General features: G+C 43.2%; 127 protein-coding genes, 2 pseudogenes and 1 riboswitch (2 of these 130 running past the window's edge). Of the genes and pseudogenes, 28 read left to right on the forward strand and 101 right to left on the reverse strand.

Going from position 1 to position 114154, the window contains the following annotated elements; all coding sequences use genetic code 11:
• The 13 genes from BLT91_RS11605 to BLT91_RS11660 all read right to left on the reverse strand — a co-directional run.
• On the reverse strand, window positions 1–889 hold the 5' portion of the coding sequence (locus BLT91_RS11605) for an ABC transporter ATP-binding protein (RefSeq protein ID WP_090820916.1). It extends 134 nt beyond the left edge of the window; only the first 889 of its 1023 coding nucleotides appear in the window; the start codon lies at window positions 887–889; its stop codon lies beyond the left edge, outside the window.
• Between the two features lie 31 nt (window positions 890–920).
• Window positions 921–1745 (reverse strand): ABC transporter permease, encoded by an 825-nt coding sequence (locus tag BLT91_RS11610; RefSeq protein ID WP_090820920.1) that lies wholly within the window; start codon window positions 1743–1745, stop codon window positions 921–923.
• A 376-nt stretch (window positions 1746–2121) separates the two neighbouring features.
• Window positions 2122–2301, reverse strand: a complete 180-nt coding sequence (locus BLT91_RS30665; RefSeq protein WP_141224973.1) for a hypothetical protein — start codon at window positions 2299–2301, stop codon at window positions 2122–2124.
• A gap of 71 nt (window positions 2302–2372) precedes the next feature.
• Entirely contained in the window at window positions 2373–3644 is a 1272-nt protein-coding gene (locus tag BLT91_RS11615; RefSeq protein WP_090820922.1) for a Gfo/Idh/MocA family protein, read from the reverse strand.
• A 155-nt stretch (window positions 3645–3799) separates the two neighbouring features.
• A complete protein-coding gene (locus BLT91_RS11620; RefSeq protein ID WP_090820924.1) occupies window positions 3800–4810 on the reverse strand; it encodes a LacI family DNA-binding transcriptional regulator in 1011 nt (336 codons plus the stop codon).
• Between the two features lie 138 nt (window positions 4811–4948).
• Window positions 4949–7585 (reverse strand): DUF5054 domain-containing protein, encoded by a 2637-nt coding sequence (locus tag BLT91_RS11625; protein WP_090820926.1) that lies wholly within the window; start codon window positions 7583–7585, stop codon window positions 4949–4951.
• A gap of 38 nt (window positions 7586–7623) precedes the next feature.
• Complete coding sequence (locus BLT91_RS11630; RefSeq protein WP_254776913.1) at window positions 7624–8400, reverse strand: endonuclease/exonuclease/phosphatase family protein; 777 nt, start codon at window positions 8398–8400, stop codon at window positions 7624–7626.
• Window positions 8401–8421: 21 nt separating this feature from the next.
• Entirely contained in the window at window positions 8422–9699 is a 1278-nt protein-coding gene (locus BLT91_RS11635) for a CehA/McbA family metallohydrolase (protein ID WP_090821210.1), read from the reverse strand.
• A 36-nt stretch (window positions 9700–9735) separates the two neighbouring features.
• Window positions 9736–10605 carry a carbohydrate ABC transporter permease gene (locus BLT91_RS11640; protein WP_090821212.1) on the reverse strand — a complete coding sequence of 290 codons (870 nt, stop codon included), beginning with the start codon at window positions 10603–10605 and terminating at the stop codon, window positions 9736–9738.
• A 10-nt stretch (window positions 10606–10615) separates the two neighbouring features.
• Complete coding sequence (locus BLT91_RS11645) at window positions 10616–11491, reverse strand: ABC transporter permease subunit (protein WP_090820930.1); 876 nt, start codon at window positions 11489–11491, stop codon at window positions 10616–10618.
• A 66-nt stretch (window positions 11492–11557) separates the two neighbouring features.
• Window positions 11558–12991, reverse strand: a complete 1434-nt coding sequence (locus tag BLT91_RS11650; RefSeq protein WP_090820932.1) for an extracellular solute-binding protein — start codon at window positions 12989–12991, stop codon at window positions 11558–11560.
• A gap of 93 nt (window positions 12992–13084) precedes the next feature.
• Window positions 13085–14107: a LacI family DNA-binding transcriptional regulator gene (locus BLT91_RS11655; protein WP_090820934.1), complete on the reverse strand. Its 1023-nt coding sequence runs from the start codon at window positions 14105–14107 to the stop codon at window positions 13085–13087.
• Window positions 14108–14311: 204 nt separating this feature from the next.
• Entirely contained in the window at window positions 14312–15664 is a 1353-nt protein-coding gene (locus BLT91_RS11660; RefSeq protein WP_175532251.1) for a VTT domain-containing protein, read from the reverse strand.
• 163 nt (window positions 15665–15827) lie between these two features.
• Between BLT91_RS11660 and BLT91_RS11665 the strand changes: the two genes are divergently transcribed.
• Complete coding sequence (locus BLT91_RS11665; protein WP_175532252.1) at window positions 15828–16712, forward strand: DUF2334 domain-containing protein; 885 nt, start codon at window positions 15828–15830, stop codon at window positions 16710–16712.
• Window positions 16713–16770: 58 nt separating this feature from the next.
• On the forward strand, window positions 16771–16932 hold the full coding sequence (locus tag BLT91_RS31520; RefSeq protein ID WP_175532253.1) for a hypothetical protein: 162 nt from the start codon (window positions 16771–16773) through the stop codon (window positions 16930–16932).
• A 73-nt stretch (window positions 16933–17005) separates the two neighbouring features.
• Here the strand turns inward: BLT91_RS31520 and fosB are convergent, their stop codons facing one another.
• Together fosB and BLT91_RS11675 are read right to left on the reverse strand one after the other, a co-directional pair.
• Complete coding sequence (gene fosB / locus BLT91_RS11670) at window positions 17006–17428, reverse strand: metallothiol transferase FosB (RefSeq protein ID WP_090820941.1); 423 nt, start codon at window positions 17426–17428, stop codon at window positions 17006–17008.
• A 102-nt stretch (window positions 17429–17530) separates the two neighbouring features.
• Window positions 17531–17998, reverse strand: coding sequence for an HAD family hydrolase (locus BLT91_RS11675; protein ID WP_090820942.1), 468 nt, complete (start codon window positions 17996–17998; stop codon window positions 17531–17533).
• A 156-nt stretch (window positions 17999–18154) separates the two neighbouring features.
• On the opposite strand from BLT91_RS11675, the gene BLT91_RS11680 reads away from it, so the two are divergent.
• On the forward strand, window positions 18155–18373 hold the full coding sequence (locus BLT91_RS11680; RefSeq protein ID WP_090820944.1) for a hypothetical protein: 219 nt from the start codon (window positions 18155–18157) through the stop codon (window positions 18371–18373).
• Window positions 18374–18548: 175 nt separating this feature from the next.
• Here BLT91_RS11680 and BLT91_RS32300 read toward each other — a convergent pair whose 3' ends face one another.
• The 3 genes from BLT91_RS32300 to BLT91_RS11685 all read right to left on the reverse strand — a co-directional run bounded on the left by BLT91_RS32300 (window position 18549) and on the right by BLT91_RS11685 (window position 20035).
• Window positions 18549–18668, reverse strand: coding sequence for a DUF4188 domain-containing protein (locus tag BLT91_RS32300; RefSeq protein ID WP_217635211.1), 120 nt, complete (start codon window positions 18666–18668; stop codon window positions 18549–18551).
• Window positions 18669–18805: 137 nt separating this feature from the next.
• The gene (locus tag BLT91_RS31525; protein WP_175532254.1) at window positions 18806–18979 is read right to left on the reverse strand and encodes a hypothetical protein; all 174 of its coding nucleotides are present in this window, start codon (window positions 18977–18979) and stop codon (window positions 18806–18808) included.
• A 147-nt stretch (window positions 18980–19126) separates the two neighbouring features.
• The gene (locus BLT91_RS11685) at window positions 19127–20035 is read right to left on the reverse strand and encodes an S-layer homology domain-containing protein (RefSeq protein ID WP_090820946.1); all 909 of its coding nucleotides are present in this window, start codon (window positions 20033–20035) and stop codon (window positions 19127–19129) included.
• Window positions 20036–20453: 418 nt separating this feature from the next.
• On the opposite strand from BLT91_RS11685, the gene BLT91_RS11690 reads away from it, so the two are divergent.
• The gene (locus BLT91_RS11690) at window positions 20454–21074 is read left to right on the forward strand and encodes a TerC family protein (protein ID WP_090820948.1); all 621 of its coding nucleotides are present in this window, start codon (window positions 20454–20456) and stop codon (window positions 21072–21074) included.
• Window positions 21075–21079: 5 nt separating this feature from the next.
• Here the strand turns inward: BLT91_RS11690 and BLT91_RS11695 are convergent, their stop codons facing one another.
• The 7 genes from BLT91_RS11695 to BLT91_RS11720 form a co-directional block, all read right to left on the reverse strand.
• Complete coding sequence (locus tag BLT91_RS11695) at window positions 21080–21547, reverse strand: hypothetical protein (protein ID WP_141224974.1); 468 nt, start codon at window positions 21545–21547, stop codon at window positions 21080–21082.
• Window positions 21548–21623: 76 nt separating this feature from the next.
• A complete protein-coding gene (locus BLT91_RS11700) occupies window positions 21624–23192 on the reverse strand; it encodes an SAM-dependent methyltransferase (protein ID WP_090820952.1) in 1569 nt (522 codons plus the stop codon).
• 136 nt (window positions 23193–23328) lie between these two features.
• Complete coding sequence (locus tag BLT91_RS11705) at window positions 23329–24003, reverse strand: hypothetical protein (RefSeq protein ID WP_090820954.1); 675 nt, start codon at window positions 24001–24003, stop codon at window positions 23329–23331.
• Between the two features lie 29 nt (window positions 24004–24032).
• Window positions 24033–25376, reverse strand: coding sequence for an arsenic transporter (locus BLT91_RS11710; protein WP_254776899.1), 1344 nt, complete (start codon window positions 25374–25376; stop codon window positions 24033–24035).
• Window positions 25377–25430: 54 nt separating this feature from the next.
• Window positions 25431–25583: a hypothetical protein gene (locus BLT91_RS31530; RefSeq protein ID WP_175532255.1), complete on the reverse strand. Its 153-nt coding sequence runs from the start codon at window positions 25581–25583 to the stop codon at window positions 25431–25433.
• A gap of 186 nt (window positions 25584–25769) precedes the next feature.
• Window positions 25770–26822: a CotH kinase family protein gene (locus BLT91_RS11715; protein ID WP_090820956.1), complete on the reverse strand. Its 1053-nt coding sequence runs from the start codon at window positions 26820–26822 to the stop codon at window positions 25770–25772.
• Between the two features lie 77 nt (window positions 26823–26899).
• On the reverse strand, window positions 26900–27208 hold the full coding sequence (locus BLT91_RS11720) for a hypothetical protein (RefSeq protein ID WP_090820958.1): 309 nt from the start codon (window positions 27206–27208) through the stop codon (window positions 26900–26902).
• Window positions 27209–27496: 288 nt separating this feature from the next.
• Between BLT91_RS11720 and BLT91_RS11725 the strand changes: the two genes are divergently transcribed.
• The gene (locus BLT91_RS11725) at window positions 27497–28192 is read left to right on the forward strand and encodes a hypothetical protein (RefSeq protein WP_090821218.1); all 696 of its coding nucleotides are present in this window, start codon (window positions 27497–27499) and stop codon (window positions 28190–28192) included.
• Window positions 28193–28374: 182 nt separating this feature from the next.
• Here the strand turns inward: BLT91_RS11725 and BLT91_RS11730 are convergent, their stop codons facing one another.
• The 5 genes from BLT91_RS11730 to BLT91_RS11750 all read right to left on the reverse strand — a co-directional run bounded on the left by BLT91_RS11730 (window position 28375) and on the right by BLT91_RS11750 (window position 31831).
• Complete coding sequence (locus BLT91_RS11730; protein WP_090820960.1) at window positions 28375–29745, reverse strand: PDZ domain-containing protein; 1371 nt, start codon at window positions 29743–29745, stop codon at window positions 28375–28377.
• Window positions 29746–29914: 169 nt separating this feature from the next.
• Window positions 29915–30094 carry a hypothetical protein gene (locus BLT91_RS11735; RefSeq protein ID WP_090820962.1) on the reverse strand — a complete coding sequence of 60 codons (180 nt, stop codon included), beginning with the start codon at window positions 30092–30094 and terminating at the stop codon, window positions 29915–29917.
• 28 nt (window positions 30095–30122) lie between these two features.
• A complete protein-coding gene (hisA, locus tag BLT91_RS11740) occupies window positions 30123–30896 on the reverse strand; it encodes a phosphoribosylformimino-5-aminoimidazole carboxamide ribotide isomerase (RefSeq protein WP_090820964.1) in 774 nt (257 codons plus the stop codon).
• 140 nt (window positions 30897–31036) lie between these two features.
• The gene (locus tag BLT91_RS11745; protein ID WP_090820966.1) at window positions 31037–31507 is read right to left on the reverse strand and encodes a hypothetical protein; all 471 of its coding nucleotides are present in this window, start codon (window positions 31505–31507) and stop codon (window positions 31037–31039) included.
• A 15-nt stretch (window positions 31508–31522) separates the two neighbouring features.
• Window positions 31523–31831: a hypothetical protein gene (locus tag BLT91_RS11750; protein ID WP_090820968.1), complete on the reverse strand. Its 309-nt coding sequence runs from the start codon at window positions 31829–31831 to the stop codon at window positions 31523–31525.
• Window positions 31832–32141: 310 nt separating this feature from the next.
• Here BLT91_RS11750 and BLT91_RS11755 point away from each other — a divergent pair, with 310 nt between their 5' ends.
• Together BLT91_RS11755 and BLT91_RS11760 are read left to right on the forward strand one after the other, a co-directional pair.
• Entirely contained in the window at window positions 32142–32441 is a 300-nt protein-coding gene (locus BLT91_RS11755; RefSeq protein WP_090820970.1) for a hypothetical protein, read from the forward strand.
• A gap of 105 nt (window positions 32442–32546) precedes the next feature.
• A complete protein-coding gene (locus tag BLT91_RS11760) occupies window positions 32547–33215 on the forward strand; it encodes a phosphatase PAP2 family protein (protein ID WP_090820972.1) in 669 nt (222 codons plus the stop codon).
• 29 nt (window positions 33216–33244) lie between these two features.
• Here BLT91_RS11760 and BLT91_RS11765 read toward each other — a convergent pair whose 3' ends face one another.
• From BLT91_RS11765 to BLT91_RS11780, 4 genes are all read right to left on the reverse strand, one after another.
• Window positions 33245–33436: a hypothetical protein gene (locus BLT91_RS11765; RefSeq protein ID WP_090820974.1), complete on the reverse strand. Its 192-nt coding sequence runs from the start codon at window positions 33434–33436 to the stop codon at window positions 33245–33247.
• 185 nt (window positions 33437–33621) lie between these two features.
• Window positions 33622–34056 (reverse strand): NUDIX hydrolase, encoded by a 435-nt coding sequence (locus BLT91_RS11770; protein ID WP_090820976.1) that lies wholly within the window; start codon window positions 34054–34056, stop codon window positions 33622–33624.
• Window positions 34057–34221: 165 nt separating this feature from the next.
• Entirely contained in the window at window positions 34222–36144 is a 1923-nt protein-coding gene (locus BLT91_RS11775) for a DUF2334 domain-containing protein (RefSeq protein WP_175532256.1), read from the reverse strand.
• Window positions 36145–36316: 172 nt separating this feature from the next.
• Window positions 36317–36871: a class I SAM-dependent methyltransferase gene (locus BLT91_RS11780; RefSeq protein WP_368086792.1), complete on the reverse strand. Its 555-nt coding sequence runs from the start codon at window positions 36869–36871 to the stop codon at window positions 36317–36319.
• Window positions 36872–37332: 461 nt separating this feature from the next.
• Between BLT91_RS11780 and BLT91_RS11785 the strand changes: the two genes are divergently transcribed.
• A complete protein-coding gene (locus BLT91_RS11785; RefSeq protein WP_090820980.1) occupies window positions 37333–38229 on the forward strand; it encodes a YitT family protein in 897 nt (298 codons plus the stop codon).
• A gap of 100 nt (window positions 38230–38329) precedes the next feature.
• On the opposite strand, the gene BLT91_RS11790 is transcribed toward BLT91_RS11785, so the two are convergent.
• Together BLT91_RS11790 and BLT91_RS11795 are read right to left on the reverse strand one after the other, a co-directional pair.
• On the reverse strand, window positions 38330–39364 hold the full coding sequence (locus BLT91_RS11790) for a Gfo/Idh/MocA family protein (RefSeq protein ID WP_090820982.1): 1035 nt from the start codon (window positions 39362–39364) through the stop codon (window positions 38330–38332).
• Window positions 39365–39514: 150 nt separating this feature from the next.
• Entirely contained in the window at window positions 39515–39778 is a 264-nt protein-coding gene (locus BLT91_RS11795; protein ID WP_090820984.1) for an HPr family phosphocarrier protein, read from the reverse strand.
• A gap of 356 nt (window positions 39779–40134) precedes the next feature.
• On the opposite strand from BLT91_RS11795, the gene BLT91_RS11800 reads away from it, so the two are divergent.
• Window positions 40135–41025 carry a cation diffusion facilitator family transporter gene (locus BLT91_RS11800; RefSeq protein ID WP_090820988.1) on the forward strand — a complete coding sequence of 297 codons (891 nt, stop codon included), beginning with the start codon at window positions 40135–40137 and terminating at the stop codon, window positions 41023–41025.
• Window positions 41026–41239: 214 nt separating this feature from the next.
• Here the strand turns inward: BLT91_RS11800 and msrB are convergent, their stop codons facing one another.
• The 4 genes from msrB to BLT91_RS11820 form a co-directional block, all read right to left on the reverse strand.
• Window positions 41240–42223, reverse strand: coding sequence for a peptide-methionine (R)-S-oxide reductase MsrB (gene msrB, locus BLT91_RS11805; protein WP_090820990.1), 984 nt, complete (start codon window positions 42221–42223; stop codon window positions 41240–41242).
• Window positions 42224–42342: 119 nt separating this feature from the next.
• On the reverse strand, window positions 42343–43275 hold the full coding sequence (locus BLT91_RS11810; RefSeq protein WP_090820992.1) for a manganese-dependent inorganic pyrophosphatase: 933 nt from the start codon (window positions 43273–43275) through the stop codon (window positions 42343–42345).
• 122 nt (window positions 43276–43397) lie between these two features.
• Complete coding sequence (locus tag BLT91_RS11815; RefSeq protein ID WP_254776900.1) at window positions 43398–43847, reverse strand: DUF6157 family protein; 450 nt, start codon at window positions 43845–43847, stop codon at window positions 43398–43400.
• A gap of 6 nt (window positions 43848–43853) precedes the next feature.
• Complete coding sequence (locus tag BLT91_RS11820; protein WP_090820994.1) at window positions 43854–44402, reverse strand: DUF1697 domain-containing protein; 549 nt, start codon at window positions 44400–44402, stop codon at window positions 43854–43856.
• 120 nt (window positions 44403–44522) lie between these two features.
• On the opposite strand from BLT91_RS11820, the gene BLT91_RS11825 reads away from it, so the two are divergent.
• Entirely contained in the window at window positions 44523–45284 is a 762-nt protein-coding gene (locus tag BLT91_RS11825; protein ID WP_254776901.1) for an alpha/beta hydrolase, read from the forward strand.
• A 43-nt stretch (window positions 45285–45327) separates the two neighbouring features.
• Here BLT91_RS11825 and BLT91_RS11830 read toward each other — a convergent pair whose 3' ends face one another.
• From BLT91_RS11830 to BLT91_RS11840, 3 genes are all read right to left on the reverse strand, one after another.
• The gene (locus BLT91_RS11830) at window positions 45328–45792 is read right to left on the reverse strand and encodes a GNAT family N-acetyltransferase (RefSeq protein WP_090820996.1); all 465 of its coding nucleotides are present in this window, start codon (window positions 45790–45792) and stop codon (window positions 45328–45330) included.
• Between the two features lie 307 nt (window positions 45793–46099).
• Complete coding sequence (locus BLT91_RS11835) at window positions 46100–46456, reverse strand: glycine zipper domain-containing protein (RefSeq protein WP_090820999.1); 357 nt, start codon at window positions 46454–46456, stop codon at window positions 46100–46102.
• Window positions 46457–46549: 93 nt separating this feature from the next.
• Complete coding sequence (locus tag BLT91_RS11840) at window positions 46550–46768, reverse strand: hypothetical protein (protein ID WP_090821001.1); 219 nt, start codon at window positions 46766–46768, stop codon at window positions 46550–46552.
• A gap of 226 nt (window positions 46769–46994) precedes the next feature.
• Here BLT91_RS11840 and BLT91_RS11845 point away from each other — a divergent pair, with 226 nt between their 5' ends.
• The 6 genes from BLT91_RS11845 to BLT91_RS33845 all read left to right on the forward strand — a co-directional run bounded on the left by BLT91_RS11845 (window position 46995) and on the right by BLT91_RS33845 (window position 54451).
• Window positions 46995–51614 (forward strand): HAD-IC family P-type ATPase, encoded by a 4620-nt coding sequence (locus BLT91_RS11845; protein WP_090821224.1) that lies wholly within the window; start codon window positions 46995–46997, stop codon window positions 51612–51614.
• 56 nt (window positions 51615–51670) lie between these two features.
• On the forward strand, window positions 51671–51934 hold the full coding sequence (locus tag BLT91_RS11850) for a DUF5132 domain-containing protein (protein WP_090821003.1): 264 nt from the start codon (window positions 51671–51673) through the stop codon (window positions 51932–51934).
• The gene (locus tag BLT91_RS11855; protein WP_254776902.1) at window positions 51918–52184 is read left to right on the forward strand and encodes a hypothetical protein; all 267 of its coding nucleotides are present in this window, start codon (window positions 51918–51920) and stop codon (window positions 52182–52184) included. Before BLT91_RS11850 ends, BLT91_RS11855 begins: the two co-directional genes overlap by 17 nt.
• Before the next feature lie 795 nt (window positions 52185–52979).
• Window positions 52980–53759 carry a threonine/serine exporter family protein gene (locus tag BLT91_RS11860; protein WP_090821005.1) on the forward strand — a complete coding sequence of 260 codons (780 nt, stop codon included), beginning with the start codon at window positions 52980–52982 and terminating at the stop codon, window positions 53757–53759.
• Window positions 53756–54184 (forward strand): threonine/serine exporter family protein, encoded by a 429-nt coding sequence (locus BLT91_RS11865; protein WP_090821007.1) that lies wholly within the window; start codon window positions 53756–53758, stop codon window positions 54182–54184. Before BLT91_RS11860 ends, BLT91_RS11865 begins: the two co-directional genes overlap by 4 nt.
• Window positions 54185–54187: 3 nt before the next feature.
• Window positions 54188–54451 (forward strand): class I SAM-dependent methyltransferase, encoded by a 264-nt coding sequence (locus BLT91_RS33845; protein ID WP_090821228.1) that lies wholly within the window; start codon window positions 54188–54190, stop codon window positions 54449–54451.
• On the opposite strand, the gene BLT91_RS11875 is transcribed toward BLT91_RS33845, so the two are convergent.
• The 12 genes from BLT91_RS11875 to BLT91_RS11925 form a co-directional block, all read right to left on the reverse strand.
• Entirely contained in the window at window positions 54352–54789 is a 438-nt protein-coding gene (locus BLT91_RS11875) for a hypothetical protein (protein ID WP_254776903.1), read from the reverse strand. The genes BLT91_RS33845 and BLT91_RS11875 overlap by 100 nt on opposite strands.
• A gap of 75 nt (window positions 54790–54864) precedes the next feature.
• Complete coding sequence (locus BLT91_RS11880) at window positions 54865–55197, reverse strand: ASCH domain-containing protein (protein ID WP_090821009.1); 333 nt, start codon at window positions 55195–55197, stop codon at window positions 54865–54867.
• A 78-nt stretch (window positions 55198–55275) separates the two neighbouring features.
• The gene (locus BLT91_RS31535) at window positions 55276–55449 is read right to left on the reverse strand and encodes a hypothetical protein (protein ID WP_175532257.1); all 174 of its coding nucleotides are present in this window, start codon (window positions 55447–55449) and stop codon (window positions 55276–55278) included.
• A 97-nt stretch (window positions 55450–55546) separates the two neighbouring features.
• On the reverse strand, window positions 55547–56548 hold the full coding sequence (locus tag BLT91_RS11885) for an aldose 1-epimerase (RefSeq protein ID WP_090821011.1): 1002 nt from the start codon (window positions 56546–56548) through the stop codon (window positions 55547–55549).
• A 203-nt stretch (window positions 56549–56751) separates the two neighbouring features.
• Window positions 56752–58239 (reverse strand): L-arabinose isomerase, encoded by a 1488-nt coding sequence (araA, locus tag BLT91_RS11890; RefSeq protein ID WP_090821013.1) that lies wholly within the window; start codon window positions 58237–58239, stop codon window positions 56752–56754.
• A 42-nt stretch (window positions 58240–58281) separates the two neighbouring features.
• Window positions 58282–59961, reverse strand: coding sequence for a ribulokinase (locus BLT91_RS11895; RefSeq protein WP_090821015.1), 1680 nt, complete (start codon window positions 59959–59961; stop codon window positions 58282–58284).
• Between the two features lie 86 nt (window positions 59962–60047).
• A complete protein-coding gene (locus BLT91_RS11900; RefSeq protein ID WP_090821018.1) occupies window positions 60048–61142 on the reverse strand; it encodes a GntR family transcriptional regulator in 1095 nt (364 codons plus the stop codon).
• A 347-nt stretch (window positions 61143–61489) separates the two neighbouring features.
• The gene (locus BLT91_RS11905) at window positions 61490–62113 is read right to left on the reverse strand and encodes a class I SAM-dependent methyltransferase (protein ID WP_175532258.1); all 624 of its coding nucleotides are present in this window, start codon (window positions 62111–62113) and stop codon (window positions 61490–61492) included.
• 83 nt (window positions 62114–62196) lie between these two features.
• Window positions 62197–62460: a hypothetical protein gene (locus BLT91_RS11910; protein WP_090821022.1), complete on the reverse strand. Its 264-nt coding sequence runs from the start codon at window positions 62458–62460 to the stop codon at window positions 62197–62199.
• Window positions 62453–63172: a hypothetical protein gene (locus tag BLT91_RS11915; RefSeq protein WP_090821024.1), complete on the reverse strand. Its 720-nt coding sequence runs from the start codon at window positions 63170–63172 to the stop codon at window positions 62453–62455. The genes BLT91_RS11910 and BLT91_RS11915 overlap by 8 nt, the downstream gene beginning before the upstream one ends.
• A 33-nt stretch (window positions 63173–63205) precedes the next feature.
• The gene (gene hrpB / locus BLT91_RS11920) at window positions 63206–65689 is read right to left on the reverse strand and encodes an ATP-dependent helicase HrpB (protein ID WP_090821026.1); all 2484 of its coding nucleotides are present in this window, start codon (window positions 65687–65689) and stop codon (window positions 63206–63208) included.
• 5 nt (window positions 65690–65694) lie between these two features.
• Entirely contained in the window at window positions 65695–65994 is a 300-nt protein-coding gene (locus tag BLT91_RS11925) for a YdeI/OmpD-associated family protein (protein ID WP_175532260.1), read from the reverse strand.
• Between the two features lie 68 nt (window positions 65995–66062).
• Here BLT91_RS11925 and BLT91_RS11930 point away from each other — a divergent pair, with 68 nt between their 5' ends.
• A complete protein-coding gene (locus BLT91_RS11930) occupies window positions 66063–66317 on the forward strand; it encodes a YpbS family protein (protein WP_090821029.1) in 255 nt (84 codons plus the stop codon).
• Between the two features lie 229 nt (window positions 66318–66546).
• On the opposite strand, the gene BLT91_RS11935 is transcribed toward BLT91_RS11930, so the two are convergent.
• Genes BLT91_RS11935 through BLT91_RS11945 form a run of 3 tightly spaced genes read right to left on the reverse strand, consistent with a single transcriptional unit; the run spans window position 66547 to window position 67797 of the window.
• Window positions 66547–67185, reverse strand: a complete 639-nt coding sequence (locus BLT91_RS11935) for an NUDIX hydrolase (protein WP_090821031.1) — start codon at window positions 67183–67185, stop codon at window positions 66547–66549.
• A gap of 38 nt (window positions 67186–67223) precedes the next feature.
• The gene (locus BLT91_RS11940) at window positions 67224–67478 is read right to left on the reverse strand and encodes a DUF2164 domain-containing protein (protein ID WP_090821033.1); all 255 of its coding nucleotides are present in this window, start codon (window positions 67476–67478) and stop codon (window positions 67224–67226) included.
• A 10-nt stretch (window positions 67479–67488) separates the two neighbouring features.
• On the reverse strand, window positions 67489–67797 hold the full coding sequence (locus BLT91_RS11945; protein ID WP_090821035.1) for a Dabb family protein: 309 nt from the start codon (window positions 67795–67797) through the stop codon (window positions 67489–67491).
• Between the two features lie 401 nt (window positions 67798–68198).
• On the opposite strand from BLT91_RS11945, the gene BLT91_RS31540 reads away from it, so the two are divergent.
• The 3 genes from BLT91_RS31540 (at window position 68199) to BLT91_RS11950 (ending at window position 69116) form a co-directional block, all read left to right on the forward strand.
• Window positions 68199–68384 carry a hypothetical protein gene (locus tag BLT91_RS31540; protein ID WP_217635218.1) on the forward strand — a complete coding sequence of 62 codons (186 nt, stop codon included), beginning with the start codon at window positions 68199–68201 and terminating at the stop codon, window positions 68382–68384.
• A 123-nt stretch (window positions 68385–68507) separates the two neighbouring features.
• Window positions 68508–68693, forward strand: coding sequence for a hypothetical protein (locus BLT91_RS30675; protein ID WP_141224975.1), 186 nt, complete (start codon window positions 68508–68510; stop codon window positions 68691–68693).
• Between the two features lie 120 nt (window positions 68694–68813).
• Entirely contained in the window at window positions 68814–69116 is a 303-nt protein-coding gene (locus BLT91_RS11950; RefSeq protein ID WP_254776904.1) for a hypothetical protein, read from the forward strand.
• 61 nt (window positions 69117–69177) lie between these two features.
• Here BLT91_RS11950 and BLT91_RS11955 read toward each other — a convergent pair whose 3' ends face one another.
• The 11 genes and pseudogenes from BLT91_RS11955 to BLT91_RS12005 all read right to left on the reverse strand — a co-directional run bounded on the left by BLT91_RS11955 (window position 69178) and on the right by BLT91_RS12005 (window position 78560).
• Window positions 69178–69741 (reverse strand): DNA-3-methyladenine glycosylase I, encoded by a 564-nt coding sequence (locus BLT91_RS11955; RefSeq protein WP_090821037.1) that lies wholly within the window; start codon window positions 69739–69741, stop codon window positions 69178–69180.
• 80 nt (window positions 69742–69821) lie between these two features.
• Window positions 69822–70622: a TatD family hydrolase gene (locus tag BLT91_RS11960; protein ID WP_090821039.1), complete on the reverse strand. Its 801-nt coding sequence runs from the start codon at window positions 70620–70622 to the stop codon at window positions 69822–69824.
• Window positions 70606–71349, reverse strand: coding sequence for an ABC transporter ATP-binding protein (locus BLT91_RS11965; RefSeq protein ID WP_090821234.1), 744 nt, complete (start codon window positions 71347–71349; stop codon window positions 70606–70608). The genes BLT91_RS11960 and BLT91_RS11965 overlap by 17 nt, the downstream gene beginning before the upstream one ends.
• Window positions 71350–71398: 49 nt before the next feature.
• The gene (locus tag BLT91_RS11970) at window positions 71399–72166 is read right to left on the reverse strand and encodes an ABC transporter permease (protein WP_090821041.1); all 768 of its coding nucleotides are present in this window, start codon (window positions 72164–72166) and stop codon (window positions 71399–71401) included.
• Entirely contained in the window at window positions 72166–72456 is a 291-nt protein-coding gene (locus tag BLT91_RS11975) for a thiamine-binding protein (protein WP_029194191.1), read from the reverse strand. Before BLT91_RS11975 ends, BLT91_RS11970 begins: the two co-directional genes overlap by 1 nt.
• Before the next feature lie 27 nt (window positions 72457–72483).
• Window positions 72484–73431: an ABC transporter substrate-binding protein gene (locus BLT91_RS11980; protein WP_254776915.1), complete on the reverse strand. Its 948-nt coding sequence runs from the start codon at window positions 73429–73431 to the stop codon at window positions 72484–72486.
• Between the two features lie 162 nt (window positions 73432–73593).
• Window positions 73594–73701: riboswitch (TPP riboswitch) on the reverse strand.
• Window positions 73702–73840: 139 nt separating this feature from the next.
• Window positions 73841–73939, reverse strand: a pseudogene (locus BLT91_RS11985) (VOC family protein); the annotation flags it as partial.
• 20 nt (window positions 73940–73959) lie between these two features.
• On the reverse strand, window positions 73960–74811 hold the full coding sequence (locus BLT91_RS11990; protein ID WP_090821045.1) for a patatin-like phospholipase family protein: 852 nt from the start codon (window positions 74809–74811) through the stop codon (window positions 73960–73962).
• A gap of 263 nt (window positions 74812–75074) precedes the next feature.
• Window positions 75075–76640: a DUF3369 domain-containing protein gene (locus BLT91_RS11995; RefSeq protein ID WP_090821047.1), complete on the reverse strand. Its 1566-nt coding sequence runs from the start codon at window positions 76638–76640 to the stop codon at window positions 75075–75077.
• On the reverse strand, window positions 76637–78172 hold the full coding sequence (locus BLT91_RS12000) for a sensor histidine kinase (RefSeq protein WP_090821049.1): 1536 nt from the start codon (window positions 78170–78172) through the stop codon (window positions 76637–76639). Before BLT91_RS12000 ends, BLT91_RS11995 begins: the two co-directional genes overlap by 4 nt.
• Window positions 78173–78185: 13 nt before the next feature.
• On the reverse strand, window positions 78186–78560 hold the full coding sequence (locus BLT91_RS12005) for a hypothetical protein (RefSeq protein ID WP_217635212.1): 375 nt from the start codon (window positions 78558–78560) through the stop codon (window positions 78186–78188).
• A 315-nt stretch (window positions 78561–78875) separates the two neighbouring features.
• On the opposite strand from BLT91_RS12005, the gene BLT91_RS12010 reads away from it, so the two are divergent.
• On the forward strand, window positions 78876–79193 hold the full coding sequence (locus BLT91_RS12010) for a hypothetical protein (RefSeq protein ID WP_090821053.1): 318 nt from the start codon (window positions 78876–78878) through the stop codon (window positions 79191–79193).
• A gap of 115 nt (window positions 79194–79308) precedes the next feature.
• Entirely contained in the window at window positions 79309–79944 is a 636-nt protein-coding gene (gene udk, locus BLT91_RS12015; RefSeq protein WP_090821055.1) for a uridine kinase, read from the forward strand.
• A 59-nt stretch (window positions 79945–80003) separates the two neighbouring features.
• Here the strand turns inward: udk and BLT91_RS12020 are convergent, their stop codons facing one another.
• On the reverse strand, window positions 80004–81161 hold the full coding sequence (locus BLT91_RS12020) for an MFS transporter (RefSeq protein WP_090821236.1): 1158 nt from the start codon (window positions 81159–81161) through the stop codon (window positions 80004–80006).
• Window positions 81151–81693 (reverse strand): hypothetical protein, encoded by a 543-nt coding sequence (locus BLT91_RS12025; protein ID WP_090821057.1) that lies wholly within the window; start codon window positions 81691–81693, stop codon window positions 81151–81153. The genes BLT91_RS12020 and BLT91_RS12025 overlap by 11 nt, the downstream gene beginning before the upstream one ends.
• 163 nt (window positions 81694–81856) lie before the next feature.
• Between BLT91_RS12025 and BLT91_RS12030 the strand changes: the two genes are divergently transcribed.
• Window positions 81857–82972, forward strand: coding sequence for an aminopeptidase (locus tag BLT91_RS12030; RefSeq protein ID WP_090821059.1), 1116 nt, complete (start codon window positions 81857–81859; stop codon window positions 82970–82972).
• A gap of 96 nt (window positions 82973–83068) precedes the next feature.
• On the opposite strand, the gene BLT91_RS12035 is transcribed toward BLT91_RS12030, so the two are convergent.
• On the reverse strand, window positions 83069–84550 hold the full coding sequence (locus BLT91_RS12035; protein WP_090821061.1) for a L,D-transpeptidase family protein: 1482 nt from the start codon (window positions 84548–84550) through the stop codon (window positions 83069–83071).
• A gap of 171 nt (window positions 84551–84721) precedes the next feature.
• Between BLT91_RS12035 and BLT91_RS31545 the strand changes: the two genes are divergently transcribed.
• Window positions 84722–84859 carry a hypothetical protein gene (locus BLT91_RS31545; protein WP_175532262.1) on the forward strand — a complete coding sequence of 46 codons (138 nt, stop codon included), beginning with the start codon at window positions 84722–84724 and terminating at the stop codon, window positions 84857–84859.
• A gap of 101 nt (window positions 84860–84960) precedes the next feature.
• Here BLT91_RS31545 and cyoD read toward each other — a convergent pair whose 3' ends face one another.
• From cyoD to BLT91_RS12060, 5 genes are all read right to left on the reverse strand, one after another.
• On the reverse strand, window positions 84961–85290 hold the full coding sequence (gene cyoD, locus BLT91_RS12040) for a cytochrome o ubiquinol oxidase subunit IV (protein ID WP_090821063.1): 330 nt from the start codon (window positions 85288–85290) through the stop codon (window positions 84961–84963).
• Between the two features lies 1 nt (window position 85291).
• Window positions 85292–85903 carry a cytochrome o ubiquinol oxidase subunit III gene (cyoC, locus tag BLT91_RS12045; RefSeq protein ID WP_090821065.1) on the reverse strand — a complete coding sequence of 204 codons (612 nt, stop codon included), beginning with the start codon at window positions 85901–85903 and terminating at the stop codon, window positions 85292–85294.
• The gene (locus tag BLT91_RS12050) at window positions 85903–87876 is read right to left on the reverse strand and encodes a cbb3-type cytochrome c oxidase subunit I (protein WP_090821067.1); all 1974 of its coding nucleotides are present in this window, start codon (window positions 87874–87876) and stop codon (window positions 85903–85905) included. Before BLT91_RS12050 ends, cyoC begins: the two co-directional genes overlap by 1 nt.
• 34 nt (window positions 87877–87910) lie before the next feature.
• Window positions 87911–88894: a ubiquinol oxidase subunit II gene (gene cyoA / locus BLT91_RS12055; protein WP_090821069.1), complete on the reverse strand. Its 984-nt coding sequence runs from the start codon at window positions 88892–88894 to the stop codon at window positions 87911–87913.
• Between the two features lie 273 nt (window positions 88895–89167).
• On the reverse strand, window positions 89168–89428 hold the full coding sequence (locus tag BLT91_RS12060; protein WP_090821071.1) for a hypothetical protein: 261 nt from the start codon (window positions 89426–89428) through the stop codon (window positions 89168–89170).
• 176 nt (window positions 89429–89604) lie between these two features.
• On the opposite strand from BLT91_RS12060, the gene BLT91_RS33850 reads away from it, so the two are divergent.
• Window positions 89605–89883: an MBL fold metallo-hydrolase gene (locus tag BLT91_RS33850; protein WP_254776905.1), complete on the forward strand. Its 279-nt coding sequence runs from the start codon at window positions 89605–89607 to the stop codon at window positions 89881–89883.
• 233 nt (window positions 89884–90116) lie between these two features.
• On the opposite strand, the gene BLT91_RS12070 is transcribed toward BLT91_RS33850, so the two are convergent.
• The 7 genes and pseudogenes from BLT91_RS12070 to BLT91_RS12090 all read right to left on the reverse strand — a co-directional run bounded on the left by BLT91_RS12070 (window position 90117) and on the right by BLT91_RS12090 (window position 94739).
• Window positions 90117–90425, reverse strand: coding sequence for a DUF4870 domain-containing protein (locus BLT91_RS12070; RefSeq protein ID WP_090821073.1), 309 nt, complete (start codon window positions 90423–90425; stop codon window positions 90117–90119).
• A 112-nt stretch (window positions 90426–90537) separates the two neighbouring features.
• Window positions 90538–91524 (reverse strand): NAD-dependent epimerase/dehydratase family protein, encoded by a 987-nt coding sequence (locus BLT91_RS12075; protein ID WP_090821075.1) that lies wholly within the window; start codon window positions 91522–91524, stop codon window positions 90538–90540.
• 3 nt (window positions 91525–91527) lie between these two features.
• A pseudogene (locus BLT91_RS32805) lies at window positions 91528–91851 on the reverse strand (copper homeostasis protein CutC); the annotation flags it as partial.
• 70 nt (window positions 91852–91921) lie between these two features.
• The gene (locus tag BLT91_RS32810; protein WP_254776906.1) at window positions 91922–92140 is read right to left on the reverse strand and encodes a copper homeostasis protein CutC; all 219 of its coding nucleotides are present in this window, start codon (window positions 92138–92140) and stop codon (window positions 91922–91924) included.
• A 240-nt stretch (window positions 92141–92380) separates the two neighbouring features.
• Window positions 92381–92569, reverse strand: coding sequence for a hypothetical protein (locus BLT91_RS31555; RefSeq protein WP_175532263.1), 189 nt, complete (start codon window positions 92567–92569; stop codon window positions 92381–92383).
• Between the two features lie 334 nt (window positions 92570–92903).
• Entirely contained in the window at window positions 92904–93560 is a 657-nt protein-coding gene (locus BLT91_RS12085; RefSeq protein WP_090821077.1) for a deoxynucleoside kinase, read from the reverse strand.
• A 108-nt stretch (window positions 93561–93668) separates the two neighbouring features.
• Window positions 93669–94739, reverse strand: a complete 1071-nt coding sequence (locus BLT91_RS12090; protein WP_090821079.1) for a DUF3900 domain-containing protein — start codon at window positions 94737–94739, stop codon at window positions 93669–93671.
• A 168-nt stretch (window positions 94740–94907) separates the two neighbouring features.
• On the opposite strand from BLT91_RS12090, the gene BLT91_RS12095 reads away from it, so the two are divergent.
• Window positions 94908–95138, forward strand: a complete 231-nt coding sequence (locus BLT91_RS12095; RefSeq protein ID WP_090821081.1) for a hypothetical protein — start codon at window positions 94908–94910, stop codon at window positions 95136–95138.
• 55 nt (window positions 95139–95193) lie between these two features.
• On the opposite strand, the gene BLT91_RS12100 is transcribed toward BLT91_RS12095, so the two are convergent.
• Window positions 95194–97443, reverse strand: coding sequence for a PAS domain S-box protein (locus tag BLT91_RS12100; RefSeq protein WP_090821083.1), 2250 nt, complete (start codon window positions 97441–97443; stop codon window positions 95194–95196).
• 199 nt (window positions 97444–97642) lie between these two features.
• Here BLT91_RS12100 and BLT91_RS12105 point away from each other — a divergent pair, with 199 nt between their 5' ends.
• The gene (locus BLT91_RS12105) at window positions 97643–98575 is read left to right on the forward strand and encodes a zinc dependent phospholipase C family protein (protein ID WP_090821085.1); all 933 of its coding nucleotides are present in this window, start codon (window positions 97643–97645) and stop codon (window positions 98573–98575) included.
• On the opposite strand, the gene BLT91_RS12110 is transcribed toward BLT91_RS12105, so the two are convergent.
• From BLT91_RS12110 to BLT91_RS12125, 4 genes are read right to left on the reverse strand one after another with little or no spacing between them, the layout of a single operon-like run.
• A complete protein-coding gene (locus tag BLT91_RS12110) occupies window positions 98572–100266 on the reverse strand; it encodes a M3 family oligoendopeptidase (protein WP_090821087.1) in 1695 nt (564 codons plus the stop codon). The genes BLT91_RS12105 and BLT91_RS12110 overlap by 4 nt on opposite strands.
• Window positions 100267–100309: 43 nt before the next feature.
• Window positions 100310–100615, reverse strand: coding sequence for a YciI family protein (locus tag BLT91_RS12115; protein ID WP_090821089.1), 306 nt, complete (start codon window positions 100613–100615; stop codon window positions 100310–100312).
• A complete protein-coding gene (locus BLT91_RS12120) occupies window positions 100612–101307 on the reverse strand; it encodes a uracil-DNA glycosylase (protein WP_090821091.1) in 696 nt (231 codons plus the stop codon). Before BLT91_RS12120 ends, BLT91_RS12115 begins: the two co-directional genes overlap by 4 nt.
• A 14-nt stretch (window positions 101308–101321) precedes the next feature.
• Window positions 101322–103571: a type IA DNA topoisomerase gene (locus BLT91_RS12125; protein ID WP_090821093.1), complete on the reverse strand. Its 2250-nt coding sequence runs from the start codon at window positions 103569–103571 to the stop codon at window positions 101322–101324.
• A 258-nt stretch (window positions 103572–103829) separates the two neighbouring features.
• On the opposite strand from BLT91_RS12125, the gene BLT91_RS12130 reads away from it, so the two are divergent.
• Window positions 103830–104591: a YheC/YheD family protein gene (locus BLT91_RS12130; RefSeq protein ID WP_090821095.1), complete on the forward strand. Its 762-nt coding sequence runs from the start codon at window positions 103830–103832 to the stop codon at window positions 104589–104591.
• A gap of 80 nt (window positions 104592–104671) precedes the next feature.
• Here BLT91_RS12130 and BLT91_RS12135 read toward each other — a convergent pair whose 3' ends face one another.
• The 12 genes from BLT91_RS12135 to BLT91_RS12190 form a co-directional block, all read right to left on the reverse strand.
• Window positions 104672–105277, reverse strand: coding sequence for a DedA family protein (locus BLT91_RS12135; protein ID WP_090821097.1), 606 nt, complete (start codon window positions 105275–105277; stop codon window positions 104672–104674).
• 306 nt (window positions 105278–105583) lie between these two features.
• Complete coding sequence (locus tag BLT91_RS12140) at window positions 105584–105763, reverse strand: hypothetical protein (protein WP_090821099.1); 180 nt, start codon at window positions 105761–105763, stop codon at window positions 105584–105586.
• Window positions 105764–105783: 20 nt separating this feature from the next.
• Window positions 105784–106899, reverse strand: a complete 1116-nt coding sequence (locus BLT91_RS12145) for an MGDG synthase family glycosyltransferase (RefSeq protein ID WP_175532264.1) — start codon at window positions 106897–106899, stop codon at window positions 105784–105786.
• A gap of 32 nt (window positions 106900–106931) precedes the next feature.
• Complete coding sequence (locus BLT91_RS12150) at window positions 106932–107618, reverse strand: response regulator transcription factor (protein WP_090821103.1); 687 nt, start codon at window positions 107616–107618, stop codon at window positions 106932–106934.
• The gene (locus BLT91_RS12155) at window positions 107615–109093 is read right to left on the reverse strand and encodes a sensor histidine kinase (protein WP_090821105.1); all 1479 of its coding nucleotides are present in this window, start codon (window positions 109091–109093) and stop codon (window positions 107615–107617) included. Before BLT91_RS12155 ends, BLT91_RS12150 begins: the two co-directional genes overlap by 4 nt.
• A gap of 17 nt (window positions 109094–109110) precedes the next feature.
• Complete coding sequence (locus tag BLT91_RS12160) at window positions 109111–109857, reverse strand: ABC transporter permease subunit (protein WP_090821107.1); 747 nt, start codon at window positions 109855–109857, stop codon at window positions 109111–109113.
• Window positions 109850–110587: an ABC transporter ATP-binding protein gene (locus BLT91_RS12165; RefSeq protein ID WP_090821109.1), complete on the reverse strand. Its 738-nt coding sequence runs from the start codon at window positions 110585–110587 to the stop codon at window positions 109850–109852. The genes BLT91_RS12160 and BLT91_RS12165 overlap by 8 nt, the downstream gene beginning before the upstream one ends.
• Before the next feature lie 92 nt (window positions 110588–110679).
• Window positions 110680–111597: a hypothetical protein gene (locus BLT91_RS12170; protein ID WP_090821111.1), complete on the reverse strand. Its 918-nt coding sequence runs from the start codon at window positions 111595–111597 to the stop codon at window positions 110680–110682.
• Window positions 111598–111807: 210 nt separating this feature from the next.
• Window positions 111808–112824: an alkaline phosphatase family protein gene (locus BLT91_RS12175; protein WP_217635213.1), complete on the reverse strand. Its 1017-nt coding sequence runs from the start codon at window positions 112822–112824 to the stop codon at window positions 111808–111810.
• A 30-nt stretch (window positions 112825–112854) separates the two neighbouring features.
• Window positions 112855–113364: a hypothetical protein gene (locus BLT91_RS12180; RefSeq protein ID WP_175532265.1), complete on the reverse strand. Its 510-nt coding sequence runs from the start codon at window positions 113362–113364 to the stop codon at window positions 112855–112857.
• A gap of 5 nt (window positions 113365–113369) precedes the next feature.
• On the reverse strand, window positions 113370–113993 hold the full coding sequence (locus BLT91_RS12185; RefSeq protein ID WP_254776907.1) for an undecaprenyl-diphosphatase: 624 nt from the start codon (window positions 113991–113993) through the stop codon (window positions 113370–113372).
• Between the two features lie 81 nt (window positions 113994–114074).
• A protein-coding gene (locus tag BLT91_RS12190; protein ID WP_090821117.1) for a HAMP domain-containing sensor histidine kinase crosses the window boundary here: on the reverse strand, window positions 114075–114154 show its 3' portion. 1339 nt of this gene lie beyond the right edge of the window; only the last 80 of its 1419 coding nucleotides appear in the window; its start codon lies beyond the right edge, outside the window; its stop codon occupies window positions 114075–114077.

Here is a 114154-nt window from a genome sequence, read left to right on the forward strand (position 1 = left end):
AATGCCCAAGTATCATCACTTGATGGATCTTGGCAGAAAGCCCCTCATCTGGTTTCACGAAGACGATGTCCTCCGGCCGAACAGCCACCGTGACCTCGCCATCTAGATATTCTGTGTTTTCGAATTGCAGCTGCTTGACATTCACTCGATTGCCGCTTGCGTTACCTCTAATAAAGTTCATTTTGCCAATAAATTGGGCGGTAAATAAGGTGCGAGGGTTGTCGTAAATCTCTTGTGGTGATGCCATTTGTTCAATATTACCCGCATTCATGACAACAATATTATCGGAAATGGAGAGTGCTTCCTCCTGGTCATGTGTTACGAATACCATCGTGAGTCCAGTTTTTGCTTGAATATCACGCAGCTCTTCACGCATTTCGTGACGAAGCTTCGCATCAAGCGCAGAGAACGGCTCATCAAGCAGCAGCACAGCTGGTTCAAGAAGAAACGCTCTTGCTACTGCAATACGCTGCTGTTGACCGCCGGACAACTCTCCCGGAAATTTCTTTTGGGATCCAGGCAGCCTTACAAGATCAAGCACCCGGTGGATAGCTTCTTCGATTTCCTTGTTGCTCTTTTTACGTATTTTCAAACCGAAAGCGAGGTTGTTGTAAACGTTCATATGTGGCCACAAGTTGTAGCCCTGGAACACCATGGCTGTGGGTCTTTTTTCGGGAGGCAGCTTCAATACGCTTTTGCCTTCGATTAAGATATCTCCTGAATCTGGCTCAAGAAATCCTCCAATGCTTCTAAGGACCGTTGTTTTACCACATCCCGATGGTCCCAGCAAGGTAACTAACTCGCCCTTCTTCACGTTGAGATTAATGTCTGAGACTCCCTCGCCTGTTTTATATCTTTTAGCTAAATTTTGGATGGATAGCTGAATCATGGGGTACTCCTTCCATGTGTGTGTATTTGTTTTATTTCATTTGGAAACCGCTCGACATCACGTCGGCTGACACGAATCGCTGTGCGGCAACTAGAAGGATAATGGTCGGTAGAGTCAAAATAATGGAAAAAACGGCACCGGCTGTACTCGGGTAGTCCGAAATAATCGAATACATGACAACTGGCATCGTACGGAAGTCAGGAATACCAACAAGATAAGTACCTTGTGCTTCATCCAAAGAACTGAGAAAGGTGAAGATCGAGGCGACCGTGATACCAGGCAGCGCCATCGGGAAAGTTATACTCCAAAATACCCGAAAGGGACTTGCGCCAACATCTCTTGCCGATTCCTCCTGTGCTTTATGTACATTTCGGAAGGCTGCTGACGGAATCCAAGTCATATACATCAAGGTGTTGACGATATGAATAAGGACAACGCCGAGAAAGGTGTTCATTAAACCAAGCTTATAAAACAAAACCGCGATTGAAACGTACAAACCCATTTTCGGGAAAGCATGTGTCAGTAGAAATGAAAACAAGAATATGCGGCTTAAGGGGAACCGAATTCTTGCAAATGCATAAGCGGCGGGAATGCAAAGAACAATAGAGAAAGCGGTTACAACAGTGGCGATCATAAACGATAGGCTAATGGATTTAACCACTTCTTGATTCGATAGCACGAACTTCCACCAATCCAGAGACCACGATTGCGGTATTGGCGCTGGATACTGCCACTTCCCTGTAAACGCTAATATTAAGAGGTTCAATAAGGGGCCCATAAAAAATGCAGCAAAAACGACTAGAATAATGAATTCAATCAGCTTACGTCTACCAAGTGCTTTGAAATACCATAACATGTGATTGCGATCTCCCCTTTCAACTATATCATCTTAATCTTAAACCGTTTTAATTCAGCCTCAGCAAAAGGGTAAGCGGTTACCCTCTCTCTATTATTATGAAGAATTACCAGCATTTTATCAACTGTTTTTTGGAAAAATTACTCAACTATTTCTGATGGTATGGATTCCAATTAGTTAAACAAAATTTAAATTGCTTGTATACACCCAATTAAGCGGAAATAACTTGCCAAGAATGTCCTTAAGCTCGCACGGAGCAGTCATTTGTGGACCGTTAAAGACAAGTCTTGTCGCTGCCCGAAACAAGCGTCAAGTGTGCGCTATCTTCGACACATTTCTCCACGCTCATTTTGAAGAGGGTGTCGACGTACTGTCTTCACCTGTATGTTGGATCCGTACAGACCGAACCCATGCTAACGACTCGGATGGAACAACCTTCTATGGATAGATCGCTATGCAGAAGGCCGACTAAAGTGGCCAAATTACCCGCTTCCTCCATCACGAGTAGGTGATCCGCATTTTCCTTTGCAAAAAGCGCCGCATAAGCGGTACCCATGGACCTCTGTCCGGGCTTCCGGAAGGTACGATCAGATAAATCGATCAGTCTATCAATTCTCTCTTATTAAACTATGATTGCTTGCTGATCGCTCTACTTTTTATTTCTGCCAAAAACTCATCCATACGCACAATATTTCCCGTCAATCGGGAATGCTCAGCCGCAAATATACTCATATGGCTGCTAACAGCAGCGGACGTAGAAATCGGTTTCTTACCCTCAAGAACTTCCTGCAAGTGACGAACGAAATAGCTCATGATTTGGAAATCACCGCCCCCATGCCCTCCTTCAACCCCTTCAGGCCTAATGATTTCCCTGCGTCCGTTGAAGCTTATCATCTCGATTTCATTTTTCTCCAAATGACCGCGGATTTCTCCCTCCGTCCCCATGAATTTAAAGGTTCGCGTGTTATCGTTCGTCAGCCCTGTCATTGTGAAGGCAACGGTCGTTCCATTAGCGAATTCAAAATTAACGATTTGGTGATCAACCACATCATTATCACAATGATACACACAACGTCCATAAGGGCCTTCCGTGATGGCCTTCCACCGCGCCTCCAACGTCGGTTCAAACGTAATGATATTTTGCGGAAACGTCGTCTTCTCGTTGTAGTATTGCTTGATTGCCGAATACGGACACTCGTTTTCAACCGCACATCCATCTGTACAACGGGCAGTTGCACCGACAGGAGCGTTTTCTTTTTTAAAATAAGCCAAATCCCCGAAGCTCGAAACCCGCGTCACATCGCTATCGATTAACCAGTGCAGTAAATCCACATCGTGGCAGCATTTTGCCAGCAGCATAGGGCTTGACTGCTTCGTATTTCGCCAGTTGCCTCGAACAAAGCTGTGCGCGTAATGCCAGAAGCCGACATTCTCATTCCATTGGACGGAAACCGTACGGCCGATGGCCTTTTCTTCAAGTAATTTTTTAAGTGTTTTAAAATAAGTCGTGTAGCGCAAAACGTGGCAAATCAGCATCAGTTTACCTGTCTGATCGGCGGCCTCCTGCAGCTTGATCACCTGATCAGGGCTTGGAGCAATCGGCTTTTCCAATAACAGATGATACTTTTTCTCGAGCGTTTTCATGGCTGGCTCAAAGTGCAAATGATCCGGTGTGCAGATGACAACCGCATCACACAAGTTTGGCACATCCAGCATGTCTTCCCAAGAGGCGAATTGCCGCTCTAACGGGATGTCGTGCTGCTCCCCAAAAAGACGACGTTTCTCTTCATCCGGGTCAGCTACTGCTGTAAATCGAATTTCGTTAGGACGTTTTTTGGCATAAACACCATAAGAGAGTCTACCACTGTTCCCTGCTCCGATTAATGCAGCTTGAATCATCGTTTTCATTCCTCCTCTAGGCAGTTACAATTGCAATATCTTTATTCACCCAGTTGATTGCGGAAATTGTCAAATATTGAAGTTAAGCGCTTACCTTTTTATTAAAAAGATAGACCACTCTACCTTTTCGTTCAAATGAAGCAGGCTGAAGTGATCTATATATGATGAATGGCAGCTGAGGAATTGCGCAAAACTAGTTCAGGCAGAAGCACGACTCTCTGCTTCAGCAATTTTTCTCCCTTGATCTCTTGCACAAGCAGGTCGACCGCTTGCCGTCCGATTTCATGTATCGGTTGGCCAATTGTCGTGAGGGGAGGATCAATAAGGGTTGCCAGGATCGTATTATCGAAGCCGACTACGGATAAATCAGCCGGAAGCTGCATCCCATGTTCTCTCGCTGCCCTTATGGCACCGATAGCCAGCAGATCGTTACAAGCGAATACAGCTGTAGGCCGCTCTTCAAGCAGAAGCAAATTCGTCATAGCTGATTTGCCGCTTTCCACGGTAAATCCGCCGGTAATAACGAAATGTTCATCCAAATGCAAGCCTGCGTTAGCCATGGCCTGCTTACATCCACGGATCCGTTCGCGATTGCTCATGTTGTCCATATCCTCTACTAGGATCGAGATCCGCTTGTGCCCAAGCTCAACCAGATGATTGCCCGCCTGATAACCCCCGAGATAATCATCTACCATGACTGTATCCACGGCTAATGTTGGCATTTCTCCTGTAATTAAGGCAATCGGAATATTTTGTTGAATCAATTTTTTTAAGAATTGATCATTTTGGATCCGGGTTGCGGAGATTATACCGTCAACCCTCTTTTGCGTCAGCAGAGATAAATATTTCACTTCTTTGTCCGGATCGTTGTCCGTGCTGCAAATAAATACGCTAAAACCATATTCGTGACCCCGATCCTCAACAGATCGGGCGATTTCTGCGAAAAAAGGGTTTGCCAAGTCAGGAAGTGTGAGTCCTATGGTGTAGGTGCTTTTCCCCGTCAAAGCGGATGCTACCATGCTAGGTTGGTAGTTCAATTGCTCCATTATGCTAAATACGTGCTTTCTCGTCTTATCACTGATCCTGCCTGTCTCATTAATAACTTTGGATACGGTTGCGATGGACACCCCGGCGGCTTGGGCCACATCGTAAATGGTCGGTTTCATTCCATGCCCCTCTCATGATTCATTCAAGTTCCTGACTTTCCCATGTTGGATCTATCATACGATAAGAACCGCCGCTCTGTAAACTTGAGGCAAATTTGAGGCTAAATCATTCCTTATCATCTCGCTGAGCTTTCGTCCTTATGAAATGATTCTAAACGTATGCACCTCAAAAGGTTTGGTTAGAAGGCGAAAACGATTCGAGCTTAATTGAATGATTTCCAGATCAAGCTCAAGAAGATTTGTTAATCGAACCTCGCTCACCAAATCAGGAAGGACAATTTCCACTTCTCTGCTAGATCCTGTACATTCACGAATTCGCAAAATACAGCCTTCCCCATTTTCTGCAACTTTCCAACAGCTGACAGCCATACTGTCTAGACCCGATGGTAAAAGTTCCACCACAGTCGCAGCATTCGGCTCAACCTGTTCGGCCGGAATCGTAACCGTCTGTGTCACGGTTTCTTGCGCTATTTTCCATACTTCTCCATCTTTCCAATCCCCTTCATGAGGCACCAATCGATATCTATAGCGGAGATCACCGCCACTCCATTGTGGAAAGTTAGTTCCCCACCAATTGTTGAATAGGTTGAAGTGCAGTTCTGGTTTCTCCGGCTTGTAATCATGCTCAAAATCCCACATCCCATTCTTCCCAATAAAAAAGAGCGGAGAATCAAGGGGAATGATCGCCATTCCTGCGAATCCATTAGAGATATCGACGAAATTCTCACAGCAATTAAGCAGTGTACTCGAGGAAGAAATGATATCCGTGAGCGGGTTAATGACGGATCCCAGCTTATTAATGCTGAACTGTGGGCGTTCCAGCTTGAGCGGGAACAAGATGTGCCCTGACTCAGCCAACGGCGTTTCTTCTTTATTTTGCAATATATATTCGAAGTCCAAATACGCTGAGTCATCCGAAATCGTCATTTTCCATTCGATTTCTCGAGCGTTTCCATATTCAGCAATTGATTCAGGATCTGAGGTAGCTGAACATACGATACCAACCGAACCGTCTTCTTCCCAAATACGGATATCCCTCAGCTGTGTTGTGAAAGTCAGCCTTTTTTGCTGCTCTGGGTAATCTGTTTTCCCAAAGTCATGTACGCCCCAATCGTAAAAGCGATAAGCATATTTTTTCAGGTATCGAGTGATTTCCTTACTTGAATAAATATCATAATTATATTGACCAAATCCAGTTTCTGCTCGCTCGTCGATCCATTCCTTACGAAGTCTCTTATCCCACAGACTTCGTATCCATCCCGTGCTTCGGTCAACCTTCACGATGAGAAAGGGATTTTCAATGACTGCTTCCGTTTCCGTCATATAACCATGTGATTGTCTTTCACTTGCATAAGCGGACGAGAGAGCATTATTCTTTTTCGTTGTATATAAGAGCGTCTTATAGCCCAATGCAGGCAGGTTGCTTATCTGAACTTCCGCTCCACCCTCGCATGCTTGTAAAGACAGCACTTCTCCGGTATCCGAGTCAGTCAGCACTTCGTCTTCGCCCGGAAGATCACGACTTTCGATGAATGCTTTTGCATGACGACTCCAGCCAAGATGATTATGTACGCGAAGTACTTTGGAACCTTTGCCCTCGGTAAGCCGCCCACTCGTTATAGATTCTTTCGCTTCGTCAAGTGCACTCTGCGCTTTATTCAAATAATCGGCTTGTTCTGCCCAGGATTGCTCCATTCGCTGATAGCGTTCACTTTCCTTTAACCTGAGGAATGACTTCTTATCATAAGCTGTTCTCGGAAACAGGAATGTCTTACAATCCATCCCCCAAGTGTGCTCACCAAACAGCAGCGTATGCTCATAGCTTTCGTCGATTTTGGCTTTCGCTTCCTTCAAGTTCACCAGTTTATGACCTGTAAATTGACTCACTGCAAGTGCACTCTCCACAGCCGTTACTTGGCTTCGAAGCTCTCTAACTCTCGCAACCTCCCGTGGAGCCGTCCCTACGCCATGAATCCACGAATCCGCCATATCCCCGCGAATAACCGGCAATTCAGGATTACGCGACAAGAAATCTTCGGCGAAATCACCTAAGCTGCCAATATGCAGCTCAGCATTTGAACCGCTTTCTCGAATGGAGGCCTTCATCTCTTCAATGATGCTGTCATCATGCGGTCCATGATTATCGCTTGTCTGAATCATGGCGAGCCACACGGGGTGTGTCCACTCCTCAGGCGGTAAAATGCCTGTACCGTAGGAGCCTTTGGAATAAAAGGTTAACAACCGCTCGCCATCTGGTCCTTCCCAATAAAAGACCGGTGGTACGTCTGGCGGTGTTGTAGCTGGATTGCAGCCAAGGTGAAGGATTTCCACTCCAGCCTTCTTAAGAAGGCTAGGTACTACCCAAGTATGACCAGGTACATCTGTCATCTTGGCATCCTTCGGGTCATACCCGAACTGCTCGGTTAGACCTTGCGAGACATACATGCCGCGAATCCATTCCTCTAGACCGCAAAATTCGGTATGTGTCGTATAGGGAAGTTTGTGCCAGATCAGCTGACGATTCTCAAGGTAAGCGAGTGCCTTTTTCTTATCTTCTTCACTGCTTCCTTTCAAAGATTGAAGCAGCGGCCATGCTGACATGGTCCAAACGTATTTTTCATGCTCGTCGTTATCTTTTGTTTTGTCACAAATATCGATGACTTCCTTCAGCATTTCGGACCGATATCTCTGAACTACATCTGACACCAAGCCCGTAAAACCAATGTCGAAATGAGTTTTAAATACGACGTAGATCTTCTCTAGTGTTGCATTCATACTTCTGTCTCCTTCTACCCGCTTGTTAAATACTTCTCTTACAGTTGAAGCTGGGCAACCACTGGATAATGATCGGAGGGATACACCCCGTCTATTTGCCTTCTATCCACTACAGCCTCAAGGACTTCCACATCAGGAGATACAAAAATATAATCGATAGGCTCTCCAACCTCGCCGCCTTTAAAGTCGTGTGCTGTCAATCCGATTGGACCGGATAACGCTGCGTAGGTATCCTTTAGCCATGTTTGTAAACCTTGTAACTCGGACTCCCCGCGAAGGAAGCGAATCGGCAAATCCGTTGGCCGGCTATTGAAATCTCCCATTAGAATAATAGGAAGTGAATATTCCATTCTATGAGCAGCTATATATTTCCAAATTACCTTGCTGCCGAGATCTCTGGCTTGTTGGCTTTGATGATCTAAATGCGTATTATACACGATAAAGCGCTTCCTAGACTCCCTATGCTCGAATTCTGCCCAGGTGCATACGCGCGGAAAACCACTATTCCAGCTGATCGAAGCCACTTCCTCGGGCGACTCCGACAACCAAAACTGTCCATACTGCTGAAGATCCAGGTCCACTTTTTTATAGAAAATAGCGCAATGTTCATTCTCATGTGCACCGAAGCGGCCTTCGCCGATCCAGTCATATTCGTCTAACTTTGGATGCAATTCCTGAAGCATGTCAAAGTAGCCTTCCTGGGTACCCAAGACTAATGGTTGATAAGCTCTAATCGTCTCCATAACACGATCAATGCGATGCGGCCAGCTGTTAGGTCCATCCCCAGGGTTGTTGTACCTTAGATTAAAAGTCATCACTGAACATTCCATAAGCACTCACCTTTCAAAATAAATCGGATTCGTTAGCATGGCCATCAACGTCATATTCACTTCATCGAAATGGCGCCATATTTCGACTCGATAAAACATTCTACCGTTCTGTTCGAACTCAAACACCTGTGTTCCTGATTGCGAACAAATCTCTGACCTCTCCGTACCGCGTTCACTGATCAGCTTGATTTGATCTCCCTCGCGCAAATTCTCTACACTTAATTTCACGGTATCGGATACATTTGCAGGCACTGTATGACCTGTCATGTATGCCCCACAAGATAATTGGGCGAAAGGTCCATCCGGTGAATAGCTAATCCCCACATGACCTTTATCAATCGCTTGTAGAATACCATTTACTGTTTTCGTTTCCGCATAGACCCAGGTGCAAGGCATAGCATGTTTGACAAATCGATCGGGACGATGAACATCACTGCCTCCTACGGCTACGAGGTGTCTGCCCGACGCGAGCTGTTCCTGCCACCAAGCCAACGCACGTTCATTACGCGCTGTCCAAGGGCCATTCCAAACTTCCCACCAGTCATGATCCACATTCAAATCCCATTCCCATGGACAAAAATCACAATGAGGATGATTGAGTACGATCTTAGCCCCCCGCTCACGAGCTGTGGCAATACGTTCGTTCACATCAGCTTGACCGCTTACCCGAAAATCATCGATAGGCTCTGCAACTCCAAGAAAATTGCTATGACCGAAGTTCGTCGTAAACTCCATCCCTGGTATCATGACTACGCTCGTATTGCGAGGATACGAGTAGTTTTGACTAACGGCGTTGTGATCCGTCATGGCAATGAAATCACAGCCAAGCTGTTCCATGATGGATGCATTTTCCTCTAAAGTAAACGTGCCATCGCTATTCACGCTATGTGTGTGAAGATCTCCTTTTAGCCAACGGGGTGTATGGAAATAAAACGTGATTGTTATCGTAACTTCGCAGCCTTCCTTCGGGACCTTATAGGCATTATGAAGAACTGCCCAGTCCCCGGAAGCCAGTTCCCCTGGCAAGTAACCCGGTGTCGCCTTTTCCAGTCCGATCGTGAATTCGGAACGGGCACCTCCGCTCCAGCCCCGCACTTTATGGCTGTCTCTCACTCCGAGATCAATGACAGGTTTAGCCTCTCCGAACGAATTTACAAAGAAGCTAACATGTATTTCTTCTACCTGGTCCGGCATTTCGAAAGGAACTTCAATATATGCACTTTGCTCCTCGTGCTTAATTTCTCTCCGATAAGAAGCAATCTGTTTTCTTCGATTCTCTTGCATCACGACGCTCTTCACGCTCCTTTTTCACATGATCATTTACTCTTTATTAGCTCCAACCAGAATACCTTTGACGAAATACTTCTGTACATAAGGATAAATAATAACGAGGGGTATCAGTGCAATCACAATCCCTGCCATCCTTACATTCGTTGTTACAATGAAATTACTTGAAGTAGAATCCGTATCCACGATAAGAGATTTTAATGCAATCTGCAGCGTGTATTTGGCATGATCGCTAATATATAAGAGTGCAGGCGTAAATTGATTCCATCGACTAACAAATTCGAAAAGGGTAACGGTAGCAAGTCCCGCTGCAGCCAGCGGTATATACATGTTGAAAAAAATTCGAAATGCTCCCGCCCCATCCATCGTTGCCGATTCCGACATTTCAACAGGTACGGACAAAAAGAAATTGCGCATAAGCAAAATACTGAATCCGGAAACCATTCCGGACATAATTAATGCTGTTAACGAGTTTAGCAAGCCAAGTTCTTTATTCACCACATAAAGTGGGATCATGATAGCTTCGCTTGGAATAGTCATGGTGAGTAAAATCGCTGAGACCATCAGCTTTTTGCCGGGTAAACCCTTTTGAATCAACACATACCCCGCCATCGAGCACAGAAATACATGGCAAACGGTCCCCACTAACGTGACTATGACATTGTTCGTGAAGGGCAGGTACAATTGCATGCGGTTCCAAACGGTTGAGAAGCCCTCAAAGCTGAATTCTTTTGGATATAAAATGATTCCCGGCTGCATGGAAGCGAAATTCGAAGAAAAGGCAAGCGCAAACGTATTTAACAGCGGGATGATCATCGTTGCAAGCAGTACAAACAAAAATAAGAAGTTAAACCCATCGAATAGTCGGCTTCCCCAGCCCGTATGTGGTCTGTTTGTATTCATGCTGTCCATTTCACCCCTCGTCATAGCGAATGATCGCTCTAGTTACAAACGTAATAATCAATGTAGCAAAGATCACTAGAAATCCTGCTGATGTCGCTAATCCAACTTTAAACTCCAAAATCCCTTTTTGATACGTATACATCATGATCACATCGACCTTTTTGGCGATGGCACCGTTTCTCATGACGACGATTTGATCAAAAATCCTCAAAATACTTAGTACATTTAACATAATGACTACTTTCATCGTTGTAACCAACGAAGGCAGCGTTACAAAACGAACCAATTGCCAGCGATTCGCGCCATCTATACGAGCTGCCTCATAAAGAGCGGGATTGATCGCTACAATGGTAGCTAAGTAAAGGATACAAATGAAGCCCATTTCTTTCCAAACGGAAGTCAGCACCATGACCCATCTAGCTGTGTCTTGACTAGACATGAAGCCAATCGGCTTTACCGTACCGAACAACTTAAGAATCCCGTTCACAATACCAGTGTCCGGAGAAAGCATAAGAATCCACATGCCACCTACCACAACCCATGAAAACAGATGAGGCACATAAACGATCATCTGTATCACTTTCTTAAACCATGCTGAAAGAATTTCATTGAGAGATAACGCTAGTATAATTGGCATAATAAAACCGATTAAAAGCATACCCCCGCCGAGAATCAGTGTATTTTGAAGCATCTCCCAGAAAGCGTGATCCTTAAGTACGGTCAAATAGTTGTCAAAGCCTATAAATGGCCTGTTTCCGATTAGCCTGAACTCTTGAAAGCTGATAATAAAGCCACGAATCAATGGATAATAGGAGAAGACAAGGAAATAAGCCATGATCGGAAGCATCATGATGTAAAGGGATTTGAATTTCCATACGGCTTTCAAACGAAGTCACCACCTTGCCTTTGATAGTCAAGGGAGTATGTGATCATACTCCCTTGTAGGAAAAAACTAATCAATCAATTTAGCTGACTTTAATTGTTCACGCATTTTCTTTACAGCATCTGCCGCCGGCATTTCGCCAAGAATCGCTTTGAAGGAATACTCGTTAATAATTTTCTCAGCATCTGCCCATTTCGGAGGTGTCAATTCGAGCGTAGCATTCTTCATGACTAGATCTTGAGCTTCTTTTACGCCTGGAAGCAGACCAAACGGATTCGGGAACTTTTTGTTATACCAGAAAGGTACACCATGATCCATCGCGTGATCTTTACCTGCTTGAGTAAGCTCATATTTTCCGCCGTTTTCTGTGTAATCATTATCTTTAATACCCATGCTGCCAAGCACAATACCCTCTTTGGAGTGCCACCATTCGATGAATTCAAAGGCTGTTTTAGGACTTTGTGCATTCACTGGAATTACCCAAACGTCCGGATCTCCACGACGCAGCATATATTTACCATCTGCTCCAGGTATCCCAGGCAGCCCCTTAGCTTCAAATGGGGTATTAGCATCCTTTAGCTTTCTAGTGTTGTTCAGCATTCCGACCCAAGCATCCCAATATGTAATCATGCCTACACGGTCAGCAAGGAATAAGTTGCGCATTTTGCCTGTATCGTTTGTTGCAAAGTTTGGATCCAGAATGCCTTCTTTATAAAGCTTATTCAGCCACTCATACACAGGAATAGCCGCATCTGTTGAATAAGGAACATCCAACTTCCCATCCTTCTCTACATAACGCTGTTTGAGACCTGCTCCGCTGAAGAAACCTTGTAATTCATACATGCCTGCTGTACTTAAACCGTAGGTGTCTTTCTTTCCATTGCCGTCTGGATCCTGCTCCGTGAAAGCTTTCAAGACCTTATAATATTCATCAAACGTTTTCGGCTCTTGCAGGTTCAGCTTTTTTAACCAGTCAGCGCGAACGATAGGCATCGTTCCACCTTGGAATTTACTAAATACACCGTATATTTTCCCATCTTTCGTTTTCACTTGATCCCACTCTTGCGGTGGTAAAACTTCTGGATCCTGCAAAGTTTTTGAGCCTTTTATTTGATCCGTCAAAGGCATTAGAATCCCTTGTGCGGTCAGTGTGTTCATAAGTTCCTTGCTCACTTGAAGAAGGTCAAATTTCTCGCCCGAGGATACGGCAGCCATCAGTTTCGTGTTGTAATCCGAAGCAGGCTTCTCCAGCTTCGCTTTGATGCCTGTCAAGCGTTCAATTTCCTTTTCAAATAGGACATTTTCTTCCGGAGTTTTCCCGCCAATGACCGCGGACATCATGCGTAGGGAACGTTCCTCTTTCTTCCCTTCCGTCTTCGGCTGATCAGACATTTTTGGAGTTTCGGATCCTGAGTTGCTGTTAGTGCTACAACCCGCAGCTAGACTTCCGACTAGCAGTACCGCCACCATAGAACTTACGACTTTCGATTTCTTGGCTTTCATATTACCCTCCGTCTATTTGTGCTTGTATTGGTAAAACCTCTTTACAAAACATTAATAAAGCGCTTTCATTCGAAGTCTGTTAACCTCACAGAATCACACGATCTGCTGTAAAGTTCTGCAAGAATCGCGATAAATGATCTCTGCATTAACAATATGTTGTGCCACAGTCATTGGATCAAGCATTTTTTGAATTAAAATGCGTCCCGCCTCAGCCCCTAATGTTTCAGCTGAAAGCTCGACCGAAGTGAGCTTCGGTGTCATTTCCTGTGCAAGCCTTGCGTCATTGCTTAAAGCCACTATAGATAAATCCCTCGGAACATCAATGCCTAGCTCTCTTGTTGCACGCAGAATACCGAGCGCAACTCTGTCCGTATCAGCCACAACAGCTGTATAGGAAACCTTGTTAAAAGTATCCATGATGGACATATAGCCATAATCAGACGCTGTTGCATGCAGCTTCCGTGAGTAGTTCATCCTATTTTCTCTCGGAAAAGGTATTCCCTGCTCCTCAAAAGCTTTCATGATCCCGAATTCTCTATCAACGGAAACGGTCATATCGGATGAAGCGTTCAAGAAAATAATGGAATGGTGCCCTTGAGTCAATAAATATTTTCCAACATCATAGGCGAGTTGTTCATTGTTGTTATCGACGTAGCTAATTGAACTAATTAATGGATCAGGTCTTCCTACCAGTACTAACGGTATCCCCATTTGCTCATATCTCTCGATTCGATGATCATGCTTTCGGGGGTTCAGCATAATAACACCATCGACTGGATCGCTTGAAAATTGAGTGAGATCTTCGTGCTCAGGAAGTGTATCGAGCAGGATCCTATAACCGTTCTTCGTACATTCCTTTATGACGCCATTAAGCATTTGGATTTCAAACTGTGACATGGTGCCCGTTTTTGAAATCGGCATTTTCAAGCCTACAATCATCGTTTTCTTGATAGCCAAGCTGCGGGCAATATGATTCGGGTAATAGCCAAGCTCTTTGGCTACCGTAAGCACTCTTTCAGTCACCGGTTTACTGATCGGTCTCTTTTTACTAAAAACACTGGAGACAGTTCCTTTAGAAACACCAGCTAGCTTAGCAACGTCATCAATGGTAGCCATAATCCCACCCCCTCTTTATTCACTCATATAAGGATTCGTTAAAGCGGTTTAATTAAACCGGTTTAACTGCTTTATGTTTCCTATTATATTAGATATTTATTAAATTACAACAGGTTTTTTGTTAAAGCTGGGTAAATATTAGGAAAGCGGTTAACCTATTACAAAATATGGAGTTTGTCTTGTTTTAACGCGTTAATAAAACATTTACTTTCCTCTTCTTTCCTTGCCACTTTTTTTTCGGTAAGCTTTTTGATTGTTTAGGTTAGATTGCCTTATCAAACGAAACACTTCAAGCAGCACGATTTGCATGCTAATCCAAACGCCTCCGAAGGAGAAACCTGCCACAATATCACTTGGAAGCTGATTCGCATAAATCAAATCATTACACCCTACCCAAAGTAGAATAGCAACAAACGTAGGCATGATAGCGCTTTTCACCCATAAATTAGAGGCATGTCGAAATACCATGTACGCCGCATAACCATAAACAGTAATCGTAAATAGAGTGGGCTCTGACGGAAACCCCGATTCACTACCTATAACTAATCCAACTTTAAGGGCTGGTGGACTTATTCGATGAAAGACCCCGGTTAACAACTCTCCCCATACTTCTCCCCCCACAACAGATAGGAAAAGGAAAAGGAATTCTAGTGGCTTGTCTTTCCCTCTCCGTGCGATCCAGATCAAGATCAAGGCAGAAATAATTGTTACTGTCGGCAAACTAACGAGGACCGAAGCAGGTTTTGCCCATTCGAAAGTAATGTCCTCCGTTACTGATCCTGCAATCAAAGTCACGACTTCATTAAAAGTGTCGAATTCTTGTGCAAGATAATCTTGTATTAATCCCATTGTGAAAAAGAATAAGCATAAAAATACGAATGCAGTAAAAGCCACAATCATTTTAATGCGGCCAAATGAATGAAATACACTTACTCCTTTTTCCAGCCACATTTGAAGGGTACGAGCAAGCGAATGCTGATATTTCTTGATAACATAAATAGAAATCACAATCACACATAAAATCATAATACCCACAAACAAATAACGGGTAATGACTCTATGAAATTGTTCCCATTTGGGACCGAGCAACTTTCCAAGCGAAACGAAGGCACCCACCCATATGAAAGCACCCATATAAGAGTAAATAGCAAAGGTGCGGAACGGAATGCGAACGATACCTGCAAAATAACCTGTAAAATGCCTGACGCCGGGTATAAAATACGAAACCGCGAGGAGTTTATTTCCATAAACAGTAAACCAATGAGACGTCTTATTTAGTCTTTCTGGACCGAAATGAACATACTTCCCGTACTTATGAACAAAAGGCAGCCCAAGGCGATATCCAATGGCATAAGCCGCGGTCATGCCCAGGCTAGCACCGAGGCCCCCAATTACAATGCAAACAAATAAGTTTAACTTACCTTCATAGACCATCAAACCCGCTGAACTCATTAGAAGTTCTCCTGGAAGCGGCAAGGCGAGGAGTTCGAAGAACAGTGATACAAATAACACGATATATCCATAATGATGAAAGGCATTAGTGATCCAATTAACCATTGAAATGTCCCCTCCTTTCTCTAGAATACCCATTTAACCCATAAACTTTCAATAATCTCGATTTGAACGCCCTTTCCAATTGCACTAGAGAGATGAAACTCAATTCTTACACATATCATGGTAGAGAAGGCAAAGGCAAAGTAAATATTGGGGGGATTTAATCTTGAAAGCACTACTTCGGCTGGAGGATATCGGACCTGGGGGTTATTACGAAACCACGGAGAGTCAAATGAAATTACGTGCCGTTGCGGACTATTTATATATGCAAAGAGTGCCTTTTCACGTTGCTGTAATTTCTCGATTTGTCGATCCCGAGCGTGGAATCGATTGTTCTATCGGGAATCCCAATAGTGCAGCTTCCGTTAGATTCGTCCAAACCCTGCACACCTTGTGCGCACGCGGAGCATCGCTCGGCATGCACGGTTATACTCACCAGTACGACCAATCAATCAGTGGTGATGGCTATGAATTTGCTTATTCTGGCTGCAAGAAAGACTGCCCGCCGGATGATCCGATAGAATCGTTATCCTCCATGATACAATTTCAACAGTCTTACGCTTACAGAAGAATTCAACAAGCGTCGTCCGCATTTCAGGCGGCAGGCTTACGACCGAATTGGTTTGAAACCCCGCATTATGCCGCATCTGAAGTTCAGCGCAAGATTTTGGAGGCTTGCACCTGGTTGTTTTATGAAGACAATCCGGATGCCCCTGACAGCCGACAAGTGACTTTTCGCAGTTCAAGGTCAATTCTCGGGAAAACCTATTATGTCCCGACGCCCCTAGGATATGTTGGCGGCGACACCGTGGAACAAGACGTGAATCGGATGATCAGCCAAGTTAATCATTTCGGTGAAGATGATTTGGCTTCCTTTTTCTATCACCCGTTTCTCGAATTCCCCTATATTCACATACGAAAGTATGCTCCTCCCTATTATGAAGAAGGTTCCCCCCTTAAAAGGCTTATACAAAACCTGTTATCAATTGATCGGCACTTTGTATCAATCTTGGACTTAATCCATTCCTATATTTCGCCGCAATCGGTATAGAAAATTCATTCTGTGGGAAACTATTCGTTGTTGTTATGTTAAAAAAGGAGGTGTCACCATGCCCAAGCAAAATAATCAGGCAACCAAGGCGGAAGTACAATCTACTGAATTAAACAAAATGCCTGTCCCAGGTCAAGATGATACGGAATTTTCTGCAGAGGAAGCGGCAGAGGTATTTAAAGAAAATCAGTCCTCCAGTAGTAGATCTCAAAATCAATAATCATATAGGTATGCGAAAAAGCCCGGTTCACTTGGACCAGGCTTTTTCAGTTTGCCCCGAAATACACGGTATTCTATTCATAAAATGTCATATTGGATTTCTCATTTTTGTAATAGGTCAGCCTATCTTCTAAAGTGCCCGTATGAAATTCGAATTTATGCCCATCCGGGTCGGTAAAGTAAACTGAACGTTTATCCTGTTCGTCTCTCGTACGACCAGGGAGAATGTGTGCACCTAATTGTTCGAGTTTTTTAACCACAGCATCAAAATCTTCATCCTCCACAGTAAAAGCTATATGGGTGTATGAATACTGAATTTCATTACGCGGTATATCTTTCTCTACGTTTAACGCCAGCCAGATTCCATTTAAATCGAAATAAGCTAAGCTTCTTCCTTTGACCAACAACTTTGCATCAAATACATTTTGATAAAATTGAATCGACTTTTCTAAATCGGTCACAGAAAAAAGAAAATGATTTACGGAGCTGATTTTCAATTGTAGGACCTCCTGAGGCAAATATCTTACTATTTACAATCTTACAACAATCAACTCCCTAAAAAAACCATCCCAAAGGTTGGTCAAAGCTAAATATTTATCTCATCTTCTGAGGGTTGGAACAAGTCGATGAGGCTTTAATAATAAATCCAACCCATCAATGATCTCTTTAACAACGATATGACTAGCCATTAATGTTCCTGTGGCACAGCCTTCTTTTCCCAATATCGCAATTGAAAGATCCGCATGGCGAAACATAAGCTCATCATTGACCCCATTTCCTACAACAGCGATACCACCGGAAATCGTGTTGACAAAACGCCTTTTCTCCTCACACTGGTCGGTTTTTTCGATCACGGTTAAGTCCACTGGCAGTCCGTTGCATTCTCTGCTCGCACTTCCATTACTATCAGCAGTTAATACATGAATCTTTAATATTTGAGCTAGCTCAATAAGCCTTTCCTTAACACCTTCTATAAGCCGCCCGTCCAAAGCAATAGTCCCATTAAAATCCAAAACTAAATGGTTGATTTGCATATCGCCGTATCCTGGAATATTAATCTGCATCATATTTCTCCTTCAACTCCATTATTTCATGGTAGTAAATAAGTATTATTAAACTGTATTAGGTTAGCATGCCGTTTTTATGACTATTCATGAATGATTAACTCCATTTTGGGAATATTAACTAGGCATATAAAAACCAAAAGATAAGAGGGATGCTCGATGTCTGACCAAAAATCAGATCAACAACAAAGTGCTGAAATCCAAGCTCACAATGCTGTTGCTCATGCACTAAGCGATTTAAATCAAGCACAGACTGCTAATAATAATCGACGGCAGATTATTCAGTCTGCGCAGGAACAACTTGACCAAGCTCACGCACAATTAGCAGAGGCGCGAACTGCAAATCCGGATAGTGCTGATGAAGATATTCTCTCGTAATTCATACAAAGACGGCCCCTACAACCCTCGATTCAATTCGAGGGTTATATGTATACTTGCCCTCACGGTATTCTGTGGGGGTTCTATTCGTAAGCGTTTTAAACACACGATTAATATTAGATTAATTGGAAGAAACCACTTTTCATCGTTTAAATGATAATGTACAAAAAGTAATTTAGTTTTCCCGATTCATATAGAGTTCTTTAATCATTGGACCCATTGCATTAAATGCCGGAAACCACTTATGTACGGTAAACAACCGATTGACTCTCAAAACTTGCAATATGTTTTGCATGATCATCTTCCTATTGCTTCCTCCAGTACATTTCGACATTTCCCATAAATGCCCTCCCAATGAATTCCAGATCCATAAAAATTAAGGCTCGAGTGATCACTCAGAGCCTTGTCTTCTATACCCTTCCATCTGTATTTTTATACAGATTTTTGATGGTTAGTGTATACGCCGATAACAGAAAGTAAGGCTGCTACCCCATTGGCAATAGCATTCATATCGTCGTCATGAATAATGTCTAAACCATAGGCATTCAAAATCAGTTTGGCCGCCCCCAGTAAGCCTAAGGTTAACGTGAAATAGTTCATTTTCATATCTCTCACCTCCTATTTAAATAGGATGCTATATCATATGTGAGAGATTTGGTGACGGACAGGTCCAAATGGCAGGGTTCTAAAAGCACAAAAAGTGCTGCTACCTTATTCGAAGGTTCGCAGCACTTTTTATCAATCAATATACATTTAATGTGAAGCAGCAGGTTCGGCTATTGCCTTATAGTTAGATGAAATATACGTTACAGCGTTCGCTTCTGTTATGACTTGAGCATACATCATATCAGGTTTCGGATCGTGCAGCGTATAAGTGATGACGGCCTGACCGTCTTGACTAAACTGAATCCCATTGATTTCGATACTGTAGCCGGGATCAGGTTTATCACCTCTGGACAGCGTAACCTTGTTGACATCGTCGTTTACTTTTTCAACCGTTACCGCCACTTCTTCAACTGGAGCTGGTGGTTTCTGAGTATGAGCTTCCAGAACGCGGACAGCTTGATAAACCCAGTTTGCTGCTTCTCCACGAGTGAGCTTACTCTTCGGGTTGAATTTGCTATCTTTATCTAGTTGTGCAATTTTATAAAGCAGCAATCTCTGTAAAGTGCCTTGATAATCTATTGTGATTTGATCCTCATCCTTGATCGCAATAAACATTTTGACCAACGGGAAATTGCCTTTCTTTTCTAAAGCACGTACTAACAAATCCCCAAATTGTTCGCGAGTAATCGTCGCATTCGGGTTCACGTCCTTAGGGATCTCCAATCCGTGATAATGAGCAATGATGAAGGCATCTGCGTACCAAGCATCATTCGGAATGGTGGTATACGAGTCCGATGCTAGAGGCTGCTTTTTGAATTTCATCAGATCCAAGTTCAAATTCAAGCCTTTTACGATCATTTGAACGCTTTGAGCATAGCTAATTTTCCCTTTAGGAACAAAATGCTCGTTATCGATCCCGCTAACGACACCACGATCTTTTAAGGCTAGAACAGCTTCTGATTGTCCCTCATCTAAATCTGAGAAAGCAAATGCTGTTCCGAATGTCAAACTGCTAAACAATAAGGATGTCAACGTTAGTGCCGCTATTTTATTCATCTACTCTTCTCTCCTTCAAGTTATGTATTTTTCAACTCGCTTATGAGTCACCTTTCCTAACGTAGTATGTACGAATAATGTTGCAGCTTCTTTTCTGTAATGCAAAAGATCCAATAAAAATCAAAGTTCAAATTTTATTCCCTTTAAAACAAACAACCAACAGCCACTGGCTGCTGGTTATTTCCCTACATCGTTGGAGCATTCAAAGCTATCTGAATGTTTTTCAAGTCGTATTTCTAACTCCTTCTTTGACTCGGATGAGAAGTCCATTAGGGCTATGCAATGAATCGTCTCGCCTGGAAAAGCTTACATTGTTTCTAATAAGACTAAGATTATTAGATAATTTTGGAATTTCGCTCATATAATGATCTAAGCTTTCCCCGGACAGGCATGAATCTACATGAGAGGATAACAGTCAATGCAGAATTGGTTCATTATCTTCGTATACAATTTATTTACGAATATCGATAACGCCATCATGATTCAAAATTCACTTAACAAATTTAGCCTAAGGAGCAAATACAAGATCTATCTTTTAATATTCCTCTGCATGCTTCGCATCCTATATATTGCCTGCGTCCAATCATGGACGAAAGTGCCCTACATCAATATTGCAACGGGACTTATTATGTTCATCTTCTCCATTCGGATGGTCATGCCTAAGCAAACAATGAGAAGGCATTTTTCTTTGTTATGGATCTTTAGCAGTGTTGCCGCCTTAGATTTAGTCATGAGTATTGATAGTATTTTGCTATCAGCCAGACTGTCAGATAACGTAGCATTCATCACTATTGGTGTACTTCCGGCATTATTTCTCCTCTTCTTTTTTTCCTCCAAAATGGAAGAGTTCTTTGTCAAAATGCCCTGGATCGAAGTCGCCATCGCCGGCTTGTTAGCCCAATTAGCTGTCTTACAAATAAAAAAACAACCAGGCATCCTGGAATTACTACAAGATGAATGGTTCGATTTAATGGGTATAATCGCTATGTGCGTGATCTGTTTTATAGGTTGGTTTAATTTTTGGAAGAAGACTTCTTAATTTCCTCAATCCAAAACATTTTTAATCTCTTCTATACTTTTTCTGGCTCGGTTGTTGAGCGATTTCTTGTCTTTTAACTGAAAAAAATGAAGCTCATGCCCTGGGTCTACTATCAGTGGTTTTACAATAATATCATCTAGAATCTTCAACGTATGACGATAGGCCGTATACCGTATTTCTTTGGAAATAATATTCTTTAACGATTTGATTAAGTCAATTAGTTTCTCAGCATATATGAGTTTAACGATACTATCTGCTCCCATGATATGGCGGTATACGAATGCGATCACATTCTCAAGAATTCGGGGATCCGGATAATATTTAGCAAGGGATTCTAAACTAGTGATCGCTTCCCAGTCTCTAATTGATAGTTCATTCGTGAACTTATCAATCAGTTCATTGTACCAGTCAACTTCGATCTGTCTTTCTATATCGTATTTCTTATATTCTTCAAGTACACCTTCACGATGCATGTGAAAAAAACTACCTCGATATAAAGTGAATAATCCCTTAGCTCTCTGCTCTAGCTCCTCCATGATATCACCATTTCTATGTATATTCTTTCAAAAGCTTGATAAGCGCTGAAGCTCCTTCATGTTCAGGTGCTATCCTGATTGATTTTTGAGCAAATTCCTCAGCAGCATCTTCCTCACCGATTTCGTAATAGCAAATGGCCATATCATAGAGCACAGAAACGTCATTTTTGTACTCATTCTGTGTTTGTTCGAAGAATTGCAAAGCATCCTTGAACATTTCCATTTGATACAATAACGTTGCGCAGTCCAAAGCTAAGTCACGATTCACTTCCATAGGATAATACCCTGCCCACATCAGTAGAATCCCTTGACGAATATCAGCTAGTTCTTCCTCCTCACACGATGAAAGTAAGTCCGAGAAGCGCTTCGCACTTTGCGTAAAAATTTGAGCATCATAGCCACCCAATCGCCAAAAGGAAAGCAGCTGGTGTATCTCCATGTGATCCAAATGCGCGTCAAACCATTCTTTGATACTGAAAAAGTCATCCGGACCAAAACGCTCAACAAACCGCCGATAGGCTAAACGGGTATTGCCATAGCTGCGCGGCTCGGAAAGCATCAATATACACCCAATGTTCAAATGGTTATAAGGATGTGATGTAAATAAACACATGGCACCCTTTTGCTCAAAAACATGACCAATGGCATGATAATTTGCCGTCAGGGAAAAGCTTCCATGAAGAATCAGTTTGGGAGGCTCGTTATATTCCCAACTCTCTAAGCGGTGGTCGCCTTTATCCGCGGTTAGCAGGACAAATCCCTCTCGTGAAAGCAGATTAAGCCGGTCTAAACATTGCAGTCCAATAGCAGGAAAGAGGACATGTGAATCCTCCAGTTTATGCAAGTACAGCTCTATGATCTCGCGGTAAGGATAAGATTCCTGTTCATACTCAGCCGCTCTGCGATAATGACGATAATGATACTCGGGAATGACGCTCTTCAACCTATCCGAAGCACTAAGTTCGGCAGCTTCATCTGGATAACGAAGAGAAACCATACACTCATAAATCTTATTTTCATCGACATAAATCAGTTCTTGCGGGATACTGTCAAAAAAGTAATTGGCGATAATCAAGAGAGGCTGCTGCAAGTCACCCCTACGGATTCGTATCCCAGATTGCGTCAAGCTAAGCTCTGTATCGGTTACAGCATCAAATTGCGCAAAGTCTAGAACACCCTGCTCCACAAAGGGATATAAGCTGCGGTGCTGCTGCCAATAGGTTACATTTTGGATTGCCAAATCACTCATCACATAGCGAAATGGAGATATTGGGATGCCAGAATAATCCCTCAGCTCGCACAGTTCCTTTAACACGTGAAAGGCTAATCGGCCCGAGCCCGCGCCAAGCTCTAGAATCGTCACAGGTTCAGACTCAGATGTATAACCAAGTCTCGCTCGATCTTGAAGAAATCCAAATATTATCTCCGCATACGCTATAGCAATCATAGGGTTACTTGTTATATATTGTGGTACCTCTTCACTCTGCCAAGCACGAATTCCCTGCTGCTCATAATAAGCACGCTGAAGCTCCCAAATTGGCGCTTCACCGAAACGGTAGATCTTCTGTTCGCTATGTGTCATTCCTTTGAACCTACTTTACTCAAATTATGAAAAAACCATACCCATCTTACCATAAAATACCTCCTATACAAAAAAAGAAAGACAGTTATCCAGCTTAGCGATAACTAGCTTTCTACGAGAACAAGAAATCTATGATTTACATGTTAAATGGTATGCAATTTTTGATGTGTTGGATGTTGTAATGCATCTTTTTCTCATCGGCGGTGACGAGTTCAACAAAAGGGTGGGTCATTTTCTGCAGCAATCCAATCTTGTTGGAATTTAATCCGGAATCAAAACACACAATTTCTCCTTCTAAACCTTTCAGCAATTGTTCAAAAGTGTCCGGGAGTGCAGCAAACGATGGATCAAAAGAACTAGCAGTCATTTGATTTTGTGCTCGCATATAAGGTGTCTGGTGGGTTTCATAGGGACTGATCCATTTTAAGTGAAACTGAGGAATGTACATCACTTGATAGAGCGGTGAATAAAATACGAAATAATCTTGTGCAATATATCTTACATAACCATGAAGTGTCTGATTGTCGGATATATATATTTCAACGAATCGATCGATCGCGCTGCTTAAAATTTGCTGATAAGTGATCATCCCTGTTTGCATAATCGGGACAGGTGGTGGATCCATATTTGTTTTATCTTCGGTAGATAGTTTCACATTTTTAATATGGGCGGTTGGAAGATATAGATACTTCTTTTCCATGTAACTGACGATAACATCGGGTCCAACATCAATTAAATAGCCAATCTTTTCTCGATCCCCTTTCATCTCAATCTGTACCAACTTTCCGATATAATCGTTGAAAAAAGTCATAGTTGAATACCTCCTTTTTAATCATATTTTTAAAAAATCCATTCAACCCAAAAGGCAAGACATACCAACGTGAATATTAAAGCAGGGGGAATCGTTATAAACGTCACCTTGCAATAATCCTTCCAGCTTACTTTCACTTTATTTTGTTTTAGGATATGAAGCCAAATGAGCGAAGCTAGTGTCCCAATTGGTAAAAGTAAAGACCCTAGATCACTACCAACGACGCTGGCTAAATAGGTAACTTTTAAAGTCAGAGGGTCTAACTCCATACCGGTTAACGTGAGTGTTCCGATCATTAAGGCAGGGTGGTTGTTTACTAAAGTAGACAGGACTGTAACTAGTCCACCCATTAGCAAACTCCCATTTAATAAGTCCCCTAAAGCTAACGGCTTAAGATAACTGACCAGCATATGCGTGAGGCCAATATTATTTAATCCATAAATGATCACATACATGCCGAAAGCAAATACGAGAATATGCCAGGGAGTCTTTTTGACCATATCAGCAGGAGATATTTTGAGATAATACCAGCGCCAAGTGAGTAGAATGGCTGAACCTAGAACAGCCACGATACTGACGGGTATCCCGAAATAAGAGGCGATAAATAAACTTACCCGTACCATAAATACAAACAATAATATATTCCTCATAAATTTTGCTCTATTTTTAATGGCTGGCATCGCAGTTGAAGGTTTAGCGTGTAAGGGATGCTGTCTAGGTACTTTCGGATTTAATGGCAATCTCTTTGGCAGGATGCGATAGAAACTTAGGAATAGTAGGAATGCGAAAACTAGCAATCCCAATGTAGAAGGAATAAACATCATTAACGTATGCATATATAAATCCATTCCAACAATTTTGAGTGCAATGAGATTAACAATATTGCTTACACCGATAGGAGCACTAGAAGCAGTAGCGATTAGAGCACCAGAGAGTAAATAGGGTATTTTCTGATGATTTTTCAACCCCAGATTTTGAAGAACAATAATTAATATGGGCGTTGTAATCATAATGCTGCCATCGTTGTTAAAGAAGAGTGTCATCAGAAAACAAAGTAGGATGACGTACCAGAATAGACGGAGCCCTGAGCCTTTGGCTCGAGCTATCAAACCTTCAGCCGCCCATTGAAAGAATCCAAAGCTTTCTAATACGATTGCCATTACGATGGTAGCCATAATGGTGATAACAGCGTCACTGATGGTGTCTGTAATTTTTAGCAAATCAGCGAAAGAAACACTCCCGCTAAGAAGGACGAGTAATGCGCCTCCTGTGGCCGGAATCGCTTCATTCAATTCCTTAGGGCGCCAAAGAATGAGTACAACTGTCATTACAAACGCCGCTATCGTAAGGGTTATCATTGTGGAACCGAACATGATTTTTCACCCCGCTTTGAGAAAATTGATCTTAATGAATTTCTGAGTCCAACCCTATCGGGCGTCGATTCTCTTGATGTATGCCATATCCGGCATAGTCAAATCTTTGGAAGATAAAACGACTTCCTCCTCGAATTCTAAAGAAGGTGGCTTCACTAAAAAGAATAGTAGATTTCCCGCTAACATAATAATTAACAGGACGACCATTGTCATTCCCTCCCTTCTTCCCTTTACTACCATCTATCATTAGTAGATATTGATACTGTATGTATACGAGACCTGTCTATGTTTTGCTATAAACTGTTACCCTCATCTTTCAAAGATTCCACTCCTGTCTAGTAAATGAGAACTTGGAACAATAAAAAAACCAAATGCTACCCGGCATTTGGTCAGTTAAAGCTTTTCTAGTTCTTTGCTAATAATTGTTCGCCGTTCCTTCACGTAGTTCTGAATGAATTCGGGTTCACCTTTAAATTTTGAGTATGACCACTTTCTATTATGGTCTTTCAACATATAAGGAGCTATTGTACCGTGTAAATGCTCGATGATAGGAGATAACTGATTCAAAGTAAACGTGGTTTGCAGAATGGAAGTAAGAATTTGTTTATAACGCAGCCTAACGCTTGGGAATTCCATCAATTTATTGGTTAGACCGTTGTACCCTTTAATTCTCACCAAATCACTCCCGCATGCTTTCCCATAGCAGTTTCTCCCCCAAGTGCCTTCGTAATCCCAGGGAATGATGCGATATAATTTCGTAGGCTTATGGCGGTAGATCGCATAGTTCTGATCAAATCCATCAAAGTTTCCCGTAAAAACCGCACCTGCTAGCCATCGTAAATAATTATCAACATCCAAATTGGATTGCAAATAAGTAAACAATGGTTTACTAGTCAGTTTATTGATTTGGGAAATGAATGCGCTCAGCTCTATTTTTTCGTTGCTGACGCCCATGATTTGCTCATATCCTTTAAACATCGACGTCTTTCTCTTATTTTTTTCCGGGTGAAACAGTTCAAAGTTGGCATCATCATCTACGGCATAGAACAGGGATTGTGCACTAATCTGTCTCTGCCTGAAGAAGTTCTTGTCGACAGACTCTATTTCCAAATAAACCCCTTTTGTCTCCCCGTTTAGCTTCAACTGAAAATGTTCCGTTTGTGGGCTTGGGACGCCGATAAGTTGAAAAAATCGAAATGACAGCGCATTTCGAATCATCGAAGGATCGTCGTAATCTGCATTCAGATGGTATGTTTTCCCCCCACTTACAATTTCATATGATTTCTTCGCATACTCACGCGTGTGCCCCCCCCGATAACGGACCTTAATTGCATCGCGATTTCCTTTATCGATGAGTACACCGTTTACGAAGTGTGTACTCCAAACATCTGCATTTAGCTTTTTAAGCTGCTGCTCTTGGATTACGATATGTCGAATCGGTATCATAGTACACCGCCATTTCTACATAATAAAAAGTCTATCTATAATAGATAGACTTCCATCCTAGAGTAATTTATTCGAGATTAACAACGTTTGCCACGGCTCTTGTTCCCTCTTGATTTATTTCCGCGAGACTTGTTGCCTCTTGATTTATTGCCACGAGACTTGTTGCCTCTTGATTTATTGCCACGAGATTTGTTACCTCTTGATTTGTGGGGACCCATTTTTTTACCTATTGATTTGTGAGGACCCATTTTTTTACCTCTAGATTTGTTGCCTCTTGATTTGTTGCCTCTTGATTTGTTGCCTCTTGATTTATTTCCTTTAGATTTGTTACCTCTTGATTTGTTGCCTTTAGATTTGTCGCAATCAGAAGAAATACTAGCCAACATCTTCAAAACCTCCTTTAGTTTTAATAGTATAGTCTATGAAAGTAGGTTTGATTTGGATAGAGATATTGGTTGATATGGACAAATTAATTTATTAGTAAGTTCTGTAATTCATGTCTAGTTCAGTGTAGATTATCTCAGAAATATCGCAAATATAGATTGGAATCTAGTACCGATCTTTAGCGGATACATATACTTATATTACAAATGCGCAGCCATGACATGGGTTCTCGAGGTGAACACACAAGTTTTCGGCACTGCTGATAGAGAGGAGGTACAACTGTGGAAACTATGACTTTATGGATTGACAGGCAAGTAGAACTAAAGCTTTCGGGGATTCAACTGCCCTTAAAGGGAGTGCTGCTAGAGGTAAGCAGTGATCTTATCGTTATTTACAATGAATTTCATTTTTACTATATTCCAACGATCCATTTACAATATTTAAAGCTAGATCCTTATGCAAGTTCTTCCATAGACCCGCCTACCGAATATCCTTTTGATCTTCAATCCACTCCGATCTCCTATCGAAAGATGCTGATGAGCGCGAAGGGAATGTTCGTTGAAATATATATTACAGGCAATCAAAGTGTACATGGATATTTAACTCATATCATGAATGATTATTTTGCATTTCATTCCCCTGTTTTTCATACCATTTTCATTTCGATGAAGCATGTCAAATACGTGGTCCCATATCATCCGAATACGACACCCTACTCGATGAAAATCGAAAATTTTCTCTTGCAGCCCTCACAAGTTACGTTCTCACGCACATTTGAACAACAAATAAAAAAGCTAGAAAGTATGTTTGTTGTCTTTGATCTCGGAGAAAATTCGAGCAAAATTGGTGTCCTCCACTCTGCTGACCATCCTTTTCTTGAGCTTCATACAGCTACTGGAAAAACGATACTGCATAGCGAACATGTGAAAACGATTCACCTGCCCGCCGTGCGCAAAGGTGACAATTTTGCAGGACGCATGCTCTAACCTTGACGTCCGCCCGGACGTCATTTTGATTTACCACTTGGTAGTCCTGATTATGGCTGGCATCCGCACATGTCTAGTCGATTGGGCTTATTCCGACTCATTCAAACATCAGGCGATCATATGATAACCCCTCAATTCGATCCTAAGCGTATAGCCCGAAAGCTTTATGAAGCAGCTAGAGACTAGGAACAAGAAGACAATGTTTTTTGTTTTGGATTGGTTCGCAGCCAATTCAACATATCATCTAGCGTACGCACGGGCACGATTTTCAGTCCGGGCGCTCCTTTTCTCGCTTCAGACTCATTTGAAGCCGGAACAAAGAACACATCGGCATCCGTTCTGCTGATACTATAGGCTTTCTGCTCTAAGCCCCCAACAGGACCTATTGAACCATCTGGCTCCATAGTTCCCGTACCTGCCACATGATTGCCGTAAGTTACACCGCATGGTGTAAGCTGATCAATCAGGGTTAGAGCTAGCATCGCCCCATGGGAGGGTCCGCCCTCGTGTAATAAATAGTTATGATACCTTACTGTATCTGGAATATCATACTGCATTTCATTGGCAACTTGAATGCCGAAAGCTGCACGGTTAGGATCGTCCGGATTTACACGCGTCCCTACTGAGAGGGTAACTCGCTGTCCGCCGCGCAGCACCGAAACCGAAACCTGATCACCGGGTTTAGTTAATTTCATGCGATCTGTGAGCTCTTGAACCGTTGTAACGGGATACCCGTTTACTTGCTCGATCACATCGCCAAGCTGCAAGATACTAGCGGCAGGACTATCTTTTACAATAGCCGTGATGCGAACGCCATGTGAGGTGATTCCTTTTCCTTTGCCAATCTTCTGAAAAGCGATTGCACTTCCTGCGGCGTTTGCATCAGCCTTCATAGTCCTTACTTCTTGATTGTATTCGCCCAAAGACATGCCCAGATTCTCAACTTCAAATGTATAATTAGCAAAAAACTTCGCATATAGCCAATCGATTGGAAAAGCGGGTCGCTCAAAAACAAGCACACCAGAGATTTCTCCGTGCACATTCCCCCCATTTGCCTGCGCATAACGGTTCATATTTAGGGTCAATCCCGGATAAGTAACCAAATAATTCGTCGGCCAAAACAAAATTAATAACAGACACAAAGTTGAAATAAACGAGGTTATACTCTTCACAGGCAGCTTTCGACGCATCCGCTCATGGAAAAATAGATCAACAAAGACAAGTAACCAGGTTATCACAAAAGCACTTGCCGAATATTCAACCTTCTTCGGAATCGTGAGCAGTATGATTAAACTTACCAATCCTGCTGCGAATACAGCTCCACTTCTGACTCGCGCCCAAGCTTCTTTTTTTGACAACATATGCAGTATTGACGCCGACATCCAAATGAATGGAATCAAAGCAAGGGCATAAATCAATAGATCAATGACATCAATCCAGTAAATCCTTGCCCCAATTCGTAAAGGATCCGGCAGCCAAATTAACTCACCTGTTACACCTAATAAAATGGCCAAGACCATACCCAAATAGTAAAGACTTTGCCAGAATCTCATTCTGAAACACGTCCTTTTATCATAACTTGTTAAAAAAGTAGCAGACACTCCATGATTAGAGCATCCGCTACTTTTGGGGTTGGATGAGTGATTAATCAGCTTCTGCGATCTTATTAATCTCAATGAGAAGTGGCTCCCAGCCGACCTCTTTTATCGCATCCTGATAGCGTTATTCGCTATTCGGGACAGTGGCATAATCTCCCTGTGTAACCACTAGAAGCTTGCTCTCCTCTTGAGCTGACAACTGGTAAGTGACGGTCGTGTGATTTTCCGGAATATCTTCATATTCACTGTTAGGATCAAAGGTAGTATAAGCTAGAAAGGTGCCTGGCGCAATGCTAACGAACAATTAATGACTCAGCCATTCATACTGCCTCCTATTTATTAGTCATAGTCAACTCTTTCATGTATTTCACAACTTGATCGTAAGAGAGATTGCCACCAAAAATGTCCAATGCACTCCCAATAGTAATATCTAGATTTCCACCAGACAATTCTCTAAACAGCTCTATATCTGCAAATGATCTTGCCCCGCCTGCGTAGGTAGTTGGAATTGTAACCCATTCTGCTAACGTACTGACCAGACTTTGCTGAATACCGCTTTGTTTGCCTTCTACATCGACAGCGTGTATAAGAAACTCATCACAATATTGTTCAAGAAAACGAATATTTTCTTCATTCAGTTCGAAATTGCTTAATTGCTTCCATTGATTTGTAGCAACAAACCATTTGCCATCCTTCTCTTTACAGCTGAGATCTATGACTAATTCGTTTTTTCCTACCTCAGATACGATTTTATTTAGATTTCCCAGGTTTAGTTGGCCGTCGCGGAAAATATAGGAGGTCACGACAACATGCGATGCGCCGCGATCCAGATAGTAGCTTGCATTCTCAGCTTGAATACCTCCGCCTATTTGTAAACCACCAGGATATTCTTGAAGTGCGCTTACGGCTTCAGCTTTGTTTCCGTCACCCAGCATGATGACATGTCCACCCAGTAAATGATCCCGCTTAAACATCGCGGCATAATACGTTGAATCATAAGAGGAAACAAAATTCTCAATGATATCCTTACCCTCCGTGCCTAATGTTTCACCTACAATTTGTTTGACTTTACCGTTATGGAGATCGATGCAAGGTCGAAATTTCATGAAAATACCCCCACTACCTTTAAATGTTCCTAGATCAATTTTCCATTAATTATAACACACTCTTCAATTGGACCTACATTTCTAAATAAAAGAAAACCCCATCGATAGATGAGGTTAATTTGTTTATGCCGTATATAGGATTACTTCTTAGCAAATCCTTCTTCTTCCATGTATTCCTGAACCTCTTCATAGGTTTCAAAGGCACAATCCAGATTGCTCCCTGCATAGACATACCATAAATCTTCAACGAATGTTACGACGAGGAGATGGCCTTCTTCATCCATCCAACGCTCTTCCGTATCCGAATCAGTCTTTGGAACCTTTTTGGATGATTTACCCGTTAAAGAAAGAATCGACTTCTCGATAATTTCTCGCAGCTCTTCCGCACCAAAATCACGAATATTGATTAATCCTTTGTCGTCCGTAGCGTACCCTTTGACATATTCGGCATATACATAGCCATTTCCGTTTGGGTGCAGGTGATAAACAACCGTCTTCTTATCATAAGCACTGTCTTCATAATGAAAATTGATCCGGCCAAGTGAAACATTCTTACGTTGTAACTCCGGAAATGATTCCACGATTGCTAACTTTTCTTCTAAACTAAGCATACAAGCCTCCGTAATTTACTCGATAACCTGGATTTTAAACACGTTTTCCAATTTTCCGTCCGTTCTTTTTTTCAAAGGCACTTTAATATCTCTGCCGAGTTCTTTGAAAAAAGTCTCTACATCACATTGCACATTGGAAAGGATAACTTTGAATGAACCGTCTTCGACAATGTTCTGATTTGCATCTACAGGAACCTTAATATCAACCGCATATTTCTTCGTTAATGTGTTGATGTATCGGCTGAAAATTTCAATTAATTCCTCATTATTAAAATTTTCAATAACCAGTTTGCCTTTGTTCGTAAAATTTAAATGAACGTTCACTTTTAAATGCCCCTTTTCCATTAAACCGTTTATTTTCTTGTGGGTATAGAACTTGGTTGATAATCATATGGTTCTTTTTCGTTGAAAAGGATCCAATCCACGAGTCGGCTTTACATCGTACAAATAATGCTTCTCTTCTATTTTACTTGTTTTCATGCGTATGAAGCAATACAAAAGCCGAATTGATTTTGAAAATAAAAAAAAGCAGGTCATTTCCTGCCACTTTTTGAATTATATTGTATAATTATAACACACTTTCAATTATTCTAAGCCTTAATGATAAAATTATACGTAAAGGATGGTAGTCCACATGGCCTTTGGCGTAAAAAGAGAAGAACTTCAAGCATGGAAGGCTGCCGTGAGTCAAGGTGAGATTGCCTTTTTAACCCATTTCTGGCTAGATGATCGTTTTCCTGACATTCGTACCGTCACAAAGGTGGGCTGTTCTGATATTGATCGGTTATTCAATTGGTGTTTATCTCATGGGCTCAACCCACAATATATACACTATAGCCCATCCTATCCGCACTTCGACCTTTTCGGCCCCCTTCAAAAGAAAATATTACAGTTTGAAAAGCAATGGGATCAAATCGAGAAATATAAGCTTTAAACCGAATATATCTAAAATCCCTAGCTTCGTATAAATGAATTAACCGTAAGCTATACTATTTACATCTTAAATTAATAGTAAAATTCCAACAATAAGGAACTTATCATGATTCCAAAACTAAAAATTACTTTCGTTCTCATTCTTAGTATCCTAGCGTTACTTTGTTTCAGTGTTATTGCCTCCATTATTCAAGGTAAGTGGATCGCACAATTCGATCAAGCCTTGATTTCCGTCATTCAAGGTTTGGAATCACCTGAACTCACTGTTTTCATGAAAGTATTTACCTTCATTGGTTCAGGCACGATGGTGGTCATCCTCAGTCTCTCTTTCATTCTTTTTATTTATTTTGTTTTACATCATCGTTTGGAGCTCATTTTCTTTATTGTTGTCATAGCGGGTACTGGCTTATTCAATTATCTCCTCAAGTTATATTTTGCTCGTCAAAGACCCGACCTGCATAGACTTATACAAGAGACTAGCTACAGCTTCCCAAGCGGTCATTCCATGGAAGCCTTTGCCCTATACACGTCCCTTGCATTTCTGCTTTGGCGGCATCTCTCCACGCGAACCGGAAGAAGTATCATCATCATGCTATGCATCGGTATGATCCTTCTTATAGGCATAAGTCGGATTTATCTTGGGGTACATTATCCGAGTGATGTGATTGGCGGCTACTTGGCAAGCGGTATCTGGTTCACTTTAGCGGTATGGCTATTTCAGTGGTACAAAGAATACCTTGATTACAATAAAAAAGCAAAACGAATAACCTCCTAAATGTTCATATGAACTTCGGAGGTTTTTTCCTATGAGTCCTTGGTTTTTTTTCTTAAACGAGTCTCATAACGACTAATAGTAATAATAGAATACTCGCCAAATGTCAAGATTCGTTCACGGGCAGGCGCCGGGAATTCAGAATTATTGACATCTATTAAATCATCAAGTTCATTGTACCAGGGCAATAGATTCATTTTGATAATTAACACTTGGTTTTTCACTGTCGAATTCCACCTTTTCAACGCTATATTATAGTTTATTCGCGTCACGTTGCTAGTGTCCTAGATGAATAGCCGATAAAGGTTGTGTTAATCCCCAATTCTTCTAATTTCTATGTAAATGTCCCATAAACAAAGGACTAGAATCATTGACATTAGACCCGTTTAATAGGAACTTGACATTACAACTACCTCCAACCTACACTTTCAAACCAAAGTCCTTGCTGTTTTTTCTCTAATGCAACCCTTATGTAGCTAACCATATTATCCGGGAGCTCCATCAAGTGAAACCACTTCAATTCTGCGCATTTCTCTGGCTCTTTATTAATAATTTCGCCATTCCAGCTATATGCGATCAGAAAAAAGTCCACCCATTCCGAAGTCGTATTTTTACGATGCATGATACCGACGATTTCTAACTCAGTAGGCTCGATGTCGACCCCTGCCTCTTCTTTCGCTTCTCTTATGGCAGCAGAGATAACCTCCTCACTACCATCCATCCTGCCTGCAACAACACTCCAATTGCCGTCTTGAAATCCGGTATTTTGTCTTTTCAGCAGTAATACCTCTTCGTTTCGATAAAAAAATACGTGCACAGAACCGTATAAAATAGGTGCTTTCATCCTGATCCTCCATGATCTAGTTCGCCATAAACCCTGGTCATCTTCAATTTACCTACTCCATTGTAAAGGGTACGAAATGATTTGAACAACTTTTTTGTTCTTTCTTGAGCTAACACCTTTGTATTTAAGCAAAAGAGGGCGCTGATTAGCACCCTCCCGAGCTTCCTATTCATTTACATTCTGACTCTGAAACGATAAAGCAACATCTAAATGAGCATCATCACTTGGATATATCGCGATATCATCTTTCCCGTTTCCATCGAAATCTGCTACAGCTAACTGTACGTTTGCTCTTCCCCATGGTCCGAAAACAGAGAGCATCCTGTATTCGTTCTCCGTTGTTTGCTGATAAACACGGTTCGTTAAATTTTTAGAATCCCAACGTAAAATATCTTCCTTACCATCCCCATTAAAATCACCGAATCGGATGCTGCCAAGCTCATCGGGAATGTTCAGAGTCACTTTATTTAGCTTCCATTGCAAGGTCACCTTATCAAGCTCAAATTCCACACCTTGCGAGGTATTCTCTTTAAATAAAAACAGACTCTGCTGATCCTTGTTACGTAAATTTCTGACGATTAAATCCCTTGAGGAATTTGATCTGAACGTGTAGGGTTTGATCGCTTTAGCTTCACTACCGTGTAAATAGACACCTAGAAGTTGGCTTCGATCCTGCGACTGACCCGCAAGTACACAATCCCCATTCGTCTGACGCAATTCATATAAATCGTACCAACGATTTGCCGGAATCGTCCAAATTTGGTCGCGTGCAAAAGCACTCCCACTTGACGTGTAACTCTCAAGCTTGCCAGTAGGCCGAACGACCCAAAGTCCCTTTTTAGTTCGATCATTCCTACTATTTAGTGTAAAAGCAGAGCCATCTGTATAAGGAACGGATGCCCACACTTGTTGTGCAGGTTGGCTATCATTGCGTAATGCTTGGTATTGGCCTTGCATAACTGACATATTGGCGGTCTTCTTATCCCAGCTCACAATGTCCATTTGGCTTCTACCTGTTACACTTCCAATTTGTACAAGCGTAGATTTCGTGCTTCCAATCTTCAATCGTCCCGCTGGTGTAAAGGGTACGTAATCATTTATGGAATAGAACGGATAACCTTTTAAGTGAATTTGTGTGACGAGCCTTTGTAAAACACTTTTATTCTCTTCTGCGTATTGGTACGCCGGAATACCGTCCTTCATCACAGGTTCACCTAATTCATCTACGATCGGCTCCAGATGACTGAACTCCAAAAAAGGATGATAAAAAAAGGAATTAATCCGTTCCGTTTTCCCCATTTGATTCAGAATAAACTTCTCATCTTTACCGTATGGAATGTACGAAAGTGTAGTCGGAACGAAAACATTTCCTAATGATGGGTTCCCATAACCCTTGTTCAGGACATTCTCATATTGGGCCGCAGGTGGGTTGGGATTAAGGGTAACATCCGGCTGATAAAAGAGTCCAAAATAAGAACGAAACACCTTATCCTGTTCCGGAGTTGTATGATAATGCGGCGCTTCCCAGAAATGGGGGGTGATTCCTGCCTTGCGAAACCGTTTCAACCCCTCTTTCACCCGATTTTCGGCAAAAGCAACAGTTGCTGTCTCAGGCATATCACTCACATTGAATTCATTGCCTACACCTGATGCATGATGTCCATCCTCACGGCGAACATCTCCCGCCTGATGGGTATAACCATGCATGCCAATTGTTCCATTATGCTCGATTGCCTCACGAAGAACGGTGTCAAAAGATTGGATATAGCGATTATCCAATTGATCTATCGAGCGATCATAGCGCGTACCGTCGGCCATAATATTTATCCAACGCGGAACTACAGCCATACTGTAGTGAACATGCTGTTGATTCAAATAGTCGAGGACAGCTCTCAGCTTACCCAGTCCTTCAAGCGAGCCATAATAGCCACCTGGACCGATGTCCTCCAACCGGATCATCATGAATCGCGGATTATTGTCGGCTCCTTCTACGGTCATGATATGATATAAACCAATGAATAACCCACATGAAACCATGGCCGCTATCATAAATCGCAACCACGTACTTTTTTGTAATAAGATCCTCATAAAAGCAAACTCCCCCCAAGGATGCTGGACCATTTTATCTATATAAATAACGCATTAGTGCTATAAGTCTATTATTGGACGTGTTTAAACCAAATCCCTGCATATTCAGGTACGACGTGCCAGTTATTTGTCCTTACTTGATTTGCTAAATCCTCCCCGAAGAAATAAGAGGTTAACTGGCACGCTTCATCCACATCTTTGAACACGTAGTCAGTGCGAATGGAGGTATGCTCAAACCCAAATAATCATGTCTTGTCGGCTTTGTAACACCGGTACCCAAAGTCTCGAGAATGATTATCGTACCATCTGATCGAAGTATCCGTCTAATTTCAGACATCATCTGTTTCAGATTGTTTTCCCAATTCACTACATTCGAGCTAGCTAGGTAACACAAGCTCCAACCTGCCACGACGAGATCCTTGCTAGCATCTTCAATTGGCAGTTCTTTATGGTCTGCAACAACAGTTCGCCAGTTGGTATAAGGTGTTTGACATAACTTTTGTTCCAAAACATCCAGCATTGCCTTGGAATTATCCAGACGCCATAGAGAATTCGCTTCTGCTGCAAGAAAAGTAGAAAGCCTCCCCGTCCCTGCTCCCAAATCCACCACATCCAAATGCTTGTATGGTCTTATCTCATGAATCACCTTTGCTAAATCAGGTTGTTTACTAATTAATCGGTCATACGTAAGTGTGTTCTCTTGATAAATCTCAGGATCTCGGGACATGCTCATTACCTCCTTCAAGTTTTTCTTAGCATAAACCTTAACCTAAGGTTAAGGTCAAGGGTTTCATGTTAGTTGAACTTGATGAAGAGGAAATAATTGTGAATACGCTTACAAAATTTGTAATTTCAATCACTTTCGCTTCGTAAAATCATCTCTTTGTTCCCCTTCCTATCTTATCACTCACTTATCGAATTGGGAATAAAAAAGGATATCATAGCCCGGTTTGACTCAGTAGGGGTGAAATGCTACAATTCAAGCAAATTTGGTTTGAAACCATGATCGGAGGGGATGACCCTTGACCGTATTTGTCGTTTTTATCATTTATTTGCTACCTAAGATCTGCGTGAGATTAAAAGGCATCTTTTTAGCATTCCTCAAATTTACGTCGGGTTACACGGACCTCATTCATCATTTTTCATAGGATTAAAATGAAATGAATCGTGGGAAAAGAGGAACCTATCATGTCAAACCTATCGGCTGGAGCAGAGCATGCAAGCTCTAAGCATCAAAAGCTAACCCGCATGAAATTTTTACGTAGAATCCTATTCATGATTATTGGATCTGCCTTGGTTTCTATCGGATTGGAAATCTTTTTAGTCCCCAATAATATTATTGATGGCGGAATTGTTGGGATTTCGATCATCATGGCACATTTGACTCTTCTCCCAATAGGTTTATATCTCGTTCTGTTGAACTTGCCCTTCTTACTATTAGGATACAAACAAATTGGCAAAACATTTGCCCTATCCACATTATTTTCAGTCATCCTTATGTCCATTGGCACCACTTTGCTACATCCCGTTAATCCGCTAACCATTGATCCATTGCTAGCCGCAGTTTTCGGCGGTATTATACTTGGAATCGGAGTAGGGCTGGTTATACGCTCTGGCGGTTCGCTGGATGGTACAGAAATTGTTGCCATTTTAATTAGCAAACAGTCGCCTTTCTCTGTTGGTGAGATCGTCATGTTTTTCAACCTTTTTATTCTCGGCAGCGCAGGTTTTGTATTCGGATTGGATCATGCGATGTACTCGTTGATTGCGTATTACATTGCTTTCAAAATGATAGACATCACCATTGAAGGTCTGGATCAATCCAAATCCGTTTGGATTATCAGCGATGAATTCGACAAAATTGGGGAAGCTATTGCTGACCGATTAGGCCGCGGCGTCACCTATCTCATGGGTGAAGGAGCTTTTACAGGAGATGATAAAAAGGTCATCTTCAGTGTCATAACCCGACTGGAAGAAGCCAAGTTAAAGTCGATCGTAGATGAATTAGATCCCAAAGCCTTCCTAGCCATTGGCAATATTCATGATGTAAAAGGCGGAAGATTTAAGAAGAAAGACATACATTAGAGCCGCAATGAACGAAGAGGTTTAACAGAAACTCTGTTAAACCTCTCCGTTGCTTTTGTGCTGATAAAATTCAGTATCTCTTTTTCGACTGGGCTCATTCTCAGCCCCAATAGTACCGCAGGTCTACCTTCTGACCGAGCTTCGCACTTTCAAGGGCGCCAAGCACCATCGCCATGCTCTTGATGTTGTCTCGGCAGTCCGTCTCGGCACGGCGGCCTTCCTGCAGCGCCGCGAACATCTCGTCCAGACAGCCGGCGTGGCCGCTGCGGCCGGGCCAGTTCACATCCGCATCCACTCTCGTGTAATCGCGGATAAACTTGCCGTCCTGGTCGCCGCTGGCAACAATCTTGGCGTATGGTGCGCCGATACCGTCCCACATAGCGGTGCCCTGCTCGCCGGTCACACGCCAAGCCGCCTCCCAAGAGGTCGGCGCCCCTTCCGCGCACCAGGAGCCGCGGTAACAGAACACAGAACCGTCTGACATCTCATAGATGCAGATCGCAGAGGCATTCCCCGCGTACCACGAACCGGGCGGGTTGAATTCTTGGCAGTACACCGAAACGGGGTCTGCCCCAGTAATAAACCGAGCCTGATCGAACGTATGGATCGCCATGTCAAGAATGAGAGGGCTTTCCATCGCATCGCGAAAGCCACCAAAATGCGCCCCCAAGAAGAAGTCGGCGCCAATATACCCAACGCGGCCAATTGTTCCCGCTTGAATGATGTCCCGCAGTGCGCGGATGTTCGTATCGTAGCGGCGGTTTTGCATGACGGAGAAGAATTTCCCCGTCCGCTCAGCGAGCTGTACGATTTCCCGCGCTTCCAACATGGTGGCGGCCATCGGCTTCTCGCCAAAGACGTCACAACCATGACGGAGTGCTGTGGTGCACACCTGGAAATGGCTGGCCGGAATTGTGATGTCCAGCACCAGATTGGCACCGCTTTCTTGAATAGCCAGCTCCAAATTTGTATAGACGCCACAAGTGAGTCCATGGCGGTCAGCCATCGCCTGTGCGAATTCCTTCTTGATATCCACGAGCGCTACAATGCTGCTATCCTCACGTTTTAACATATACTCGACCCATACATTTGCCATGCCTCCGCAGCCAACAACTGCGATTTGATATGTACTCATAGTGCAAACACCTCCTATTCATTCTTCAATTCGTTTTTGTCATCATTCCTAAGTTGAGTGCAGCCATCGTTATCAATTCATCTTATCCCTTTTATAAGGTAAAATCTCTATCCAATCTTGTGCAAATAAGAATATTGTGTCATGCCTTTTCTACCGATACGGCTCGAACAAATCAAACATAAAGTGCATAGCCTCTTCCTCATCTTTTCCCTTCGTTAGCAAACGCAGCGTCGTTCCTGCTTTGATCGGGACTAAAAGCATTCCCAAAAGACTTTTCACATCAACTCTATGCTGCTTATGGTCAAGCGTAAAATCTATCGTAATGTCCGAAATAAAATGAGAAGACTTGGCGGAAATGGCCGATAAATCGCTTCGTTGTAAATCAGATTGGATTTCAAATTCATGTACTCTCATAGATTCACCCTCCTACTTGTTCTTCCTGCGATATGTCTTCCATTTGCGATAGCTTCTCCGAACAACATTTAAAGCAAAATTGGGAATTGGCATTTTACGCACCCAAGGATAATAGAAACGGTCATAGGCACTTTTTTAAATCGTTCCACATTAGACAATATTCGATTTTCATGAATCATGGTTTGTTTATTCCTGCTATGTGTGGTATTATACAAAGATATTTGTGTAAAGTGAAGTGTTGAACATGTCCTATTATTTATTGCTAGATTCCCATATAAAAATGAAGCTAATCCCTTGACCATCGGTCAAGGGATTTTTTTTCCTTGGGGAAACACTTCTGGAGGAGGTCATCATTGATGAACGGCGACAACAAATCATCCGTCTGGGCTATATGGGTATCCCTCATCAGCAACATCTGCCTCACAGTATTGAAAATCGTGATCGGATTACTATTTCATAGTGAAGTTTTATTGGCAGATGGGGTTCATAACGCAGGCGATATTATCGCCACGATCGCGGCACTAAGTGCGATGCAAATTTCCAAGCTCCCAGCCGATGAAGACCATCCTTATGGTCACGGCAAAGCGGAAGTACTAGGTTCGGGTTTTGTGGCCTTTATCCTTCTGCTAGCCGCACTTTATATTGCTTATCATTCTACAACCGCATTGTTCCACGAACCATTAGCACCAAGTTTAGTTGCCTTTATCGCAGCAGCTGTTTCAATGATTTGGAAATATGTTCTCTATGTATATTCGATGCGGATCGGAAGCAGAACGAATAGTAAGGGACTGATTGCAACAGCCAAGGATCACCTAGCTGATGTATACGCATCCCTAGCGGCTGTTATCGGAATTGGATTGGCTTTTGTGGGTAAAGCTTATAACTTTCACTGGTTATCCTATGGTGATGCGGCAGCTGGAATTATCGTTTCTTTATTAGTCTTGAAATTAGCTGTAGAAATGGGCAAGGAATCTTTTGATATCCTCATGGAGAAAACCGTTGATCAACAAAAGTTGCTCCAATATACGCTTCTAATCCAGGCAGTTCCACAAGTGAAGCGAATTGACCGAATTCGTGCAAGAGAACATGGACATTATATTTTAGTTGATGCAAGAGTTTCGATTCCAGGTGAGCTAACGGTACAACAAGGTCACGATATCTCCCGTGCCATCAAGAAATCCATCATGGAACAACACAGTGACGTTGATGAAGTACTAATTCATTTGAACCCTTGGTACGGAGAATGATTTACAAGTCCTTCAGGGACGAGCGCGTTTGTCAAGGTTGTATGCGAAGCTAACGTATAAAACTTATACTTTCTCCTCAACTCAAAAAGACGCTAGTCAGGATATTCATCCTGCTTAGCGTCTTTTTCGCGTTTTACACATAAGTAACCGTCGTAAACATCCCCCCGGTAGGTTCATTGTATGCTCATAATGTTAGGACTTACCAGAAAATATGTCACTTCTCCTCAAAGAAACGAAGATAAGCACCATAACCTTCTTTCTCTAAATCCGCAAGCGGAATGAAGCGCAGCGCAGCGGAATTAATGCAGTATCTGAGCCCGTTAGGCCCTGGTCCATCATTAAACACGTGACCCAAATGGGAATCTGCTTCATGACTTCGGACCTCTGTGCGCATCATGAAATGGCTAGTATCTGTTTTCTCCTTCACACTACCCTCGAATACCGGTTTCGTGAAGCTCGGCCACCCGCAGTTGGAATCGAATTTATCATATGAACTAAATAAGGGCTCGCCCGAAACGATGTCCACATACAATCCCTTTTCATGAGAGTCCCAGAACTCATTCTCGAATGGGCGCTCTGTCCCATTGTTTTGCGTAACTTCGAACTGCAGCGGCGTTAGTTTTTGCTTACGCTCTTCTTTATCCTTGGCTGTGTTCCAATGCTTCTCAATATAGGAATCACGCCCAGAACCTTTGCGATAGGCTTTATAGTGAAGCGGATTTTTGTGATGATAGTCCTGATGATAATCTTCACCTGGGTAGAAGGCTTCTGCTTCAATTCGAACGATTTCCGTGACGATAGGCCGATCGAATCGACCGCTATCCTGCAGCGCTTGTTTGGAAGCTTCGGCCTCCTCCTTCTGCTTCTCACTATGGGTAAAAATGGCTGTCCGATAAGACGATCCGCGGTCATGGAACTGACCTCCCGCATCGGTGGGATCAATCTGGCGCCAATAAGTATCAAGTAATTTATGATAAGGATATAATTCGGGGTCGAAGGTAATTTGAACAGCTTCTGCATGACCTGTTGTCTCCGAGCATACTTCTTTGTAAGTCGGGTTGCTCGTATGGCCGCCAATATAACCTGATACGACGGATATAATGCCTGGCAATTCTTCGAACGGAGTAACCATGCACCAGAAACAACCACCAGCAAATGTTGCCTTTTCATAGTTTCCTTGCTGAACATTTTCAACCATTTCCTGCTCCACCTCTTTCTCTTATGTCCCTTCTATCATACCAAAAGATTACTGCATAACCAAAAAGACACCGTTCAACCAAATGAACAGTGTCTTAGCTATGTGGCGAATGTGAGAACTTACAGGTTATTGAAGATATCCGTAAGAACAGGCACGATTTGCGATTTACGTGAAACTACACCTTTAAGCAGCGCTTTGTTGTCTACAAGCGTTACATTGTAAGCTTTCTCAACAGCATCAGCTTTACGTCCAAGCGCCAAGCCAACGGAATCATTGTTAAGAATGTCTGTAACAACAAACAGGAACAAGTCCAGGTTTTTCTCAGCGATGATGGCAGTTAGCGCGGATTCAATCTCAGCTTGCTGGGAAAGAACATCGTTAACATCAACAGCATTCACTTGTGCGATTTCAGCTTTATAGCTGCCCATTTGGAATACTTTCGCATCCAAAGAGATCAATTGTGCAACTGTTTTGTCACTCAGGTCTGCTCCTGCTTTCAACATTTCCAGACCATACGTTTCAGCATCCACGCCAGCGATTGCAGCAAGTTCGCGAGCTGCCGCCACATCTTGCTCCGTACAAGTCGGGGATTTAAACAGCAAGGAATCTGAAATGATTGCTGAAAGCATCAAACCCGCGATATCTTTATCAATAGTAACTCCGTTTTCTTTGTACAATTTATTCAGGATGGTTGCAGTACAACCAACCGGCTCTGCGCGATAATAAAGTGGGTGGCTAGTTTCGAAGTTGGCAATACGGTGGTGGTCAATAACTTCCACAACGCGCACTTGATCGATGTCTGTAGCACTTTGTTGACGTTCAACATGATCCACCAAAATAACATTAGCTGCTTCATTCGCAACCGTCTCTACTTGACGAGGCGCTGCAACTTTAAACGTATCTAATGCATATTGTGTTTCACCATTCACGCTGCCAAGACGAACAGCCTCAACCTCTTGGCCTAATTTCGTTTTCAGTGCAGCATAAGCAATTGCTGATGTGATTGAATCAGTGTCCGGATTTTTATGTCCGAAAATAAGTGTTTTTGACATGGTATGACTCCTTAACTGAAATAGTGTAGTGAGAATATTTAATCTCTATTTACGATTATACTAAAAAATCTAGGTAAATCCACTACTAAACCAAAAGCTTTAGTGTGAATTAAAGCTTCTGCTCACCCGCGAGAACTGCGCATCGCAAATAATAACTTAGGACCATCTGCACGATAATTGCCCGCTTCAACAAACTGCTGATACGCTTCAGATTCCATTGGGTAAATCGCGATTTTGCCTTCTTCATTGTAATGTACACCCCAACCATGCTTCTTCGGGAGCATAGATGCTCTTAAACATGGGTGGTTTTTTGCGAAAAGCTCTTTTCGTATTTCCTCGCCGCAAGCTTCAATTTCGCTCTGAGAGATTTGCTTGTGCTTCAGATGAACTTCATATATAAGCTCGCCCTGTGTATATTTATAAGGGTTCTGAGATAGCAGCTCGAATTGAATCAAATGAGTGGTTTTACTGTCTTTTTTCCCAGCAGGCACGATGCCCATTTCGACCGGACAGTCCGTAGAAACCTGAATAAATGTGTTAGTATAACTCATTCGTGCATCATCATAGGCCATCTCAGATTAACTCCCTCCTTCTGCCAGTTGAATCAATTTATTTACGGTTTCCCAATTCCGCGTCGTTGCGGACACACCTAATTTCTTTTCGAGGAAATTGTTGTTGAACTTTGATTCTCCATAGTTTTTACGAATGAGCAAATAAACCGTAAGCCCCTTGACACGGAACTCGTCCACATCATTTTGAAAAGATTCTAATTTCGCGATTGCTGCATCCGTCGCTGCTTGAGATAAAAAGGTTATATATCTTTGCTCATTCTCTTCGGTATTGATCATTTTGTGAGGCGTCAGCTCGACAACCTTTCGCAATTCTTCTACCGTTCGAATGACCACAGGAATATCAAAGGTAAGTTGGCTAATAAGTTCACTTACGATTCGATCTCGCACTACAGCTGCATCATCTTCCTCACAATCGAAAATGACATTTCCGCTTTGTATATATGTAATCACATTTTGATAACCCATGGATTCAAATATGCTTCGCAGCTTGTCCATCTTGATAATTTTCTGACCGCTGACATTAATTCCACGCAAAAGTGCAATATACTTGGGCATCGGGTAACCTCACTTCTTTTATAAATTCCATTATACACCAATATCCTCTTTACCTTGACTGACTGCTATGTCTTGACACTCACCACAGTACTTGATAACCTACTTGGCGAGAGGTGATTGATGTTGAAAGCTTTTAAACGTCATTGGTGGAAATGGGTATTCGCTCTTTTAGTCTTGATGGTAGCATTAATCTATTGGTATTTACGGCCTTATAGACCTGATATAGAGGCATTAGCAGCGATGAAAAGCACGGAAGAAATCACAGTGCGTAACGAAGGTCAAGTGATTCTTTTTGAACCGAAGAAGCCAGTTCAGCCGAGTATGATCTACTATCCCGGAGGATTAGTAGAGCCTGAGAGCTATGCGCCTTACGCTCAAGCATTAGCCCAAGCTGATCACCGCATATACATTGTGAAAATGCCCGTTAACCTTGCCATTTTCGGCGGTGATCGCGCTGCATCTATATTAGCCACTAAACATCAAGATGAAACGTTCGTTATTGGCGGGCACTCACTTGGCGGTGTGATGGCGGCCCGATTTGCCGCTATGCATGCGAACGAGTTAGCTGGCGTGTTTTTCCTTGCCTCGTATCCGGATTCCAAGGGAAGCCTTGTTTCGGCTAACTTACCGGTACTCTCCCTCGTTGGCTCGAATGATGGCGCAGTCAATCAGGATGCTTTGATGAAAGCGAAGGCCAATCTTCCCAATACGACGGAATATCATACCATCCAAGGTGGGAATCATTCGCAATTTGGAAGCTACGGTTTTCAAAGAGGCGATCTCCCCTCTAGCATTTCCGCTAAAAAACAGCTGGATGAAACGATTAAATTGCTCCTCAATTGGGAGCAAACCGCAATAAACCCTGTCAAACCAACTCAATAATCGAAGGTAAAGCGTCGTTCTCAGGACGTCGCTTTTATCTTCTTCACATAGCTGCAATCTTTTTCTCAAAGCATAAGCTGCCCTTGCTTCCTATGTATTCACCAAAACAATCAATTGGATAATAACCATATTTCGTATAAAGAGCGATTGCCTCCGGTTGAGGCGCTCCGGTTTCCAGTCTAATAATGCGATTCCCCCTTTTCTCAGCATGTTTCTCAAGAAAAGAGAGCAGCTGCGTCGCGATTCCCTGCTTACGATAGAAATGATCAACGAAAAACCGTTTCAGCTCTGTACTTTCCTTGTCAATAGGACGCAGTGCCCCACACCCTACGGGAACATTGTCTTCGAAAGCGACCGCAAACGTGATATTTTCCACAGAAGGATCGCTGAAATCCACAAAATGAATCTCTTCTACCGGGTATCTCTCCAATAAATCTTGATCTAACTTGGCAATCAAACCCAGTAGAATCGGGTCCGTATGATCGACTAATTTGATTTCCAAACTCATTTCTTTTCAAGCCTCCATCATATTGTTTAGATTGTAATTGTCATTGTGATCCTTTGTTGATTTTAGCACTTGATTGCCAACTTGCAAATATGAGTTCATGCAATATAATTGCGCATATCTTTCCAAGAAAATCAATTCAATAAATGCCTTATAAACAAACAATAAAGGACAGCACCCCCATGGAGTAACTGTCCCGATGTTTTCAATCTATTGATGATGTATTGAATTATCATCAGATATTTTTTTCATTATATATCCAATGAGGATTGACTTAAAAATAGGAAAGAAACTCGAAAAATCACTCTATTTATGTTGCTGTCATATTAGTTGAAGTTTGCGTTGCTGACTTTGTTAAGTTATTGAATACCTGATTGTGAACAAGTGCATTTCCGGCTTGTGTGCCGAGCCTCTGACCTAGGCTATTACCCAATATCCCCCCCACAACGGACCCAATAACTGTCCCAACACCCGGGAGAACCGAAGTTCCAAGAATCGCTCCGTATTCAATACCAGCCATTACACCGAATGCCCCTGTTACATTCCCCGTCGTTTTGACGGCAAATTCTTTTTTATCCATTTGTCCGTTGGACAAATTCTTCACATCTTGAAATTCAGATATACCTCCAGAAATAAGACCAGCCCATAATGAACCACCTTGTAACATGTTGATCTCTCCTTATCCTTTTATTTTACACAGTAGAAATTGTGCCCCATTGCTTTAAAAAATCATCCATTAGAGAGTTTCCAACATTTCCTTTTATATTTCATTAGTAATCGAATCATCTATCATCCTCTTAGTATCTTTCTGAACAGCTGGAAGCTCGAAAGTAGCCTCTTTTATTTGGTCCTTTATCTCGAGCCATGCTCCAGTACCTTTAACCGCAATTTTGCGTACGGCTTTTCTACCTTCTGGAGAAACAGCAAGAATAATAGCTGCTGCACCCAGGAGAATACCGAATAGTGATTTATTTTTCATATGCTAACCTCCATCAAAATTTATTTAAATAATTCCATAAAATGAAAATTTTTATACGAAGCAGATTGAGTTTTGGGAAATAAACACATGAATATTTGAATTATGGACTGTGAATAATAGCCAAATCAGTGAACAAGGTAATTTCAACATGGGTAAGGAGAGTAAAGGGATGTATTCATTGCAAAACAAGAACAGATTTCTCCACATCTTACCGGGGAGATTACGCATGGAAATCTGCGGCCTAAAGGGCTGTAAGCCTACTGCTGATCTACTTATCAAAAGCTTCTCAATTTGTAAAGGGATCTACAAAGCAGAGCCTTGTATGCTTACCGGCAGACTGCTTCTTCTTTACGACGAAAGGCGGATTACAACGCAAGATATTTTTGGGATTGTCCGAAATATAGAAGAACAGGTTTGCTTACAGAATGCACCGGGTTATGCTTTTGACCAGGCAGATTCAGTTGTGGATGAAGCGAAGCAAGAAGTTGCAGCTGCAATAGATCTTGACCTTGAACTACCTGAAGACATCAGGGTTCTGCCTCAAATGCAAAACCCAAATCAGAAACAATCTATTGGAAAAATCCCCCTCCCTCTCGCTTTATCCATGGGCGGGCTAACTGTTCTAGGAGTAAAGCAGTTGTTAATGGGACCTTCCGCACTGGCAAGAAGTCCGGCACCTTTCTACTTGTCGGCTTTCGTTTCCGTAGTAACGGGATACCCTTTTTTGAAGCGTGGAATTCAGAACCTTTCTGAAAAGAAAAAAATAAATTCAGATCTCATTTTAGGAACAAGTGCACTGGCTCTCGCACTTATACGAGAAAACTTAGTTGTGTTAGCTGGACTCAGCCTATTGCAATACCTCAACTGGAAGAGAAGTCAGTCTATTTTGCATGCACAAGAAGATATTTCTTTATCACCGGATATTCAAATATACAGTGAAAAGGCGAGCAAATTGGGAATGATTGCTGCCGGAGTAACGTGGGCCATTACCCGAAATCCGCTGCGGGCAATTGCTGTTCTTCTGGCTGCAAATCCGCGGCCAATAACCTTACCCGCCAAATGTGCCTGGAGTCAAGCTGAACTTGTTTCTGATGAAAGAAATTACGTAGTTCCTGCAAAAGGGTCATTGTCTCAACTTGCACGTACGAAAACAATCTTGATTGAAGATTCTTCTCTCCTTTTTGACCCTCCGGAAATTGAAGAAATAGAGTGCTTGACAACGAATGAGGATGATTCGGATAAAATTGTTTGTTATGCAGCGTCATTAATGGCAAAAAGCAGCCATCCTTGGAAAGAAGATATATGGAACAAGGCGAAACTAACATGCCGTACGATTCGCACTGCATTTCATGTGGAAGAAGACGAGCATGGAATCAAAGGAAAAATAAACGATTCTCGTATTATGTTTGGCAGTTTCAAGTATCTTCAGGAGCACGGCATTGATTGTACGGCATATGAACTAAAAGCAAAAAGACTGATGAAAAAGGGCAGCAGTGTCCTGTTTGCAGGAAAACAAGGCATAAAGAGCGGTGAATGTTTGGGTCTAATCGTCAGACATCAAGAAACCGCTATCAATGAATACGGCCTGACAGCAGCTTCCTTTATAGAAAAAGGCTGGCGCGTCCAGTTATTAGATAACAGTTTGCATATCAGCGATGAATTGCTCTCCAGGCATCATATGGACTTAAGCTGGTTGGCACTTGAACAGGGTGAAGTGATTGAAAAAATCGCCATTATGCAGCAGCAAGGCGGGGAAGTATTATTTATCTCAAGATCAGAGCAAAATCCAATCAATGCCTTTTTTAAAGAAGCTGGTTTAGCGACAATTTCTATCGATGAGTTGAAAAGTATTCAGGAAAGCGCTGCGTACGCCGAGATTATCAATCAAACGATAAACCATCATGTTTCCGTTACAAAAAAGTGGAATTTACTGGGGAGCGCTTTAGCAACGTTCGGAATGATAAGCGCACCCGTTGTTAATTTAGCTGCGGATGCGTTATCCCTTGTTTTTATGTCCAGATCCAAAAAAATAAGTGAATCCTTCCCAGCGGCACCAGCAAATATATTCCATCCTGAAATAGCTGCTGCTCTGGAAGCTCCGATTTGGCATGTCCTTTCAAGCGAACAAGTCACCGGGGATTTCCATGTTGATCAAAGGCTAGGTCTGACAACTGGCCAGGTTATTTCCCTCCGAAATCGGTATGGTTTTAACCGGCTTGACAGCAAACAGTCAACCCCATGGCTCGTCTCTTATTTGGGACAATTCAAGGAATTTACAACCCTAATCCTGCTCGGCACCTCTGTTCTTGCCCTATTTACAGGGGGGGTGTTCGATGGTATTGCTATGGGATCCATCCTACTCGCTAATGCTGCCATAGGAACGATACAAGAGAGGAAAGCCGAGAAAGTTGTCGAGACACTGAACCAATTTCAACCACCGGCTTGCAGAACAATAAGAGAAGGAAAGCAGGCGGAAATGTCCGCAGCGGAATTGGTACCGGGTGATATCGTTTCCTTTGAGGCTGGGGATCGTGTCCCAGCCGATATTCGTTTGATTAGTTCAAGGAGCTTGCGTGTCAACGAGGCTGCCCTAACCGGCGAATCGTTACCCATTGAAAAAAACGAATCTGCATTGACAGAAGATTGTCCACTTTCCGAGCGGAGCAATATGCTATTCATGGGGACAGATGTATGCTCGGGTAAAGGGATCGGTGTCGTTGTACATACAGGTATGCAAACCGAGATGGGCCATTTAATGTCTCTTATGAAAAATCATGAAAAAGAAGTCACACCTTTGCAGGAAAAGGTAACATCTATAAGCAAAAAGTTTATAAAAGGTGCTCTTGTGGCGGGGGGACTTGTATTCATAACCGGACTTCTGCGCGGCATACCTATTACACAAATGATTACGACTTCCATAACGTTGGCTGCTTCCGCTATTCCGGAAGGACTGCCCGTCACTATTACCATTGCTTTGAGTGCGGGAATTTTCCGTATGGCAAAGAAAAATGCGTTGATTAGAAAACTTTCATCCTTGGAAACACTTGGAAGAACAACGATCATTTGCACGGATAAGACAGGCACTTTAACTAAAAATGAAATGACAGTTAAGGCCCTTTCGACAGTTAATCGGGCATGGAGAATAACAGGCGACGGGTATGATCCGACGGGCCAGTTTGAAGAGCTCCTTCCCGAGGTGGCCGCCACTTCCGCAGCAGCTGTCCAATCGGAAACTCAAGATATTGAGAATAATCCTGATCTGAAGCGGCTTCTCCAAATTTGTGTGCTGTGTAATAACAGTAAACTCGAACTGGAGGAAGGAAGATGGATGACCAAAGGCGATCCAACCGAAGGCGCACTTCTCACGCTAGCAGCCAAAACCGGATTATGGGAAAAGGATATGTCCCATTGGCATCGCGGACTTGAAATACCGTTTGATTCGGGCACTGCTAAAATGAGCGTTGTTTGCAAAGATACACAGACCGAGCAGGAATGTTTTCTGTTTTCAAAAGGAGCCGTGGAAACCATTGTTCGCCATTGCAACCGATATCAAAAAAATGGTGAAATTTTTCCTTTATCGGATGAGCAAAAACAACTCATTTTACAGCAAAATGATAAGCTCTCAGCGGATGCCTTACGCGTACTTGCCTTCGCTTACCGACATATGGATGAACATACAGATGAAGAGGGAATTGACGAAAGGGAACTGATTTATGTAGGTATGGCAGGGATGATGGACCCTCCAAAAACCGACGTTGAACACAATATCCATGAGGCTATAGAGTTAGGTGTGAAGCCGGTTATGATTACTGGCGATCATCCGATTACAGCTATTGCCATCGCGAAACAGCTTGGCATCTATAATGGTTCTCAGAATGTTTTGACTGGTCATGAACTTGAACGAATATCGAATGATGAACTAGATCGGATTGTGGACCAAATAACTATTTTTGCGAGGGTTACACCGGAACATAAACTTCGAATCGTAACTGCCTTTCAAAACCGCGGACATATTGTCGCCATGACTGGCGATGGCGTCAACGATACCCCTGCAATCAAACAAGCCAACGTAGGGATTGCGATGGGACGATCAGGAACGGAAGTTACCAAAGAAACTGCGGATATGGTTTTGACCGAAGATCATTTTGGAACGATTGTTGAGGGTGTTAAAGAAGGTCGAACGATCATAGGCAATATCCGTAAAGCACTCGGCTGCTTATTGACTGGAAATTTAGCCGAGATTATTGTGACTAGCGCCGCAGTAATGATCGGGCTGCCGATTCCTTTAATTCCCATTCAAATATTGCTAATGAATTTGCTGACGGATGCATTGCCCGCGATGATTTTGGCTGTAAATCCGGGAAATAAGACCAAACAAACAAAGCGAAATGATATCGTTGATAAGGAATTGTATCAAAAAGTGATTGCCAGAGGAGTCCTTCTGGGATTAGGGTCAATCGGCTTATTTGCCGCAAGTATAGCTGCCGGGGCACCTGTTCCGGTTGCGCAAAGTATGGCGTTCGCGACGCTAGTTGCTGGACAACTGATCCAAACCTTCTCATGGCGTCAAGAGGGTTCGGAGGAAACGGTTCGCGATTGGACGAAGGATCGGTTTTTAATTGGTGCTCTTGGCATCTCGTGGATGACTTTACTTGCGGCCTTGTATATTCCGCCGTTAGCCGGATTTTTCCATACTACCCCCCTCTCGTTCCAGCATTGGATTCCAATCATCGGGGTAGCCGGATCTGTATCGATTTTATCAAAACCGCTGCTTTCCCTCATTTCAAGAATACAAGAAAACAAGTTGTTGCCATCCATAGGCGAATATGCGAGTGCTGCGGTGTAATAACCGCAGCGCTCGAAACTCGTGATTTCCCAATAAATATTCGAGGGTGAATAAACGTGATTCAAAAGAACATAGACAAAATTATTATCGGTACCGCGCTTACTATAGCGGCCTCAGCCATACTCCCAATTGCCAAATCTACCTTGCAGCCGATTGCCGCAGCCGGCATGCAGGGCAGTGGCGGCTTATTACAACGGGCCAAATCCTTACTTCAATTAGCTCGGGAAGAAGTGGAAGATATTATTGCAGAAGCCCAGTTTGAAAGAATGAAAAAGCAGCTTGATAAAGAAATCGCATTGCTAGATGACGAAGAGAAATGACATGATGAATGAGGTGAATACTGGCAACATGGAGCAGAGTATAGATTTTCATTTGCGAGAAGCTTTATCTCATCTGGAAGCAGCATTAAACCAAAGTGTAAGAAGTGTACTTGAGAACGAGGGCGCAAAAAAAGAAATTGGCTTGAAATGGGAGAACTTTCTTGGAGAATTTATCGGACTGGTTCGAGAAAAGGGTAAAAAGTCACGGATCAATCTTCTCAGCTGGATAACCTTTCCTCGGATTCGTTAACAACGAAAGAACGCCTCTTACGCAAAAATATGCGAACAGAGGCGTTCCCTTGCATTATTCCATCATTAATTTCTTTTGCGAGGGTATCAACTCTATCAAGTATTGGCTGTGCATACGCTACTGAATTTATTAGGCAAGTGATGCTTGAGGTATTCTTGATCTCGAATTTATTTTACACAGAACTGCCGACGCCTATTTTTGTCATTCATATAACTTTGTTAAGTACGTCTACTTCTTGATAGAGAAGACTCCAAGCTTTCTGCCTAACCAAATGTACAATGGATTCTTGATAGGAATCACCTCCCTTCCCTTTAAACTTACCGAGCGGGTAAGAAACGGCTATGCAAGGTGCTTGCCTCGTGCAACATGTTGATTCGTTTATAACCAATCAAATTCGACCTATAATAATAGAGATTTGTAAGCATTTCTCTAAGGTATTTTTCTCGCGGTTTCTCCTAAATATACGGGTACATTAACCGGCAATTAGAACCAAGAAACCATGCTAGTTTAAATTCAAAAGAAGAGCGTCTCCTTGATGGTGCTGGGTTTTGAACCCTTGGACAAACACCATCTTTCCGAGACGCTCCTTTTTTGACAAAGGCCATTTCTTAGGCCCTAAGGTTCAACAAAAAACGAGCTGAACGCCAATGCGCCTGCTCGTTTCTAGTTATTTCACTATCATTTTTCGTTAGCTGAGAATTACCAGTACCGAACAATTTGTTCGTCATAGGATTTTCAATGATGTGGAAGATATATTATACTTTTTAGAAATACATATTCAGGAAAGGACAAACCATGGAGCATCCCGCCTCGACGAACTACGAAATTGCGCAAGTTTGTTTACTGGCCGGCAAAATCATGTTGGAAAACGGTGGCGAAACCTATCGCGTCGAAGATACGATGACCCATGTCGCTGAGGGATTCGGCATATCAAATTCTCATTGCTTTGTGACACCAACCGGTATCATTTTTTCCATAGATGGGCCAGAGCAGACGACCCGACTAATTCGTATTTCCGCGCGATCTACTGATTTACATAAAGTGACTGTGGTAAATGCTGTTTCCAGACGAATCAGCCAAGGGGAACTGACGCCGAAAGAAGCCTATCAGTTACTTGAAGAAGTCGATGCTGCCAAGACAGGTTATACCGACTGGTTCAAAACACTATCCGCCGCTGTTGCAAGCGGTTGTTTCTTAATTATGTTCCAAGGGAAATGGCATGACTTCCTTCCAGCATTTATTGCTGGCGGGGCTGGCTTATGTTTCCTTAGCTATTTTAATCGCTTGGTACCTATTAAGTTCTTTGCTGAATTTCTGGCCTCATTGCTCATCGGTACTATGGCTTTCTTATTCGTGAAATTCCGGCTTGGACATGATCTCGACACCATCATAATCGGCTCTGTCATGCCGCTCGTCCCGGGACTACTGATTACGAATGCCGTACGGGATTTAATGGCCGGCCATTTCGTTTCAGGTGTTTCCAAAGGGGCTGAAGCGTTTTTAACGGCTTTTGCCATTGGTGCCGGCATAGCCTTTGTTCTATCCTTTTACAACGGGGAGGGAATCGCAGGATGATCATCGAACAGCTTTTAACGAGTTTCATTTCGACCGCGGCGTTCGCCATCTTATTCAACGTACCTAAGGGTACGCTCTTGCAGTGCGGTTTCGTTGGTATGTTTGGGTGGATGTTATATGTTTCTTTTCAAATGATTCCGCTAGACCCGATTTTGGCCACATTGATTGCCTCATTCTTCGTAACCGTAGTGAGTCAATTTTTTGCAAAAATATACAAAACGCCGGTTATTGTATTTAGTGTATCAGGTATTATCCCGTTAGTTCCCGGAGGCTTAGCTTATGATGCGATGAGGAATGCCGTCCTCAATCACTATGATCTGGCGGTGCAGCTTGCAGCCAAAGCCTTCATGCTATCAGGAGCAATCGCGATTGGACTTGTCTTCTCCGAGGTTCTTAATCAGCTGTTTCGTCGAACAAGACATTAAACGATATCATTTGAATCTTCAGAACCTTTTGATTGCGTCATCTCGGCGTTCTCTATTCACCATCTTGAGGATCAGGCTAAGCAAAACCTTTATGAACGGATATTTAAGCTGCTTAAGCCAGGCGGGGTATTTGTATGCCAGAAAACCATAACCACAAGCTCTAAGTTCTACCAAAGGGTTGGTTTTGCCACCATAAACCACATCATCGTTAGAGTAATAATGACATACCAGATTAATGCATTACGTAACTTATTCACCAGAACATGACGGTCTTCATGTGGCACGCGCAGCTGCCGAAGGATTGGCGAAAAAGCACGAGCAATAAAATATAACGAAACCACCATAATGAGCACAGTGACGATGATCCAAGACGTTTTCCACGTCCATGCCGTTAACCATGTAAGTAAAATTCCCGTCGCAACTAGAACATGCCCGGCATGCTTCGTAAGATGTACCGTAATTCGAAATGGCTCTAGGTGTTCGGGCAGCAGTTCGAACGGTGTGGAACGAATTCTTGCCAATAACGGAAACAGGATAAAATAAGGACCAATACTTAACACAACACTAAAGATGTGGATATATAAAAGAAGAACATACCAAGACAAAACCATCATCCATTCTATGTGAAAATTCAACAAAACAGTGCGGATCCTTAGATCCACACTGTCTTTTGTTCGTTATTATTCAGCTTTTTGAAATTCGTGTACCCATACTTTCATATGCGGCAGCCATGGCATACCGGGATGAATGGATAAAATACTATCACGATACTCATCAACGGTTGTATGGCCTTCTGCCTTAGCATCTTCCACAGTCAATTCACCCAATGATTGCTGGTAAACTTTGGTGACTGTAAATGCATTGCCCTGCAATTCCATCGTTTCACCGATATCTGCATAGCGTCCGTTGCGTCTGCAAGCTGTTTTTTGGCCAGCAAGCACTTTGTTAACTTCTGCTTCTTTCGTAACAAGTCTGTCAATCGAACATGTTTTTGGCGGTAATGTTTCGTTCATTTTATTTCCCTCCTTTTGGCAGTTTTCATTATAACGAATGAAAAGGGTTTTGTCGAACAAGCGCGGCTTCCTGTTGTTTTATTCTCTCAGCGCTTCTTTCAATTTTGTAGACATACTATCCATTGAGCCAACAGATGGCCGTTTAACTCCACGCAATTTGGCAATTTCTTGTTTTAATCTCTCGTTTTCCAACGTTAATCTTTCGATCTCTGCAACGAATTGTTCCTTTTCCATGACATCTTTATTTTCCATCGGTAACACCTGCCTTCCAGATAAAAATACCCCCTCGCCGCAAGCAGATCATCACGTCGGATTCTCTCCATGCGTCAAAGGGGTGTTTATTTATGTATTATTTTTTAAATTCTATCGTATAGAGTCGTCCTGTTTCTTCCCAAATTTCGCCTGGATCCAAGGAAACCAGACCCATTTGATCCGCTGGAAGATCTACATTTGGTGCATTCACCAGATTCATTTGCGGTTCCGGACAGAAGAAACCTTCCGAAGCGCCATTATTCCAGATCATCCATTGCTTGTAGGAAGTCCCTACATCATAAATCAGTTTGATACCTGCGCGTGAATCTGTCAACTCCATATAATTACGACCATTTTGCGGCAAGGTCGTGTAATGGTTATCCATCGATTCAAAGAAAGGCGACAAACCGCCTACTTTCATCTTCTCTTCATCAGCGGACAAAGGCTGAAACTCACCGGTTGGCAGCATTCTTTCATTCATTTTCCAGCGATTGCCGATCGTCATTTTGAACCCATAATCAGAAGCCTGACTGTTTGGTGCAAAAGGCGCATTGATCGTCGTGTGGTAAGCAAGCAAGCAAGGCATAGCCTCTTTGCCTTCATTATGTACCGATACATGCTGATGTAAACCAAACTCGTTCAATGTGTAAGTCAAGCGTATCGTGAACTCATGCGGTAAATAAGCATAAACCGAATGCCCTTCTCTTACGCGTAAAGCTAGTGATACACGACTTTCGGTTTCATCTGCACCGAATTTCTCAACAGCCCATGGAATATTGTGGACAAACCCGTGCAAATGATTTCCCGTTTTGGGTTCGTTGATTGGAAATTCGTAGACTTTGCCTTTCCAAGGGAACTTTCCATCCTCATACCGATTAGGCGGAAATAAAACAGGTATACCATGGATGACTGGACGTGCTTTAAACGCTTCCATCTCTTCCAGTTGAGGCTCACGTAGAAATCGATATTCCTTTTCTGTATCTCTAAACGCAATCAGATTAGCGCCAATTTCCGGCAAAACGGCTGCTTCGTAACGGCCCGCTTGTAACCAAATGGCCTTCTCCCCATGGAAAGTCCCTTCGTACGCTCGTGTAGTCATTTGCGTTCTCCTCCCACATCGCTGCCCATAAATTGGACAGGCTCATATAAATTACTTTAAAGCAAGTGAATCTAGGAAGTCAATGGATGAAAATAGCTCCAACATTGATAATGTGACTTTTACAACGAACAAGAAAACCGCCACCCTCAAAAGGGTGAACGGTCTTCGGTTTTACAAAAGGAAACCATTTTGTTTCCTCTAAATTAGCTTTTCCACGCTGCTTCGCTCCAGCGAAGTTCATTTCGGAACTGCAGAGGGGAAGTGTTCTTATTAATTATAACAACTTCCACACCTGCTAATTCCGCCCAGTCCACTAATTGCTCTGTACTTACATTATAGGAGAATACCGTGTGATGGGCTCCACCAGCATAGATCCAAGCTTCAGCCGAATCACGCAGCGACGGCTGCGGCTTCCATAGTACGCGTGCTACAGGCAATTTAGGCATGGCTTTAACCGGTTGAACAGCGTCCACTTCGTTAATAAGCAAGCGGAAACGGTTGCCCATATCGATCAGCGATGCATTCAATGCTGCGCCTGAAGAACCGTCAAATACGAGACGAGCAGGGTCAGCTTTACCGCCGATACCGAGCGGATGAACCTCGATTTTGGGACGAGTAGCTGCAATCGTTGGACAAATTTCTAACATATGCGCACCGAGCACGAGCTCTTGACCTGGCTCCATATGATACGTGTAATCCTCCATGAAGGACGTCCCTTTGTTATCAGCGACGATCTTCATGACACGGGTCAACGCTGCTGTTTTCCAATCGCCTTCCCCACCGAAACCATAGCCTTGCCCCATCAAACGCTGAACAGCAAGTCCTGGCAGCTGTTTCAGCCCATGTAAATCCTCGAAAGTCGTCGTGAATGCACTGAAGCCGCCTTCTTGCAAGAATCCTTTCAGCCCAAGCTCAATACGCGCTTGCTCACGAATGGCATCACGGACAGGACCCGCTGAGCGGCACTCTGGCGTAAAATCATAAGCTTCATTGTATTCTTCCATCAATTGATTAACTTCGGCTTCAGAGATGTCTCCTATGCGCTGAACAAGGTCACCAACACCATAGCCATTGATGGACCAACCAAATTTTATTTGAGCTTCCACTTTATCGCCTTCTGTAACCGCCACTTGACGCATGTTATCACCGAAACGAGCCACTTTCAGACTGCGTCCCTCTACGAAAGCAACAGCTGTACGCATCCACCCTGCAACGCGGCTAAGCACAGCTGGATCTTCCCAATAGCCGACGACAACTTTGCGGGAAATCCCCATGCGTGCACCAATGAAGCCATACTCGCGGTCGCCATGCGCCGCTTGATTCAGGTTCATGAAGTCCATATCGATCGTTTCCCAAGGGATATCGCGATTGAATTGTGTATGCAAATGAAGCAGCGGTTTGCGATACTCTGCAAGACCAGCGATCCACATTTTCGCTGGAGAAAAAGTATGCATCCATGTAATAATTCCTGCACAAGTATCATCGGCATTAGCATCCAGACATAGTCTGCGGATGGCATCTGGTGTCGTCAGTACGGGTTTGTAAATAAGTTTACTCGGAATCAACGAATTGCGGCCAATCCCTTCCGTAATTTGCTTGGAATGTTCCTCAACTTGAAGCAATGTTTCAGATCCATAGAGGTGCTGGCTTCCGGTTACGAACCAAAATACTTTCTCTGAAAAAGGGTTCATGGCAAATTGCCTCCTCGGTATTATGGAATGAAAGAGTCCGAATTAATGGCGGGCTTCCTCGCGGATGGAACGAAGACGCTTCATCACATCGTTCTCTCCGCGTCCGAAATAATCATGCAGCTTGTTGTACTCCTGATAAAGCTTCTCATAGACGGCAACATTCTCTGCGATTGGCTTGAAAGTTTCTTCACGTACACGTGCCATTTTTCGTGCAGCGTCAACGATATTGTCATAACCGCCTTTGGCAGCTCCAGCTGCTACAGCCCCGAACATCGCAGCTCCAAGTGCCGGTGTTTGTTTAGAATCGGCAATTTTAATCTCACGATTGGTCACGTCCGCATAGATTTGCATGAGTAGGCGATTTTTTTGCGGCAGCCCGCCGCATGCGAATAATTCTTGTACTTCAACACCATTATTGTGGAAAGCATCGACAATTTTACGGGTACCGAAAGCCGTTGCTTCAAGCAACGTCCGATAAATCTCCTCAGGCTTCGTCAAAAGAGAGTATCCGAGGATGAGACCATTTAGTTCTGTGTCCACGAGCACGGAGCGGTTTCCGTTCCACCAGTCCAAGGCGAGTAAGCCCGTTTCTCCTGGTTTGTAAGCGGATGCAAGTCGTTCCAACCATTCATGTACATTTATACCTTCTTGATCAGCGGCAGCTTGCACATAAGCAGGAACACCCTGTTCTACAAACCAAGCAAAAATATCACCAACCGCCGACTGTCCAGCTTCATAGCCCAAGTACCCCGGAATGATGCCGTCCTCTACAACGCCGCACATCCCTTCAACTTCATGCTCTTCTGTACCCAGAAGCATATGACAAATGGAAGTTCCCATCGCCATCATCAGCTTACCTGGAGTAACAACACCGACACCCGGTACTGCAGCGTGAGCATCAACGTTACCAACCGCAATAGCTGTACCTGCTTGTAGTCCCATTAATTTTGCCATGGATTCAGTTAGCTCACCAGCTTTGGTGCCGAGTGCCACTACATCACCGCGAAGCTTGGTTTCCGTTAAATCCTTTAGCCTAGGATCAAGGGCTTTAAAGAAATCTTTACTCGGATAGCCATCTTTCTTATGCCAAATTGATTTATAACCCGTCGTGCAGCTGTTACGTACAATTTCAGCTTGACCTGTCATTTGAGAAACAACCCAGTCTGTCGCTTCTAAAAAACGATCCGTTTGCTCGTAGATGTCAGGAGCTTCATTCAAGATTTGCCAAATCTTCGCAATCATCCACTCCGAAGATATCTTACCGCCATAACGAGGGAGGAAGGACTCTCCTCTGCTTTCCGCGATTTCGTTAATAAGGTTCGCCTCATCTTGAGCCGCATGATGCTTCCAAAGCTTCACCCAGCTATGAGGGTTATTCATCAGTGCTGGATTGAAACAAAGCGGCTGGCCCTGCTTATCAATCGGAAGCATTGTACACGCGGTGAAATCAATACCAAGGCCGATAATATCGGCCGGATTCACTCCGGATGCTTGCACGACTGCGGGAACAGACCGGGTCAACACATCCAAATAATCTTGTGGATGCTGTAAAGCCCAATCATACTCAAGTTTAATCCCAGATACGGGCAGCTTCTCATCAATAACGTTGTGCGGGTAAGAGGTTACATGATCCGCTACCTCTGTACCGTCGTTCAAGTCGACCAATACAGCACGGCCAGATTCCGTTCCATAGTCAACACCAATCGCATATTTCTTAGACATGGGGAGCCTCCTTCAATTTTTAATGTCTCTACGATCCAGTATATCACTTGTACGTACAAGTTGAATAGATGAAATTTTAAAGACATTTAGATGTTGATCGTTGACTCCCTGATGATTAATTCAGGCTTGTAGATTTTCCCTGTTTCACTTCCACTTGCTCGCTTATTCTCTATTATATCTATTAAAAGTTCTGCCGCCTCAGAGCCCAATTCTGTTTTAGGATGCGAAAGTGTCGTCAGCTTTATTTCTGTTGCCGTCGCTAAAGATGAGTCATCAAAACCAACCAATGAGATATCCTGTGGTACTTGAAGACCTAATGTACGTACAGCTTCGAGTAAATGAACAGCTAGCTCATCGTTATAGCACACAAAAGCCGTTGGCCGTTCATCAACCTGCGCCAACAGTTCAAGTGCGCTCTGGTAGGGCTTCTGCCTTTTCTCTTCCGTCGTATAATGAACGACCATTTCCGGCAACAACGGAACTTGGTAGCGGTGATGAGCACGAATAAACCCTTTCAGCCGGTTCACACCTTGCAAATCATCCGTTTTGAAAAACCCGGCAATGCGTCGATGCCCAAGCTCAATCAAATGCTCCGCACCCTTGAATCCACCCTCTTCATCATCCACGACCAAGGAGGGACAATTCATCTCGGGATACCGTTCATTGATCATTAAATAAGGAATTTGTTGATAGTCTAAGGAAAGGTAATAGCTTAAATTTGGATTGCCCTCCGCACTTTTCGTCGGTTCAATAATAAGGCCGCTCAGAGGCTGACTCATCATCATGTTGAGGCTCTCCTTCTCCTTTTCCTTATCATTATCCGTGGAAGACAAGAGCAGTCTGTATCCTCTCGCGCGAACGGCAGACTCCGCACCTCTCACGATATGCGGAAAAATATAATCGGAAATATATGTCGTCAGGATGCCGATTGTTTGCACATCACGGCTTTTTTGCGTTTGGGGTGTGGAAACGAATGTACCTTTTCCTTGCATTCGATACAACCAACCCTCTTGTTCTAGCTCGCCGAACGTCTGACGAACCGTTTGACGGCTCATTTGAAATTGCTCAGCAATTTCATTTTCCGACGGCATCTGATCATTCGGTTTCAGCTTCCCAGTATGAAGCCACGTTAAGATTTCCTGTTTCAGCTGCAAGTATTTCGGCAATTGCTTTTCTTTCATGTTTCACCTCAGGTGTTCGTTTCTGAACGTATTATAACATTCAGTTAACTTGTATGTACATATTCCAGGAAGATGGTTGATTGATAATTAAAGTGAATTTCTAAAAGGCGGGAGACTTTTGAAGGAATGTGAATCCGCTATTTGGGCGAAAACACTCGAATTCAAGATTAACAGGAACGTTGATCCACTATTTCGTAGTCACTTTCTCCTGATAGCCTTATTTCCTCCTTTAACTTACTCATGTTCCGCTAATTTAATTTCTAGCGCATATTTCACCTATTAGCGGATTGTTGTTCCTTTAATGCAGAAAGCCTCGAACAAATGAAGAAAAACCCGTGAGATCACGATCACGGGTTTAGTTGTTTTTTCTTAGCTATGATCGATTGGTAATTGAGCTGCATGTCTTCCATCTGGAGTACAGAAAAGTGTTCGATATCGAATACTTCCCTCACTTTATTCTGAATGTGCTCATCTTCGTAGAAAGAGAAAAACCGTTGTGGTCTATACGAGTCATTCTCCCATATCCCTTCGCTCTCGTACCCGCCATAAAGGCCCATATACAAGAAGCCGTCTGGCTTAAGCACACGTTCTATGTTCTTTAGCACTTGCAGGAGGCTGCTTTTGGGCACATGAAGTAAAGCATTCATCGTCCATACGGCGTCATACGACTCCGGCTCTAAGTCCAACGTGTAGAAATCCATGGCTAAGGCATCGAGTCCTTTTTCCCGACAAATGTTCACCATCTCTTCGGACAGATCGACACAAGACACTTGGCAGCCGTTTTTTTGCAAATAACTCGCTTGATGGCCAGGGCCGCTTCCAAGGTCTAAAATTCGCTTACCACCTCTATGATCAGCTGCGTGCAGCCTAGCAAGAAAGCGATCCATTTCTGTTACTTTCCAGGACTGAACGGCAATCCCATCCCGCAACCGGGCTTGTTGGTCATAGCTCATCTTGATTGTTTGTTTCATTTGAGAATCCATTTGAGAACACATCAGAGCTTTCTCCTCTCGGATCGCTTGGGATGGAAGCTTGAACTATACGTTTAAACGTCTTACTTCACCAAGGTCTTCTGTGCAGCATCCACGAGCTTATCGAACCATTCATCATCTTCCAGCAGCTCTTCAACCGCTTCGATATCCTCTTCTTTACCAGATTCCTGCAAAAAGTGCAGCGCATAGCTCCAGTCGTCTTTACCACGCTTGCTTTGAAGGGTAATTTCGTACGGATGCTCGTGACCTTCTACTCTGAACTCAACATGCCCGATATAGCCTTCTTCTTTACTGTGTTCCATGCTGGCTTTCAAAATTTCAATCATGTTCATCATCCTTTTCTATTAATTGTAGCCATGTCCAAATCGTGTTTATCGTGGTTTCCAGGTTCGTTGCTTCCTGCCATATATAGGGATTGTGATCTCTAAAATAATCGGCATGTCCACCTATTAAGGGCAACGTTCGTCGATGAATAGGTGCATGCTTCATACTATTCCAGCGGTGTACACCCAAGCGGGTCTTCGTCCAGCCCCCCCAGGTACCGAGTCGCGGTATAGGATCAATGGATTGATCCAACTGATTAGCTGCATTCAGATAAAGAACACAATGCTTCAGCGATGGGGGTATGGCGCATTTGGGCGATCCGATTTGGATCACACCAAGGATGGATATACCTTCCTTTACAAGCAAATCAGCCGCCTGGACAGACGCCACGGCGCCTGCGCTGTGGCCGATTAGGAGCAGCTGCTGTTCTGGTGTGTGGTTCTCGGTGATCAGCTTGATCAAGCTTTTGCCACCGTAAAGGGACGGCTTTTGATGGGCGTTGTTCCAAAGATCACTGGTAATTTCACGCAGCTGCCTTTGGCGTTGTCTGGTCCAATCCCCGTAGGGATAATGGACGATAGTACGGACACGTGAACCTGCTTGTTCATAACGAGCCGACAGGGCCGCGGCGAAAGCATCCAGAAAATGGGGTGCCGTAGCAAAACCAGCTGATACATAAATGACAATTTCCTCCGGTTCGGAGTGGATGGTCATGGATTGCTCAGTTCCCTTCTCGTGCAAATTAGGCTAGGAGCGCGGTTTGGCTCGATTTGTCGGTATCGCAGCCATCGGATCGTCAGGCCAGTAATGCTTGGGGTATCTGCCTTTGAGATCTTTTTTGACTTCGAAGTAAGCATCCCGCCAAAAGCTTGACAAATCCTTCGTCACCTGAACCGGTCGCTGTGCAGGCGATAATAAATGTAAGGTCACGGGAACTCTTCCCTTGGCGATTCGAGGGGTATCGGCAAGACCGAACATTTCTTGTAAACGAACAGACAAAGTTGGTGATTCGCTGACGCTATAATCAACGGGAATACGTGACCCGCTGGGCACCTGAATGTGCGTAGGGGCCCATTCTTCTAACCATCGGCGCTGCTCCCATGTTAGCATTTCTTCTAATATGCTTGTCAAGTTGAGACGCTCAAGAGCTCCCTTGCTCTTCAAGCCGTACAGATAAGGCCCTAACCAATCTTCTAATGTAGCAAGTAAAGTCGAATCACGCATATCGGGCCATTCGCCTTCAAGTCGATGTAAAAATGTAACACGCTGTTGAAGCTGCCGCGCACTGCGGGTCCAAGGCAGCAGTTCCAGAGATTCCGCTTGGATTCCGAAGATCAAAGCTTGTAAGAGAAGGTCCGGGTTCGGATCCTGCAAAGGGTTATCTTTGAGTATGATAGCACCTAGTCGTAGGCGCTGTCTCGCTTTGACAGAGCCAGTCGCCTGATCCCAAAGCACTTCTTGCTCCTTCAGTAAACGGTCCGCAAAGAGTTCAAGCAGCTCTTCTTCCTGAACTGGAGCTGCCACGTAAATGCGGCTTTCCGCTCCAGTGTCGTCCAACTCGGCGGCAACGAGATAACGCTCGCCAGATAACGTCTGCAGCTCAGGCAGCACCGCGCCGCGTCCGCTGCTGAGCAGGAACCTCCCCGTCGATCGCCGCTGTGCGACGCGATCGGGATAGGCAAAGGCGAGCAGCAGTCCGCTCGCCGAAGCCCTTTGAGCGCTCGGACGGATGCCGAGCGACTGCATGAGCGCTTTGGCTTCCGCCGCGATGCGGCGGCATAAGCCAAAGTCAACGTCTGCGCGCTGCTCGCCCTGCGCAGCGCGCCAGAGCACTTCGATGCGGGTGCGCACATCCGCATCTCTTCCTTCAGCGGCGCGCATGAAATCGCGCTCGCTCAGCATCACCGCGAGCTCGCACGCCAGGGCGCCGAGCTCAAGCGGGATGGCTTGCAGCACCATGTGCGCAAGCCGGGGGTGCAGGGGGAGCGGCGCGAGGCGCTTGCCATGCGCCGTTAGGCCCCCGCTCTCGTGCAGCGCACCCAGCTGCACGAGCAGTTCCTGCGCCTGCTGATACGCAGCAGCAGGCGGTGGGTCTAGCCAGACCAGCGCAGCAGGGTCTGGCACGCCCCAGGCGGCCAGCTCCAACGCGAGCGGCGCCAGATCCGCTTCGCGGATCTCCGGCGTGCTGCTCGGCGGGAGCTGCCGCTGCTCGGTCTCGGTCCACAGGCGGTAACACACGCCTGGACCGAGACGGCCGGCACGGCCTCTGCGCTGATTCGCAGAGGCTGCAGACACTGGAACCGTCGTGAGACGGGTCATGCCGGTGCGTGGTGAGAAGCGCGGGACTCGCATGAGCCCGCTGTCAATAACAACCGTAACGCCTTCGACGGTCAAGCTTGTCTCGGCAATCGAAGTCGCGAGCACGACCTTCCGGTGCCCGGGTGAACTTGCCGCCAGAGCTTGATCCTGCGCTTCTTGCGAGAGATTGCCATACAAAGGTGCGATTTCTACCTCTTTCCCTAATTTAAGGGCAGCAAGGCTGGCAGCGACACGATGAATTTCAGCTGCACCCGGAAGAAAGACAAGTAAGCTGCCTTCATCCACTTGTAAGGCGTGCTGAATACTTTTTACAACTGTTGCTTCTATTCCCGTTATTTTTTTGTTCAGATAATGAGTCTCAACGGGATAAGCACGCCCTTCACTTTGAATAATCGGAGCATCATCCAGCATAGCCGATACAGGTTTGGCCTCCATTGTCGCCGACATAATGAGAATACGCAGATCCTCACGCAGCAGGGTTTGTGTTTGTCGGCTAAACGCCAACCCAATATCAGCATGTAAGCTGCGTTCATGGAACTCATCAAAAATAACAGCCCCCACCCCGTCTAGGCCAGGATCTGCTTGGAGCATCCGCGTAAGAACACCTTCCGTTATGACTTCGATACGTGTGTTTGGTCCAACGCGCGTGTCATTTTTCACCCGATAACCAATCGTCTGCCCGACTTCTTCGCCGCGAAGCTTCGACATGTAGCGTGCAGCAGCGCGAGCCGCCAGTCTTCTTGGCTCTAGCATGAGGATCTTTTGGTCTTGAAGCCAAGGTTCTTGCAGGATAGCAAGTGGAACTTGCGTCGTTTTACCTGCACCGGGCTGAGCGACCAATACCGCGCATGAATGTGTTTGCAGCGCTTCTTTCAATTGAGGAAGTACGGATTCAATCGGTAACAAATTCATTAATTTCACTCCGAGCTGTCTGTAAGTCTTGATATCGTTTGCTCCATGCGTTTCGTACGGGTTTCCGCCAGCTTCGCACTTTGAATCCATGTGATATATTCTTTTTTATGGGAATAGGAGAGTTTATTGTAAACTAGATTAGCTTGTCCGTTTGCTTCCAGTAACACTTTGAAATCCTCCGGCAAATCCACGACGCGCGGCTCTACATCCTGATGAAGAGTAACCTGTACCCAGTCTCCGGGTACTTTACCAATCGCCGTACGAATCTGCTTGGTGTCGATTATTGTTCTGATTTCCTCCTGCAAAAACTGTTCCTCACCCATTCAATCGTGTATACTAGATTAGAATCTGGTCACTAAAGGAGAACTAAAAGATGAATGTACATGAAGCGATAACCAAACATTCGAATGCGCAGCATTTGCATCTCGTAAGATTTGCAGAGCTGGATGCACAGCGCGAGCAAGCAATTGACGCTGCTGTCGATCTGTGCAGACGCGGGCTCCCTTTTACCGTTGATGCGATCAACGCGATTACAGCCCAAATCATCGCCCATGCTAAAGAAGGTATTTCTCCGCTCCGTTCTTATGTATCAAAGGACATGGTGATTGATTACGTATACAAGGGGTAAGGAGATAAGTATCCATGGGTATTCTAACTTTTATTTCACTGTTAATTATAGGTTCGGCATTCAGTGCCGGAATCTTGCTCCTGTTTAAGCGTAGAACTGCTCTAGGGATTATTTGTATCGGACTCTCTATTGTATGTTATATCGCTTATGCCTACATAGCAAACAAGTACTTCGTTTAACGAATTCATTGGTGTTCAGAACCGATCGGGTCACCCGATTCGGTTCTTTTTCATTTAAACAATCCATTTTCTTTTAATGTACCAAATACAAGGTCAAAATAAGCGACAGGGTGCGGGACCAAATCATCGATAGTTAGGAACATACTGGTCTCAGCTAACCGGCCGTTTAAACTCATTTTATAGCCACTTGCCGCTAGTTGATTTGTTTCTTGATGAACTAAACGCTCTAGGCCCTCCGCACTTACGGCGAATAAACCGCAAACCTCATCTGCCTGCAAAGTATAATGATGAAGCGATTGATCGCAGCGATATATAAACACATGACAAAACTCACGATCAATGAGATCCTCCGAAATGATATCTTCTTCAGCAAACATTCCGCAAGAAATGAACTCGCTGAAATCAACCGTCAGCCCAAGCTCTTCCTCTAGTTCCCTCACACCCTCTTCCGTGGTTTCACCAGCCCCGAGATGCCCAGCACAAGATATGTCTAGCAAATTCGGGAACAGATCCTTCCCTGGGTGTCTTAACTGAAGTAATAGTTCAGGCTTTTGGCCCCCAAGGCTTACAATCCAACATTGAAATGTACGATGCCACAGCCCTTTAGCATGTACTTCTGAGCGCGGAGCCGTCCCAAGCCATTTCATCTTTTCATCATAAATGTCGAACATCTCTTCTGACTTGTTCAAATTGCTCGCATTCTCCCCTCAATCCTTCAACATACGTGCTATCTGCGTGTTATTTTCGTTATTTTCATAGCATAAAGATCATCTTCCAGCGAACCCATTCTCTCCATCATTGTCCTGCTTGCATCTTCTATGGCCTGATTATAAATAGGTGCAGTCAATTGTTGGAACATGTAATCGATTAATTGCTCCGTTGCCAAGCGTCCTAATGTAATACCGTGATCCATATCCAAATGGCCTTGCAAATCATCAATCAGCAATTCCTTCTCTTCTCTTGGCAATTTCAACGGTTTCATAAGGAGCGCCTCACTCAAAAACAGTCAAATCTATTTCTTGAAACCGGCTCACTTCTTTCATCCAACGCTCTGCGACATAATGGGTATGTACAGGATGGACATTGTAAGCCTCGTAAGCCGCTTGATCGGCAAATTCCATGGAGAATCCGTAGTCGTAATCGTTCTTCGCACTCACTTGACGAAATACTTCAAATTGCTCAACACCGGGGATTGCTGCCAGCTCTTGCGCGCTCCCTCTCAGAAATTGTTCCGCTTCCGGCGTATCTTTACCTGCGTGCAAATTAAAAACAACCATATGTTTTATATGTTTTGAAGTCATCGTCTCTCTTCTCCTTTATTATCCATTTACACCTATTATAGCGGATTTTGTATCAACGAACTATACAACCTGTTTGCTTCTTCCCTGCCCGATTCCGCCCTGCTTAGAGCTCGCTCGAGCTCCCACAGGCGATTCACTTCACTTGATTTATTTTCAACTTCTTCCCACATGACAATATGAGCTTTTTACGACTAAATTTCCTGCATGCAACCATTTTCTTTGGCTGCTGCTAACTTCTGTACAAGCTCCTCAATCATGTTCACATCATCCCTTTCAAAATTCATTTACCCTACTAGACGCTACCCAGCTTCCATTGATTTCAACATATTTCCTAATTATGGAGAATAAAATCAACCGCAAGTGTACACGTTAAGGCTGAACGTTAAACTGCCTGAGAAAGGATGAACAACATGGAAAACAAGAAACATGCCGGCAATTACACAGGGACAAAGAATATGAACGCCAAAAATCAAGACTTAGAGTTCGTGAATGACACATTAGAAAACGCGCCTAGCGTAACACCCGTCAACATAGCAAAAGACGATATCAGCGAAGATAATGAAGGACGGCAATTGAACCAAAAGTAAAAGGGTTATCCTCCAATAGAGCAGTCTGCTATCTCAGAAATTTTTTGGAATAGCGGATTGCTCTATTTGGCTTAGCTAAACTTGGCATCCCCCTCAACTTGCGATACTAGGAAATGAGAAATTATGGATTTATCTAGTCTTGGGGGAGGTTGTCTCATTGGAACAAGTCATCGTCATTGGAACAGGACCTTGCGGGTTGTCGGCAGCTATTGCCTTACAGCGCACGAGATTTTCATCGAAACGGGACGCATGCATGGTCTTGCTATCACCAAACATATCGTTTCAGAAATGAACCTCCAATCGAACTGATTGGAGGTTTTTATATGAAAATATTTCCCATTTTTCATAGATTACTCTTCCATTGCGAACATTTGTTTGGTATAATTAAAACAAGAACAAATGTTCCAATTAGATGAGGAGGTTGTTAACATGATGAACACCAGTCACAATTTCCGTTTTATAGAGAGAGATTATTGGTATCACAAGGCATTGTGTGACACTGACCATCTTCTTCCCGGACAGATTGACGCCATGTTGGACGAAGCACACAGCCATTACGCCGATTATACGTTCAAGTTTTATGACGACGGTTCGGTGATTATCATAGACAACGACACGAACAACCGCATTAAGCCACGAGAGCTAACTGGGGCTGTATATGACTTTTACATTCGCAAGCGAATTTATTTAATTAAATCAAACTTGATGGAGAAACAACTCCAATATGCCTAACAGAAGCTAAAAAAGGCCATCTGATATCGACAATTGTCCTTATCAGATGGCCTTTACTCTTTTATTTAACGCTATGATATCGAAAGCATGTTGGGATGTGATCGTTCACCATGCCAACCGCTTGCATATAGGCATAACAAATCGTCGAACCTACGAACTTGAAACCGCGTTTCTTTAAGTCTTTGCTCATAGCATCTGATATATCCGATGTGGCCGGCAATTGACTCATATCTTCCCATTGATTCTGGATTGGCTTCCCACCAACGAATCCCCAGATATATTGATCAAACGTGCCGAATTCTTGCTTCACCTTCAGAAAAGCTTTTGCATTCTGAACAACAGCTGCGATTTTCAATCGATTACGTACGATCCCTGTATTCTGCAGAAGCTCATTTAGCTTCTTATCCTCATAGTTAACAATGATCTGCGGATCAAATCCATCGAACGCTTCGCGATAGCTCTCTCGCTTCTTAAGAATCGTATACCAGCTTAGTCCCGCTTGTGCGCCTTCCAGAATAAGCATCTCGAACAAAAGGCGATCATCATGGACAGGAACACCCCATTCATGATCATGGTAATCGAGATATAATGGATCCTCATTGACCCAACCGCATCTGACAGTCATTTATACACTCACCTCATCCAGAAATAGAACGCATGTTCTATTTCATTATAAAACCTATACGAATAGATGTCCAGTTCGAATTAGCAAGGGGTAGGAATACCATAGAATTGTTTGGTATTATTCAGTATCGTCAGCGCTGCCTCTTCTACTGAAAGCTCGTGCAAAAGCGCAATCTGTTGAATTATGGCATGGATCATTCGTGGATGCGTCTCTTGTCCCTCAAAAGGGCCAACGAACGGCCATGGACCATCGGTTTCGACCATTAGCAACCTAATCGGATAACTGCGAACAAGTGTGCGAATTTCTTCTTCATAAAGAACATCCGGTGTTATGGAAATGAAGTAGCCGGCTTGAACCATACGCTTCACCGTCGAAGGAGAACCTTTAAACCAATGGAAATGCGCCTTTTTAATGCCATGCTTCTGGAGCAGGTCGCACACGATGTCCGCATCTTCATACACAGCATGCAAGACAACAGGCTTAGCGGTATCAGCCGCCAGCTTTAAGAAGCTCTCAAGCAGCGCAACATAAGGAGCTAATTCAAAAACATGCCCCTCAGCTTGAGCCTCTAGCCTCATATAGTAAGGCAAACCAATTTCACCAACAGCAATCATCGTTGAAACATGCTCACGGATCCAGGACATCAAATCATTCAGCTGATCTTCACTTGGCAGCTCTTGCTCAGGGTGAAAACCATAAGCTGCAAACACACGCTGTGGCGCAAGCTCGCGAAATCGATCCGTTGTCTTACAGGATGCCAGGTGTCTCGACACCGCTATTAACGCCTCGATTTGGCATTCAGATAATTCTGCCAACATTGTCTGCGCGGCAGATTCCGTATACATATCTAGATGAACATGAGCATCAATAGCTTTTATCATACGTAATCTCCTGACGCAATAACCCTTGAATATGCTGCCGAAGCTCGTGAAATTTCGATTCCAGCATGACAGCTTCCAGACGCGGCCTTACAAATGGGACGACCAACTCTTCTATAATTTTGGCCGGTTTGTTGGAGAGAACATAGATACGATCAGATAGGAACAGCGCCTCTTCAATACTATGTGTCACAAATAAAATGGAACGTTTGTTCTGTTCCCATATATTCAGCAGCCAGGCCTGCATGTCTTGGCGGGTTAACGCATCCAAGGATCCGAAGGGCTCATCTAAACACATGAGCTCTTGTGGACTAAGCAAAGCTCTCAGAAAGGAAACACGCTGCTGCATCCCTCCTGACAGAACATGCGGAAGCTCCTGCTCATAGCCGCCTAGCCCTACTTTCTGCAACCATTCTCTTGCTTTACTAAGCGCAGCGGTACGGGTTTCTCCAGCTACTTCCTGAGCAAGCGCGACATTCGACTCAATGGAGCGCCAAGGAAACAAAGCAGGCTGCTGCGGCATGTAACTAATCAAACCTTTGGTTCCGGTCACGTTTGCGCCATCCAGCCAAACTTCACCAGATGAAGGAGCTATGAGACCGCCAATAATGTGAAACAGGGTGCTCTTTCCGCTGCCGGATGGACCGATGATCGAAACGAACTCTCCCTCTTTGACGTGTAAAGAGATATCGCTCAGGACGGATACACGCTGTTTTTTGCCTGAGAACATATGATGAATGCCTCTAAGCTCTAATTTGCTCAAGTACTCAACCCCTTCCCTAAGATGACCGTTTCACGTTCCATCGAATGACGAGCTTCTCAAGCGCTGCAATGAGCCAGAAGAATAGCAAGCTGAGCACGACAATCATAAGAATAGCCACAAATTCGCGGTCTGCTCGAAACGCAGATTTCTGCAAAATCATATAGTAACCAAGTCCAACGCCTCCACCTAGCCATTCCGCAATAACGGCACCCATCACACTGTATGTCGCGGATATTTTGAGTCCGGTGAAGAGAAAGGGCAATGCGTGAGGCAGCTCTAATTTATAAAAGATTTGCCGTTTACTGGCACCAATCATCTGCATGTAGTTATACATATTGCGGTCCGTTTGCATAAAGCCGTCTAACGTGGACATCGTCACGGGAAAGAAACAAACAAGAGAAATTAATAGTATTTTAGGTAAAATGCCAAAACCAAATAAAATGATTAGCAGCGGCCCCAGGGCAATCGTCGGAACATTTTGCGAGAGGATGAGGAGTGGATAAAACCCAGCCTTTAGAGCAGGTACCCGATGTAGACAGCTAGCGACAATAACGCCACCCGTTACACCAACAATGAATCCAATCAACATCAAACGCAGCGTCGCGAACGTGTGCAGCCAAACCCGCGGCATATCCGTTGTACCGTCTTTCCAAATCTTGAGCGGACTCGGTAACAGCCAGCTCGCTGTCCCTCCCCAAGTCACCGCAAGCTGCCATATAAGCAGCAGAAGGATGACCACAACGATCGGTGGCCACCCCGCTTTGAACCAAATCTGCTGTTTCATTATCTGTATTTCTCCGTCAATTTGTCCATGGAGGCTCCGGACGGATTGAAGTATATTTTCACTTGAGAAATGACGTTAGGGCTGCCCATCTCAATCATCGCTGCATTCATATCTTGAATGATAGCTAGAAGCTGGTCGAGTTCCCCTTCCATCGTCGTCTCCAGCGGGGACACGAAATATTTCACGCCGGATTTGGCGATAACTTCGATAGCACGATCTACATAAGGAATGACATCTTCATTATTTTTCGTTTTTGGAATGATTTGAATACTGACAAGTGCGTTAGCCACTATAAATGCCCCTTCCAACAAATCGTGTTATTTCGAGTTTACTGGCAAGAAATTGTTCGTAAATGCCGCGTCTACATCGATATTTTTTTCCAAAAGCTTATGGTCAAGCATCCAATTCGCATAATTTTCCCATACCACGCGTTTTTGTTCGCCCCAACGAGGTGCGTCATCTTGATAGCGTGGGCTTAGCCACTTTTGACTTGCTACAACAAGCTTTTTATCCAGGTCAGGAACCGCTTTGATTAATATATTAGCTGCATCCTCCGGCTTGTTAATAGCGAATTGATATCCTTTCGCTGCTGCGGCCATGAACGCTTTAACGAGCTCCGGCTTCTCTTTGATCATTTTCTCATTCGTTGCAAGAACAGGTGTATAGTAATCTAGTTTATCCGAATATTTGTTCAAATAAATCATGTTCAGCGGCTCGCCGCGCAGCTCGGCATCCACACCCGTCCAAGCGTAGTAAATCCAGGCGAAATCAATATCCCGCTTCACCGCAGTGAAATAATCGGCATCCCCGATATTCACGATCTTCACTTTACTTGGATCCGCTTTCTCAGATTGCATGAGAGAGTCAATCATCGCACTTTCGGAAGGTGCCCCCCAACCCCCATACGTTTTCCCTTGGAAATCTTTGGGCGACTTAATGTTCTTCGCTACCGGCGATGCAAAACCGGATGTATTATGCTGAATGACAGCGGCAATGGAAACCAACGGAACACCTTGTATCCGTCCTTGTGTAATGCTTTCTTGGTAACTGACGCCGAACTCGGCTGCCCCCGAAGCAATCATCGCATCGGCTCCACCTTCACCAGGCCCAATAATTTGGACATTTAGTCCCTCTTTTTCAAAATAACCTTGGTCTTTTGCGACGTACAACCCCGTGTGATTTGTATTCGGTGTCCAGTCCAGAACGACCTTCACGTCCGTTAGCTGCTTGGCCGGTTTGGCAGCCTGATTACCGCAGCCAGACATGGCAACAGTTAAGCTAACCAGCATAAGTGGTGCAATTTTCTTCCATTTCATTCTTTGTTTCCCCTCTCAGTACCTCTATTTAACCACAAGAAAAAGCCCCCGTTATCCGGGAGCGCCATTAGTAGAAAATGATAAACCCATCCGAAACAGACCGAATGGACGTGCATTTGTATGAATTCTCTACGCTGGCATTACCCAGATCAGATTAACGGTTAGTGACATCGCGGTCACAATCTCAGCCTGACTTCTCAAGCTCCCGTGGGTTCTTATTGGTTTGACTATACCATACCTCATGTTCGCTATGAATGCAAACAAAACAGACAACTGTTCGATTTTGAACAAAGGATGTCAGGAGTTTTAGTTCATTGAGTATGACAGACCGCATAACAGTGGTTTTCGCTTATATTTTCTATCTTTTTGCAAGGTTTAATTGCCACGAAACCCCAAAACGATCTCCAACCCATCCAAACTTTTCACTAAATGGGTACGCCCCAAGCGGCATATTTACAATTTTATTACTCCTTCTAATTAAGCAAGTAACCACTGTTTCAACTGTGATCCCAGCCGTTTCGCATCCTCGTATCCAAGCTTGTGCAAGGCTTCTAGCTTCTTAGGATCCTTCTCCATACGACTAACTACCACTTTGGATGAAGGTCGAATTACGATCGCACTTCCCTCAGCTTCCATTTGTTCAACGGTCTCGAGGGTACGATTATATATTTCACTCCGATTTACAAGCACATTCACAAGGCCGTTATACTGAGGGTAAAAGCTCTTGGCTAACCAACGCTGCTTAAATGGGCTCTTGCGATACCCCTGTTCTTTGGTCAGGACAATGATATGCTTTCTATTTCCGTCAGCGAGCGACTTCTGCACAGGAATCGGATCTACCAAGCCGCCGTCAAACAAAGTTCGACCTTCATAAAGAATCGGCTTGGCCACAAATGGCAGTGAACTAGAAGCCTGAATAATCGGCATCGTTTGCTGCATAAGCTGATGCTTCGTGTAATAAACAGGTTCGCCCGTATGCGCATCGGTTGTTCCAATGGCGAACTGCTGTGGCGAGTTATAGAATGCATCGTAATCAAACGGTACCAGCTTATTTGGTAATTCATTGAAAATGAAATCCATCCCAAATATGCTTTTATGACGAACCAAATTACGATAGCTTAAATATCGATGATCCCCAATGTAATCAATCGTTACTTTCTTATTACGTCCGGGCTGTTTTGAAATATACGAAGCGGCGTTGCATGCCCCAGCAGATACACCAACAACATAAGGAAAATACAAATCCTGTTCCATAAAGTATTCCAAGACTCCTGCGGTGTATACCCCTCGCATACCTCCGCCTTCCAGTACGAGTCCAATTCCTTCCATGGCGACACCTTCTTTCTTTCTGTCTGTCTCTAGCCCCTTACTAGCATACAGGAAATGTAAATTAAAATAAATGCTTCTCCATCTCCGTAAAAGAGATAAAGAAGCAGTATTCAACCCATTTTATTAGACGGATTCGGGGAAAATCCCAGATAATCTACGTTTTTGCTGAATTTTACGGATGATTAAACCATATCCGCAACGAAAAAACCCTAGTCTAAGAGACAAGGGTTCTAAATCTTTGGCCATCCAGATAATTAACGCCATTAACGTTGTTCCTTGTATAGCTCTTTGATCACCAAGAACTCATCTAAATGCTGAAGGAAGAGATCCACTATCACAGGATCAAAATGCCGTCCTCGTTCCGTCTTCAGCAAGTCCAACACCCTGTCCAGCTCCCAAGCCTTCTTGTAAACACGATCGCTGCACAGAGCATCAAACACATCCGCTAGAGCCGTTATACGGCCATAAAGGTGTATCTCTTCACCACGAAGTCCTTGGGGATATCCAGTACCATCAAAACGCTCATGATGCTGCTGTGCGATGATAGCCGCGGCATTTAGTACTTGCTTGTTCGAATGTTTCAGCATTTCATACCCAAGATTCGAATGAGTTTTCATAATGTCAAATTCTTCTTTTGTAAGCGATCCAGGCTTATTTAGAATCGCATCCGGAATACCTACTTTTCCGACATCATGCATTGGAGAGGCCAACCGGATGACTTCTGCTTCCTGCTCGGATAATCCGTACTTGATGGCAAGTAAGCGAGAGTATTCGGCAACTCTTTTCACATGGTGTCCCGTTTCCTGGGATCTAGTTTCCGTTATTTCGCCCATCGTATAGATGATTTCTTGCTGAGTACTCTCTAGTTCTTCGTTCAAGTAAATATTTTCGAAAGCCACAGAAACATTCGCACAGTAGATGTCGACCAAATAATGCTCCCACTCACTGAGTGCTTTAAAACCATTCATATAGATGACATTCTCCATCCCCATCTTACTTTGAAAATAAATCACAAAGCGATCTGAGGCGAAGCTGCTTTTTTGGGATTGAAAGGCTTGTTCAATCTCTTCGAGCACTTCATTAGGAACAACATCGCGTGCTCTGTCATCTTGATTGGAAGCATAATCACCGCTCGCTGCCAAGATATAAATATCCTCAACGCCTTTGGTAACTGCAAAACTACAATGAAGGGCATTTTTATGTAAATTAACAATGGAGGTCATTTGCGTCAAAACACCGGAGGCAAATTTCTTCATCGACTGCAACTCGAACAGGGAAGCAGATGACTTAATAATTTCCTCCAAACCGGCTCTGCTTTTCTCAATTGTCTTCAGATCTCGATAAGAGCGCAATGCTGTAACGACAGTGGTAAACAGCTTCTGTGTAGTGAGCTCTGTCTTTTCTTTGTAATCATTAATATCATAGTCCATAATGACAGTACGTTCGGGAGCTTGCCCAGGTTGACCCGTGCGCAAAATAATACGAATCGCCGTATTTTTCAATTCTTCGCGTATATACTTAACAATTTGAAGTCCTGCATCTTCGTGCTCCATGACGACATCTAATAAGACTAAAGAAGCATTCGGCTGTTGGATTAATAACTCTTTAGCTTCTACAGCTGAGTAAGCACTATGGAATTCCAGCTTCTTGCCATCAAATTCGAAATCCTGAAGAACCATCTTTGTCACTTGATGAATTTGCTTCTCATCATCAACAATTAAGATGATCCAAGGATCTTGTTCGAACGGGACTTCGGTAGCGGAATCCGACTCTTCTTCGTCTGCAAAAAGAATCTCATCCTGGTCCAATGACCCATCCTGTCTTATCATAAGTCGGATTCCTCCTCTTTCGGGATCGTTATCATAAATAAACTCCCGTGTCCCACTGTACTGGAACAATGAATCGTTCCGTTCAGTGATTGGGTAACGAGATTATAGACGATATTCATGCCTAATCCTGTTCCGCCTTTACCGCGGCTTGTTGTAAAGAAAGGATCAAAAATGTGATCCAGTACTTCCTGCGTCATCCCTTTGCCGTCATCTGTATAAGCAATCGTTATGCTTTCTTGGTAATCCGTAACACGTATGCTTAGGCTGCCTTCTTCCTCTATTCCATAGGCATGATTCAGTGAATTCATAACTAAATTCGTAATAATTTGCGATAAGGCACCCGGGTAGGTATAGAGAGATAGCTGTTTATCACAATTAACATCCACACGAAGCCTAGTTTTCTTGAGCGTTGGCTTTAAGCTTGCGATGATCCCCTCTAAATACTCCCTCAAATGAAAAGTGCGCTTGACTTCGACGCTTTGATCTACCGATATTTGTTTAAAGCTGCGCACCAAGGAAGAGGCGCGTTCCAAATTGGACTGCACCATTGCATTCGTCTCTCCGATGACAGACAGGAATTGCTCCAGGTCGGACTTTTTCATCTTGCCAGTCTCATACAAGCTCTGGAATTGCTTCGTCTTTTGGTCCAAATAAGTAATCGCTGTAACCCCGATCCCAATCGGTGTATTGATTTCATGAGAGACGCCGGCCACCAGGTTACCCAAAGCTCCCATTTTCTCCGATTGGACAAGTTGGTCCTGTGTCACTTGCAGTGTGTTCAACACGCTTTGAAGCTCTTGGTAGCGTTCATCCAAATTTTTGACCATGTCATTAAAGGCTTCGGATACCTCTGCAATTTCTGGGGAAGTCTTGAACTGCAGCTTTGGCAGCTCCCCTCCTTGTTTGACGAGAACAGCGGCTTCACGAAGCCGGCTTAGAGGACGAATGACGATTTTACGCAAAATGAGCCATAATAATATTGACAAAACAATTGCAACGCTAATGCCCACTATGAGAATAAGTTTCGTTCGATTTTTGAGCAGGTCAGCTTCCTCGGAAGAATCAAAAATAACCTCCACTGCACCTACAACTAAACCATCCTCCTGCAGAGGAGCAGTCAAGCGAACAACCGGTTTATCGCTTTGCGCCATGGGAACACGGTCAACAATCGTTTGATCCTGCTTAGGTATCACAACACTAGCAGGTTGCAATCGATTACCAACTTCCGAACGATTGGAAGCAGCGAGAATGATACCTTCTTTACTGTACAGCTTCATCTCAAGAACACGGTTATTTTTATATTGAATATAATCGAAAATTTGCTGCACATCCGTAACGGAACGAGATTCTTCATAACGCCCATTGATTGCTATTGTCATGCCGCTAATTTGACTCACATAAGCTTGTCGAATGGATTGATTTAAACTCATGGTATCGAAGACCATCATTGTAGAGAGCATACTCACCGTTACCGTAGTGACCAAGAAAACAATTCGTTTCTGTAGGCTCAGTTTCTTTTGCAGAAATGGCATGAGTGGGAGGCTCCTATTTCACTTCAAACGAGATCGTCTTGCTTACGTCGTAAGGGGTGTGATCGTTATTATGTAAGGAAACCTTTACTTCGTGAGGTCCTTTACTTAAATGCTCTAAAACTTTTTGCTTGTCTGTCACGACGATCTTTTCCCCTTTATCCAAGGAAACATGTACATGCCCTTCTCCCTGTAAACGCTGCTGATCATAATGCTCTTTGGAAAGCTTAAGATCCGTTATCAGTTGCAGGGTTGCAGCATCTCCGTTAACGACCGCACTTACCTCTAAAGTTGGTATATACGAATTTACTGGTGCCGAATTTGACTTTGACGTTCCACATCCGGAAATCATTAGTGTAATAGCAGCAATCACACAGAAACTTTTAATCATTTTCATCATTTCATCCCCTATTTAGACACTAATTGTCTAATCATGTCAAAAAAGCTATCCTCATTAGCTTATGAATAATCATGCGGTTTGTCTACTTTTATTTTGGAAACAATAGGCACTTTCCGTTAATTAATTTTGTATTCGAAATTTTCTGACTTTTAGTGTCGAAATATCATGAGAACACTCACATTTTGCGCTTCCCCAGGAAATAATTTCATTTCCCTAAATAAGAATGATTTCCTGAGCTTTGGAGCAATGTAGTAAAGTCGCTATTCTCGTTAAAACAATTTCACTATCCTTAGGAGGCACTCCCCTATGACAGACACCCGTATGTTTTCGCAGCAGGTTCAACACGCAATTGAAGCAGCAGATCATGCCATACTCCTCGCCCAAGACGCTGAGCATAAACTTCAAAGAGCCATTACTGAGGCTAACCCTGAATTTATACAATCTGCACAAGCTGCCCTTTCCCATGCCAAACATGTAGTTTTGGAAGCACAAGAGCAGCTCCAAACCTTCAATAATGAGCAGTATGGGCAGCAAATAAAGCAAACCGTTGAGCAATTGTCGCAAGCTTTTCAAGACATCGATGCCAATCATGAGAAGTTTCATACCCCAAAGCAAATCCGATAAGGGGCCCTATTAATGTAAAAGGTGATCGAAATTCGATCGCTTTTTCTTTTTATATAAACAATATGTTAAACTACGGGGGAAGGTTTTCAAGTTATTTGGGGAGGCACTACATTTCATGCTTGTTATCGGAATTGCCGGTGGTACCGGTTCAGGAAAAACTACAGTAGCTCGCTCAATCATCAATAAACTGGGATCTACGAACGTGACCTTAATTTCACAAGATAATTACTATCTTCATCATAGTGGTCTTACATATGAAGAACGGGAACGTATTAATTATGATCATCCACGTGCATTCGAGAATGACTTGCTGCTTAAACATTTAAATGAATTAAAAAATGGCAACGCCGTCGAAATCCCTGTGTATGATTTCTCACAGCATGCTCGTTCACAAGAAACGATTCGTATTGAGGTAAAGCCGATTGTGCTGCTTGAAGGCATTCATGTCTTAACCGATGAGGAGCTTCGCGGCGCTTTGAACATTAAGGTGTTCGTGGATACAGACCCGGATGTCCGTATCCTGCGTCGGCTCTCTCGAGATATTAATGAGCGGGGACGTACACTGCAATCGGTCTTTGATCAATATTTGACGACTGTTAAGCCGATGCATGATGCATTCATTGAGCCGTCAAAGAAATATGCGGACATTATTATTCCTGAAGGCGGAGAAAACCAAATCGGAATTTCAATGCTGACCATTCTGACAGAGCGGTATATGACAGACCAAGCGGCTAGCTATGAAATTGGCTAACACCGAAATAGACAATGAAAAAAGACACTCTCGCCTTGCTAAGGTTTGAGTGTCTTCCTTTATACAGATTGACGTCGAAAAATAAGTCCAGACAGGGCAAATAATACATATATAAGGCTTATTAAGTAAAAAATACTGGCCACGTTAATATAACGTATCGCCATTCCTCCAATTAGAGGACCAACTATGCTCCCCACACTATATTGAATAGAAGCAATGACGTTCGCTGTAGGCAATAAATGTCTAGGTAATATATCAGAAGCGTAGGCCAATCCTAAAGAGAAAAATGAACCAACCATGCCCCCGGCTACGCCGAATAAGAGTCCAATCCACCAAAGGTTAGCACCTGCGAAAGGAATACAAAGAAATGCGATGGAGCCAATGATGCCAGAGACAATAAGGATGTTTCTCCTCCCTACACGATCACTCCAAATGCCCAGCGGCAGCTGCATGATGAGACTACCTACCCCAATAATCGGCAGCAGTACACCGATATCAGATTCGGTTAGACCTACACGCAATCCATAGAGCGGAAAATTACTGTTCATCGAGGCTTCCATGTAGCCAAAAAGTAACGAAGTTAGGAGTGGAAACCAGGCTATGGTCAACACTTTCGAAGCACGCTTATGTACAGCCTCCACTCGTTCCCCTCGGTCTGGCCGCTCATTAGATCGCTTCAGTAAAAGTATCAGAACGATCAAGAAGAAGCAGCTCGTTATTAGAAACGGCACCCAAATACCTGCTTTGAGCAAGGTGATACCAATAGGTCCCAAACTAAAGCCCACGCCATAAGCCATTCCATACAAGGAGATATTACGCCCTCTACGCTCTTTAGGACTGGAAGTTACGATCCATAATTGAGTCGCATAATGCAGCGCGCTATCCCCTGCTCCCACAAGCAAACGAAGTATAAACCAGAATCCCACCTGCTGCCAAAGCGGGAATAAACAAGTTGCCGTAATGATCAGTCCCATCCCGACCACGATAACGGGCTTATATCCGTATCTTCGTACAGGCTTTTCTATGAAGAACATCGTTGAGAAGATGCCAATATATAGCGCTGTAGCATTCAAACCATTGGCATCTGTTGAAACACCCGATCGATCCAGCAAAATTGTTAGCAGCGGCATGAGCATGCCTTGACTCATCCCAGCTACTACAATAACAAGAATTAATGTGACTAATTTTCTATTCGAGTTCGATGAATTAAACGCCATTTCCAAGATCTAAGATCTCCCATCGCTCTGCGTATTCATTCAGCCTGCCATCGAGAGGAACGTGGAATTGGTTAATGATGACGAGTCTCACTTTTTTAATCCATTCCTTGAAGGAAGGATACGAAACGAATAGATTCGCATAGCGGTCACTTAGGCACAAGAAATAGGGTCCGAGACTTTTATCAGTCAAAAAGCTCAGAGAGGTATCCATAGGTGTGTATTTCTTACGTTTTCCCTCCCACGTATCCAAATCCAATTGAATAATGGTGTCCGCTTGCTTCAGAAGGCTTTCCAAATGCTTCACTCGAGCATAATAGGGCATCTTGCTGGGGATGTCCATTCTGCGAAGAGTTTCCTCATGCTGCGGATAAAAGATAGCACGAACGAACTTTCGTTCCTCCGCCCATGAAGTAAAGGCATGCAGTTCTGTTTCTGTCCAGTCCTCAAAGGTTTCGAATACAAATACCGTTCCTTTATGGGTTTGAGCTGGTAGTTCGTACCCGAAAGGTACTTTAATCTGCTCTCTTGCCATCGGTGTCCTCCTCTGGTTGTGTTTGCCTGTTATCAGTCTTGCATAGTTATATATTGTAGCATACCCTGCTAAGCTCCACGAAATGATAGTCCGTATTGGCTTTGGAACGCTTATTGCGATATACTTTCTAAGTACTAATATTCAATAGAGGGAGACCTATAGAATGAGAGATCCGCGACTTCAAACTTTTGCCCGAAACATTATCCGTTATTCAGTGAGTCTTCAGCCTGGCGAGAAAATTTTAATTGAAATGATTGGTGTCAAAGACCCCGAACTCGCCAAATGCTTTATCGAAGAAGTGTATGCCGTAGGCGGTAAACCCTTCATTGAGCTGCGTGATCCAGTCATTACGAGAAGTTTGCAGATGAAAGGCACGCAAGAGCAATTTAGCGAATGGTCTGAATTTGAGCTTGGGCGCATGAAGCAAATGGATGCTTATGTAGCAGTCCGCAGTGGAGATAATATTACGGAATCGTCCGATGTACCTGATGATCAAATGAGACTTTATTTGAAATACTTCCAACGTCCGCTCTTCGACGAACGCATTAACAATACCAAATGGTGTGTCATGCGCTATCCGAACCCTTCTATGGCTCAGTTAGCTGGCAAAAGCACCGAGGAATTCGAAGACTTCTACTTCAGTGTCTGCAATCTTGATTACAGCAAAATGGCTGTCGCGATGGAATCCTTAGTTGCTCTGATGAACCGGACAGACCGCGTTCGTCTCGTTGCCAAAGGCACAGATATTAGTTTCTCCATTAAAAACATTGGCGCCGTCCCTTGTTCTGGCTTGAGAAACATTCCTGACGGCGAAGTTTATACAGCACCTGTCAAAGACTCCGTTAATGGTGTTATCAGCTACAATACCCCTACGATCTATTCCGGTACTTCCTTCGAAAACATTGTTCTCCGTTTCGAAAATGGCCGTATTATTGAAGCTACCAGCAATGATACCAACAAATTAAATGATATTCTGGATACGGATGATGGCGCTCGTTATATCGGCGAGTTCGCAATCGGTGTGAACCCGTTCATCAAGCATCCGATGAAAGATATTCTATTCGATGAGAAAATTGATGGCAGCATCCACTTTACTCCAGGTCAAGCCTATGAGACAGCGGATAATACGAACCGTTCCTCCGTTCACTGGGATATGGTGCTCATCCAACGTCCCGAATATGGTGGCGGCGAAATCTACTTTGACGATGTTCTAATCCGCAAAGATGGACGTTTCGTCATTCCTGAACTGGAAAAACTCAATCCAGAAAACTTAATGTAATTAATCAAAATAAGCAGTTGAGGCTTCCGACGAATATCGGACAGCTTCAGCTGCTTTTTTCCATGCAATCATTTAATTGTATTAATTAATGTGAACTTAACCAAGCCAATGAAAAATGATTTGTTCAGGCGATTGATTAAGGGATGGCCGGTTAGCAGGAATGAGCAGATTCGCATTCTTTACTTGCTTGCTGCTGCTCGTTGCCCATGTTGAGTTGTGAATCTGAACCTCTGTGCCCTTGGGAACAAAAGGAAACAGCTGCTGCACATCCCTGTTCGTAAGTCGAACACATCCTAGCGATTTATCCATGCCGATCGAGCTCTCATCATACGTACCGTGGAGTGCAATTGCTCCAAGTCCCAAGCCAGCCTCTCCATAGCTCTGTGCATGATTCCCTTTAGGTTGTTGTACGCGGTCCATCACCAGAAAATCACCTTGTGGTGTGCGCCCGTTTGCACCAAGACCAATTTCTTTATCCCATAATAAATAATCGCCGCTGACCAGCTTCAAATGATGTTCAGCCTTATTGATTTCAATATGTACAGGCTCGTAAAGAACACGCTCAACGTCCGCCGAATTCGCATAAAACATCTGCGTTATGTCTGCCGCGGTGGCATCATAGAACCATCCCCCTCGCCCATTGAATACAGATGAGATGTCGTTAGAACCTGTATTCACCTCAAGAGGGATGAAGCTCAAATAATTATTTGGATAGTCCTGCAGGAGAGAATCTAAGCTGGCTGGGGTCTTTCCAAAATCCTTCTTATACGCTTCCAAAGCTGTACGAACTAAATTAGCACCAATCGCACTAAGCGGTTGGTGCTTTTCAAACTCGGGATTGAGGAAACGAATTTTCACCGTACGATCTGACACAGGGTGATATTGAGCAACAACAATCGCGCTCTTCGTCAAATCAGCATTGGTGAGAAGCATCGTCTTCCCTTTATTACTGTTATCTTGTGAAATGATGCCGTAAATGAGGATGCTATTATTCGGCATTTCCTTGGCTAGTTCTAATGCCTGCTTATGCAGCGCAGTTTCAATATCTTCCTTCTTGGTATTAGGGGCAAGGTACATGATAAACGGGACATCAACCGTTTCATAGGTGATATCACTCCCAACGCCCCAGACTTTCATTTTGGAAATCGTTTTGTAAATCGGGTTATTCCCCGCAAACAACAAAACTAATACTAAATTAAGAACAAAGAGAACGATGAGCAGTGTTTTCAGAAATGGCGGCAAAAGAGGTTTTTTCTCCTCAGGAAAAGCCTGCTGCAAGCTAACTGTATGTGCCGCTCGTTGTTGATCCAATTGATGAAGTGCGCGATTAGCAGCTGAATAAAACGGTGAAGGATAGGTTCTAAGAACCTCTTTGTAATGAAAAATCGCCCTCTTTAAATTCCCTTTTTGCTGAAATTTTTGCCCGATCTTATAATGAGCTTCCGGTGAATTGGCGTCCAAATATCGGATTACCTTCTCATAGTATTGGGGATCGGATGGGCTTATGAACAAGTTTTTGTGCAAATGAATCAGATTGTCATCGAGATAGTGACGAAATCGTTGGCTTTGGCGAATCATTTTGCTCCTCTCCGTTCAATAGGATAGCTTGTTCAAACTGGCTGTATGATACGATTAGTATCTCTGATACATAATGTATCATGCAAGAAAAATAAAGACAACTGTTTTATTGCTTCTCTGAATGAACACCTATCTTTTAGCAAAAGCTGAATCAACGGAGGTGATAAATGAATGAGTGGAAGAAATAATAAACCAAAGAATAATGGACCTGCCGGCAACCCTTCCCGATTAGATCAATTCGGAGATAAAGCCGCACAACAAGAAAAAAAAGAAATGAAGGAACGAAACAACAACAAATCGACTTGCTAAGCGGAAATCACAACTTCATCTCATTTCCAGCCAAATACAAAGACGCTCCCACCACGCCGATCGCGGTGAAAGCGTCTTTTCCTTTTTTTATTACCCCAAGCTTAATGTACCACTTGATTGTATGTCATAATCCAAATGGAACCGGCAACGATTGTTAATAGGATAACGAGGCCAAACAACAACGCCATGATGTTCCAGCGTGCGTTCTCACCCTCTTTCACGTGCATGAAGAAGAACAATTGAACAGCGAATTGCAAGATAGCCATCGCGAGAATCAATACTAATGTGCCTGTTTTACTCAGCATGTGGTTCATGACGGCAACCAGAGGAATGATAGTTAGAATAATCGAAAGAGCAAAGCCTATGATATAAGACTTCAATGAACCATGAGCGTCATGGCTTTCATGTGAACCCGAATGCGGTTGACTCATCTTACATCACCCCCATCAAATAGACGATTGTAAATACGAAGATCCAAACCACATCAAGGAAATGCCAATACAAAGAAATAACAGCAACTTTCCGCTTAGTTACCGCTGTAATACCTCTGCGTTTCAACTGCAGCATCAAGCCAATCATCCAGATCAAGCCAACTGAAACGTGTAAGCCATGAGTACCCACTAATGCGAAGAAGGCAGATAAGAATGCACTCGTACTTATTGTCGCACCCTCATGGTTAACCATGTTAATGAATTCCGTCAACTCTAGGCCAACGAACGACGCCCCTAGAAGCACTGTAACGGCGAGCCAACCGATTAACTGCTTCATGTTCCCTTTGTGCATACCAAGTACGGCTAGACCGCTTGTAAAGCTGCTGGTGAGCAAGATGAAGGTTTCAGCGATGATTCCTGGCATCTTGAATAGTTCTTCCGGCGTTGGTCCCCCGTTCGTGTTTTGGTGAAGAACGATAAAAGTAGCAAATAAGGAACCGAATAAAATACAGTCTGTGATCAGAAAAATCCAAAATCCAAACGTCTTGAGCGATTCGTGATCATGTTCATGATCGTGGGCGTGCTGCCCACCTTGCGCGGCTGCATGTGCCATTAACCTTTCGCCCCTTTCAATGCGGCTTCTGTTCGTCTCACTTCATCAGCCGGAATATAATAATCCGTATCATAGGAGAATGAACGTGCAATCATACAGATCCCTACACCGATTAATGCTGGAATTGTCAACCACATCCAATCAAAGACGAATCCGAAGCCTGCGAAAAACCACAGCGCGGACATGAGGAATGGAATGGACGAATTCTTAGGCATATGAATCGGTTCATATTGGATAGCCGCTTGTTTTTTAGCAGTGGAGCCTTGCTTCTCCTTTTGTTCCCACCATGCATCTGCCTGACTTACTTGGGGAAGTACGGCAAAGTTATAAATCGGTGCTGGTGAAGGAATCGACCATTCAAGTGTACGGCCGTCCCATGGATCCCCAGTAACATCTGGCTCTCTAAATTTGATGGAGTGGGCAATTTGCCATACTTGGAAAATGAATCCTACACCCATTAGGAAACCACCGACGGTTGATACGAGATTGAGCGGCCCCCAGCCCATATCGAAATTGTACGTATACGTACGGCGAGTCATCCCGTCTAAACCTAAGAAATATTGCGGCATGAAACAAACATAGAATCCGATATTCCACAGCCAGAAAGCCCATTTCCCTATGCGCTCGTTAAGTTTAAAGCCGAACATTTTCGGCCACCAATAGTAGAGACCGGCGAAGTAACCGAAAACCACACCGCCAATTAATACTTGATGGAAATGCGCAATAAGGAAGTAACTGTTATGGAACTGAAAGTCAGCTGGCGCAACAGATAACAGTACCCCTGTCATACCTCCGACAACGAAACAAGGAATGAACGCGACCGTCCACATCATCGGTGTCGTGAAACGAATTTTACCTCGGTACATGGTGAATAGCCAGTTAAATACTTTAGCCCCGGTCGGGATAGCAATCAACATCGTACTAATGGCGAAAAAGGCATTAACATTCGCGCCGGACCCCATCGTAAAGAAGTGATGCGCCCATGTGAAAAAGGACAATAAACTAATGATCAGCATGGCGAAAACCATGGATTTGTAGCCAAACAATTTCTTTTTCGAAAATGTTGAAACAACTTCTGAGAATATTCCGAATGCAGGAACAACCACAATGTAGACCTCAGGGTGCCCCCACATCCAAATCAAATTGATATACATCATCGGGTTCCCGCCACCACCCAAGGTGAAGAAATGCGCGCCAAGGAAACGATCAAGGAATAGCAATGCTAACGTTACTGTTAAGATTGGGAAAGCAAAGATAATCATGATACAGCTAGAAAATACGGACCATGTAAACATCGGCATCTTCATCAGTTTCATGCCAGGTGCACGCATTTTCAAAATCGTCACGATAAAGTTAATCCCCGTCGCCAAACTGCCGATACCGGATATTTGGATACCCCAAATATAGAAGTTTTCCCCTACCCCAGGACTATGCGACATCTCTGAAAGCGGCGGATAACTAAGCCACCCTGCATCCGGGGATCCACCGATAACAAACGATACATTGAAAAGCATCGCTCCCCAGAAGAACATCCAGAAGCTGAGTGAATTCAAGAACGGATAGGCTACGTCCCTAGCCCCGATTTGTAGAGGGACAACAATATTAAATAATCCGAACATCAATGGCATTGCCATGAATAAAATCATGATCACACCATGTGTTGTGAAAATTTGATTATAATGCTCTGCTTGCAGAAATTCGCTATTTGGCATCGCTAACTGCAAACGCATAAGCAGGGCATCCACACCGCCGCGGAACAGCATCAGGATCGAACAAATGATGTACATGATCCCAATTCGCTTATGGTCAACACTCGTTAACCACTCACGCCAGAGCCAGCCCCATTTCCTGAAATACGTCAGTATGAAAATCATCGCGATCATCGAGAGCCCAATGCTAACCTGAGCGCCTAGAATCATTGGATCGCCAGTTACGAAAAACTCTGATGCGAACTGTTTTATTTTATCCAACATGAGCTTGACTTCCTTTCCTATAAGCTTCGAACGATCATTTTGTCATTTTCATTTGACTATGATCCATTTGGCTGTGGTCCATAGGCGCATTTTTGTCCGTCGATTGAGATTTATTAATCGTCTCTTTCGTAGATTCTGTACCACCATGACCACTGTGAATGGATTGACCATTCGTATATTTCGTTACAATTTTCCCGAAAAGACCATCCGGGATCGAGGAGAAATACTGCACACCTGTCGTACCTGGTTTCGCTAATGCTTCGTAGCTTTCCATTGTAAGTTTGGCAGGTACTTTTTTCGTTTTGGCTACGAAATCATCGAAATCCTTCTGGGAAGTCGCATTAACATCAAACGTCATATCAGCAAAGTGCGCGCCGCTGAAATTCGCTCCCGTTCCAAAGTAATGTCCGATCTCATCTGCTTGCAAGTAAAGGGTCATAGCCATTCCCGACATTGTATAGATTTGTCCGCCAAGCTGTGGGACCCAGAACGAGTTCATCGGCGCATCCGAGGTGAGCTCGAACTTAATCGGTGTATCTTCCGGAATTTGCAAATAGTTGACTGTAGCAATACCCTGCTCCGGATAAGTAAACAACCATTTCCAATCCAACGATGTCACTTGAATCGTGACGGGTGGTTTATTGGATTTTAACGGCTTGGAGGGCTCAAGAGCATGTGTATACTTGATGGTAACAACAGCCAAAGTTGCGATAATGATAATGGGGATCGCCCACCAAACGACTTCTAAAGTCGTACTGTGCGACCAATTCGGTCTATAAGAGGCTTTATTGCCCTCTTTATCACGATACCGCCATACAATCCAAGCTGTAAGTGCAAGTACCGGTACGAGGATGATCGTGCACAACACAGTCGATAAGACGATCAAATCTCTCTGCTGAGCACCCACTGGTCCTTTGGGATCCAATACCATAGCTTGATCACTGCAGCCTGCCAACAAAACAACAATGGCGATCATCATAAAGGGCAACAGAGCTTGTACGAGTTTTCTCTTTTTCATCCTATTACCTCCCTATCCACAAATCTGCAAAATGCTTTTTCACGGTTTAGTCTTCTTGAATGATTTAAGATCTAATTCCAAGATATAAAAATTACTGTTAAAAGTACACGGGCACAAGTATGACTTAACAAATACGTCAATGGATCGACGTTTTACTGTAAAACAAATGTCACAGAACGTTTGTTGACTATGATGAAAAAGTATGAAAATCAAAAAGCCCTTCAAGTTACTCACTTGAAAGGCATAATCTAATATTCACCTGATTTGTTGTTTTTAGTCTACCTTGGAAGCTGCACGCGAATGAACCAAGTGAATCGCCGTCCGAATAACGTAAATGTGTACACTGCCTACCATGAAGCCAATACCGACCATCAAAGATGCATTGCGGTCACTAAAATGATTTATATTTAACAAGCTTAAAAGTAATCCTATGCCTAGCAAAGCCCATGCCGCTATCGTCATCATCTTCACTAATGGCATCACATCACGCTCACTGCGCTCAACACTGCTGACCGAAACAGCTTTAATTGCCATAATTATCACTCCAAACTGAGATGTAAGTGCTTTATAAAAGTAGTATAACACAAAATCAAGATTTGTTCATATTTTATTCACACGTTGATCAAGATTTGGACATAATTAGATGAAAGTTTAAGCTAGCACTATTCTTTTACTATCATTTCACTTTGGAGGGATTCAAATGCATTTTAGTGGACACCGGATATCCCGGGTTATTCCCCCTCATACGCGAGGCCATCGAGCAAAATGACGTTCCTTTTCGTAAATTGAACACGATTATAATTACCCATCAGGATATCGATCATATCGGAAGTTTACCAAATTTCATTAGTGAATCTCCAAATAAACTCGCTGTACTTTCCAGTGAAATTGAGAAACCGTATATTCAAGGCGAGAAAATGTTGATCAAAATCACACCACAAGGCATTATTGTTATTCATACCCCAGGTCATACACATGGGACATCTTAGTCTTTACCATATACGTAGCAAAACATTGATTGCTGCCGATGCTTTGGTTGTTTGCCCAATTTGATATTGAATCCGTCATTTGATACCACGGAGGGTTGTATACAGACAACGTTAATCAACGCATTGCTGAATTGGCAACTTTGGTGTAAATCATCCTTGATAAAGTACATTAGGTTAATACAAAAAGCAGGCTGCCTAAGTTAGGCAACCTGCTTTCACGTATGTACGTCAGACTACTTCAAAAGTGTGTAACCGCCGATAATTGGAAGTGGTTTTACTTGACCTTGGGCAGCCGCAACTATGCCTAGAATTGCAAAAATAAACAGCGCCAAGTTCGCTAAAGGCAGAAGAATCCATCCAATAATCGGAATGATACCCAAGACTACATTCAAAATGACACAGCACAGGAACAACGTAAGGCCCTGATTAGCGTGGTACATGGCAAACTTAGAATCTTTTGCAGCAATGAGCGGAATGAAAAACAAGATGTACGCAATTATGGCCATTCCCTTATTACTTTGGATATCCGTGGAATCATACATGGACAGCACCTCATTTCTCTGAGTTTACTATTCCATATATATTCGGAGTTTTACATTTAATCTATTGATTTTCACACATTTCGGAAAATATTTTTCGTTCTCATGACTTCCTTTAATTTCTCAACTCATGCCATAGACGAAGCAGTTCTTGTTCACGTGATGGATTCATACCTGCCAAGCGCACATTTTCTGGTGATCGACCTAGATCCCAAGCCAATGTGTCTTGGACAGTCTCAATTAACGGTCTTGTTGTTAATCCCGATTCAAAGGCTTTAGCGTTATCTAAAGCCAACATTCCGACTAAACTATCGCTTCTGATCCAAAGTGGCAGCTCCATCCACTGCCCTACTTCGTTAGCAACTAAGAATTCTTCAGACACCCAAGTGCATGCTGATGCGTTGCTGCTCATCACTCGACACGCTTCTACGACATCTTCCATTGAGTATTCGCTGCCGCTTGCATGCAGGGTTCCGACCGTTCCTTGTTCAACTAATCGAATGATCCAAGCAGACAAATCTCTTACGTCAATAAATTGAAGCTTCCGTTCTTTCGGTAAAGGAACCAACACATCACCACCGCGATGAAAACGGGAAGGCCAATACGTGAAACGATCGGATGCGTCGTATGGACCAACAATTAGACCAGGACGAATAACCAGTGTTTGGTCAGGAAATACTTTCTTCACCGCATTCTCACAAAGTGCTTTCAGAGCACCGTATTGCCGCCCTGGATCCATTGTTTCTGGAGATTCCCATTCTGCAACCGGCGCCGACTCGTTCAAATTCACTTGCAAAAGATCATCATAAACTGAAACAGTAGAAATAAAAGTGTAATGTTTCACTTGGTCCTTTAACACCTTTGCAGCGGCATCTACAACTTCTGGCTGATATCCACTTGTATCGATAACCGCATCCCAATGCAATTCTTGCAGCTGGGCTAGATCAACGTTACGGTCACCATGGATATGCTGAACCTGTGGAAATGCATGCGCATCATGCAGGCCCCGGTGAAATAAAGTTATCTCATGACCTTTTGCTAATGCAGCCTCTGTAAGAGCTCTTCCAAGGAATTTCGTTCCGCCAAGAATGAGAATTTTCATAAATTACCTCCAATGGTTGGATTGCCAGTTAATTTCATTCAAAACTCTTCTTACTTCCCTCACTTTATTCACATCAACCGGTTCGTTCACTTTAAGGTTAGTTCTAACACCCGTGCCAAGGTGGACACAAGGCACATGCGTAGCATGCACGAAAGACTTCAATCTTTCAGTTATGAGTCCGCTTCCTGCCATTATTTGAAGCTCATGGCCTTGCGTTAGGGTAATCAGTCGTTTTATTTTTTCCACGGCTTGAAGCGCGCTTACGGCTCCGCCTGAAGTCAAAATTGATCGAATTTGATTGTATCCAAGTAATGTCATAAGTGCCTCTTCTTGAGAGGGGACTTCGTCAAATGCCCTGTGAAACGTTACTGGTAACGGAGTGGCTTCGAGGAGTGTTTCAAGCGATCATTTTTTGAATATCATCCTTTAGCATGTGAAAGGATCGGCTATGCGGCCGAATCATGACATGTACTGGAATCTTTATAGAAGCAGCAACCTTTTGGACCAAAACCATACTTGGAGTTACGCCTCCCTCATGCCGGTTAGCTATCAGCTCAATTCGGTCTGCACCGCCAGATTCAGCGTTTAACGCGTCTTCCAAAGTTGTTGCAATCACTTCTAACAACACCATATCCCTTAAAACCTGCCTTTCATTGTATTACACACAATGCTCCCAGAAGACAGTTCAACAGCTAAGAGCGCCAAAATTAGGGCCTTCCATGAAGTAGGTACAACGTTATTCTCCGATCCTATGAGCCAACCATTTCCATCTACTGTAGCATAATCCGCGCAAGACAAAAACTCCTTAATCATGGATTAAGGAGAAATGGATGAAAGAAGTTTGTTAATGATTAATTTAAGTAGCAACCAGTTGTTGTTGATGTTGTTGTTGAACTTCAACAAGTTCTAGGTTTGAGAAAAAACGGCTTAGCTTCATCATTTTCTCCGTTGCTGCTAATTTAGGAAGCGGCTTGCACATAGACTTTCCTTTGTAACATACGATAAATAACAAATTCATCACCTGTCTTTCATTGAAATCTAACATGTTAATACATATTTGATCACATCTTCATTTTCACTTCATTAAAATCTAAATTTTCAGAATACATTTGATTTAAGAATTGAAAATGCTTTCAATGGAAACTAACTAGTCAGAATACCTGAAGAAGGGTGATGATTGCATAAATGATTACCCCAATACGGCTGTCGGATTGATGAACTGTCTAATGTTTAGTGCATTCCTATGAATCAGTTTCTTTACGGTATGTTGGTCTATTAAATTCCTCTAATTCCGACTCATTCGTGCTTCTAAATATCCTAACATATAAAGCTCCTATATAATACGAAAGACCCCCTCTAATTAGAGGGGGTCTTCCGTATTAAACGATGGCTAATTCTGAAAGCTTGGAACGTACCTTATCAATTAATACTAAGGCATCTTCTGCACGGTTCACAACATCAACACGGTCCATATCAACTATCAACACTTCGGACGCATGATAATGATTCATGACCCAGTCATCATAGCCTGACCAAAGCTGCCGATAATAATCAACCAATGATTGGTCTTGCTCGAAGCTGCGTCCTCTTAGCCCGATGCGATGCAAAACAGTCTCGAAAGAAGCTTTTAGATAAACCATTAGGTCCGGCGCTTTCTTAGGAAGCTCAGCAAGCTCAGACATCATATTGTCGGCAAGCCCTTCGTAGACATCGAATTCCAGCTGTGAAATACGGCCTAACTCCCGATTGACTTTCGCAAAGTACCAGTCCTCGTAAATACTTCTATCCAGTACATTTCGATTATGTACTAACGCTTGTTTTATCGCCCTAAATCTAGTATTCAGGAAGTGTAATTGCAGCAGAAACGGATATCGCTTCTTCTCAATTTCTTCCGGAGATGCCGTGTAAAACAGCGGTAATATCGGATTATCATCTACACTCTCATAAAAAACGCTCGAATTAAGTTCTTGTCCAAGCAAAGTGGATACAGATGTTTTACCGAGACCGATCATTCCCCCAACCACAATCACAGCCATTTACCCCTTTCTCCTTCTACCCAATCATAATTTACCTACAGTCAATTCTTACAAAGCTTCCCTATTATACAAGGAATTCATAGTGGTGGGAACCCTATTTTTTTACCTTTACCTATCGCCTTCTTCTCGTGTAATCCGCTCGATCACAGCATGAAGATCTTCTGGCCTAAGCAATTCTACTGGAGATACGCCTTTTTCGAAGTGTAAATAATCGCCTTCAATCAGAATGACGTACCGTTCGCCTTGTCTGGCAATATGGACTTTACGCCCATAATCGGCTAGCTGGGCTTTTACACTAATATGGTCAAGCTTGATGCGCATTTCCAGATCTGGTTTCTGCTCCACCAAATAATTAGCGGCATCGATGACCTGAGTCGGTGTCCACTTCTCTTGGAGTTCTCGCTTTTCACTGGCTGCCCAGATTTCCAGATCCTTTTCTTCCTGCTCACGTTCCTCAGGCTTATGCTCATAGTCTCTTTCCAGCTGCTGCTGAACGAGTCCCAGCACTTGATGATGCAAGATTTCCGGCATCGACTGCTCATATTCTACATATTTTAGGAAATCCTCAAAGTAACGAGCATGTGAGGCTTGATGAATTTTGAGCTCTGCGGGCTCTAACATGCCTTCCTCGGGCATAAACGGATATTGGATCGATTTCATGTTTTTCGCATTAATCGCCATTTCCACTTGATTCAATAAGCTCTTTTCGTCTGTAATTCGTGCAATTTTCGGCTCAAAATCACATTTCAGAATAAAGACAAAAGGATCATCGAAATATTGATTGAGCCTCGCACTTGCGACAATAAAAGCGCCGCCCCTGACCGCACTTGTATTCAAATAAGCATTCAAGAGCTCGTCACTGACATTAAGAAAGTCCTGCTTGTTCTCAGCAAAGCGCAGACGCGCGAATACATTGTAATTCGGATTGCTTTCTAATTCGAAGCCTGGCTCCGTGATGAAACGTCCTATCTTCGTCGGCACCTGCTCAGCTCTTGGATTTCGCTCCACTTTACGTTTAGCAATACGTGCGAATTCACCATCCAGAAACTGCTGTAATGCGCTGTCTTCGTAATCGGTCTCATCTAGAGTTTGATAATGGCGATAATTTTTAGAGGATGCTATATCAGCACCTTCACCTTGGATCACAAAAAATGAGATATATTGAACTGCGAATTTCATGCTGCCTCTCCCTGTCAATCGTATTAAAAATAGGACAACTTTGATTGTACTTGGTCTAAAACCGAAACGCCAGAAAAAAATATGAACAGGTTTGTGATTGTTTATTTGTTCATGCTGTCACTAGTAATAAGTGCTACTTCATCAAAATAATAAGACAGAGGTGTGAAGATGATTTACGGAACCAAACTACTCGATACAGATATAGAGATTTTCATTGCAGCTCTTACAAAAACACCTGTCTACGTTTGGTCGTTAGACCCCTTTGGTGTTTATTATCAGGTAAATTCGGGTTTTATCGTGAAATATACACCTGATGAAGTACGAATTCTCAGTGAGAAAGACGCCACAACCACACAATGGTATTCTAGAGAAACGAATGAATTTAGTATCAGTTTTTAAAATGAAGAAACCGCCAGTTCCTGTTTATCAGGTCTGGCGGTTTTTACGTTCAATATTACGACATTTCCATTTTTTCCTGACCACTAGGCTGCGTCGGCAAAAACACATCAATGACGGTTCCTTCTCCGAAATGGCTCTGAATCGTCATGGTTCCTTTGTGCGCTTCGACGATTTTGAAACACATCATAAGACCGAGTCCGGTCCCCTTTTCCTTCGTTGTATAGAAAGGTTCCCCTAACTGCTTCAGACGCTCCTCTGGAATTCCGCATCCATTATCCTCGGTCCTGATCCTTATTAAATCGCTCCTCTGCAGGGAAACGGTCATTTTAATCAGCCCATCCTTCAGGATCGCTTCCATCGCATTTTTGACCAAGTTAATAAATAATTGCTTCAGATGCATCTCTGAACAAACTAACTTCGGAATTTCAGACTCAAACTCGAGTAACAGCTGCACATCACAAAGCACAGCCTGCGTATCAAGCAGCGCAATAACCGATTGTAAAATATCTTTCAAATCACTCTTTTTGTAATGAATCGCTTCTGGCTTGGCAATGACGAGAAATTCACTGACGATGAAATTAATCCGATCTAATTCGGACAGCATAATGTTAAAATAGTGCTGCTTCCCCTTCATATCGTTCTGCAGCAGCTGCAGAAAGCCGCGGAGTGACGTAAGGGGATTCCTGATTTCATGAGCAAGCCCCGCGGCTAACTGACCCGCGACGGAAAGTTTATCCGATTTGCGCAACAATTCTTCCGTTCGTTTTCGCTCAGTAATATCACGCGTGATACCGGCGAATCCAATAATCTCGCCCCTCTCATTCTTGATTGGCGTCTTCGTCACACTAACGTGCACAAGCTTCCCATCTTTACGAAGTCGTACAGTCTCTAACCCTGAGATTTTCTTACTTGCTTTCAGCATGTCATATATTTCTTGTCGCTGCTCTTCCAGAAAGTCTGGGTAAATGGGCAATGGCTGGTTCAGAAGCTCATCTTGATTCCAACCTAATATTTGCTCATACGCCGCATTGACAGACATCACTCTAAAACTCGGATCAAGTACACAGATGGCATCTGTTGTATTGCTAATAAAAGATTCCAGCAGCTCCTTCGTTTCTCTGAGCTCTGTTTCCATTCGTTTACGTTCCGTAATGTCTACACATGAACCGATCACTTCAATCACACGGCCATTTTCAAATATGGGACGTAAGGAAGTCAAGTACGTAATTCCACGGAATGTGGCTTCATACATGACATTTTCTTCACCGTTCCATGCCTTGCGGTAAGACTTATCAATACTGACGGCCATATAGTATGGCCAAATTTCATATAAGCCGTTGCCAATGATATGCGATGGCTTGTAACCGAGTCGATAGAGAAGCTCACCGTCACATAAAGTGTGAATGAATTTCCCTCGCATTTTCCTGAACTTCATTGTCATCCCTTGTTGTCTTCGAACCGTGTCATGAAGATCCTGCTGAGCAACTCTTAGTGACTCACGGTCTTTGTTATGCTGGGTGATATCCCTCGCGATAATATAAACGCCTTCGATCGTCCCATTCACGATAATTGGCACATTTTTCAAGCCTAGTTCAATCATTTCGCCATTCTTGTGCGTAACCTGAAGCATATAATTATCCGTTTGCCAAATGACGTTATCAGATGAGCCATGTTCTTGATTCTTCTGTCCCCAGAAATGGTTGATGGACTGATCCAACATATCCATCTCCGTAAAGCCCAAAATCCGTTCCATGGCAGGGTTCACACTTTTGATCAAACCGTTTAAATCACAGGTTAGAATTCCAGCAGGATTGTGCTCGATTAGCGACTTATATCGCTGCTCACTCTCAACAAGTTTTCGTTCCATATCGGATTTTCGCGACGATAGATCTCGAATCTGAGAAATATAATAAAGGGGTTCGTTGTTTGCATCTCTGATTATTGAAACCACGCATTCAACCCATATGATTGTCCCGTCTTTCTGTTTCATTCTTTTTTCAATCTGAATAGTACGCATTTCACCGGCCAACAATTGTCCTATTAGTTCAGGCAGTTTAACGGTATCTTCGGGTAAAAAAATATCAGTTATTTCGGTATATACTAATTCTTCTTCCGAGTATCCTGTAATGGCACTTAGACTGCTGTTCACCCTCATCCACAGTCCACCCATTGAAATAAGTGCCATCCCAATTGTATTGAATTCGAAGACAGCTGCAAATGACGGTTCCGTTCTCGGAAGCAGACCTTGAATATTGTCAGGATCTGCACTGTTGTTAATATCCAGCGGATTATTGACCATATTCATTCGTTATCTCCCATCTTAGAGATGCATTGGATGGCTTCCATCACAGATAATTAAATTCGACGAATTGAAGATTATTCCTTCCATATGGAACTTTTGAACTTCAAATCGTTCACGAAATGTTCCCTTGAATTTCCTCGGTTATGTTAAAATATAATGGTTCTCACTACATCTTAATGCTTCGTATAAGGAGGATATCGGATTGCCAAACACCTGGACACATCTCATTTTTGGACAAGAATTAATGAAACAATTGGATCATGCCAATATGCTGAATGATAAACAACTGAGGCAAGTCTTTTCACTGGGCTGCCAAGGACCAGATTTCTTGTTCTATCATAACTTCCTGCCTTGGAAAAAAGACAAGACACTAAATCAATTAGGAAGTCTTATGCATACGAAAATGTGCGGTCCGTTCTTGGAGGATTTACTTCGCCAAGTACAAGGCAGAGGGTTGTATAATCCGGCTGTTGTTTATGTGCTTGGATTCATCACACATCATATTCTTGATCGTCATATGCATCCCTACGTTTTTCATAAATCAGGCTTCAAGAAATGGGCTCACCAAAGATTCGAAATAATCATGGACACCCTCATTGTTCGTCGGAAGCTTGGGCTGCAGACGTGGAAAACTCCGGTTTGGAAAGAAATTTATGTTGGCGAAACGCTGCCGCTTGGTGTTGTTCCTGCCCTAGCCCACGCTGCTGCCAACCACTATCCTGAAACGGTATCGCATGTTACGGAGAAGGATTGGAACGATGCTTACTTCGACATGATTCGCGCACATCGCCTGTTTCACGATCCGAAAGGGATTAAACGAATCGTAACCCTCGGCAAAATATCGCCATTTGTATATAGCAAACATCCGGCTCCGCTTGATTATTTAAACGAAGCCAGGACGGTTTGGAATTGTCCTACATCATTAGAAGAAACGTACATATACAGCATATGGGACTTATGGGATATCGCTATGGAAGATGGCCAAACCGTCCTCCAAACAGCCATACAAGCGTTGCTTAGAGGTTCTGCTGCCGATTCTCAAGCATTTCATGATGTTCTCGGCAATCGCTCCTATGAAACAGGCAAAGCCTGTGACAGCGGATTGCAAATCACTCATGTCCAGCCTATGATTTAAAGCCTAGCATCATCAATCTGCTCAAGCCAGGAATCGATATGGCCAATCACCGAAGCCACACAGCCATCTTTAAAAGGTGAAATCAGCTTAGCTACTTGGGTAAGCTCCGTGAAGTTCAGGCTTCCGCCTTGCTGACAAAGTCTTAAGTAATCTTGCCACGCTAACTCTGGATTTTCATTAGCCCGTTTCCAGAATTGAAACGCACACACTTGCGCAAGCGTGTAGTCGATGTAATAAAACGGGCTTTTGTAAATGTGCGCCTGCTGCTGCCAGAAGCCTCCTCTTTCCAAATAGTCATTATCCTCATACACGCGATGCGGCAAATATTTGCGCTCAACTTCGCGCCATACTAGCTTACGCTCTGCGGGTGTTAGATCCGGCTGCTCATAGATCCGATGTTGGAACTCATCTACCGCAACACCGTAAGGAATGAATAAGAGTGATTCACTAAGATGCTTGAATTTGTATTTGTCAGTATCCTCCTCGAAGAACAACGACATCCAAGGCCAAGCGAGAAACTCCATGCTCATGGAATGGATTTCACAAGCTTCCAAGGTTGGAAATATGTATTCAGGCACTTGGAATTCTCGGCTGCTATAGCCCTGGAAAGCATGACCTACTTCATGGGTTAAGACATCAATGTCACCTGATGTTCCATTAAAGTTAGAGAAAATGTACGGTGCTTTGTATGTACTAATATAAGAGCAATAACCACCTACACGTTTTCCCTTCTTTGCTACTAGATCCATCAACCCGTTATCGATCATGAAGGTGAAGAACTCATTCGTTTCCGGTGAGAGCTCTGCATACATCTTACGAGCTTGTTCCACAATCCAATCCGCATCACCTTTAGGCGTCGCATTCCCTGAAGCGAAGCCAAACTTGTCGTCATAATAATGCAGCGTATCTACACCAATTCTAGCCTTCTGACGTTCTTTTAACTTGGATGCCGCTGGCACAATGTGTTCAAGAACTTGATTTCGAAATACGTCAACGTCTTTGGCATTATAATCAGAGCGGTTTAAACGAGCATATGCGAGTTCAATAAAGTTATTATATCCGAGCTTCTTAGCTATGAGAGTACGAATTTTCACTAATTGGTCATATAATTCATCCAATTTCACTTCATTCTCTATAAAAAATCTATATTTTACATCATTCGCTTCTTTGCGAACATTTCGGTCTGTTGATAATTGAAAAGGCACTAGTTGGGATAAATTTCGTTCTTCCCCTGCATAAACAAGCTTTGCAGAAGCAAGCAGCTTCGAATATTCACTGGCTAGTTTGTTTTCTTGCACGAGGTCTTCAACAATTTCTGGCGAGAACGTTTTCAAAGATAATGAGGCAATCGTAAATAATTGCTTCCCCCATTTGACTTCTAGCTCAGATCGATAGGTGGAATCTATAAGTGCTTTATAAAACTTAGTGATAAGACCTTGATATAAAGGCTCGATTTCATCGATATACTCTTGTTCAGCTTTGTAAAACTCATCCGTCGTATCCACCGAATGACGAATTCGCGCTATAGCCTCCATAGATTCCAGTTCACTTCGCAAGCTGACGATCATTTCCATCGCTTGGTCCTGCTCCTTGAATGAAGCTGCTTGCTTAAAACGTTCTAAAAGCTCTTTAAACTTAACTTCAAAAGCGCTAAAATCAGGTCGTACGTAATTGAATTCTTGAAATTTCATTGGTTTCACTCCTTTGAATTTTCGCCAGAAAACCGGCATTAATTTACATTACAGCAATACTATAAGGAAACAATTCGCTGGTCATTAGTTGATTGGCGACAGCTGGGTCTTGTTCCATGATCAGTGTTGCTTCTAACTCATTATCCACCCTGAGGATAACAATGCCAAATGTTTTTTCATCAAAAGTTTGCGTTCTTCCTGCTAAAATAAGCTCTCCTACCTCTTTCAATTGTAAGAGGTATTGGAAGTGCTCTTCAACAATTTTCTCTTCTCTTTCTGTCCAAATGCTGCGGTCTAGAAAAGCAGGTCGTAAACGTAAGACATATATAAATTCTTTTATGTCGCTCATTTTTCTCGCTCCTTTTCAAATAAATTTGGAATTTGCCAATCAATTTCCGAACTTCCAAGGTCCCTAAGAAAGGCATTCGCTTGCGAAAAAGGTTTACTGCCAAAAAATCCGCGATACGAAGAAAGCGGACTTGGATGAACAGATTTTATGATGAAATGCTTCGTTGTATCAATGAGAGACTGCTTGGCCTGCGCATGACTTCCCCAAAGCACGAAGATAACCGGCTGCTCCCGTTCACTCAAAGTTCGAATCACTTTGTCTGTAAACCGTTCCCAACCCTTTCCTTTATGAGAATTAGGCAATTCTGCGCGCACCGTTAGAACAGTGTTCAACAGCAGCACACCTTGTTCCGCCCATTTCTTCAGGTATCCGTTATCAGGGATATAGCAGCCGAGGTCGGACTGTAATTCTTTGTACATATTCTGTAAAGAAGGCGGCGTCGATATACCCGGTTTAACGGAAAAACTGAGGCCATGGGCTTGGCCTCTTCCGTGATAGGGATCCTGTCCCAAAATGACCACTTTGGTCTCCGCGTAAGATGTGAAATGAAGAGCGTTGAAGATCTCATTTTGTTCTGGAAAAATGGTTTGCGTAAGATATTCGTCTGCGAGAAATTCATGTAAAGCTTGGAAATAAGGTTCTTCAAATTCTGAATCCAATAAAGATGCCCAGTCGTTCATTAAATGAATCACACTTCGTCCCCCATTTACTCCGTCTCCGCGCCAAGTTCTCCCGTATCAATGTTTCTCAATACGATTCGTCCATCGACCGCTGTTCCATCGGCTAGCACGATCTTCAGTTTGGATGTTTTCCCTTTGTTTACGAGCGCTTGAACTTGAGCATCCGTCAAATTCCGTCCGAAGCTTTCTTTCCATATGACGAACTTGCAGCCTTCCTTATAATGGGAGCAGCCGTAACCCTTACGCCCCATAAATAGGGAACCTCCGCACCCTGGTCTTGGACATGCGGCTAGGAACGCACTCGTTCCATCTGATGGCTTGGCAAGGAACGCTTTTTTACTGGATGTTGCCGGTTTAGTCCCAGCTGCAGTCGCACTTGATCGTGCTGAACCGCGTTTAGCCCCTCCAGCAGGAGGTGTTTCACCTTCGAAGGCTGTTTTGGAAGCTCTTGCTTGCCCACGCACCTTTTCGACGATAAGTGTTGCGAACTTTTTCACATTGTGCATGAATTGCTCGTCCGAGGCCGTACCGCGGGAGATTTCGTTCAACCTGCGCTCCCATTGACCAGTCATCTCAGGTGAAGTCAGCAACTCAATGCCAGCGCCGCGAATTAATTCGACAACCGTTCGCCCCTTCTGGGTCAGAACAATTTTCTTACCCTGCATATCGATGTAACCGACCTTCTTCAGACGCTCGATCGTCGCTGCACGGGTAGCAGGCGTGCCGAGCCCCGAATCCTTCATTGCATCGCGAAGCTCCTCATCCTCAATCTGCTTGCCTGCGCTTTCCATTGCTTTGAGCAGCGTGCCTTCGTTAAAATGCTTAGGCGGCTGCGTATCTTTTTCCTTAACGATCGCGTCATGACAAACGACATTCCCTTGTGGATCAATAGAGAAAGGCTCGCTTACCTCAACCTCTTCGTCTTCTTCCTCTTCCTTCTCTCTGCTCTTCGTGCTCTTCGGCTTTTCTTTTTTCTGATCGGCATAAATGACCTTCCAACCTAATTGGAGCAGCTCTTTGACCGTGGTCTTAAACATTTCTTGCTCTACCTCGGTCATAACTGTATGAACCTTATACTCGGCTGGGGGATAAAACTGCGATAAGAAACGTCTTACAATCAAATCGTACAATTTCTGTTCATCCGGATTGAGGCCTGATGCCTTCCGATTTGTCGGCAGTATCGCGTGGTGATCTTCCACCTTGGTTGGATTGCAAATGAACTTGTTATTTTTATTCACCAGATTGCGGTTAGCCCCTTGCACAAGGTCGTGATAAGCCGTTCCTTGTAAGGCGGATAAAGACTTGTGCATTTCCGGGATATTTTGCTCGGTCACATAGTTGGAATTCGTTCTGGGATAGGAAATGACCTTATGCTTCTCGTAGAGTGCCTGAGCGGTATCGAGCGTCTTCTTAGCTGAGAAAGCGTACTTCCCATTCGCCTCACGCTGCAGCAGCGTCAAATCATACAATTTGAACGGGTATTCCTTCGTATCCTTCACTTCATAGGAAATGATCCGTGCCGGCTTCCCTTTCACTTTAGCTGCAAGCGCCTCAACCTTCGGCTGATCAGTCAAACGCTCTCCTTGCCACATCCCTCTATAAATGGTGTCGCCTTGTGTAAAATGACCCTCAAGCTCATAAAATTTGAGCGATGAGAAGGCTTCAATATGCTTCTGGCGATCATATATGAGAGCGAGAACTGGTGTCTGTACGCGGCCAACGGATAGCAGAACGTTATGCTTCGTCGTGAAAGCGCGTGAGCCATTCATGCCAATTAGCCAATCGGCTTCACTCCGAGAGCGCGCGGCACGCGTTAAATTTTCATATTCCGCACCGTCCTTTAATGTCGCAAAGCCATTTCGAATCGTTTCGGAGGTTAAATCGGAAATCCAGAGACGTTTGACAGGATGCTTGAGTCCAAGATGACGCTGGATGAGCGAAAAGATGTGCTGTCCTTCCCGACCGGCATCGCAGGCATTGACAAGCTGGTCACACTTCTTCGCAAGCTCTGCAATCACCTTAAGCTGATCATAGGTACGCGGGTTTGGAATCAGCTTAAATTCATCAGGAATGATCGGGAGGTGATTGATATTCCATTTTTTATATTTATCATCGTATTGATCAGGTTCAGCCAACTCAATTAAGTGTCCTATAGCCCATGTGATGATGTATTGTTCACCCTCTAAATAGGACCTGAGATTTTTGGCTTTCGGATCTATTGCGGCGGCTATATTTCGTCCCATGTCGGGTTTTTCCGCAATAATTAATGTCTTCAAAAGAGTATCGCTCCTTAATGAATCTTTCTGGGTGGATCTAATCTGTCGCCTCAGTGTATCCCACTTTATTACTGGCTGCAATATGGGAACGATCAAAAAATTTAAATTTGCCAACTAGACTTTACACCAAGTCCCTCCACTTCTCCTGAATATGATAACTGGAAAGATCAAATGAGGCCATGAGGCCATAGCAAACAAATTAGAAAAAATTTATGCTCCGAAAATTTCCAAGATGAGGTGCGAGGTGCTGATATGTCAATGAATCGAGTACGTACAGTAGGCAGCAAATGGGTCAAAACGAAGGTTCTCTTATTAAACAAAAAACTTCGTAAATTTGTTCCGGAAACAAGAATCTACAGTCAAACGAACCTGCTTCATATGTTAAATAAGTATAAGATGGTTTATGTCAAACCAATCAATGGCTCTTTCGGACAAGGCGTTATTCGTGTGGAAAAAAAATACAATTACCATTTTCAATCCGGGACAGTAGCTAAAACTTTTACAACATATCAAGGCTTATTCGCTGCACTGAACATAGCCAAATTAAACAGATCCTATTTGGTGCAGCAAGGCATTCATCTCTTAACCCATCAAAAGCGAATATTCGATATACGCATTATGGTACAAAAAAGCCCAAAGAAAAAATGGGAAGCCACTGGTTATATCGGTCGAGTTGCTCATCCACGCAAAATAGTGACGAACTTTCATAATAGCGGCAAACCGCTACCCTTAGAATTATTACTTGGCCCCTACTTAAACAATCAGAAGAAAAATGCTTATATCAAAAACTTGCGTCATTTAGGGTATCAAATTGCAACTCATTACCAGAAGATTTATCCTGGATTTAAAGAAATTGGGGTTGATATCGGTATCGATAAACAATTGAAGCCTTGGGTACTAGAAGTAAATACCGCGCCGGACCCCTTTATTTTCAACCAATTACAAGATAAAAAAATGTTCTACAAAGTTTTGCGTTATACGAGAGCTAACGGCCGTTTCGTTCCTGCAAAACGCAAGTAATTTGTTGTTCACCTTAACATCTGTCAGTAAAAAAACCTCCAGTCCCACTTCAGACCAGTGGAATTGGAGGTTCTATTGCTTTATGAGGAGAATCGACGCTGACGAACCATCATCTTAGCTCCTAACAAGCCAAGCCCGATAATAACAGCCGCGATTATGATCCATATAGGATGATTGAACTGTGTAAAAATGTGGTGCCATGCTTTACCGAGCTTTTGGCCGAGAAGAACAATAATTAAAATCCAAGCTAATGCGCCGAAGTACGAGATACTCATAAATTTGGCGAGCCGCATCCTCGTAGCCCCTGCGATGAAAGGAGCAGCATGCCTTAGTCCAGCTACATAATAGCCAACTAGAAGCAATATGGCTCCATGTTTCTTAAAATGTTCTGCCCATTTTTCTAATCTGCTCTGGGAGAGCTTAATCCACTTTGTTACCATGCTGATACGCTTCAATCCAATACTTTGTCCAAGAAAGTAATTAAGCGTCATCCCTGCACAAGCTCCAAGCCATGCAAAGCCGATGATACCACCTATATAAAGATTAGCTTTTAGCGCAATATAACCTGCGCCTAGCAGGATAATCTCAATTGGAAGCGGTATGCCAACAATTCCAATAAAAAGTAATAAAAATATACCTGCATACCCGTAATGAGTGATTACATTGATCATGGAATGATGATTCATTATACTTCACCTGCCTCGTATTGATCGTACCATAAGAATGAAAGAAGAGCATGAGAGGATGATTAAAAAAAGAATCGCCTAAGCAAATCGTTATTAGGAATTACACTTAGTGTATCCTTATTTGTATCATCTAATCTTATCGTGGCACCGCAATCCGTACATGCCGCTAACACCGTATTCATGACAGCAGCTTCACCCGGAGACCAAGAAGTATTCATTTTAGTTGTAACTTAATAGCTAGCTAGCTAGCAAAAACCTCCTTCCAGATATTTATCAGAAGGAGGTTTTTTTTTCATTTATTGTCACTTATATAACCTTGCTTTCTTCATGATCTCCGCTTTTTCCGGGAATGATAAGAATATGGTCCAAGATGAATTTTTTCTCTGCATTTGTTAAATTAGATTGATGAATCAGATGGACTACTTTTTCTTCAAGCTCATAGATCGTTTGTAAAAAATCGTCTAGGTTCTCCATTTTATCCTTCATCCGAATCAGGCCTCCTGCACTTATATCGACAGTGAAACTGGTTGATTAATCCTATGAATAATATCATTAACAATGTGAGCGGCAGCTTGGTTCCGTTGCAATCCTTTCATACGCTCTCTTATTTCTTCATATAAGCTAGGATGTTTAATTAAATAATTGATTTTACTTGAAAAATCCTCCATATTTGTGGAGATAGAGGCAACTCCGCGACTTGAAAGAAATAAAGCATTTTCCTTTTCTTGTCCGGCATAGGGCTTATAGATGAAAATAGGCAGTTGTAAGGCAAGAGCTTCCGTCAATGTTAATCCGCCCGCTTTGGTTACGATACAGGTAGCCCTAGACATCCATTGATGGACATTGTCAACAAACCCAAGAATGGTTATACCCGAAAATGCAGCAAATTGGTCTTTAAGTCTAAGCTCCAACTTCTCATTGCGACCACATACGACGACCAATTGGCAATTATCTAAATCAGCCAGGGAATGCAACATTTCCTCAATATAGCTGGTTACGCCGCTTTCCGATGCCATGATAAGAATGATGTTCTTTTTCTGACTTTGGGAGAAACTTCTCTCATTGGCGAACTCTTGACGCAAAGGAATTCCGGTAACCTCAACACGATCCTTGCTGAAACCTTTGAAAATGATTTGCTGCTTTAATTCTTCCGTAGCAACATAGTATTTATCGACATTCGGGTGTAACCAGGTAGCGTGTAAAGCATAATCCGTAAGTACGGTGAAATTCGTAATTCCCATTGAACTGCATACTTCTGGCGATGCACCGAATGGAAATGTGTTAACAACGACGTCTGGACGCTCTTGATGAATAAGTTCTCTCAATTTCTTTTGGCCAAGATAAGTCATCGATCTTTGGAATAAAGCTGTCCGTTTGGTTTCACGGGTTAAGTAATAGCTCCAACCATAATAATCGAGACCCATTCGTGAGATCTTTGTGCTTTTGTTAACAAGTGAAGTTGTAATGAGATTGATGAATGGATGGCCTTCTTTCATTAGGTTGACGATCTTCACATGTTCAACACCTTGGCTCAAGAATTGCTGCTGCAGCGCTTTAGAAGCCTGGAGATGACCATTACCATAGCTAGCTGTAAGTATTAATACACGAGGATTCACATTCATGCTTTTGAGAAACCACCTTTCATCGCATATGTTTATAGGCGAAACCGATAACCGGCGCCCCATACCGTTTCAATGTATTGAGAGTTGGATGCATCTATTTCAATCTTTTCTCTTAATTTGCGGATATGGACAGTGACAGTCTGTGAATCTCCTATAGCATCTAATCCCCATATGCGCTCAAAAAGGTGATCCTTACTATAGACCCGATTTGGATTCATGGCTAAAAAATAAAGCAGATCAAATTCCTTCGTCGTAAGGGTAATTTCTTGTTCATGAACGAAAACGCGACGGGATCCGTAATCGATTAATAGTCCATGTATGCGAATTTCTTCGTTATTTTCTTTGGTACCTATTAATCGCTCGTAGCGTGCCAAATGCGCTTTGACTCTAGCTACCAGCTCTCCGGGTTTGAACGGCTTTGTAATATAGTCATCAGCGCCGAGTCCAAGACCACGAATCACATCAATATCTTCTTTTTTCGCAGTAACCATTAGAATCGGAATATGATGTTTCTCGCGAATTTGCTTGCATACTTCGAATCCGTTTAAAAGAGGAAGCATGACATCGAGAATGATTAAATCATACTCCCCGCTGAGTCCTAGTTTCAGACCTTGCTCGCCATCCATCGCAATATCAACCTTAAAGCCGCTCACTTCCAAATAATCTCGTTCGAGCTCAGCAATGAGTTGTTCATCTTCTACGATTAATATTCGTTTCATTCATTTTCACCGTCTTTGTGCCTTTTGAGCGGCAAGTTGATGGTAATACAAGTCCCTTCGCCTTTCATACTGCGCGCTCCAATCGTTCCGCCATGACCTTCGATCATTTGCTTCGAGATCGCTAACCCTAATCCGCTCCCTCCGTTATTACTGTTCCTGGATGGATCAGCGCGATAAAAGCGATCAAAAATATATGGAAGCGCCTCAGCATCCATGCCTATTCCGTTATCTGTAATATCGATGACGACATGTTCCCCTTTTATCCTAGCATGCAGAGCGATATGTTTCTCTATTTTATTCATATATTTTAAGCAATTGTCCATAATGTTAGAAAAAACGCGTCTCATTTTATCCCGATCTATCGAGACTTGAATCTGCTGGTGTAACGCGATATCTGACTTATAATGAACGCCTTGTTTGCTAAGTTCAAAATCAAGTTCATCCGACCAATCCGCTAAAAAAGATGCGAAATCAACGACTTCAAAATTAAAGGGCAGACGCTTCAAGTCCAATTTGGAATATAGAAATAATTCATCAATTAAATGATCCATCTCTTCGGCTTTGGACGATATAATCTCGATGTATTTTTGTTTTTTGTCCGCGGTATCGGCAATTCCGTCACCTAAACCATCCACATAACCTCTAATAGCTGTAAGAGGAGTTCGAATATCGTGTGAAATGTTAGAAATAAGCTCTTTACGATTTTCTTCATATTGAATTTGGGTTTGAATCGATTCTTGCAATTGTTTTCGCATTTGTTCAAAGGCTATGCTGAGTTGCCCGATTTCATCCTTACTTGTTATCTGGACTTGGAAATCAAGGTCACCAGATTGAATCCTTTTCATGGCATTTTTTAACTTCCAAAGCGGTGTAATGATACTTCTTGATACAAAATAAGTTAACAACGTATGCGTAAGAATCAAAATTATAACTAGCGTGATAAATAGGATTGGGAAAAATTTCTGCGTAAAGTTGACTAACGGATTCACCTTATTAACAATGAAAACACTGCCTGGCTGTTGTCCGGCATAATAAAAGTTGAAAGAGTTTACTTCCAGTAACTCTCGCCCATAACGCTTGGCATCTTCCCTCTCCGGATGTCCAGGGTGTTTGAACGCTGGCAGGTGCTGGAGTACATCCGACTCCTGCAACGTTGGAGAAACATAAACAAGTGTATTCTCTTTGCGTACAACCAACCTCGAATCATTCAACTGCAGTTCTTGATCAATGTCCGCTAAATACCCTGAGTCAGCTAGAATGGACGGATTCTTCTCCGCGGTTCGTTTCATTTCTTTAAACGTGTGTTCCACATTCTGGTTCTCGAATAGTCCGACACCTGACCCGTATTGATCGCGGATACTTTGAAGATCACCACGAAAAACAACGACTAACAGAACAGCTGTAATAATCATAATAACGAGTGGAATTAGCAGCATGGCCGCATAAGAAAGCAATAATTTCAGTCGAATGGACATGAGTAGATTCCCCGTTTTTATACTTCTTTTCTATCAAATTTATAGTAACCAAGTGCCAAAAACAACATACAACTGGAAAGCAGGAACAAAGAAGTTGTCAGTAACTTACCCGCGGAAACGGTTTGACTCAACCATAACATATGCCAATCTGTGTACGAAGCTGGTGAAAAAGCCGCAACTGAGCTTAACAAGAATGGAGCAATTTTGGCTGCTGCGTATAAAACAAGTGAAAAGACCATGAAGCTGCTGGCACTTTTGAAAAACTGAGAAACGAATACAAACAAGGTTGACAAAGCTAACATTGAGACAAAAGCAGCAACATAAGCTTTCATCATATGAAATGATTCTGTGAAACTGGCTGATGTTCCTGCAAATAGGTTGCAAAAAAAGGTAACGATTCCGAGTATAATCAGGATTCCCGCAATACCAGTACCTAGGGCAGCGATTTTCGTACCAAATACTTGAAAGCGTGAATTCGGACGAAGCAGGGCAAGTTTCAACGTTCTAGATGCTACTTCATTGGGAAACAAATCCCCGGTAATCGTCAAGATAAACAGTGGAATCCAAATACTTGTGTATATCGTTAACATCTCAATCGGAAAGGACTGGCTTACGGCAATAAGTCCTAGAATGGGCTGTAGCGCGCTCAGTGAAATTGCAAGCAAGACAGGCAGTATTGCTGAAAATATTGCAAACATAACTACTTTCTTTCGATACAGCAGCAAGAAAAGTTCATTTAAGTAACCGGCGCGCCATCTATGCACAATCTTTGTCCTCCTTGGAAAGCTGAAGCTCATCCATATAGAACTGCTCTAACGATTGATTGCTTTGCAGCAGTTGGGATACGTACCCTTCTTTTTTCAAATGCCCCTCTACAACAATTCCCACCCGATTACATAGCTGCTCTAGTTCATGAATCATATGGCTCGAGATTAAGAACGATGTCCCCTTCTCTTCGGACAGCTGCTTAATCAACTTTCGAAACATCACCGTACCTTCGATATCCAGCCCATTCGTAGGCTCATCCAGGATGACAAGCTTAGGCTCCGGCAAGATAGCCGCAGCAAGTGCTAGCTTTTGTTTCATGCCTGTCGAATAGCCCTTGATCTTCTCCTTACGAACTTTAAGCAAGCCTACAAGATCCAAGACTTCTTCCATTCGCTTCGGAGTGACAGCAGGATAGAACCGAGCAACAAGCTCTAAGTACTGCCATGCGCTAAGAAAATCATGGAAATCAGCCGATTCAATCATGCTGCCAACGTGCTGCATACCTTGTTCAAACTGTTCGACAAGATTGGCATTAAACAATGAAATCGTGCCTTGATCAGGACGTATCAAACCAGTTATCAGTTTAAGAAACGTTGTTTTGCCAGCTCCGTTCGGCCCAAGTAAACCATACACGTCACCTTCATGTAACTGGAGATTCATATCACGAATTCCGCGTTCATTGCCATACACTTTGCTCAAATGAGCCGTTTCTAATATGGTGTTCATTTAGGTTCCCCCTTTTCATAAGAGATAAAGCAGATAGGCTCGGACAGGGAAGCCTATCTGCTATTACTTAATAAGTTTATTGATACTGTTATTTATTCGTCGTGTTGTTTACCTTTGTGGTCATGCTTCAATGTTTGTACGGTTTTACCAGCAAGATCAATGGTTTCAGGTGTTGTGCTGTTATAACCGGACAGATCCGCTTGTAAGTGAAGAGTAACTTGGTGCGCAGTTCCGCTGTCATCTTTACCAGAAACGGTTACGTCAGCTTCTTGATGAGAGATATAATTATTAGCATTAATCATTGCCTTAATGGATACTTTTTCAATTTTGATATCCTGCGTTAACTGTGGAGCCGCATTTTTAAGGTAATCTTCTTTGAATGGCAGTTCATTGGCATTTTCGGCATTATCCTTATTCTCGCCATCATTCTCTCCTTTGGTTGCTTCTTTAATCGCAATCGGAGCCAGCGCATTAACTACTGTAGGAATCTGAGCATTATCCAGTTGAATTGCGATTTCTTTGGACCCATCTGTTTTCGTATCAACGGCCACATAGTCCTTCAGATTACCGACTAAAGCATCAATAACTGTCTCTACTTGCTGTGGAATTTCAGTTTCGTTCAGCTTTTTCTCGGTTTTGTGTTTCTTCATGCCTTCTTGTTTCACGAAATACACATCGCTAGCGTTTGATTTAAGTACGGTTTGATCATTTTGCTTATAGAAGCTTAACGATTGCTGTGTACCTTTCGCCACCACATCAGCACTTCCGCTAGCCGTTTTCGTATCTAGGCTCACCTTGAAGCTCCCGTTTGCACTTGCAAGCACGTTACCGTTGTCCTGCAAGGCTGCTGCTGCTTGTACAGCAACATTTTGAACCGTTTTGGTGTTTTTAAGTGCGGATTTATATGCGTCATACCCTGATGTACTCGCCATTGCACTAAACCCGGTTGTTACCATGACAATACTGCTAATTCCAACAGCGCTACCTAACATTAACCACTTCTTTTTCATTTTTTCCTCCTAATATAGGGAGCTTTGAGTGGAGCTCAAAGTCTCTCCTTTTTGATTTGGGCTTACAACTACATCATAGCCAACAAAAATGAAAGGCTTGTGAACCATTTCTTAAATCTTTCTTAACTTTCTGCCTATAAAAAGCAAAAATCCGTTCAGCATCTGGACGGATTTCATACAGCTCACTATTTTGCTTACTTGGTTATATCTTTACTTACCAATACCTTGAACAGCAGAAACATCTGCTGTACCGCCTAAATAAGGCAGTTTATACAACTCTTCTAACGTCCGTAACACATTCAAATGAGTAATGTGCTGATCATATTTGGCTTGTTTGATCATCGGTCCAACAAAGATCGTTGGGATATGATTGTCTTTGGAGGAATCATCCTCATCCCACGTTAGAATGAGCAAACTATTATGGCTTTGAGCCCACGTCACATAAGGGCCGATGTTTTTTTTCAGCCAATCGTCAGCTGCTAGAATTGTGCCGTCATGCATATCATTGTCCAAATTAGGGATGACGAATGATACCGTTGGCAATTTGCTGTAATCCTTTGGAAATTGGTCAAAAGGCTTATTACTCTCTTTGGCTACATTGGAGAAACTAACCCATGGACTATGTTTTCGGCCATATTGATGATTCGTACACGCCGTGGAGCCAACCGCAGGTAAATCCTCTGAGTAGCCAGCGAACGAATATCCGGCCTTGACTAGCTCGCTTGCCAAATTAGCTGTCTTAAATTCATGGCCGCATGAATCATTTTTAACTCCTTGATCGGAGCCCGAGAATAGGACCAAATAATTAGGCTGACTTGGATGTGCTACTGCATAGGAATGCGTGAAGAATGCCCCTTGTCCAGCTAACGCATTTATGTAGGGGGCCGAGGCATTGCCGATCAATTTCTCATAGGAATGATTTTCTTCTACAACAATAACAACATGGTCGGGTTTACTCCCATCAGAAATGGCTGGGTTCGTAACTTTTGGTTGAACCGAAGCCGTGGACTGCGGACTTGGTAAGGGAGTTAGTGTTGGTAGCAAAACTTCTTGTTTAGCCGGTTGATTTGAACTTTCTGGTGTGACCGTCGGCAATGCAGCGGGTGTGGGCGTTTGAGTTGGTGATAATGTTGATGTTGTTGATGTCGCCACATGACCTTGATTCGGATTGGAGCAAGCCGTCACAAATAACAAGAGGAACGAGACCGCCATGTATGTTCTTTTCAAGTATAGTCCCCCTTCTTCTTCTCTTGCTTATCAAAGGAACGCATGAATTAAAAATAAAACAGCAAAGATAAGCCCTAATCGCAAATGCCATTTCCGATCAAGTCCTCGGTATCGAAAAACACCTGATAACGGTACTGGCAATAAGACAATGCCTGCGATCAGTCCACTCACATTGGCAAAGTCTAGCTTGAAACCATATAGAAAAGCACCCACGATATGCAGAATAATGACGCCGATTGCCAGAACAGCGAGAGGTGTATGGAGTTTCCGTATCAATCTTGATAAAACAATAGCACTTCTTTTCAGTATAAGCCATTGTTCCAGCCATCGTCTCTGTAACATTATTTTGAATACATAATACGCCAAAACTGCAAATAACAAAATCCTTGCTTGAGAGCCATAATTTTTAAATAAACCTTTGAATTCACGAGCGTGCCACTGTTCAGATGGCATATGGAACATGGTCCAAATACCAAATAAAACGATTAGCAGGGTTATTCCAAGACTAAGAAACACCCATTTCCGTTCTTTCGCCCACAAAGTCATCATTTCGATACCGATGAGCGCCCTTCATTCTTGCGCCAAATCTTTGACTCCATTACCTCATACAAATCAATGATTTGTTTCAGCCATTTCAGTGCCAATGACGAACGTGTAAAAAACTGATGTACCCCCACCGCGGCAGCTATTCCGATCACCGCGCCTGCTAGAACATCGGATGGATAATGGACCCCTGTCCAAACTCTGGAGAATGCAATACATGCTGCTAATGCAAGCCATAACTTTCCTTCTTTTCTCCGGAATATCCAAATAGATGTGGCAATTACGAAAGCCCCGATCGCATGGTCACTTGGAAAAGAGGCATTGGCAGGATGTGCGATTAATTGAAGGACCGTATGTGTGACAAACGGACGATCTCGGTAGAAAAAATGCCCAATAAGACCGCTGAAACCTAATGCTCCACATGCGGATATAAGGGATTCAGCAACCATTCGGCGCTTGACGTCATCCCTTGTAAACCAATAAATAACAACCCCGATATAAAACACATACTCTGCATAAGAAGCTAACAAACGCATAATTGGGTTAAGAAATGAAAGGGTATTACTTAATTGATTAATGATTTGAAACCAATGATAATCCAACTGAGAGAAATTCATTTTCATCATCCTTTACATATACTGAATGCCCTAACGACAGCATTTACATTGACTTTACATGATAAAGATGAAAAGAAAATGAGAAATCCATTATCCAACAATTTGGTTCATGGGTAATTTTATGCTTACCGAAGTTCCTACATTTTCTTCACTGCGGATGGTCATTTCGC

The sequence above is a fragment of the Paenibacillus sp. yr247 genome (assembly GCF_900103825.1).
Lineage (GTDB): Bacteria > Bacillota > Bacilli > Paenibacillales > NBRC-103111 > Paenibacillus_E.

Excerpts from the sequence above, each read along its gene's own strand:
- araA (WP_090821013.1), bottom strand. The coding sequence starts at position 58,239 with ATGAACCCTTTTTCAGAGAAAGTATTTTGGTTCGTAACCGGAAGCCAG.
- BLT91_RS11815 (WP_254776900.1), bottom strand. The coding sequence starts at position 43,847 with ATGGCCTATGATGATGCACGAATGAGTTATACTAACACATTTATTCAG.
- BLT91_RS11990 (WP_090821045.1), bottom strand. The coding sequence starts at position 74,811 with ATGGAAGGAATTGGACTCGTACTGGAAGGCGGAGGTATGCGAGGGGTA.
- BLT91_RS12025 (WP_090821057.1), bottom strand. The coding sequence starts at position 81,693 with ATGGCAAGAGAGCAGATTAAAGTACCTTTCGGGTACGAACTACCAGCT.
- BLT91_RS12085 (WP_090821077.1), bottom strand. The coding sequence starts at position 93,560 with ATGGCTGTGATTGTGGTTGGGGGAATGATCGGTCTCGGTAAAACATCT.
- BLT91_RS11610 (WP_090820920.1), bottom strand. The coding sequence starts at position 1,745 with ATGTTATGGTATTTCAAAGCACTTGGTAGACGTAAGCTGATTGAATTC.
- BLT91_RS12170 (WP_090821111.1), bottom strand. The coding sequence starts at position 111,597 with ATGAAAAAGAAGTGGTTAATGTTAGGTAGCGCTGTTGGAATTAGCAGT.
- BLT91_RS11945 (WP_090821035.1), bottom strand. The coding sequence starts at position 67,797 with ATGACTTCAAAACATATAAAACATATGGTTGTTTTTAATTTGCACGCA.
- BLT91_RS11775 (WP_175532256.1), bottom strand. The coding sequence starts at position 36,144 with ATGAGGATCTTATTACAAAAAAGTACGTGGTTGCGATTTATGATAGCG.
- BLT91_RS11980 (WP_254776915.1), bottom strand. The coding sequence starts at position 73,431 with ATGTCTGGCTGCGGTAATCAGGCTGCCAAACCGGCCAAGCAGCTAACG.
- BLT91_RS12050 (WP_090821067.1), bottom strand. The coding sequence starts at position 87,876 with ATGTTGGATAAAATAAAACAGTTCGCATCAGAGTTTTTCGTAACTGGC.
- BLT91_RS12140 (WP_090821099.1), bottom strand. The coding sequence starts at position 105,763 with ATGAAGGATAAAATGGAGAACCTAGACGATTTTTTACAAACGATCTAT.
- BLT91_RS11910 (WP_090821022.1), bottom strand. The coding sequence starts at position 62,460 with ATGATTGAAATTTTGAAAGCCAGCATGGAACACAGTAAAGAAGAAGGC.
- BLT91_RS31525 (WP_175532254.1), bottom strand. The coding sequence starts at position 18,979 with ATGAAAATGAACTATTTCACGTTAACCTTAGGCTTACTGGGGGCGGCC.
- BLT91_RS12145 (WP_175532264.1), bottom strand. The coding sequence starts at position 106,899 with ATGAATGTGAATCCTCGTGTATTAATACTTACAGCTAGCTATGGTAAT.
- BLT91_RS12000 (WP_090821049.1), bottom strand. The coding sequence starts at position 78,172 with ATGCCATTTCTGCAAAAGAAACTGAGCCTACAGAAACGAATTGTTTTC.
- BLT91_RS11915 (WP_090821024.1), bottom strand. The coding sequence starts at position 63,172 with ATGACCATCCACTCCGAACCGGAGGAAATTGTCATTTATGTATCAGCT.
- BLT91_RS31555 (WP_175532263.1), bottom strand. The coding sequence starts at position 92,569 with ATGTTAGATTTCAATGAAAGACAGGTGATGAATTTGTTATTTATCGTA.
- BLT91_RS11640 (WP_090821212.1), bottom strand. The coding sequence starts at position 10,605 with ATGAATACAAACAGACCACATACGGGCTGGGGAAGCCGACTATTCGAT.
- BLT91_RS11885 (WP_090821011.1), bottom strand. The coding sequence starts at position 56,548 with ATGACTACACGAGCGTACGAAGGGACTTTCCATGGGGAGAAGGCCATT.
- BLT91_RS11840 (WP_090821001.1), bottom strand. The coding sequence starts at position 46,768 with ATGAAAAATAAATCACTATTCGGTATTCTCCTGGGTGCAGCAGCTATT.
- BLT91_RS11705 (WP_090820954.1), bottom strand. The coding sequence starts at position 24,003 with ATGACTTTTTTCAACGATTATATCGGAAAGTTGGTACAGATTGAGATG.
- BLT91_RS12060 (WP_090821071.1), bottom strand. The coding sequence starts at position 89,428 with ATGGCAATTAAAGCTGTTTCGGTCAGCAGTGTTGAGCGCAGTGAGCGT.
- BLT91_RS11620 (WP_090820924.1), bottom strand. The coding sequence starts at position 4,810 with ATGAAACCGACCATTTACGATGTGGCCCAAGCCGCCGGGGTGTCCATC.
- BLT91_RS11785 (WP_090820980.1), top strand. The coding sequence starts at position 37,333 with ATGTCAAACCTATCGGCTGGAGCAGAGCATGCAAGCTCTAAGCATCAA.
- BLT91_RS11960 (WP_090821039.1), bottom strand. The coding sequence starts at position 70,622 with ATGATAAAAGCTATTGATGCTCATGTTCATCTAGATATGTATACGGAA.
- BLT91_RS11615 (WP_090820922.1), bottom strand. The coding sequence starts at position 3,644 with ATGATTCAAGCTGCATTAATCGGAGCAGGGAACAGTGGTAGACTCTCT.
- BLT91_RS12035 (WP_090821061.1), bottom strand. The coding sequence starts at position 84,550 with ATGATTCGCCAAAGCCAACGATTTCGTCACTATCTCGATGACAATCTG.
- udk (WP_090821055.1), top strand. The coding sequence starts at position 79,309 with ATGCTTGTTATCGGAATTGCCGGTGGTACCGGTTCAGGAAAAACTACA.
- BLT91_RS11685 (WP_090820946.1), bottom strand. The coding sequence starts at position 20,035 with ATGAATAAAATAGCGGCACTAACGTTGACATCCTTATTGTTTAGCAGT.
- BLT91_RS11995 (WP_090821047.1), bottom strand. The coding sequence starts at position 76,640 with ATGATAAGACAGGATGGGTCATTGGACCAGGATGAGATTCTTTTTGCA.
- BLT91_RS31545 (WP_175532262.1), top strand. The coding sequence starts at position 84,722 with ATGAGTGGAAGAAATAATAAACCAAAGAATAATGGACCTGCCGGCAAC.
- BLT91_RS12165 (WP_090821109.1), bottom strand. The coding sequence starts at position 110,587 with ATGAACACCATATTAGAAACGGCTCATTTGAGCAAAGTGTATGGCAAT.
- BLT91_RS31540 (WP_217635218.1), top strand. The coding sequence starts at position 68,199 with ATGAACAACATGGAAAACAAGAAACATGCCGGCAATTACACAGGGACA.
- msrB (WP_090820990.1), bottom strand. The coding sequence starts at position 42,223 with ATGGTTGAAAATGTTCAGCAAGGAAACTATGAAAAGGCAACATTTGCT.
- BLT91_RS11680 (WP_090820944.1), top strand. The coding sequence starts at position 18,155 with ATGTCTGACCAAAAATCAGATCAACAACAAAGTGCTGAAATCCAAGCT.
- BLT91_RS11700 (WP_090820952.1), bottom strand. The coding sequence starts at position 23,192 with ATGACACATAGCGAACAGAAGATCTACCGTTTCGGTGAAGCGCCAATT.
- BLT91_RS12005 (WP_217635212.1), bottom strand. The coding sequence starts at position 78,560 with ATGATTAAAAGTTTCTGTGTGATTGCTGCTATTACACTAATGATTTCC.
- BLT91_RS11745 (WP_090820966.1), bottom strand. The coding sequence starts at position 31,507 with ATGCTTAGTTTAGAAGAAAAGTTAGCAATCGTGGAATCATTTCCGGAG.
- BLT91_RS11825 (WP_254776901.1), top strand. The coding sequence starts at position 44,523 with ATGTTGAAAGCTTTTAAACGTCATTGGTGGAAATGGGTATTCGCTCTT.
- BLT91_RS11835 (WP_090820999.1), bottom strand. The coding sequence starts at position 46,456 with ATGTTACAAGGTGGTTCATTATGGGCTGGTCTTATTTCTGGAGGTATA.
- BLT91_RS12155 (WP_090821105.1), bottom strand. The coding sequence starts at position 109,093 with ATGTCCATTCGACTGAAATTATTGCTTTCTTATGCGGCCATGCTGCTA.
- BLT91_RS11675 (WP_090820942.1), bottom strand. The coding sequence starts at position 17,998 with ATGATGCAGATTAATATTCCAGGATACGGCGATATGCAAATCAACCAT.
- BLT91_RS11900 (WP_090821018.1), bottom strand. The coding sequence starts at position 61,142 with ATGAAAGAAAAGCAATTGCCGAAATACTTGCAGCTGAAACAGGAAATC.
- cyoA (WP_090821069.1), bottom strand. The coding sequence starts at position 88,894 with ATGAAAAAGAGAAAACTCGTACAAGCTCTGTTGCCCTTTATGATGATC.
- BLT91_RS11690 (WP_090820948.1), top strand. The coding sequence starts at position 20,454 with ATGCAGAATTGGTTCATTATCTTCGTATACAATTTATTTACGAATATC.
- BLT91_RS12020 (WP_090821236.1), bottom strand. The coding sequence starts at position 81,161 with ATGGCGTTTAATTCATCGAACTCGAATAGAAAATTAGTCACATTAATT.
- BLT91_RS11730 (WP_090820960.1), bottom strand. The coding sequence starts at position 29,745 with ATGAGATTCTGGCAAAGTCTTTACTATTTGGGTATGGTCTTGGCCATT.
- BLT91_RS11650 (WP_090820932.1), bottom strand. The coding sequence starts at position 12,991 with ATGAAAGCCAAGAAATCGAAAGTCGTAAGTTCTATGGTGGCGGTACTG.
- BLT91_RS12130 (WP_090821095.1), top strand. The coding sequence starts at position 103,830 with ATGAATCGAGTACGTACAGTAGGCAGCAAATGGGTCAAAACGAAGGTT.
- BLT91_RS12075 (WP_090821075.1), bottom strand. The coding sequence starts at position 91,524 with ATGAAAATTCTCATTCTTGGCGGAACGAAATTCCTTGGAAGAGCTCTT.
- BLT91_RS11630 (WP_254776913.1), bottom strand. The coding sequence starts at position 8,400 with ATGACTTTTAATCTAAGGTACAACAACCCTGGGGATGGACCTAACAGC.
- BLT91_RS12095 (WP_090821081.1), top strand. The coding sequence starts at position 94,908 with ATGATTTACGGAACCAAACTACTCGATACAGATATAGAGATTTTCATT.
- BLT91_RS11845 (WP_090821224.1), top strand. The coding sequence starts at position 46,995 with ATGGAAATCTGCGGCCTAAAGGGCTGTAAGCCTACTGCTGATCTACTT.
- BLT91_RS11955 (WP_090821037.1), bottom strand. The coding sequence starts at position 69,741 with ATGACTGTCAGATGCGGTTGGGTCAATGAGGATCCATTATATCTCGAT.
- BLT91_RS11760 (WP_090820972.1), top strand. The coding sequence starts at position 32,547 with ATGATTCCAAAACTAAAAATTACTTTCGTTCTCATTCTTAGTATCCTA.
- BLT91_RS12090 (WP_090821079.1), bottom strand. The coding sequence starts at position 94,739 with ATGAAATTCGCAGTTCAATATATCTCATTTTTTGTGATCCAAGGTGAA.
- BLT91_RS31520 (WP_175532253.1), top strand. The coding sequence starts at position 16,771 with ATGCCCAAGCAAAATAATCAGGCAACCAAGGCGGAAGTACAATCTACT.
- BLT91_RS11625 (WP_090820926.1), bottom strand. The coding sequence starts at position 7,585 with ATGAATGCAACACTAGAGAAGATCTACGTCGTATTTAAAACTCATTTC.
- BLT91_RS11880 (WP_090821009.1), bottom strand. The coding sequence starts at position 55,197 with ATGAACGAAACATTACCGCCAAAAACATGTTCGATTGACAGACTTGTT.
- hrpB (WP_090821026.1), bottom strand. The coding sequence starts at position 65,689 with ATGAATTTGTTACCGATTGAATCCGTACTTCCTCAATTGAAAGAAGCG.
- BLT91_RS11695 (WP_141224974.1), bottom strand. The coding sequence starts at position 21,547 with ATGCATCGTGAAGGTGTACTTGAAGAATATAAGAAATACGATATAGAA.
- BLT91_RS11860 (WP_090821005.1), top strand. The coding sequence starts at position 52,980 with ATGGAGCATCCCGCCTCGACGAACTACGAAATTGCGCAAGTTTGTTTA.
- BLT91_RS31530 (WP_175532255.1), bottom strand. The coding sequence starts at position 25,583 with ATGGTCGTCCTGTTAATTATTATGTTAGCGGGAAATCTACTATTCTTT.
- BLT91_RS11660 (WP_175532251.1), bottom strand. The coding sequence starts at position 15,664 with ATGGTTAATTGGATCACTAATGCCTTTCATCATTATGGATATATCGTG.
- BLT91_RS11710 (WP_254776899.1), bottom strand. The coding sequence starts at position 25,376 with ATGTTCGGTTCCACAATGATAACCCTTACGATAGCGGCGTTTGTAATG.
- BLT91_RS12115 (WP_090821089.1), bottom strand. The coding sequence starts at position 100,615 with ATGAGCGACATAAAAGAATTTATATATGTCTTACGTTTACGACCTGCT.
- BLT91_RS11790 (WP_090820982.1), bottom strand. The coding sequence starts at position 39,364 with ATGAGTACATATCAAATCGCAGTTGTTGGCTGCGGAGGCATGGCAAAT.
- BLT91_RS11725 (WP_090821218.1), top strand. The coding sequence starts at position 27,497 with ATGACTTTATGGATTGACAGGCAAGTAGAACTAAAGCTTTCGGGGATT.
- BLT91_RS31535 (WP_175532257.1), bottom strand. The coding sequence starts at position 55,449 with ATGGAAAATAAAGATGTCATGGAAAAGGAACAATTCGTTGCAGAGATC.
- BLT91_RS12185 (WP_254776907.1), bottom strand. The coding sequence starts at position 113,993 with ATGATGAAAATGAATTTCTCTCAGTTGGATTATCATTGGTTTCAAATC.
- BLT91_RS11755 (WP_090820970.1), top strand. The coding sequence starts at position 32,142 with ATGGCCTTTGGCGTAAAAAGAGAAGAACTTCAAGCATGGAAGGCTGCC.
- BLT91_RS30675 (WP_141224975.1), top strand. The coding sequence starts at position 68,508 with ATGGATTTATCTAGTCTTGGGGGAGGTTGTCTCATTGGAACAAGTCAT.
- BLT91_RS11930 (WP_090821029.1), top strand. The coding sequence starts at position 66,063 with ATGAATGTACATGAAGCGATAACCAAACATTCGAATGCGCAGCATTTG.
- BLT91_RS11795 (WP_090820984.1), bottom strand. The coding sequence starts at position 39,778 with ATGAGAGTACATGAATTTGAAATCCAATCTGATTTACAACGAAGCGAT.
- BLT91_RS11970 (WP_090821041.1), bottom strand. The coding sequence starts at position 72,166 with ATGAAACAGCAGATTTGGTTCAAAGCGGGGTGGCCACCGATCGTTGTG.
- BLT91_RS12010 (WP_090821053.1), top strand. The coding sequence starts at position 78,876 with ATGACAGACACCCGTATGTTTTCGCAGCAGGTTCAACACGCAATTGAA.
- BLT91_RS30665 (WP_141224973.1), bottom strand. The coding sequence starts at position 2,301 with ATGGGTACCGCTTATGCGGCGCTTTTTGCAAAGGAAAATGCGGATCAC.
- BLT91_RS11800 (WP_090820988.1), top strand. The coding sequence starts at position 40,135 with ATGAACGGCGACAACAAATCATCCGTCTGGGCTATATGGGTATCCCTC.
- cyoD (WP_090821063.1), bottom strand. The coding sequence starts at position 85,290 with ATGAGTCAACCGCATTCGGGTTCACATGAAAGCCATGACGCTCATGGT.
- cyoC (WP_090821065.1), bottom strand. The coding sequence starts at position 85,903 with ATGGCACATGCAGCCGCGCAAGGTGGGCAGCACGCCCACGATCATGAA.
- BLT91_RS11855 (WP_254776902.1), top strand. The coding sequence starts at position 51,918 with ATGACGAAGAGAAATGACATGATGAATGAGGTGAATACTGGCAACATG.
- BLT91_RS11820 (WP_090820994.1), bottom strand. The coding sequence starts at position 44,402 with ATGCCCAAGTATATTGCACTTTTGCGTGGAATTAATGTCAGCGGTCAG.
- BLT91_RS11965 (WP_090821234.1), bottom strand. The coding sequence starts at position 71,349 with ATGTTCTCAGGCAAAAAACAGCGTGTATCCGTCCTGAGCGATATCTCT.
- BLT91_RS12070 (WP_090821073.1), bottom strand. The coding sequence starts at position 90,425 with ATGTATGATTCCACGGATATCCAAAGTAATAAGGGAATGGCCATAATT.
- BLT91_RS11770 (WP_090820976.1), bottom strand. The coding sequence starts at position 34,056 with ATGAAAGCACCTATTTTATACGGTTCTGTGCACGTATTTTTTTATCGA.
- BLT91_RS11830 (WP_090820996.1), bottom strand. The coding sequence starts at position 45,792 with ATGAGTTTGGAAATCAAATTAGTCGATCATACGGACCCGATTCTACTG.
- BLT91_RS11895 (WP_090821015.1), bottom strand. The coding sequence starts at position 59,961 with ATGTCTAAGAAATATGCGATTGGTGTTGACTATGGAACGGAATCTGGC.
- BLT91_RS12110 (WP_090821087.1), bottom strand. The coding sequence starts at position 100,266 with ATGAAATTTCAAGAATTCAATTACGTACGACCTGATTTTAGCGCTTTT.
- BLT91_RS11655 (WP_090820934.1), bottom strand. The coding sequence starts at position 14,107 with ATGGCTACCATTGATGACGTTGCTAAGCTAGCTGGTGTTTCTAAAGGA.
- BLT91_RS11940 (WP_090821033.1), bottom strand. The coding sequence starts at position 67,478 with ATGAAACCGTTGAAATTGCCAAGAGAAGAGAAGGAATTGCTGATTGAT.
- BLT91_RS11715 (WP_090820956.1), bottom strand. The coding sequence starts at position 26,822 with ATGATACCGATTCGACATATCGTAATCCAAGAGCAGCAGCTTAAAAAG.
- BLT91_RS12030 (WP_090821059.1), top strand. The coding sequence starts at position 81,857 with ATGAGAGATCCGCGACTTCAAACTTTTGCCCGAAACATTATCCGTTAT.
- BLT91_RS32300 (WP_217635211.1), bottom strand. The coding sequence starts at position 18,668 with ATGCAAAACATATTGCAAGTTTTGAGAGTCAATCGGTTGTTTACCGTA.
- BLT91_RS11865 (WP_090821007.1), top strand. The coding sequence starts at position 53,756 with ATGATCATCGAACAGCTTTTAACGAGTTTCATTTCGACCGCGGCGTTC.
- hisA (WP_090820964.1), bottom strand. The coding sequence starts at position 30,896 with ATGAAATTTCGACCTTGCATCGATCTCCATAACGGTAAAGTCAAACAA.
- BLT91_RS12150 (WP_090821103.1), bottom strand. The coding sequence starts at position 107,618 with ATGAAACGAATATTAATCGTAGAAGATGAACAACTCATTGCTGAGCTC.
- BLT91_RS12135 (WP_090821097.1), bottom strand. The coding sequence starts at position 105,277 with ATGAATCATCATTCCATGATCAATGTAATCACTCATTACGGGTATGCA.
- BLT91_RS11950 (WP_254776904.1), top strand. The coding sequence starts at position 68,814 with ATGATGAACACCAGTCACAATTTCCGTTTTATAGAGAGAGATTATTGG.
- BLT91_RS11905 (WP_175532258.1), bottom strand. The coding sequence starts at position 62,113 with ATGAAACAAACAATCAAGATGAGCTATGACCAACAAGCCCGGTTGCGG.
- BLT91_RS11720 (WP_090820958.1), bottom strand. The coding sequence starts at position 27,208 with ATGTTGGCTAGTATTTCTTCTGATTGCGACAAATCTAAAGGCAACAAA.
- BLT91_RS12100 (WP_090821083.1), bottom strand. The coding sequence starts at position 97,443 with ATGAATATGGTCAATAATCCGCTGGATATTAACAACAGTGCAGATCCT.
- BLT91_RS11635 (WP_090821210.1), bottom strand. The coding sequence starts at position 9,699 with ATGCAAGAGAATCGAAGAAAACAGATTGCTTCTTATCGGAGAGAAATT.
- BLT91_RS11780 (WP_368086792.1), bottom strand. The coding sequence starts at position 36,871 with ATGTCCCGAGATCCTGAGATTTATCAAGAGAACACACTTACGTATGAC.
- BLT91_RS11810 (WP_090820992.1), bottom strand. The coding sequence starts at position 43,275 with ATGTCAAAAACACTTATTTTCGGACATAAAAATCCGGACACTGATTCA.